Origin of the sequence: Rhodanobacter sp. 7MK24 (assembly GCF_014842995.1) — a bacterium.
GTDB lineage: Bacteria > Pseudomonadota > Gammaproteobacteria > Xanthomonadales > Rhodanobacteraceae > Rhodanobacter_A.
Map to the genome: position 1 here is coordinate 283177 of NZ_JACYXL010000001.1, position 113906 is coordinate 397082.

At 64.6% G+C, this 113906-nt stretch carries 105 protein-coding genes, 2 tRNA genes, 1 pseudogene and 1 riboswitch (1 of these 109 running past the window's edge); of the genes and pseudogenes, 47 read left to right on the forward strand and 61 right to left on the reverse strand.

Features of this window, described 5'->3' with window-relative positions; all coding sequences use genetic code 11:
- Together IHE49_RS01250 and IHE49_RS01255 are read left to right on the forward strand one after the other, a co-directional pair.
- Positions 1-223: the end of a TPM domain-containing protein gene (locus tag IHE49_RS01250; RefSeq protein WP_192155359.1), read on the forward strand. 662 nt of this gene lie to the left of the window's left edge; only the last 223 of its 885 coding nucleotides appear in the window; the start codon falls outside the window, past its left edge; the stop codon is at positions 221-223.
- Position 224: 1 nt separating this feature from the next.
- Positions 225-728, forward strand: coding sequence for a TPM domain-containing protein (locus IHE49_RS01255; protein WP_192154185.1), 504 nt, complete (start codon positions 225-227; stop codon positions 726-728).
- Positions 729-881: 153 nt separating this feature from the next.
- On the opposite strand, the gene IHE49_RS01260 is transcribed toward IHE49_RS01255, so the two are convergent.
- Positions 882-3869, reverse strand: a complete 2988-nt coding sequence (locus IHE49_RS01260) for a TonB-dependent receptor (protein WP_225578094.1) — start codon at positions 3867-3869, stop codon at positions 882-884.
- Positions 3870-4149: 280 nt separating this feature from the next.
- Positions 4150-6099 carry a S9 family peptidase gene (locus tag IHE49_RS01265; RefSeq protein ID WP_192154187.1) on the reverse strand — a complete coding sequence of 650 codons (1950 nt, stop codon included), beginning with the start codon at positions 6097-6099 and terminating at the stop codon, positions 4150-4152.
- Between the two features lie 151 nt (positions 6100-6250).
- On the opposite strand from IHE49_RS01265, the gene lgt reads away from it, so the two are divergent.
- Both lgt and IHE49_RS01275 read left to right on the forward strand, forming a co-directional pair.
- Positions 6251-7153, forward strand: a complete 903-nt coding sequence (gene lgt / locus IHE49_RS01270; RefSeq protein ID WP_192155363.1) for a prolipoprotein diacylglyceryl transferase — start codon at positions 6251-6253, stop codon at positions 7151-7153.
- Complete coding sequence (locus IHE49_RS01275; RefSeq protein ID WP_192154189.1) at positions 7150-7944, forward strand: thymidylate synthase; 795 nt, start codon at positions 7150-7152, stop codon at positions 7942-7944. The genes lgt and IHE49_RS01275 overlap by 4 nt, the downstream gene beginning before the upstream one ends.
- Here IHE49_RS01275 and IHE49_RS01280 read toward each other — a convergent pair.
- On the reverse strand, positions 7922-8947 hold the full coding sequence (locus IHE49_RS01280; RefSeq protein ID WP_192154191.1) for a hypothetical protein: 1026 nt from the start codon (positions 8945-8947) through the stop codon (positions 7922-7924). The genes IHE49_RS01275 and IHE49_RS01280 overlap by 23 nt on opposite strands.
- Positions 8948-9049: 102 nt before the next feature.
- Between IHE49_RS01280 and IHE49_RS01285 the strand changes: the two genes are divergently transcribed.
- A complete protein-coding gene (locus IHE49_RS01285) occupies positions 9050-9538 on the forward strand; it encodes a dihydrofolate reductase (protein WP_192154193.1) in 489 nt (162 codons plus the stop codon).
- A 27-nt stretch (positions 9539-9565) separates the two neighbouring features.
- Entirely contained in the window at positions 9566-10519 is a 954-nt protein-coding gene (locus IHE49_RS01290) for a Nudix family hydrolase (RefSeq protein WP_225578095.1), read from the forward strand.
- Between the two features lie 85 nt (positions 10520-10604).
- Here IHE49_RS01290 and parC read toward each other — a convergent pair whose 3' ends face one another.
- From parC to IHE49_RS01375, 17 genes are all read right to left on the reverse strand, one after another.
- Positions 10605-12842: a DNA topoisomerase IV subunit A gene (gene parC / locus IHE49_RS01295; protein WP_192154195.1), complete on the reverse strand. Its 2238-nt coding sequence runs from the start codon at positions 12840-12842 to the stop codon at positions 10605-10607.
- 326 nt (positions 12843-13168) lie between these two features.
- Entirely contained in the window at positions 13169-13678 is a 510-nt protein-coding gene (locus tag IHE49_RS01300; protein WP_192154197.1) for a hypothetical protein, read from the reverse strand.
- Positions 13679-14113: 435 nt separating this feature from the next.
- Complete coding sequence (mauJ, locus tag IHE49_RS01305; RefSeq protein WP_192154199.1) at positions 14114-15097, reverse strand: methylamine utilization protein MauJ; 984 nt, start codon at positions 15095-15097, stop codon at positions 14114-14116.
- 54 nt (positions 15098-15151) lie between these two features.
- Positions 15152-15517 carry a hypothetical protein gene (locus IHE49_RS01310; RefSeq protein ID WP_192154201.1) on the reverse strand — a complete coding sequence of 122 codons (366 nt, stop codon included), beginning with the start codon at positions 15515-15517 and terminating at the stop codon, positions 15152-15154.
- Between the two features lie 1161 nt (positions 15518-16678).
- Positions 16679-17170: a YcxB family protein gene (locus IHE49_RS01315; RefSeq protein ID WP_192154203.1), complete on the reverse strand. Its 492-nt coding sequence runs from the start codon at positions 17168-17170 to the stop codon at positions 16679-16681.
- A gap of 935 nt (positions 17171-18105) precedes the next feature.
- The gene (cfa, locus tag IHE49_RS01320) at positions 18106-19224 is read right to left on the reverse strand and encodes a cyclopropane fatty acyl phospholipid synthase (protein WP_192154205.1); all 1119 of its coding nucleotides are present in this window, start codon (positions 19222-19224) and stop codon (positions 18106-18108) included.
- On the reverse strand, positions 19221-19568 hold the full coding sequence (locus IHE49_RS01325) for a DUF190 domain-containing protein (protein ID WP_192154207.1): 348 nt from the start codon (positions 19566-19568) through the stop codon (positions 19221-19223). Before IHE49_RS01325 ends, cfa begins: the two co-directional genes overlap by 4 nt.
- A 15-nt stretch (positions 19569-19583) precedes the next feature.
- A complete protein-coding gene (crcB, locus tag IHE49_RS01330; RefSeq protein WP_192154209.1) occupies positions 19584-19985 on the reverse strand; it encodes a fluoride efflux transporter CrcB in 402 nt (133 codons plus the stop codon).
- Between the two features lie 27 nt (positions 19986-20012).
- Positions 20013-20396 (reverse strand): fluoride efflux transporter CrcB, encoded by a 384-nt coding sequence (crcB, locus tag IHE49_RS01335; RefSeq protein WP_192154211.1) that lies wholly within the window; start codon positions 20394-20396, stop codon positions 20013-20015.
- Between the two features lie 66 nt (positions 20397-20462).
- Positions 20463-20564: riboswitch (Fluoride riboswitch) on the reverse strand.
- Between the two features lie 34 nt (positions 20565-20598).
- Complete coding sequence (locus IHE49_RS01340) at positions 20599-21702, reverse strand: DUF2235 domain-containing protein (RefSeq protein ID WP_192154213.1); 1104 nt, start codon at positions 21700-21702, stop codon at positions 20599-20601.
- A 37-nt stretch (positions 21703-21739) separates the two neighbouring features.
- Positions 21740-23512 carry a DUF885 domain-containing protein gene (locus IHE49_RS01345; protein WP_192154215.1) on the reverse strand — a complete coding sequence of 591 codons (1773 nt, stop codon included), beginning with the start codon at positions 23510-23512 and terminating at the stop codon, positions 21740-21742.
- Between the two features lie 92 nt (positions 23513-23604).
- The gene (locus IHE49_RS18645; RefSeq protein WP_192154217.1) at positions 23605-24684 is read right to left on the reverse strand and encodes a glycosyltransferase family 9 protein; all 1080 of its coding nucleotides are present in this window, start codon (positions 24682-24684) and stop codon (positions 23605-23607) included.
- A 24-nt stretch (positions 24685-24708) separates the two neighbouring features.
- Complete coding sequence (locus IHE49_RS01355; RefSeq protein ID WP_192154219.1) at positions 24709-25236, reverse strand: hypothetical protein; 528 nt, start codon at positions 25234-25236, stop codon at positions 24709-24711.
- A 37-nt stretch (positions 25237-25273) separates the two neighbouring features.
- Positions 25274-25549 (reverse strand): cell division topological specificity factor MinE, encoded by a 276-nt coding sequence (gene minE, locus IHE49_RS01360; protein WP_192154221.1) that lies wholly within the window; start codon positions 25547-25549, stop codon positions 25274-25276.
- A 4-nt stretch (positions 25550-25553) separates the two neighbouring features.
- Positions 25554-26372: a septum site-determining protein MinD gene (gene minD / locus IHE49_RS01365; RefSeq protein WP_192154223.1), complete on the reverse strand. Its 819-nt coding sequence runs from the start codon at positions 26370-26372 to the stop codon at positions 25554-25556.
- Between the two features lie 55 nt (positions 26373-26427).
- The gene (gene minC, locus IHE49_RS01370; protein ID WP_192154225.1) at positions 26428-27195 is read right to left on the reverse strand and encodes a septum site-determining protein MinC; all 768 of its coding nucleotides are present in this window, start codon (positions 27193-27195) and stop codon (positions 26428-26430) included.
- Positions 27192-27809, reverse strand: a complete 618-nt coding sequence (locus IHE49_RS01375) for a GNAT family N-acetyltransferase (protein WP_192154227.1) — start codon at positions 27807-27809, stop codon at positions 27192-27194. The genes minC and IHE49_RS01375 overlap by 4 nt, the downstream gene beginning before the upstream one ends.
- Positions 27810-28005: 196 nt before the next feature.
- Here IHE49_RS01375 and IHE49_RS01380 point away from each other — a divergent pair, with 196 nt between their 5' ends.
- From IHE49_RS01380 to IHE49_RS01410, 7 genes are all read left to right on the forward strand, one after another.
- Positions 28006-29226, forward strand: coding sequence for a sensor histidine kinase (locus IHE49_RS01380; protein ID WP_225578096.1), 1221 nt, complete (start codon positions 28006-28008; stop codon positions 29224-29226).
- A gap of 121 nt (positions 29227-29347) precedes the next feature.
- A complete protein-coding gene (locus IHE49_RS01385) occupies positions 29348-29989 on the forward strand; it encodes a response regulator transcription factor (protein WP_192154231.1) in 642 nt (213 codons plus the stop codon).
- Between the two features lie 266 nt (positions 29990-30255).
- Positions 30256-31611 carry a polyketide cyclase gene (locus tag IHE49_RS01390; RefSeq protein ID WP_225578097.1) on the forward strand — a complete coding sequence of 452 codons (1356 nt, stop codon included), beginning with the start codon at positions 30256-30258 and terminating at the stop codon, positions 31609-31611.
- Positions 31612-31805: 194 nt separating this feature from the next.
- On the forward strand, positions 31806-32741 hold the full coding sequence (locus tag IHE49_RS01395; RefSeq protein ID WP_192154233.1) for an ABC transporter ATP-binding protein: 936 nt from the start codon (positions 31806-31808) through the stop codon (positions 32739-32741).
- A complete protein-coding gene (locus IHE49_RS01400) occupies positions 32738-33472 on the forward strand; it encodes an ABC transporter permease subunit (RefSeq protein WP_192154235.1) in 735 nt (244 codons plus the stop codon). Before IHE49_RS01395 ends, IHE49_RS01400 begins: the two co-directional genes overlap by 4 nt.
- Before the next feature lies 1 nt (position 33473).
- Complete coding sequence (locus IHE49_RS01405) at positions 33474-35393, forward strand: GldG family protein (protein WP_192154237.1); 1920 nt, start codon at positions 33474-33476, stop codon at positions 35391-35393.
- 64 nt (positions 35394-35457) lie between these two features.
- Positions 35458-36312, forward strand: a complete 855-nt coding sequence (locus tag IHE49_RS01410) for a cytochrome c oxidase assembly protein (protein ID WP_192155369.1) — start codon at positions 35458-35460, stop codon at positions 36310-36312.
- A gap of 78 nt (positions 36313-36390) precedes the next feature.
- Here IHE49_RS01410 and IHE49_RS01415 read toward each other — a convergent pair whose 3' ends face one another.
- Positions 36391-36834 (reverse strand): copper chaperone PCu(A)C, encoded by a 444-nt coding sequence (locus IHE49_RS01415; RefSeq protein ID WP_192154239.1) that lies wholly within the window; start codon positions 36832-36834, stop codon positions 36391-36393.
- Positions 36831-37445, reverse strand: a complete 615-nt coding sequence (locus IHE49_RS01420) for an SCO family protein (RefSeq protein ID WP_192154241.1) — start codon at positions 37443-37445, stop codon at positions 36831-36833. Before IHE49_RS01420 ends, IHE49_RS01415 begins: the two co-directional genes overlap by 4 nt.
- 151 nt (positions 37446-37596) lie before the next feature.
- Here IHE49_RS01420 and IHE49_RS01425 point away from each other — a divergent pair, with 151 nt between their 5' ends.
- The 4 genes from IHE49_RS01425 (at position 37597) to IHE49_RS01440 (ending at position 41244) form a co-directional block, all read left to right on the forward strand.
- The gene (locus tag IHE49_RS01425; protein WP_225578098.1) at positions 37597-37977 is read left to right on the forward strand and encodes a DUF423 domain-containing protein; all 381 of its coding nucleotides are present in this window, start codon (positions 37597-37599) and stop codon (positions 37975-37977) included.
- Between the two features lie 49 nt (positions 37978-38026).
- Entirely contained in the window at positions 38027-38353 is a 327-nt protein-coding gene (locus IHE49_RS01430; protein WP_192154243.1) for a hypothetical protein, read from the forward strand.
- 123 nt (positions 38354-38476) lie between these two features.
- Positions 38477-39658: a formate-dependent phosphoribosylglycinamide formyltransferase gene (purT, locus tag IHE49_RS01435; protein ID WP_192154245.1), complete on the forward strand. Its 1182-nt coding sequence runs from the start codon at positions 38477-38479 to the stop codon at positions 39656-39658.
- A gap of 59 nt (positions 39659-39717) precedes the next feature.
- Positions 39718-41244, forward strand: coding sequence for an FMN-binding glutamate synthase family protein (locus tag IHE49_RS01440; RefSeq protein ID WP_192154247.1), 1527 nt, complete (start codon positions 39718-39720; stop codon positions 41242-41244).
- On the opposite strand, the gene IHE49_RS01445 is transcribed toward IHE49_RS01440, so the two are convergent.
- From IHE49_RS01445 to IHE49_RS01485, 9 genes are all read right to left on the reverse strand, one after another.
- Positions 41234-42115 carry a GGDEF domain-containing protein gene (locus IHE49_RS01445; protein WP_192154252.1) on the reverse strand — a complete coding sequence of 294 codons (882 nt, stop codon included), beginning with the start codon at positions 42113-42115 and terminating at the stop codon, positions 41234-41236. The two genes, IHE49_RS01440 and IHE49_RS01445, sit on opposite strands and share 11 nt — an antisense overlap.
- 51 nt (positions 42116-42166) lie before the next feature.
- Positions 42167-42871: an arginyltransferase gene (locus IHE49_RS01450; RefSeq protein WP_192154254.1), complete on the reverse strand. Its 705-nt coding sequence runs from the start codon at positions 42869-42871 to the stop codon at positions 42167-42169.
- Between the two features lie 59 nt (positions 42872-42930).
- Entirely contained in the window at positions 42931-43323 is a 393-nt protein-coding gene (locus tag IHE49_RS01455; RefSeq protein WP_192154255.1) for a DUF2007 domain-containing protein, read from the reverse strand.
- A 274-nt stretch (positions 43324-43597) separates the two neighbouring features.
- Positions 43598-44464 (reverse strand): acyl-CoA thioesterase II, encoded by an 867-nt coding sequence (locus IHE49_RS01460; RefSeq protein WP_192154256.1) that lies wholly within the window; start codon positions 44462-44464, stop codon positions 43598-43600.
- A 65-nt stretch (positions 44465-44529) separates the two neighbouring features.
- A complete protein-coding gene (locus IHE49_RS01465) occupies positions 44530-45570 on the reverse strand; it encodes a saccharopine dehydrogenase NADP-binding domain-containing protein (RefSeq protein WP_192154257.1) in 1041 nt (346 codons plus the stop codon).
- Positions 45567-46604, reverse strand: a complete 1038-nt coding sequence (locus IHE49_RS01470; protein WP_343227519.1) for an alpha/beta hydrolase — start codon at positions 46602-46604, stop codon at positions 45567-45569. The genes IHE49_RS01465 and IHE49_RS01470 overlap by 4 nt, the downstream gene beginning before the upstream one ends.
- A complete protein-coding gene (locus IHE49_RS01475; protein ID WP_192154258.1) occupies positions 46601-46738 on the reverse strand; it encodes a hypothetical protein in 138 nt (45 codons plus the stop codon). Before IHE49_RS01475 ends, IHE49_RS01470 begins: the two co-directional genes overlap by 4 nt.
- Positions 46739-46822: 84 nt before the next feature.
- Complete coding sequence (locus IHE49_RS01480; RefSeq protein ID WP_225578099.1) at positions 46823-47635, reverse strand: AraC family transcriptional regulator; 813 nt, start codon at positions 47633-47635, stop codon at positions 46823-46825.
- Between the two features lie 26 nt (positions 47636-47661).
- Positions 47662-48246, reverse strand: coding sequence for an N-acetylmuramoyl-L-alanine amidase (locus IHE49_RS01485; protein WP_192154260.1), 585 nt, complete (start codon positions 48244-48246; stop codon positions 47662-47664).
- Between the two features lie 63 nt (positions 48247-48309).
- Here IHE49_RS01485 and IHE49_RS01490 point away from each other — a divergent pair, with 63 nt between their 5' ends.
- From IHE49_RS01490 to IHE49_RS01500, 3 genes are all read left to right on the forward strand, one after another.
- The gene (locus IHE49_RS01490; RefSeq protein ID WP_192154262.1) at positions 48310-48828 is read left to right on the forward strand and encodes an alpha/beta fold hydrolase; all 519 of its coding nucleotides are present in this window, start codon (positions 48310-48312) and stop codon (positions 48826-48828) included.
- On the forward strand, positions 48825-51011 hold the full coding sequence (gene rlmKL / locus IHE49_RS01495) for a bifunctional 23S rRNA (guanine(2069)-N(7))-methyltransferase RlmK/23S rRNA (guanine(2445)-N(2))-methyltransferase RlmL (RefSeq protein WP_192154265.1): 2187 nt from the start codon (positions 48825-48827) through the stop codon (positions 51009-51011). The genes IHE49_RS01490 and rlmKL overlap by 4 nt, the downstream gene beginning before the upstream one ends.
- A gap of 69 nt (positions 51012-51080) precedes the next feature.
- Positions 51081-51461 (forward strand): hypothetical protein, encoded by a 381-nt coding sequence (locus IHE49_RS01500; protein ID WP_192154267.1) that lies wholly within the window; start codon positions 51081-51083, stop codon positions 51459-51461.
- A gap of 60 nt (positions 51462-51521) precedes the next feature.
- Here IHE49_RS01500 and IHE49_RS01505 read toward each other — a convergent pair whose 3' ends face one another.
- A complete protein-coding gene (locus tag IHE49_RS01505) occupies positions 51522-51971 on the reverse strand; it encodes a DUF6491 family protein (protein WP_192154269.1) in 450 nt (149 codons plus the stop codon).
- A gap of 107 nt (positions 51972-52078) precedes the next feature.
- The gene (locus tag IHE49_RS01510) at positions 52079-53581 is read right to left on the reverse strand and encodes a peptidase S10 (protein WP_192154271.1); all 1503 of its coding nucleotides are present in this window, start codon (positions 53579-53581) and stop codon (positions 52079-52081) included.
- Between the two features lie 221 nt (positions 53582-53802).
- On the opposite strand from IHE49_RS01510, the gene IHE49_RS01515 reads away from it, so the two are divergent.
- The 7 genes and pseudogenes from IHE49_RS01515 (at position 53803) to IHE49_RS01545 (ending at position 61496) form a co-directional block, all read left to right on the forward strand.
- Positions 53803-55572, forward strand: coding sequence for a GGDEF domain-containing protein (locus tag IHE49_RS01515; RefSeq protein WP_192154273.1), 1770 nt, complete (start codon positions 53803-53805; stop codon positions 55570-55572).
- 77 nt (positions 55573-55649) lie between these two features.
- Positions 55650-56486: an SAM-dependent methyltransferase gene (locus tag IHE49_RS01520; protein WP_192154275.1), complete on the forward strand. Its 837-nt coding sequence runs from the start codon at positions 55650-55652 to the stop codon at positions 56484-56486.
- A 56-nt stretch (positions 56487-56542) separates the two neighbouring features.
- A complete protein-coding gene (locus tag IHE49_RS01525; RefSeq protein WP_192154277.1) occupies positions 56543-56842 on the forward strand; it encodes a hypothetical protein in 300 nt (99 codons plus the stop codon).
- 105 nt (positions 56843-56947) lie between these two features.
- Positions 56948-58648, forward strand: coding sequence for a diguanylate cyclase (locus tag IHE49_RS01530; RefSeq protein WP_343227520.1), 1701 nt, complete (start codon positions 56948-56950; stop codon positions 58646-58648).
- A 107-nt stretch (positions 58649-58755) separates the two neighbouring features.
- Positions 58756-58943, forward strand: a pseudogene (locus IHE49_RS01535) (transposase); the annotation flags it as partial.
- 452 nt (positions 58944-59395) lie between these two features.
- Positions 59396-59701, forward strand: coding sequence for a hypothetical protein (locus tag IHE49_RS01540; protein WP_192154279.1), 306 nt, complete (start codon positions 59396-59398; stop codon positions 59699-59701).
- A gap of 91 nt (positions 59702-59792) precedes the next feature.
- Complete coding sequence (locus IHE49_RS01545) at positions 59793-61496, forward strand: GGDEF domain-containing protein (protein ID WP_192154281.1); 1704 nt, start codon at positions 59793-59795, stop codon at positions 61494-61496.
- A 43-nt stretch (positions 61497-61539) separates the two neighbouring features.
- Here the strand turns inward: IHE49_RS01545 and yjgA are convergent, their stop codons facing one another.
- Together yjgA and IHE49_RS01555 are read right to left on the reverse strand one after the other, a co-directional pair.
- A complete protein-coding gene (gene yjgA, locus IHE49_RS01550; protein ID WP_192154283.1) occupies positions 61540-62073 on the reverse strand; it encodes a ribosome biogenesis factor YjgA in 534 nt (177 codons plus the stop codon).
- Positions 62070-62324 (reverse strand): DUF1653 domain-containing protein, encoded by a 255-nt coding sequence (locus tag IHE49_RS01555; RefSeq protein WP_192154285.1) that lies wholly within the window; start codon positions 62322-62324, stop codon positions 62070-62072. Before IHE49_RS01555 ends, yjgA begins: the two co-directional genes overlap by 4 nt.
- 121 nt (positions 62325-62445) lie before the next feature.
- On the opposite strand from IHE49_RS01555, the gene pmbA reads away from it, so the two are divergent.
- Both pmbA and IHE49_RS01565 read left to right on the forward strand, forming a co-directional pair.
- Entirely contained in the window at positions 62446-63813 is a 1368-nt protein-coding gene (gene pmbA / locus IHE49_RS01560) for a metalloprotease PmbA (RefSeq protein ID WP_192154287.1), read from the forward strand.
- 71 nt (positions 63814-63884) lie between these two features.
- Positions 63885-64262, forward strand: coding sequence for a DUF4870 domain-containing protein (locus IHE49_RS01565; protein ID WP_192154289.1), 378 nt, complete (start codon positions 63885-63887; stop codon positions 64260-64262).
- A gap of 57 nt (positions 64263-64319) precedes the next feature.
- Here IHE49_RS01565 and IHE49_RS01570 read toward each other — a convergent pair whose 3' ends face one another.
- Both IHE49_RS01570 and IHE49_RS01575 read right to left on the reverse strand, forming a co-directional pair.
- On the reverse strand, positions 64320-65216 hold the full coding sequence (locus tag IHE49_RS01570) for a farnesyl diphosphate synthase (RefSeq protein ID WP_192154291.1): 897 nt from the start codon (positions 65214-65216) through the stop codon (positions 64320-64322).
- Positions 65200-65457, reverse strand: coding sequence for an exodeoxyribonuclease VII small subunit (locus IHE49_RS01575; RefSeq protein WP_192154293.1), 258 nt, complete (start codon positions 65455-65457; stop codon positions 65200-65202). The genes IHE49_RS01570 and IHE49_RS01575 overlap by 17 nt, the downstream gene beginning before the upstream one ends.
- Before the next feature lie 198 nt (positions 65458-65655).
- Between IHE49_RS01575 and IHE49_RS01580 the strand changes: the two genes are divergently transcribed.
- Positions 65656-66948, forward strand: a complete 1293-nt coding sequence (locus tag IHE49_RS01580; RefSeq protein ID WP_343227521.1) for an MFS transporter — start codon at positions 65656-65658, stop codon at positions 66946-66948.
- A 46-nt stretch (positions 66949-66994) separates the two neighbouring features.
- Here the strand turns inward: IHE49_RS01580 and tilS are convergent, their stop codons facing one another.
- The 20 genes from tilS to IHE49_RS01680 all read right to left on the reverse strand — a co-directional run bounded on the left by tilS (position 66995) and on the right by IHE49_RS01680 (position 89672).
- Positions 66995-68296: a tRNA lysidine(34) synthetase TilS gene (gene tilS / locus IHE49_RS01585; protein ID WP_192154295.1), complete on the reverse strand. Its 1302-nt coding sequence runs from the start codon at positions 68294-68296 to the stop codon at positions 66995-66997.
- On the reverse strand, positions 68293-69027 hold the full coding sequence (locus IHE49_RS01590) for an NYN domain-containing protein (RefSeq protein ID WP_192154297.1): 735 nt from the start codon (positions 69025-69027) through the stop codon (positions 68293-68295). The genes tilS and IHE49_RS01590 overlap by 4 nt, the downstream gene beginning before the upstream one ends.
- A 61-nt stretch (positions 69028-69088) precedes the next feature.
- Positions 69089-70192: a hypothetical protein gene (locus tag IHE49_RS01595; protein ID WP_192154299.1), complete on the reverse strand. Its 1104-nt coding sequence runs from the start codon at positions 70190-70192 to the stop codon at positions 69089-69091.
- Positions 70193-70239: 47 nt separating this feature from the next.
- Positions 70240-71196, reverse strand: coding sequence for an acetyl-CoA carboxylase carboxyltransferase subunit alpha (locus IHE49_RS01600; RefSeq protein WP_192154301.1), 957 nt, complete (start codon positions 71194-71196; stop codon positions 70240-70242).
- Between the two features lie 301 nt (positions 71197-71497).
- A complete protein-coding gene (gene dnaE / locus IHE49_RS01605) occupies positions 71498-75046 on the reverse strand; it encodes a DNA polymerase III subunit alpha (RefSeq protein WP_192155379.1) in 3549 nt (1182 codons plus the stop codon).
- A 129-nt stretch (positions 75047-75175) separates the two neighbouring features.
- Entirely contained in the window at positions 75176-75721 is a 546-nt protein-coding gene (locus IHE49_RS01610) for a TlpA disulfide reductase family protein (protein WP_192154303.1), read from the reverse strand.
- A gap of 68 nt (positions 75722-75789) precedes the next feature.
- Positions 75790-75996, reverse strand: a complete 207-nt coding sequence (locus IHE49_RS01615; RefSeq protein WP_192154304.1) for a hypothetical protein — start codon at positions 75994-75996, stop codon at positions 75790-75792.
- 193 nt (positions 75997-76189) lie between these two features.
- Positions 76190-76816, reverse strand: coding sequence for a ribonuclease HII (gene rnhB / locus IHE49_RS01620; protein WP_192154306.1), 627 nt, complete (start codon positions 76814-76816; stop codon positions 76190-76192).
- Between the two features lie 147 nt (positions 76817-76963).
- Complete coding sequence (gene lpxB / locus IHE49_RS01625) at positions 76964-78193, reverse strand: lipid-A-disaccharide synthase (protein ID WP_192154308.1); 1230 nt, start codon at positions 78191-78193, stop codon at positions 76964-76966.
- A 51-nt stretch (positions 78194-78244) separates the two neighbouring features.
- Entirely contained in the window at positions 78245-79018 is a 774-nt protein-coding gene (gene lpxA, locus IHE49_RS01630; RefSeq protein ID WP_192154310.1) for an acyl-ACP--UDP-N-acetylglucosamine O-acyltransferase, read from the reverse strand.
- The gene (gene fabZ / locus IHE49_RS01635; RefSeq protein ID WP_192154312.1) at positions 79015-79488 is read right to left on the reverse strand and encodes a 3-hydroxyacyl-ACP dehydratase FabZ; all 474 of its coding nucleotides are present in this window, start codon (positions 79486-79488) and stop codon (positions 79015-79017) included. Before fabZ ends, lpxA begins: the two co-directional genes overlap by 4 nt.
- Positions 79481-80512 (reverse strand): UDP-3-O-(3-hydroxymyristoyl)glucosamine N-acyltransferase, encoded by a 1032-nt coding sequence (gene lpxD, locus IHE49_RS01640; RefSeq protein WP_225578100.1) that lies wholly within the window; start codon positions 80510-80512, stop codon positions 79481-79483. The genes fabZ and lpxD overlap by 8 nt, the downstream gene beginning before the upstream one ends.
- A 100-nt stretch (positions 80513-80612) precedes the next feature.
- Positions 80613-83051 carry an outer membrane protein assembly factor BamA gene (bamA, locus tag IHE49_RS01645; protein ID WP_192154316.1) on the reverse strand — a complete coding sequence of 813 codons (2439 nt, stop codon included), beginning with the start codon at positions 83049-83051 and terminating at the stop codon, positions 80613-80615.
- A 145-nt stretch (positions 83052-83196) separates the two neighbouring features.
- Complete coding sequence (gene rseP, locus IHE49_RS01650; protein WP_192154319.1) at positions 83197-84543, reverse strand: RIP metalloprotease RseP; 1347 nt, start codon at positions 84541-84543, stop codon at positions 83197-83199.
- Positions 84544-84579: 36 nt separating this feature from the next.
- Positions 84580-85755 (reverse strand): 1-deoxy-D-xylulose-5-phosphate reductoisomerase, encoded by a 1176-nt coding sequence (locus tag IHE49_RS01655; RefSeq protein ID WP_192154321.1) that lies wholly within the window; start codon positions 85753-85755, stop codon positions 84580-84582.
- Between the two features lies 1 nt (position 85756).
- Complete coding sequence (locus IHE49_RS01660; RefSeq protein ID WP_192154323.1) at positions 85757-86575, reverse strand: phosphatidate cytidylyltransferase; 819 nt, start codon at positions 86573-86575, stop codon at positions 85757-85759.
- Positions 86576-86577: 2 nt separating this feature from the next.
- A complete protein-coding gene (gene uppS / locus IHE49_RS01665; protein ID WP_192154325.1) occupies positions 86578-87315 on the reverse strand; it encodes a polyprenyl diphosphate synthase in 738 nt (245 codons plus the stop codon).
- 239 nt (positions 87316-87554) lie between these two features.
- Positions 87555-88112, reverse strand: coding sequence for a ribosome recycling factor (frr, locus tag IHE49_RS01670; RefSeq protein ID WP_192154327.1), 558 nt, complete (start codon positions 88110-88112; stop codon positions 87555-87557).
- 56 nt (positions 88113-88168) lie between these two features.
- Positions 88169-88888, reverse strand: a complete 720-nt coding sequence (pyrH, locus tag IHE49_RS01675; protein WP_192154329.1) for a UMP kinase — start codon at positions 88886-88888, stop codon at positions 88169-88171.
- 202 nt (positions 88889-89090) lie between these two features.
- Positions 89091-89672 carry a Fe-Mn family superoxide dismutase gene (locus IHE49_RS01680; protein WP_192154330.1) on the reverse strand — a complete coding sequence of 194 codons (582 nt, stop codon included), beginning with the start codon at positions 89670-89672 and terminating at the stop codon, positions 89091-89093.
- A 107-nt stretch (positions 89673-89779) separates the two neighbouring features.
- Between IHE49_RS01680 and grxD the strand changes: the two genes are divergently transcribed.
- The 6 genes from grxD to ppnN all read left to right on the forward strand — a co-directional run bounded on the left by grxD (position 89780) and on the right by ppnN (position 99610).
- Positions 89780-90106 (forward strand): Grx4 family monothiol glutaredoxin, encoded by a 327-nt coding sequence (grxD, locus tag IHE49_RS01685; protein WP_192155381.1) that lies wholly within the window; start codon positions 89780-89782, stop codon positions 90104-90106.
- Entirely contained in the window at positions 90103-90873 is a 771-nt protein-coding gene (locus IHE49_RS01690; RefSeq protein ID WP_192154331.1) for an SDR family NAD(P)-dependent oxidoreductase, read from the forward strand. The genes grxD and IHE49_RS01690 overlap by 4 nt, the downstream gene beginning before the upstream one ends.
- Positions 90874-90884: 11 nt before the next feature.
- The gene (locus IHE49_RS01695; RefSeq protein WP_192155383.1) at positions 90885-91484 is read left to right on the forward strand and encodes a MarC family protein; all 600 of its coding nucleotides are present in this window, start codon (positions 90885-90887) and stop codon (positions 91482-91484) included.
- Between the two features lie 278 nt (positions 91485-91762).
- Positions 91763-94255 carry a TonB-dependent receptor gene (locus IHE49_RS01700; protein ID WP_192154332.1) on the forward strand — a complete coding sequence of 831 codons (2493 nt, stop codon included), beginning with the start codon at positions 91763-91765 and terminating at the stop codon, positions 94253-94255.
- A gap of 317 nt (positions 94256-94572) precedes the next feature.
- A complete protein-coding gene (locus IHE49_RS01705; protein WP_192154333.1) occupies positions 94573-97935 on the forward strand; it encodes a carboxypeptidase regulatory-like domain-containing protein in 3363 nt (1120 codons plus the stop codon).
- Positions 97936-98206: 271 nt separating this feature from the next.
- Entirely contained in the window at positions 98207-99610 is a 1404-nt protein-coding gene (ppnN, locus tag IHE49_RS01710) for a nucleotide 5'-monophosphate nucleosidase PpnN (protein WP_192154335.1), read from the forward strand.
- A 162-nt stretch (positions 99611-99772) separates the two neighbouring features.
- On the opposite strand, the gene IHE49_RS01715 is transcribed toward ppnN, so the two are convergent.
- Together IHE49_RS01715 and IHE49_RS01720 are read right to left on the reverse strand one after the other, a co-directional pair.
- A tRNA-Asn gene (locus IHE49_RS01715) sits at positions 99773-99849 on the reverse strand.
- A gap of 67 nt (positions 99850-99916) precedes the next feature.
- Entirely contained in the window at positions 99917-100474 is a 558-nt protein-coding gene (locus IHE49_RS01720) for a GspH/FimT family pseudopilin (protein WP_225578101.1), read from the reverse strand.
- Positions 100475-100626: 152 nt separating this feature from the next.
- On the opposite strand from IHE49_RS01720, the gene uvrB reads away from it, so the two are divergent.
- Both uvrB and IHE49_RS01730 read left to right on the forward strand, forming a co-directional pair.
- A complete protein-coding gene (gene uvrB / locus IHE49_RS01725; RefSeq protein WP_192154337.1) occupies positions 100627-102642 on the forward strand; it encodes an excinuclease ABC subunit UvrB in 2016 nt (671 codons plus the stop codon).
- A gap of 366 nt (positions 102643-103008) precedes the next feature.
- Positions 103009-103083, forward strand: a tRNA-Val gene (locus IHE49_RS01730).
- A 103-nt stretch (positions 103084-103186) separates the two neighbouring features.
- Here the strand turns inward: IHE49_RS01730 and IHE49_RS01735 are convergent.
- Positions 103187-104236 carry a hypothetical protein gene (locus tag IHE49_RS01735; protein ID WP_192154339.1) on the reverse strand — a complete coding sequence of 350 codons (1050 nt, stop codon included), beginning with the start codon at positions 104234-104236 and terminating at the stop codon, positions 103187-103189.
- A 303-nt stretch (positions 104237-104539) separates the two neighbouring features.
- On the opposite strand from IHE49_RS01735, the gene IHE49_RS01740 reads away from it, so the two are divergent.
- On the forward strand, positions 104540-104989 hold the full coding sequence (locus tag IHE49_RS01740; RefSeq protein WP_192154341.1) for a CopD family protein: 450 nt from the start codon (positions 104540-104542) through the stop codon (positions 104987-104989).
- Positions 104990-105010: 21 nt separating this feature from the next.
- Here IHE49_RS01740 and IHE49_RS01745 read toward each other — a convergent pair whose 3' ends face one another.
- The gene (locus IHE49_RS01745) at positions 105011-106018 is read right to left on the reverse strand and encodes an NAD-dependent epimerase (protein ID WP_192154343.1); all 1008 of its coding nucleotides are present in this window, start codon (positions 106016-106018) and stop codon (positions 105011-105013) included.
- Between the two features lie 235 nt (positions 106019-106253).
- Here IHE49_RS01745 and thrS point away from each other — a divergent pair, with 235 nt between their 5' ends.
- The 8 genes from thrS (at position 106254) to IHE49_RS01785 (ending at position 113879) form a co-directional block, all read left to right on the forward strand.
- The gene (gene thrS, locus IHE49_RS01750; RefSeq protein ID WP_192154345.1) at positions 106254-108155 is read left to right on the forward strand and encodes a threonine--tRNA ligase; all 1902 of its coding nucleotides are present in this window, start codon (positions 106254-106256) and stop codon (positions 108153-108155) included.
- A gap of 45 nt (positions 108156-108200) precedes the next feature.
- Positions 108201-108728 carry a translation initiation factor IF-3 gene (infC, locus tag IHE49_RS01755; RefSeq protein ID WP_343227540.1) on the forward strand — a complete coding sequence of 176 codons (528 nt, stop codon included), beginning with the start codon at positions 108201-108203 and terminating at the stop codon, positions 108726-108728.
- A 239-nt stretch (positions 108729-108967) separates the two neighbouring features.
- Positions 108968-109165, forward strand: a complete 198-nt coding sequence (rpmI, locus tag IHE49_RS01760) for a 50S ribosomal protein L35 (RefSeq protein WP_019467379.1) — start codon at positions 108968-108970, stop codon at positions 109163-109165.
- A gap of 17 nt (positions 109166-109182) precedes the next feature.
- Positions 109183-109542, forward strand: a complete 360-nt coding sequence (rplT, locus tag IHE49_RS01765; protein WP_077481450.1) for a 50S ribosomal protein L20 — start codon at positions 109183-109185, stop codon at positions 109540-109542.
- 293 nt (positions 109543-109835) lie between these two features.
- Entirely contained in the window at positions 109836-110831 is a 996-nt protein-coding gene (pheS, locus tag IHE49_RS01770; RefSeq protein WP_192154347.1) for a phenylalanine--tRNA ligase subunit alpha, read from the forward strand.
- Positions 110832-110850: 19 nt separating this feature from the next.
- A complete protein-coding gene (gene pheT, locus IHE49_RS01775) occupies positions 110851-113241 on the forward strand; it encodes a phenylalanine--tRNA ligase subunit beta (RefSeq protein ID WP_192154349.1) in 2391 nt (796 codons plus the stop codon).
- 1 nt (position 113242) lies between these two features.
- The gene (gene ihfA / locus IHE49_RS01780) at positions 113243-113542 is read left to right on the forward strand and encodes an integration host factor subunit alpha (protein WP_077481444.1); all 300 of its coding nucleotides are present in this window, start codon (positions 113243-113245) and stop codon (positions 113540-113542) included.
- Complete coding sequence (locus IHE49_RS01785; RefSeq protein WP_181301494.1) at positions 113523-113879, forward strand: MerR family transcriptional regulator; 357 nt, start codon at positions 113523-113525, stop codon at positions 113877-113879. Before ihfA ends, IHE49_RS01785 begins: the two co-directional genes overlap by 20 nt.
- Positions 113880-113906 lie beyond the last annotated feature (27 nt).

Genomic DNA, 113906 nt, shown 5'->3' on the forward strand with positions numbered 1-113906 from the left:
GCTGGCTTCGGCTGGCGTTGGCATTTTTGGCGGCATCGCAGGCGGTTTGTTGATGCTGCTGCCGGCGGGCGCCGGTCGCTCTATCGGCGGTGGCGGCTGGGGTGGTTTTGGCGGCTGGGGCGGCGGCGGTTTCGGTGGAGGCGGCGGCTTTGGCGGTGGGGGCGGCGGGTTCAGCGGCGGTGGCGGCAGCTTCAACGGCGGCGGCGCCTCGGGGAGCTGGTGACATGGGGCGATTGCAGCGTCTACTGATGAACCTCGGCGAAGGCTGGTTCCAGTTGCATCGCCGCTTTCCCTCAAGCCTGCTTGACGAAATCACGGCTGCTGTTGCGCAAGGCGAGCGCCGGCATCGGGGCGAAGTTCGCCTTGCGGTGGAGTCCAGGTTGTCGCCATTGGCCGTGCTTGCCGGGCTGGACGCACCCACGCGCGCGCATCAGATCTTCAGGCAATTGCAAGTGTGGGACACCGAGCACAACAACGGCGTGCTGGTCTATGTGCTGTTGGCCGAGCACCGTATCGAGATCGTGGCCGATCGCGGCATTGCCAGTCGTGTTTCAGCCGGAGAGTGGACCACGGTTTGCGACCACATGCGCGAAGCCTATGCCAGGAATCAGTGGAGGGAAGGCAGTCTGCGCGGTATCGAAGCTGTGCATGCGCTGCTTGAACTGCACTTCCCTGCCGATAGCAAGTCGCGGCAAGACGAACTGCCGGACAGGCCGGTACTGCTCTGATCTATTGCAACGGCTACGGCTGATTCAATGCCTGATGCGTGTGTGCAGCCATGTTGCGGCCGCATCGACTCTCCCCAGGAAGACGCGCACAAGAACAACGGCGCCGGGATCACTCCCGGCGCCGTTGTTGCATTCAGCGAACCCGTGCTGGGCTTAGAAATCGTAGGTGACGCCAAGCCGCACGTAGCGCGGGGTGGTGTAACCACGGACACGGCCGAACTGACCAGCATTCTGGTATTCGTAGATGTAGGTCGGCTTCTGCGAGTTGAACAGATTGAACACATCCGCGTTGAAGGCCAGTTTGTTGTCGGCGAATGCCGGGCGATATTCCACGTTGAGCGAAACGGTCTTCTGCCATGGCAGTCGGCCTGCCGAGCCGGATGGCACCGGCTTGCCGCTGCACCAGTGGTAATACGGGCCGGCGTATGCCGGATAGGTGCCGTTAGGGCCATAAGCACCCAAGCAGTCGTACGGCGCACCCGAGATCATCGAGATGACGCCAGATACATTCCACTCCGGAGTGATCTGGTAACCGCCGGACACCTTCAACTGGTGCTTGTGATCGTTGTGCAGGAGGCCGTTCTGGTATTCCATCAGCGACGGATAATCCCAGTCTTGGGTTGCCGAGATATCGGACTGGCCGGTATCCGACTTCACCTGGCCTTCGGAGTTGCCGTAGCTGCGCGAGAACGTGTAGTCGAGGCGCCCCCACCACGTACCGTCGAACGGATGGTTCAGGTAGAGGTTCAATGCATAGTAATTGCGCTTCGCGTGCTGGAAGCCCAGTTCTTCGTTGCTCAGGTGAATTTCGCCATAGCCGCCCTTGCCATCCGGTATGGTGAAAGTGGCCGCACGTCCAGGGTTGAAGAAATAGCAGCCGCGCAGATTCGACGGATCGAGTCCTGCTTCCAAGGCCTTCGCCGTGAACAATTCAACCTGGCAGGTATCGTCGATCTCGTTCTTCAGGCTGCGGTAGACCGCTTTGGCACCGTAGGTCCATGCGCTGTTGAGCTGCTTGTCGAAGCCAAGGATGTACTCATCCTGATACTGCGCCGTAAGCGACTTGGCGGTGACCGTCTTCGGATCGGGCGATTGGCCGTACTCGAGGTTCTCGGAGTACGGTTGGCCCGGCCCGTTGACCGTATTGACCGGAGTCAGGCCGGTAGGGTAACCGTTCGCGTCGATGCCGGTGTAGGTGTAGTAGGTACGAGTAAACAGCGAGCCTGACGCGCCACGCAGCGCCACGCTGGTCGGCAGTGCGAGGTAATAACGCCCCGCATTGCCGTAGACACGGAAGCTGGAATCGCCATTCACATCCCAGCTGAAGCCGAGGCGGGGGGCCCACTGCGGCTTGGTTTGCCTGATGTAGGGCTGACCGTTGCTGTTGAAGTTGGTGAACTGGTCGTTGCGCAGGCCCAGTTTCAGCAACCAGCGGTCGCTGACCTGCCAGGAGTCCTCGATGTACTGGGCACGCTGCTCCACGCGAACCGATGCAGCGGTCTGATACTTGTACTGATCTACGTAATAGCCCTGCGCCCCTCCCGGATAGTTGGACGGCGTATCCACCTGCATTTCGCCGGACGGGGTTTCGCTGATGAACGAACCCGGGTCGACCTTGCCATATTCCCAGTTGTAGCCGGCGGGAATGTATTCACCGTCATGCAGATCCTGGGTGCGCTGGTTGTCGATGCCGGCCGTGATCGTGTGATCCCCGAGGACATAGGTCAGGTCGATACGGTAGTTCGCGCCCTTGGTTTGATGCGCGGGATCGCCGATGGTGCCCGAGAGCTGCGAATTGGTGATGGGCGTGCCGCCCGTGTACGCAGGGTTCTCGCTGTCCGCGCCGGCAATCGGAATGATCGAGGGATCGATGCTGGCGCCAGCCGAAGTGAAGATTTCGGTTTTCTGTTTGCCGTACTGGGCGGTGACCGTCAGGTTGTCGGTGATGTAGCCGGTGTACTTCGCGATCCACATCTGGGCCGACGTTTTGGTGCTTGTGTCCGTGCCTTCGAAGTCACCCAATGTCCTGGTGCTGGTGTCGTAGGCGTAGACGTCACCGTTGTACTGGTGCTTGGTCGACGCCGCCGTCAACTCGACGATGTTGCTGTCATTGATGTTCCAGTCCAGCTTGGTGTACCACTTGGGATCGTGGAAGTCCCGCTTATAGGCGGTATTGGACGATGCCGTGGAGACGAGCGTGTCCTTTGACTTGGAGGCTTCCACCGACGTGAACAGGAACAGCTTGTCCTTGATCAGCGGGCCGCCGATGTAGGCGTCATAGGTGGTGTTCCAACCCTTGTTGTCGTTGCGGTACTGATAGATCTTGCCGTTGGCCGGGTTGTAGATGTTTTTGGGGTCGGAGCGCAGGCTGGTGGGGGCCCATAGGGCTTGACCGCCGAAGTGCCATTCGTTGGTTCCGCGCTTGCCGACCTGGTTGATCACGCCGCCATCGGAACGACCATAGGCCGCACCGTAGCCGCCCGTCAGCGTTTCCTGCTGCTCGATCGAACCATAAGGAAGATCGATGCCACCGAGGCCGTTGAGCGGGTCGGTGACGTTCATGCCATTGATGTAGTAGGCATTCTCGGTCACTGATGCACCGCCGAAAGACACCAGTGCATTGCCGGTCGGGCCAGTGAACCAACTGCTGCCCTGGGTTGCGCCCGGTGCCAGCAGGGCGATGGCTTCCGCCGAACGTGCCAGCGGGAGGGTCTTGAGTTGTTGCGCGGTGATCACCGTGCGCGAATCGACGCTAGTGACGTCAATGGCCGGCAGGGCATTGGCCGTGACGGTCACGCTTTCCAGATTCTTGGCGGCAGAGAAAGACACATCGGTGCCCGCACTCACCTGGATCGTGACGTTCGAGCGTGAACTGACCTCGTGCCCGTCCTTCTGCAGCGATACCGAATAGGAGCCAACCGGCAAGCCGTTGATGGTGTAGCGGCCGTCTGCGTCCACTGTGACGGAACGTTGCACGCCAGTTGCGCTCGTTGCTACCACGGTATCGCCCGCAGGCGCCTGGCCGAAGATGCTGCCCGTGGTGGATTGGCCGAAGGCCAAGCCGCTGAAACCCATGCCCAGCGCCAGGGCGAGGGCTGTTCGACGATAGGTGATCCGGCGCCGAGTGTGATTGTTGACCATCATCAATCTCCCCAAATGGTTGAGCAGCTTCTAAAAGTTGGTTAAGCGTTTAATTTCTTAAAAAATCAAAGACCTGCGTGATAAAAAGAGGTCGTCCAGGCTTTCTTGCAACTTGCTGGGTGGCTGGCTTGGGAGGTCCTTTCAGCCGTCAGGCGAGACGCAAGAAATTGTGAAGTTATAGTAAGAAAATCCGTCAGTCAACAATTTCATAACGCGTTATTTCGCAAAAAAAAGCGGACCCTTTCGGGCCCGCCTTGAGATTTCGGATTTTTGGAAGGGGTCAGGGTGGCGTGGCGCCGCTGCCGATGTACTTGGCAAGGAAATCCTGCATGCGGTCCAGGCGATCGACGTTGTCGGCCTCGCTGTAGAAGCCGTGCCCTTCGCCGGATTTGCTCATCCATTCATAAGGCTTATGGGCGGCATCCAGCGCCGCGCGCATGGCCTTGGCCTGGGCGATCGGTACGCGCTCGTCGGCCTCGCCGTGGATCAGCAGCACGGGTACGTCGATCTGGTCGGCCAGCTTGTCGGGCGAATTGGCCGCGAGTGCGGCATCGTCCTTGCCGATCACGGCGGTCAGGTAATTCTTGCCGAGTGTGTCCGAACCGATGCTGCCCTTCTTGTACATCATCGCCAGGTCGTAGACGCCGGCGTAGCCGATCGCGCACTTGAACAGTTTCGGGGCGCGAATCACCGACATCAGCGCCGAGTAGCCGCCGAAGCTGCCGCCGTACACACAGACCCGGTTCGGGTCGGCGTATTGCTGCTGCTCGACCCACCGCACGCCGTCGATCAGGTCCTCCTGGATGCGGGTGCCCCACTTGAGGTAGCCGGCCTGCGTGAAATTCTCTCCGCGGCCGCCGGAGCCGCGGTAGTTCACCTGCAGCACAAGGTAGCCGCGGCTGGCGAGGAACTGCGCGTCGTTGTCGAAGAACCAGTCGTCGCTGACGCCATGCGGGCCGCCGTGGGGCAGCAGGACCATCGGCAGATTGTTCATCGGCACGCCGTTGGGCACGGTGAGGATGGCTTCCAGTTCCGTGCCGTCGCTGGCCTTGAAGTGCATCGGTACGCGCTCGGCCATTTTCGCCGGGTCGATCCACGGTGCCCCTTCGAACAGCTTGACCACCTTGTAGTGCTCGGTATCGATCAGGTACCAGGTGCCCGGGTCGCGGTCGCTGCTCACGCTGAACAGCAATTCGCGACCGTCCTCGCTGAAGTTGATGAAATCGACGAACTCGCCGGGGAATTTCTGGCTGATCGCCATGTACAGCTTGGCTGACGGGAGGTTGGGGTCGACGTAGATCGGGCGCGGCGTGCCGGTGGCGGTGATTACCGCGAACGGCTGCAGCGGTGGGGCGGTCCATTGCACGTTGTGGACGTTGCCGAAATCATCCTTGGCCAGCGCTTTGCGATCGTTGCCATCGAGGCTTTGTTCGATCAATTGGATGGGGCCGCCATTGGCGCTGTACATGGCGTAGACGTGCTGGCCATCGGGCGCGGTGGCAAACGGGGCGAAGTATTTGCCAGCCTGCAGCTGTACCCAACGACCAGCCATGAACTGGTAGGCCACGTAGTCGAAGTTGTTGTCGGTGCCGTAGGCGAAGCCCACCTTGCCATCCGGGCCTACCATGAAGCTCATCTGGCCTACGCCGATATCGCCGATCAGGTGGCGTACGTTTTTCACCGCGTCGATGTCGTAGATCTGGCTGCGGTTCCGGTTGTTGTCATTCCACGGATGGGCGCCGAGGTAGAAATGGTTGTTGGCCTTGTCGGGCAAGCCATCCACTTCACCCCAGCCATCATCGCCCTGGCGGGTGTCGCCGCGGGTGCCATAGCCGGACTGGTAGCCGAACAGATAGTCCTGATGCCTTCCATCCACGTCGGTGGCAAGGATCTCGCCGGTGAGCTGGGGCTCATCGATGGAGCCGAACTGCTTGCCCTTTTCCACGATAAGCCTGGTCGGACTGACCCAGTACACGCCTGCCGGCACTTCATTGACGGGCATGCGCAGCATGCTGAGCGGATGGCTCATGTCGTCTACTGCATAGACCACCAGCGCGTGGTTGCCGCCGTCGTCCACGCGCAACGCGATGTGCTTGCCGTCGGGCGACAGCCGCGGCATCGACATGCTGGCGTGACGGGCGAAGGTTTCCACCGGAATCGAATCCGCCGCGGCCGCGGCGACAGGCGAACACAGGCACGCCGCGACCAGCGCGGCATGCAGCTTGCGCATCGACATCATCCTTGCTCTCCCCTTGTTGGTGTGGCCCGGTCGCGACGGCTACTCCCCTGCTCCAGCGCCGACCGGGTGTCCGGCAGTTTATCCGGCGGATCGGGGCGTGTCCCGCTACACTGGCGGCCTTGCCTGTCTGATTCCGCACCGCATGACGCAACCCTTCGTCGTCGATATCAACCCCGTCGCCTTTCACCTCGGCCCGGTGCAGGTGCACTGGTACGGCTTGATGTATCTGGTAGGGTTCTTCAGTGGCGCATTGCTCGGCGAATACCGGCGACGGCAGGGACGTCTGCCGGTGACCCGCGACGCGCTGAGCGACCTGTTTTTCTACGCCATGATGGGCGTGATCGTGGGCGGCCGCATCGGCTACATGCTGTTCTATTACGCGGGCGGCCCGCGCTGGATCTGGACCGATCCGCTGGCGCTGTTCCGGGTATGGGATGGCGGCATGAGCTTCCACGGCGGCCTGCTCGGCGTGCTGGCGGCGGGGCTGTGGTGGTCGCGCAGGCAGCAGCTGCATTTCTTCGACACGGTGGATTTCGTGGCGCCGCTGGTGCCGATCGGCCTGGGCCTGGGGCGGCTGGGCAACTTCATCAACGGCGAGCTGTGGGGCAAGCCCACGCAGTTGCCGTTGGGCATGATCTTCCCCAACGCGCATGCCGAGGACGTGGCTTATGCTGCCGCGCACCCGGCGTGGCAGGCGCAGCTGCAGCAGTTTGGCGGCCTGGTGCGCCAGCCGTCGCAGCTGTACGAGCTGGCGCTGGAAGGCGTGGTGATGTTCACCCTGCTGTGGCTGGTGTCGATGAAGCCGCGGCCGCGCTACCTCGTCTCCGGCCTGTTCGCGCTGATGTACGGCTGCTTCCGCTTCGCGGTGGAGTTCGTGCGCTTGCCCGACGTCCAGCTCGGCTATCTCGCCTTTGGCTGGCTCACGATGGGGCAGGTCCTCTCGCTGCCGCTGATTGCCGTGGGCCTGTGGCTGTTGTGGCTCTCGCGCAGCGCGCCCACGCTGCGGCTGTACGAAGTGGCGATGCCGGCGAAGGAAGGCCAATGAAGGCCTATCTCGACCTGCTGCGCCATGTGCTCGACCACGGTACCGAGAAGGCCGACCGCACCGGCACCGGCACACGCAGCGTGTTCGGCTGGCAGATGCGCTTCGACCTCGCCGAAGGCTTCCCGCTGGTCACCACCAAGAAGCTGCATCTCAAGTCCATCGTCCACGAGCTGATCTGGTTCCTGAAAGGCGACACCAACATCGCCTACCTCAAGGAGCACGGTGTCAGCATCTGGGACGAGTGGGCGAATGCCGACGGCGACCTCGGTCCGGTCTACGGCAAGCAGTGGCGTGCATGGCCTGCCGCCGACGGTGAAGCTGTCGACCAGATCCGCTGGGTGGTGGACGAGATCAGGCGCAATCCCGATTCGCGCCGGCTGATCGTCAGTGCGTGGAACGTGGGGGAGCTGCCGAAGATGGCGCTGATGCCCTGCCATTCGCTGTTCCAGTTCTATGTCGCCAACGGCAAGCTGAGCTGCCAGCTCTACCAGCGCTCCGGTGACATCTTCCTCGGTGTGCCGTTCAACATTGCCAGCTACGCGCTGCTCACCCACATGGTGGCGCAAGTGTGCGGGCTGGGTGTGGGCGACTTCGTCCACACGCTGGGCGATGCGCACCTGTACAACAACCACGTCGAGCAGGCGCGGCTGCAGCTGACGCGCGAACCGCGTTCCTTGCCGCGCCTGGTGCTGAATCCCGACGTGCGTGCGCTGGAGGAATTCCGCTACGAGGACATCGCCATCGAGGGCTATGACCCATATCCGGCGATCAAGGCGCCGGTGGCGGTATAGCGGCGGCCTTGCAGCCGGTTACGCAGCTGAAATAGGCCGCGTCGTGCGGGTAGTCGATGGTCAGCACGAAGTGCTCAAAGACGTTGCCGCCCACCGCACCTTCCACCTGCTTGTCCATCATGCTGGACATCATGTCGTGGAAAGCGGGATCCGGGCGCTCGGTGAACCATACCGGGCCAACCGACCAGCCGGCGATGTCCACGCGCGGCACTTCGATCATTGGCATCGGGTGTTTGGGAGAAGCGGCGTCGCCGTCTACCACGACCCGCCACTCCGGATGAGCCTTGTGCCAGCGCTCAAATAGGCTGGCGACCACATAACTCGTTACGCCAATACCTTTGACCGTGGGCGTGTTGCTGGCCTTTTCGCCTTCGGCGGTGGGATGGGCAGTGGCGCCAGTATCGAGCAACATGTCCAGCGGCTGCCCGTCGACGCGGATGGTCAGGCGGGCATAGCCGTGGGTCGCGCGTCCATGATCATCCCGCTGGAATCCAAGATGGATTGCATGGGCGGTGGAATCGGGCCGCCATGAATGGCCTTGCAACGTCAGGCGCTCACCGGGGTAATCGAAGGTCCAGATGCCCTGCGAATACAGGTAGCTGCCGCTGAACTGGCCCTCGTCATGGGCATTCCAGCCATAGCCTTCGGGAACGTCCTGAACCATCGCCACGTTGCCGCAGGGGCTCGATGCCGGTGGGGGTAGATCTCGGCCTGATTTGTACTCGGGCAAGTCGGCCACGGCGATGGGGTCATCGTCGAGCTTGCAGGTATGGGTTTTCAGGCGCAGGCGCTTCGCGGCTTCAGCAGTAATCCAGTACATGCCGAATCCGCCCCCGCCGCCGGTATCTACCACCAGCTTCAACTTTTGCCCGTTCACCGCCTCCGGCACCGCATAGAAATGCCCCGCCTCGTACACCGTGGGCAGCACCTGCGCCGTGGCCGGCGCAGCGCCTCCCGTAGCAGAGGCCAGTGCGCTGGCCAGAAATCCCATGATGATCGCCATGCTCGTCGTCCCCCCAAGTGGCTACAATGTACGGTCAGCATGGGCAGGACATCGCGCCGCTCATGCACCGCCCAATCTGCCACATTTGCCCCTGGAGCACCGATGGCCATTTCGCTGATCGCCGCACTGGACGAGAACTTCGCCATTGGCCGCAAGGGGCAACTTCCTTGGCACCTGCCAGACGACCTGCGCTGGTTCAAGCAGCTCACCATGGGCAAGAACATCCTGATGGGCTACAACACCGCGTTGTCGGTGGGGCGCGCGTTGCCGGAGCGCACCAACTACGTGTTGTCGCGCAAGCACGAGGCGCCGTTTCCGGGCCAGGTCACCGTGCGCTCGATCGACGAGGCGCAGGCCCGCTGCAACAGCACCGGCCTGATGGTGATCGGTGGCGGACAGGTGTACCGCGAAGCCCTGCCGCTGGCGCGCCGGCTGTACCTGACCTGGGTCGGTGCGGCCGTGGATGGTGCCGACACCTTCTTCCCGGGCGTGCATTTCAGCGAGTGGACCGAAGTCTCGCGCGTGCATCACAAGAAGGACGCCGAGCACGCCTACGACTTCGACATGGTCGAGTACGTCCGCGGCAGTTGAGCCCGAAAACCTGTTCCGTGCCTCCCCATGAGTGACGCGCCGTTGCATGTGCTGGCCGGCGCGTTGCGCGACCGCGAGGGTCGCGTGCTGCTGGCTGAGCGGCCCGCCGGCAAGCACCTGGCGGGCATGTGGGAGTTCCCCGGCGGCAAGCGCGAGCCTGGCGAGACGCCGCTGGCGGCGCTGGCGCGCGAACTGGTCGAGGAGCTCGGCATCGAGCTGGTCGAAGCCGCGCCGCTGATCCGCGTGCCCTGGTGCTATCACGAACGTGAATTGCTGCTTGATGCGTGGTGCGTGACTGAGTGGCGAGGTGAGCCGCGTTCGCTGGAGGGGCAGGGCCTGCAGTGGTGCCTGCCGTCGCAGGCGGATCCGGCCACGCTGGCGCCTGCCGATCGCGCCATCCTGCAGGCGCTGCGTCTGCCGCCGCATTACCTCATCACGCCCGCGGATGTGTCGCCGCTGGAGTGCGATGCATGGTTCGGGCGCATCGTGCGCGCCATCGAATCCGGTGAGCGGCTGGTGCAATTGCGCCTGCCGCTCTGGCCACGCGAGGCCGTGCGTGGACTTGCCACGACGCTGTTGCCGTCGGCGCGCGCGCATGGCGCCCAGCTGCTGCTCAATGCGGACGTGGAAGGTGCGCTGGCACTCGGTGTCGGTGTGCATCTGACGGGCGCGCAACTGGCTGCACTCGATGCACGCCCCTTGCCGTTGCAGCAAATCACCGGCGCCAGCTGCCACGATGCCGTGCAGCTGGCGAGGGCGCAGCAGATGGGCGTGGATTTCGCCACGCTGTCGCCGGTGGCGGCGACCGCCAGCCATCCTGATGCGGCACCCTTGGGTTGGGACGTTTTCCAGTCGCTGGCCGAAGCCGCCGCGATGCCGGTGTATGCATTGGGCGGATTGTCACCAGCACAGTCGCCGCGCGCGCGTGCGGCGGTTGCGCAGGGCGTGGCGGGGATACGTGGGTTCTGGGCTGAGCTGTAGAAGCGCACCCTGTGCGCGAATGCTTTGATGTTCGATCCGAGTCAAAAGCATTCGCGCACAGGGTGCGCTCCTACGGATGTGCGCTTCAGCCCGTGGTCTCGATGCGCTCCACGCGACGCAGGCCGCGCGGCAGCAGGCCGCCACGGGTGGCGCGGTTGCCGCCGTATTCCACCAGGTCGGCCCAGCGCAGGGTCAGCTTGCGCGCACCGGCGTACATGGTGACCTCGCCCTTGCCCTCGGCGACCACGGCGATGCCGGCCACGCGCTCGCCTTCCGCGAGCTGCTTCTTCGGCACGTCGATCAACTTGTTGCCCTTGCCCTTGTCCAGCTCCGGCAGCTCTGCCACGGAGAACATCAGCAGATGACCTTCCGTGGTGACCACCACGATGCGGTCGCGGGCCGGGTCAGCGCTGGCCTGCGGCGCAAGTACCTTGGCGCCGTCGCTGAGCGAGATGATCTGCTTGCCGGCCTTGTTGCGGCCGGTGAGCGCCTCGAAACGGGTGACGAAGCCGTAACCGAAGTCGGTGGCGAGGATCAGGCGCGTGTCGTTGTCGCCAGCAACCAGCGTGTCGAAGCTGGCGCCCGGCGGCGGCGTGAAGCGGCCGGTGAGCGGATCGCCGTTGCCGCGTGCCGAGGGCAGCGTGTGTGCGGGCGTGGAATAGCTGCGGCCGGTGGAGTCGATCACCGCCACCTGCTGGGTAGTGCGCGCCTTCGCCGTGGCGAGCAGGCCGTCGCCTTCGCGGTAGCTCAGGCCCTCGGCGTCGATGTCGTGGCCCTTGGCGGCGCGGATCCAACCCTTCTTGCTCAGCACCACGGTGACCGGTTCGCTGGCTACCAGCGCGCTTTCGTCCAGCGCCTGCGCGGCTTCGCGCTCGACCAGCGGCGAACGGCGCGCGTCGCCATATTTCTCGGCGTCGGCGCGCAGTTCGTCCTTGATCAGGCTCTTGAGCTTGGCCGGCGATTTCAGCAGCACGTTGATGCGCGCGCGCTCCTCTTCGAGCTGGTCGCGCTCGGCATTGATCTTCATTTCCTCGAGGCGGGCCAACTGGCGCAGGCGGGTTTCGAGGATGTAGTCGGTCTGTTCCTCGCTAAGGCCGAAGCGCGCCATCAGCACGGCCTTCGGCTCCTCCTCGGTGCGGATGATGCGGATCACCTCGTCCAGATTGAGGTAGGCGATGCGCAGGCCTTCCAGCAGATGCAGGCGGCGCTCGACCTTGGCGAGGCGGTGGCTGAGGCGGCGGGTCACCGTATTGGTGCGGAACACCAGCCATTCGGTGAGGATCTTCCGGAGATCCTTCACCTGCGGGCGGCCGTCCAGTCCGATCATGTTGAGATTGACGCGGAAGCTCTTCTCCAGATCCGTCGTGGCGAACAGATGCGGCATCAGCTCGTCGGCGTCGACGCGGCTGGAACGCGGCACCAGCACGAGGCGGATCGGGTTCTCATGGTCGGACTCGTCGCGCAGGTCCTCGATCATCGGCAGCTTCTTCGCACGCATCTGCGCGGCGATCTGCTCGAGGATCTTCGACGGGCTGACCTGATGCGGCAGCGCGGTAATGACGATGTTGCCTTCCTCGCGCACATACACCGCGCGGGCACGCACCGAGCCGATGCCGTTCTGGTACATCGCCAGCAGTTCGCTGCGCGAGGTGATGATCTCCGCCTCGGTGGGATAGTCCGGGCCCTTCACGTGTTCGCAGAGGTCGGCCACCGTGGCGTCGGGTTCGTCGAGCAGGCGGATGCACGCCGTGACAAGCTCACGCAGGTTGTGCGGCGGGATGTCGGTGGCCATGCCTACCGCGATGCCCATCGAGCCGTTGAGCAGCACGTGCGGCACGCGCGCGGGCAACCACGAGGGCTCCTCCAGCGTGCCGTCGAAGTTCGGCACCCAGTCCACCGTGCCCTGGCCCAGCTCGCCCAGCAGCGCCTCGGCGATCGGGCTGAGCTTGCTCTCGGTGTAGCGCATCGCCGCGAAGCTCTTCGGATCGTCCGGCGAGCCGAAGTTGCCCTGGCCGTCCACCAGCGGGTAGCGGTAGGAGAACGGCTGCGCCATCAGCACCATCGCCTCGTAGCACGAGGTGTCGCCGTGCGGATGGAACTTGCCGATCACGTCGCCGATGGTGCGCGCGGACTTCTTCGGCTTGGCCGTGGCGGCAAGGCCCAGTTCGCTCATCGCATACACGATGCGCCGCTGCACCGGTTTCAGGCCGTCGCCTACGAAGGGCAGGGCGCGGTCCAGCACCACGTACATCGAATAGTCGAGGTAAGCGCGCTCGGCGTATTCCTTGAGCGGGATCTGTTCGTAGTTGGCTTGCAGGTTCATGCAGGGGATTCTGGCGCGGGTAACCGGAGGATGGTGCCAGATCGGGAGGGCGGGGGACAGCTTGACGGGAGCGGTGAATCGACGCGAAGCAGGCATTTCAGCGGGCATAGGCCGGAGCAGGCGGCTCGTGCAGCGTGCCGTCCTTGTCCTCGCCACCAGGCAGCCGTTTATTGCTCCGAGTTGCCATGGCGGCCGGTGTCAGGGCAAGTGTGTCGGTCCCGAATCGACCGCGGGGCAGCTTCGAACGATGGGCTTTCGACTCGTGGGCTCCAAGATGGCCCGAGCGCCATGCGCTCACCCCAAGGCCGAATACACGATTGCAACGCTTAAGCGGCGACGAAGCCGTCCGCCTTGAATGAATGGTTAGCCGTGCACACAGGGTGCTTAGAATGCGACATTCTGGAAAGCGATGCCGCCTGAAAGTAACCCCAGATGGCAATGCCGACAAAGGGCATGAACGCCAACGCGTACAGATAGCCTGCACGCCGGGCAGCAGGCCCTCGCTTGATGCGCGTGGGGCGGAGCACTTTGGCGGCTATAGGAGGAGACTGGCCGTCGCGTAAGATTTTGAGCCCGTGCCGCCCCTCTATAAAGCCGAAAACCAGCGCTAAGAAAAGCGGAAACACCACGAACAAGCCGTACCAGAGTACATCGGTGCCGGGTACACCGAATACGCTGCGACATTGCGCCGTTGCGGCAAACGCGGTGAAAGTCGGCAGTAGCCAAAGCTTCCAAAGCAAGATGAATGTGCCGCCGATCACGAGGCAGCGCACGAGCATGCGAACGCGTTCGTGAAAGCTATATTCTTCGGCAAATTCTGGGAGTTCGCTCATCATGGAAGGCTAACGCTAGAGTTAAGCAGCGGCGAAGCCGTCCGCCTTGAACGATTTGCTAGCCATGCGCGCTGCTTACAAAGTCGTACACCACACAAACAAAGAACGAAGAAAGTAGCGTGTAGTAAGCAGCGTACAAATAGCGCATCGTGGAAATTGTTGATCGAAGCTTTTCTGGAATTAGTGAGAAAAATAGAACTCCACCTCGCATAGGAAGCCGGTGAAGCAGAAGCTGCCCGATAGCGCTATTGAATAGCTGACGAGCATAGTCAGGGTCGGCCTGCGAAATTTTGGCACGAGCGCCCGATGAGCCAAAAAGAATGACAATGTATACGGCAAGTGTGGCGAAAAATATGGCGATAGGAAGCATTTGATGGCTAACGTGGAGGTCACCGGCACTGCGCGGCTTTATCGTGCAGCGTCCGGTGGACCGCAGGGTTATGCCCCATGACTAGCGTTGAGCTTGCTGAGAAGTTCTTCATGGGACTTTATGGCGACTCGAACTGATAACTCCAAAACGTAAAGAACTTCCCCGTACCGATCTATGTGTTCGGGCGAACTCATATTTAGGACAGCGCCGTCGTCGGTTATGAAGTGCGCCACAGCGTTTCGAAACTGAGGCGTTAGCACTTCATCGAAGAACGCCTTGATTGGCTTTCCGATATACGGTTGATACGCGCTTGCGATTTCCTGGAATGCGGGGATCGTTTCCTTGGGGCGCCCCAAATCAATGCATGCAGATCGTGCGCGAGAAAAGACGCTAGCCCGGAGTGACCCGAGCAAGCCTTCAAGAATTTTGTAGTAGCAGAGAAAGCGATAGAAGTCGCTATACGAGTTCTTCGCTTCCCTATACATGGCGTAGACCGGCGCCAACTCGGAGAAGAGATTAGCGATGTGCGGATTTATAATTGTCTTGCGGTACGGTGATACATACTCCATTGAGACGCGGTCATTTTTTGGATCTTCAACTCGCAGCATCGCAACGACTACTGGGCAGTCGGCAACATAAGAAAGGTAATCAAGGAACGGGAGAACAGCGGCTTGAAACTTTCTCCTGGCCTCAGTCGTATTGGTCGCCCGGCACTCGAACTCCACCAGGGACTTCTCGCCTAAGCTGTTCTTCTTAATCTCGAACATTCCTTCCGCGCAGCGTATCCGACTCATTACGGCGTGATCGGGAAGTGCCAGATACGAACCTCCATTTTCTGTGCCGAAGTCGCCTTTAATGTTTCCCGTCGCAGGTGGGTTCTTGGAAAGCTGGCCGAACACCTTGAACTGCCGCTCTGCTTGGTCATGAAGCCGATCCTCATCGAGCCTCTTCTCGTTCGCCATGATTGCGATAACGTGTAGTTCCCCCTTTACTCCGGGAGGGCCTAGACGGTCGATAGGGATTTCAGTGGAGTGAGGCGGCGTCTTTGTCATGGGGCATAACGCTTGAGTTAAGCGGCGGCGAAGCCGTCCGCCTTGAATGAGTGGTTAGGGTGGTGTTTTGGAATCCGAAAGCACCGGCTCTGTGATCGCATGAAGCGAAGATCGAACCTCTGATATGCCAATCACGCCTTGAATGAGAAGGTACAAAATGCCAATGACCATAACAATGGTTACAGGGTTGCCAGAAAACACCATTGGAATGCCAAGAATGATTCCAAAGTAGCCTGTCATGGCATACATGGCCGGCAGGCTCTTACGCGCCACAAAAATCGAGGCGACGAACATAGCGCCAAGCTCGATGGCTGAAAGAATGAAGGATTGGTGATACTTGATCGAGAGAATTAGGTCTATGAGCGTGGCTAGACCTGATCCGATGATACCCATCACGTACTGTTTTTCGATCTTCGTCACTTGCGATGTCCTTATGTTAAGCGACCTAACGCTGGAGTTAAGCGGCGGCGAAGCCGTCCGCCTTGAACGACTGGTTAGGACTCATGGAGCCAGCCAATATAGTCTTAGTGCGATACCCGCGATGAGTACGGTCCAAAAAATGGCGAACAAGATGAGATAGTTCCTCCCGTAAAAAGTCGAAACATGCATGAACGAAATCGGTAGATTTTTGCGAAAATAGCCGTATGCAATGATCTGCCAAATCGTGACGCAGAAACCGAAAAATAGAGAGAGCCAAGACATAGCTACTTGGTTGTAGTGGCGCGCAATCGCAAACGTCAGAACAAACGGCAGCGCATTACGAGCAATTTTCCAACGCCATTTTGGTGGAAGATCGAGCTTGGCCGTTGCCGGATCAACCTCTCCACGAAAGACGTCTTTCCATCGGTTACCAAAGTTACGACCGAATTGTATTGCGAGTCCTAACGCTGGAGTTAAGCGGCGGCGTAGCCGTCCGCCTTGAACGACTGGTTAGGCAGCAGCCTACTACCCAGACTCGTGCATAAGAAGCTTGTGGATAGCCCGGCCCCTACGAAGAAAGTAGAAGGCTACAAGCGCAAAGAAAAATGATTGTACGAGAGCGATACCTATGCCTACCCATGTTTGGAGGATTAGGCGCTGGGTTTGAGAGGCGAGAGTTTCGGAGTTGACGCCAAAAAGCTTCCAGAGGTTAAAGGCGTCTACTGCCATGCTGAGCAAGGACAAGAAGGTGCGCCCGAGCGCGAGCAGACCAATAATTCTGAGTGCGAGCCAACCTGCCGAGTCTTTGTTCATTTGAGGCCTAACGCTGGAGTTAAGCGGCGGCGAAGCCGTCCGCCTTGAACGAAATGTTAGACGGTGCGGCACGATGCGCTTGAGCGATGGCTTGCGGCCAGAACGAAGCAGAGCATGAGCAACCGACCGCCCCAAAACTACCAGCTCTGAAGGCTGAAGACTTGCCGCAATGCGACGGAAAAATGTTGCCGAAGCGAAGCACTGCAAGCTGCCGTGGAGCTGAGCGAAACACACGACGCGAAGAACCAACACGAGCAACCGCCTAACGCCTAAGCTAAGCGGCCGTGCGGGCCGCAACATATGATTGCACTGGAAACTTCCTCCCGCACGGTCCGCTTGAGCGCATAGTTAGCCTATCTTGCCGCCCGCGCTCTGCACGCGCTGAAGAATAAATGCTCGCGCCTCGGGGGCGACGGAAGTCAGAGGAAGTGTGACGAATTGAGCCTTTGAGAAGAGCAGCAGCCAGCACTGGGGGAATTGCCACACCTCGACTATGGACGACCAAGGAAGAGCGGCGAGCCCAGCGCCAGAGGAGAACGATAGCGTGTCATCGCTTGCGACGAGGTGGGCGTGCGGACTGCCCATGGCGCGTAGCTTGTGGAGTGAGTTGCGGTAGTGCACCACGTAGATGAGGACGGCGAAAAGTGCTCCGAAGACCAGGACTGCACCCATTGCGCCAACTAGCCACGATGTGTCGCCGTTGTAAAGGAAAAACCCAAGGCAAGTAGCTAACAAAACAAGCGCGATGAGGAAACGAACTCCCACTACGCGCCACCAAAATCTCGTTACCGCGTAACGCACGAGCGATTCGCTGTAGGTGAGAGCGACTTCGTATGACATAGGCTAACGCTGGAGTTAAGCGGCGGCGTAGCCGTCCGCCTTGAACGAGATGTTAGAACGCACCGCGACCCTAGCACCACTTGCCAAGGCCACAATGAGGGCACTTTTTTGCAAAGGTGTTATACCGCAGGAATCCGGGCTTGAAGAATGGCTTGTGACATCGTGGACATTGAAATGCGGCGTAGTACGAGTTTGCGAGAGCTAGCAGCCCAAACCACGACCACGCTACCAAACCTTCGTAGCGTGAAAACTTTGGAAACGATGCGGCGAACAGTAGAACTACCCCTGCTGCGAGAACACACCAAAAAAGCCTGTTTCGGAAGCGCAAAGCATTCCATTGCTCAGCATGCATGTCAGCTCTTTCCTTCAAGACCGCGCCCCGTTTGTTGTGCGCTCTAACGCTTAGTAGACCCCGAATTGGGGCATACGCACGGATGCTCCACGCTTGCACTCATCTCGTCAAGCAAGGAAATCCTGCAAACAATCATGCACTTGCCCGGTTCCTTTCGGCCGCCACGCAGTGGCGCGCTCGTGTGCGTATCTCGCAGAACGAGGCTTGTATGTCTTATCACCTCGAAAAATTGCATATGCACATCATGCCGATGCATGCGGTGCGTGCCGCTTGGCTTCTGGCGCGCAGGATGCGCGCCTGCTCTTCGGGGGCCCTCGGTTGCGGTGAGGCGTGGACGATCAGGCCGCATAGCGGGCGTTGCCGTGGAAGACCACGCCTTTTCGACCGGGCAGGAGGCCTGGCTGAAAAGCCCGGCCACGCCTCACGGACTTTCCGTCCATGGATGGACGGAAAGCGACGCTGCGGGGTGGCCTTCTCTTCGGGTTGCTTTTCTCTTGGCCACGCAAGAGAAAAGTAACTCGGGCGCTGACAGGCGCACGTAAACGCCTTGAACCTTGCGGAAAGTATCGAGAAGACCTTGGGCTCAGCGCGCCACCCGCAAGCCGCCCGGTACGCCATTCGGACTCAACACCAGTTGCCACAACTGGTCGCGCCGGCTGCGAAACACCGCGGCGGAGGCTGCGAGATAGTAGTGCCACATGCGACGGAAGCGTTCGTCGTAATGCTGCGCGAGTTGCGGCCACGCGCTGTCGAAGTTGGCGCGCCAGGCGGTGATCGTGCGGTCGTAGTCGGCGCCGAAGTTGTGCCAGTCCTCGACCACGAACAAGCCTTCCAGCGCGGCCGTCACCTGGCTGGTGGCGGGGATCATCGAGTTGGGGAAGATGTATTTCTCGATCCACGGATCGGGGCGCGCGGGCGTGTTGTTGCTGCCGATGCAGTGCAGCAGCGAGAGGCCTTCCGCTTTCAGGCAGCGCCGCACGGTCTCGAAATAAGCACGGTAGTTCCTGCCGCCCACGTGCTCGAACATGCCGATGGAATACACGGCATCGAACGGTTCGTCGATCTCGTGATAGTCCTGCAGGCGGATCTCGATGGGCAGGCCCTTGCACAGCTCGCGGGCGAATTCGGCCTGTTGCTCGGATACGGTGATGCCCACGCCGCTGACGCCGTAGCGTTCCGCGGCGTATTTCAATGCCTCGCCCCAGCCGCAGCCGATGTCGAGCACGCGCTGGCCGGGTTGCAGTCCGAGTTTGCGGCAGACCAGGTCGAGCTTGGCTTCCTGGGCGTCGTCGAGGTTGTCCGCCTGTGCCCAGTAACCGCAGGAATACACCAGCCATTTGCCCAGCATGGCCTGGAACAGGTCGTTGCCGAGATCGTAATGCGCCTTGCCGATCTCGAATGCGTGCTCGCCGCGTTGCAGGTTGACGAAGCGCGCCTTGAGGTGCGCAATCACCGTGTCCAGTGTCCGGAGGTGTTCGTCAACGTGCGAATCGAGCAGACGGGTGAAGAAGCCCGGAAGGTCGCGGACATCCCACCAGCCGTCCATGTAGGCCTCGCCGAGGCCCAGCGAGCCATGCGCAAAAACGCGCGCATAGATGCGCTCGTCATGCACCCGGATGTCGGTGGGCGCGTCGCCGTCGATATGCACGCCGGCTAGCTCCAGCAGTTCGGTGGCGCGCTGCCTCAGCGAATCCTGGCTCATTGATGTTCCTCGTTGCCGAGCAGCCCGAAGCGCGCTGGTACGAGCGAATAGAACAGCGCCGTGCCGGCGTCGCGCACTCGCTGCAGCAAAGTCTGGACTTCGTTTTCGCGCAACAGGAATTCCACCACCACGGGCAGATCGTCGGCGAGTTCGAAAAAGGCTTCTTCGTGCAATACGCCGTGCCGGCCGAAGCCTGCGATGGCGCGGAACACCGAGCAGCCGCCGAGCTTGTGCTCTTTAGCCAGTTCCAGCAGCCACTCGGAGACCAGCATGCCGTCGTGGCGCGCATGCATGTGCACGTAGAAGCGCAGTTGCACTCCTTCGATCAGGGTTTCCGGGGTCATACCGTTTCCTTCGAATCAATAGGCGCCAGTGGATCGACGCAGGATGCTTCGGACAAGGAAGATGCCGAACAGGGTCAGCAGCAGGCTGCCGAAGAGATGGGCCGCTACGTGCAAACCAAACCACACGTAATGTCCACGCAGGATCAAGGTGTTGGCTTCAGCGGAAAAGGTGGAGAAGGTGGTCAGCCCGCCGAGGAAGCCGGTGGCCGCGAACAGCCGCACCGTCGGCGGCAGGGTCTGGAAGCGCTCGAACACGCCCATCAGACAACCCATGAGCAGGCCGCCGATGAGGTTGGCGGCGAGCGTGCCGGGCGGCAGGTTGGAGAAAAGGTGGTTGAGCAGCACGGCCAGGATCCAGCGCAGCCAGCAGCCCAGCAGGCCACCCAGGCCCACGGCGAGGAATCCGGGGAAGTTCACGCTGCAGTCTCCCGTGGATGGTGCATGTCAGTGCAATACGCTGCGGACGAGGACGATGCCGAGCATGGTCAGGGCCAGCGTGCCGGCCAGATGCGCTGTCACGTGGATGAAGGTCCATAGCGACTGCCTGCGCAGCAGCAGCGTATTGGCCTCGGCGGAGAAGGTGGAGAAGGTGGTCAGGCCGCCGAGGAAACCGGTGGTCGCGAACAGCTGCACCGCCTGCGGTATCGCCGGGTAGTGACTGAACACGGCCATCACCAGCCCCATGACGATGCCGCCGATCAGGTTGGCAGCCAGCGTGCCCAGCGGCAGGGTCGGGAACACTGGGTTCAGCAGCACGCCAAGCATCCAGCGCAGCCAGCAACCCAGCATGCCGCCCAGGCCCACGGCAACGAATCCAGCAAAGCTCACGTCGGGCATCTCCTGTCTGCGTGGCAATGACCCGCGACAACAGGCACGCCTGCGCCGCCGGAATCCGGTGGTGCAGGCATCATCAGCTTCGGTGCTTTCGCACGTGGGCGGTTCGTTCCGCAGGCAACGCAGCGACGGAACGGGAGGCATGCCATCTCCCCAATGGACCGGCATGCTAGCCGATGCGCAGGCGGAATGCCCATCAGGCGACGCCCGGCGGAGCGGCGATCACGTCGTCGCGCAGCGCCCGCGCCAGCGTGGGCGAGCGGTAGTCGGTGAGCCTGGCGTGTCGCCACACCGATTCGTCCACCGTCTCGTTGATGCCGCCACCGATCACCCGGTCGTATGGCAGGCTGAAAAGCTTGTAGAGGCCATGCATGAACTCATCATAGGAGCGGCGCGGCATCCCGAGGTCGGCGCCGGATGGCGGTAGGAAGCGTTCCCTGCAGCCCAGTCCGGCGGCCATCGCCTTGCCTTGCAGCCATGCCAGCGTAAGGTCCGGCAGCAGGTCGGGCGCACGGTGGGTTCCATCGTGCCGATAGCCGCCACCCACGTCGGTGTGCGAGCCCACGAACCAGCGCTGCTCCACCTCGACCTGTCCGGATTTCCAGTCGGTGCACGATTCGCCGGGCGCCAGCGTGTCGGGATTGCGCGTCCATTTGGCCGGGGCGAGGCTGGCGCGGTGCTCGTCCAGTGCAAGTGCCTGGTAGGCATGCTTGATGATGCGGCTGAGTTCGGTGTCGTGGAACCCGTAGCGTGCATGGGCAAACGGGAACCATGCGGCGGTATGCGGGATGCCGAGCGCGCCCACGGTTTCCCACACGCCGATGAAATGGATGTCCGTTTCCGTCGAGTGTCCGGCGCGCCAGGCCACGGCTTGCGCGTCGCCCGGTTTGGTCCCGGCATCGCGGTAGAACGCATAGGCGGCGGCGATGGCATTGTTGCCTACGGCGCCGTTCGCATCGCGGCGCAACAGTCCGCATTTGCGGATCATCCCGGCGAGGCTGCGCGCGGTGTAGGCGCCACGGCTGAAGCCGAACAACCAGATCTCGTCGCCGGCCTGCCACTGCCGGCACAGCCAGCGGTAGCCGTCCTTCACGGTGCCGGAGAAGCCGTAGCCGAACGCGCCGCCCAGCAGGTGCGCCAGGCCGGACGTCACGCCTGCGCCGACGCCCGGGAAGTATTCGACCCGTTGCTCGACGCCGGCCGCATCGCGAGGTGCGATCAGTCGGCTCAGCCGCTCCACATTGGTATCCGACTCCGGTTTTTCCCAGGTGCCGTCGAACAGTGCGACCAGCCTGCGCATGCCCTGATCGTCCTCCGTGATGGTGCGGCGTGCCGCGTCAAAGTACCGGCGAGTCGTCTCCCAGCATGGCCTTGCGCACGATGGCGATGGGTGCGAAGCCCTGTTGCATGAAGGCGTTGTGGAAACGTTCGAGGTTGAAGTCCTTGCCCTGCTTCTTCGCCACGTCGGCGCGCAGCTTGAGGATCTCCAGCTTGCCCAGCGTGTAATAGAGGTAGGTGGGATCGGAAGTGCCGCGCTTGGTTTCCACTTCGCCCACGGCGCGCGACTGGTAGCCTTCCTTGACGAAGAAGTCGATCGCCTGGTCCATCGTCATCTGGCCGGTGTGCAGCTTGATGCCGGCGATGAAGCGCGCATTGCGCAGCAGGGCGTCCTGCAGCTGGCCGAGGCGCAGCAGCAGCTGTTGGTGGCGGTCGTTCGGGTAGAGGTATTGCGCCAGGCCCTCGTCCAGCATCATCTGTTCGCAGTAGTGCGCCCAGCCTTCCACGTTGGTGTTGGCGCCCAGCAGCTTGCGCACGCGATCGTCCAGGTGGTGCATCCACAGGAACTGCACGTAGTGGCCTGGATAAGCCTCGTGCGTCGCCACGCTGTTGATCACCGGGTAGCTGAACTGCGCCATGAATTCGTCGGTGTGCTGCTTGTCCCACGACGGGTCGGGCAGGGTGACGTTGAGATAGGCCTCCTTCGCCACCGTTTCATAGGGCCCGGGCGTGTCCATCGAGGCGAAGGTGGTGGCGCGCATGAAGGGCGGTGTTTCCTCCACCAGGGGCAGCACGTCCGAGGGAATGGTGATGATGTGCTGCTGCCGGATGAAGGACACCAGCTTGCCGAGGCTGTCGCGGAATACGGTCAGCAGCTTGTCCGGCGCGGGATGGTCGGCGGCCAGTTCGGCCAGCACCTGCTGTGGCGTTTTCATGGGATCGAGTTCGTGCGCCACCTTGGCGAACTGTTGCTGGTTCGCGTGCATGTTGGCGGTATCGATGGCGATGAGCTGGTCGAGCGGCAAGGTGACCATCTCGTCGTACTTCAGCTTGTCGCGATAGGCTTGTGCGCCCAGGCGGAAGTCGCCATGCGAATGCGGCAGCAGGTCGGTCTTCAGCCAGTTCTGGTAATCCTGCAAGGCCTTGATGACTGCGCCGTTGCTGGCCGCGAACTGTTGCTTGAGATCCTTGTCGGTGACGTCGGCGAAGGCCGAAGGCACGTCGTGCTGGAAGAAGTCCACCAGGCCAGGCAACTGTTCCAGCGCGATCTGCGTATAGATCTCCGGCGGGTTGTCGAGGTTCTTGCGTGCGTCGACCAGGACCGCAGGCATCTGCTTTTCGCGGGCGATCAGCGCGCGCAGCCGTGTCTCGGGGGATGCGAACTTGCGCTCCATCAGGGTGAACGCGCTGCTGGTGATGCCGCTGGAATAGTTGTCCGGATTCTTCTGCCACGGCTTGATGGTCTGCAGCGTGAGCAGGGTGCTGTGGATGTTGTTGAGCACCAGTTCGCGGTCGCCCTGCGCGAATTGGCCGAGCGTTTTCGGATCGACGGCCGAGACACGCGCTTCCCACTGCTGCAGCGCCTTGATGTTGGCATCCACGCCCGCGCGCGAATAATCCTCGAGCTTGCCGTCCCATTGATGGAAACCATCGGAGGTGGCGGTGCTCGGATTGGTGGGGAAGTAGTACGTGTCGAAGTACTGGTCGGACAGGTGCGTGAAGGCCTGGTCGGCAGCCGCTGTATTGGCGGGTGCAGGCTGCGCCGCGAAGGCGGTGCTGCCCAGCGGCAACGCGAGGGCAATCGCGCAAGCGATCCGGCTGATTGGTTTCATCTGAGGCTCCCTGTGGCGTGATGAGTCGCGCCGCATTGAGCGGCACGGCAACAGGGGAAGCCTAGCGCAGCGGGAAGCTCCGTGCGCGGGAATCACAGATGCGCGGCAAGCTCCTGCGCCACCGCTTCGGGTGCGAGACCGTACGCAGCGATCACATGGTTGCCCGGGCCGTAGGGTCCCCACTCGTCGGCGCGCGTGGTGGTGAAGATGCCTTGCGTAGGGACGCGCGAGGCGCAGGCAAGATGCATGATGCCGCAGTCCAGGCTGAGGTAGCCGTCGAGGTTGGCGAGCACGGCGCCGAGCTGGCGCAGTTCGGTGGAGAAGTAGCTGGGGTAACGCGAGTCCAGCATGGAGCGGCCGGTCATCGGCACGATTTCCACCAGCCGGCAGTCCGGCCGCAGTCGTTCCAGCGTAGCCAGCAAGGGGTTCCACCAGTCCGTTCCGAGCAGCTTGGGTCCGGTGGCGTTGGCGAACACGCCGACGACCTTGCGATGCGCAGCGTCGGCGGGAGCGGAGGCGAGCACTTGATCCAGCATGCGTCGGCCTTGCGCGAGCTCGGCATCGTCGAGGCGGAGGTCGGGCACGGGGTAGTCGGTTTCGGTACCGACATCGAGTGCTTTGCGCAGCAGGTACACCGGACGCTGGCCCTTGTTCTGCACGTGTTCGGGCACTTCGACCGCATGCGTCACGCTGCCGCTTTTCTTGCGGCCGCTGAAACCCAGTGTCCAGGTGGCGCGCGCCTTGAGCAGCAGCAGGCGGCCGGTCTGCGATTGCGGGTCGGCATCGATCGCCAGGTCGTAATGCGCCTTGCGCATGCCGCGCGTGGCGCGCAGCCATTGGATGGGATGGCCGAAGCCGTGCGCCGGCAGCTGGAACACCTGGCTTACGCGGTCGTAATGGCCGTACAGCAGCTTGCCTACCTGGCTGCGCGTGACGATATCGATCTCGGCGCCGGGATACGTGGCCTCCAGTTCCTGGATCAGCGGCGTCAGCAGCAACGCATTGCCAAGCGTGTGGCTGACGTGGCAGACGAGGATGCGATAGATGCCCCGTCGCGGCAGCGGTTCGCCGCTGGGCTCGGCGCCCTTGCCGTACAGCAGACGCATCAGGCCGCGCGCCATGCGACGGCGCAGATGGTCGAGGTCGAAAGAGTCGTGCGTAGATCGCGCCACGGTGTGCCTGCAAATGATAGGGAGTCAGTCGGCAGCGCGCATCGTAACGTCAGGCGGAGCGGAAGGCTTGCCTTCGTACGTGAGCAGCCCGCGCTCGACCAGCCAGTACCGCGCGTTCTCCGCGTCCTGCTCGAACCACGCGCGGGTGGAACCAAGCCGGAAGCTGTAACCCCAGGCGTCCATGTCCGCCATCAGGCGCACACGCCCGACACCGGGCAGCTCGTCGGCCAGCACGATCTGCAGGTAGCAGGTGGCGTCTTCTTCCTCGATGGAATCGGTGGCGTCGGTGTGCACGGCGGTTCGCCGTTCCGATGGCAGCACGATCAGGTGGCAGGCCTCGTGCAACAGCGAATGCACCGGCGTGTCGCCGCGCGCGTACACGGTATGGCCGATGATGCCGGCCTCCTCGTCGCCCCAGTAGCTGCCGGGAATCGGTGCAGCGTCGGCCACGCGCCGCAACGCAAGGCCATAGCGGGCGAGCAGGGCGGCAGGCTGCGCTTCGCCGATGTCGGCGAGGCGCAGCACGCCAGGCTCTGAGTGGGCGTCGGTCATGGCAAAACGTTACCCACCTTGGCGGGCGGCGTTGCGATCAGCCGGCTGGCGTGGACACGGCCTTGCCCTCTGGCAGCGCCACCGAGAGTTCCAGCACTTCGTGACCGCCATCGCGTTCGACGTTGATGTTGATGGCATCGATGTCGACGTTCACGTACTTCTTGATGACCTCGAGCAGCTCGTTGCGCATGGTCGCCAGATAGTCCGGGCCGCCGCGGGTGGAGCGTTCCTGCGCCACGATGATGCGCAGGCGTTCCTTGGCGACGCCGGCGGTGGGTTCGGGCTTGCGTTTCAGGAAGTCGAGAATGCCCATCGGCTCAGCCTCCGAATACGCGCTGCAGGAAACCCTTCTTCGGCACCTCGAGGAAGCGCAGGGCACGCTCCTCGCCGAGGATGCGGGCCACGGTGTCGTGGTAGGCATGGCCGGCATTGGAGGCCTGATCGAGGATCACCGGTACGCCCGAATTGGAGGCAGCCAGCACCTGTTCCGATTCGGGGATCACGCCGACCACGGTGATGCCGAGGATTTCCTCGACGTCCTTCACGCTGAGCATGTCGCCGCTGGCCACGCGGGAGGGGTTGTAGCGGGTCAGCAGCAGGTGCTGCTTGACGGTGGTTCCATCGGCGCGTTCAGCGTGTCGCGTCTTGCTGGCGAGCAGGCCGAGGATGCGGTCGGAGTCGCGCACGGAGGACACCTCCGGGTTGACCACCACCACGGCCATGTCGGCGAAGTACATCGCCAGGTGCGCGCCCTTCTCGATGCCGGCGGGCGAGTCGCACACGATGTAGTCGAAGCCTTCTTCGGAGAGGCCGTCGAGCACCTTCTCCACGCCTTCCTGGGTCAGCGCGTCTTTGTCGCGGGTTTGGCTGGCAGCCAGCACGAAGAGATTTTCGTGGCGCTTGTCCTTGATCAGCGCCTGCTTCAGCGTGGCCTCGCCGTGTACGACGTTGACGAAGTCGTACACCACGCGGCGTTCGCAGCCCATGATGAGGTCGAGGTTGCGCAGGCCGACGTCGAAGTCGATCACCGCGACCTTCTTGCCGGCCATCGCAAGGCCGGTGGCGAGCGAGGCACTGGTCGTGGTCTTGCCGACGCCGCCCTTGCCCGAGGTGACAACTATGATTTCAGCGGTCAAGGAACCATCTCCCGGTTACGTTTATTGTCGTTATGGTAGTTGCGTTTGCGGCAGGTTACAGCTTGGCCAGCAGCAGCTTTTCCCCTTCCAGCCAGCATCGCACGGACTGGCCTTCGAGGTCTTTAGGAATCTGCTCGAACACGCGGTAGTGGCCGGCGATGGCCACCAGTTCGGCGCGGAAGTCGTGCACGAAGATGCGCGCGTCGGTGTCGCCCTGCGCGCCGGCCATGGCGCGGCCGCGCAAACTGCCGTAGATGTGGATGTCGCCGTCGGCGATCACCTCGGCAGCATTGGCCACGGTGCCGGTGACCACAAGGTCGCGGTCTCGTGCGTAGACCTGCTGACCGGAGCGCACGGTGCCATCGTGATGCAGCGTGCTTGCCACGCGTTCGGCGGCGGGTTCAACCGGCGCCGCTTCACGCACCACTTCGCGCACCGGCGCCGGGGCGGCAGCCGGTGCGACGGCAACGTCGCCGTCGGCCGGTTCGTAGGCGGCGCGGAACTTCGCGATCAGCGGCAGGCCCATGCGCCTGGCCAGCGCTTCGGTCTCGCTGGTGCCGTAGGCCAGGCCCACCGGCAGCATGCCGGCGCTGCGCACGGCCTCCAGCAGCGCGTCGACGGTGCCGTCGTCGGGCAGCTTCAGCAGCGGACTGAGATCCAGCACCACGGCGGCGCGGGCGAACAGTTGCGGCGCGGTGCGTACACGGCGTTCCAGTTCTTCGCAGAGTGCGGCGGCGTCCACGCGCTTGATGCGCACGTTGGCGATGCCGACCTGGCCGAAGCGCAGGTCGCAGGCGTCGGAGGTATCCATTTTTGCGTTCAAGCGTGGCGCTCCCCGGCAACACGGCGCGGGTCGGATGTCGGGGTGGAATGCAGGCGCTCGGCCAGCCAGGGCACGTCGGGGAGGCCGCCGTGCGCCAGCCAGGTCTCGCGCACATAGGCGTAGCTCGGCAGTTCCTTGGCGAGCAGGCTGACCTGGCGGCCCTTCGGTCCCATGCGTTGCTGTCCCACTTCCTGGAAACCGTAAGTGCCATGGAACAGCACGATCACGTCGTCGCGCGGCTCCAGGAAGACCTCGCAGGTGAGCTGCGGCACGCGCACCTCGGCGTAGCTGGTCACATCGCAATAGAAGATGCGGCCCAGTCCGTGGCGACGGTAGGCGTTGGCGACCACGATGCGGTCGATGTACAGGAATGACGGATAGCGTTCGCCGAACCAGCGGTAGTTCGGGCTCTGGTAGTCGCCGCCTTCGCGCAGCCCGATCAGGAAGCCGGCGAGGTGGCCGTCGATTTCGGCCACGCGGAAGTAATCGGCGCGCTCGAAAAAGTAGCGCAGCTGCACGGCGTCGAGGGCGATGATGGATTGACCGCCGGCGTTGTTTAGGGCCAGCACGGCGTCCAGGTCGTGCTCGCTGACGTCGCGGATGGCGAGGGCCATTCGTTGCTCCGCAGGATGAAGATGCGTCAAGGCCGGCATGGCCTCGCGTCAAGTACGTATTATGGCATGCACCCGCGGGGGGCACACCTCGCGCCGCCACATGTAAAGACGCCGTAAAACGAAGCTCCCCTGCCTTTCGGCATGGATGACTTCCCGCGCATTGCGCGCGCCTGGCGCGTGGCCAATCATGCACGACATGTTCCAAGTCAATTTCAGCCATATCCGGCTGCTGCGCTTTGCCGGATTGTTCACCTATCTCTGCGTGGGTACGCCGTTGCTCACGCATTGGGCGACCGATCGCCTGAACCTGCTGCACCGTTCGGATTTCGCCTTGCTGTTATGGTCGATCTGCTACCTGGTGTTCGGCGTGCTGTATTGGGCGGTGACCTACGACCTCGGCTCGCGGCGCCACCTCGGCCTGCGCCTGTTTGGTCTGATGCTGATGACGCTGGCGTCGCTGGCGATCGGCTGGTACAGCCACAGCGGCCTCACCGCGATGTTTCTGGCGTTGATGGCGATGGTGCTGCCATGGCTGCTGCCGTTCTGGCTGGGCGTGCTGTGCATGGTGCTGCAGAACGCCTGCCTGGTGGCGGTGTTTTCGCGCTTTCCGGAATTCCCCTCGCTGGCGCTGGCCTTCCTGCAGACCATCATCTACCTGGGCATCTGCGCGCTGGCCTTCGTCGCATCGGTGGTGGCGAGCCAGCAGACCGACGAACGCGAGGCCTTGCGCCGGCTCAATTCCGAGCTGCGCGCCACCCGCGCGCTGCTGGCCGAATCCAGCCGGCTGGCCGAGCGCATGCGCATCGCGCGCGAGCTGCACGACCTGATCGGCCACCATCTCACCGCGTTGAGCTTGAACCTCGAGGTGGCCAGCCACGTCTGCAACGAGGATGCCGTCGGGCACGTGCGCAAGGCGCAGGCCACCGCCAAACACTTGCTGGCCGACGTGCGCGAGGCGGTGAGCGAACTGCGCCAGGACGACGCGATCGACCTCACCCAGGCGTTGCGCAGTCTCACCGAAGGCGTGCCGGGGCTGAATGTGCAGGTGTCGATGCCGCCGCGCTTCAGCGTGGAGGATCCGCGTCGGGCGCAGGTGTTGCTGCGTTGCGCGCAGGAAATCATCACCAACGCCGCCAAACACTCCAGCGCGCGCAACCTGTGGTTGACCTTCGCCTACGCCGGGCCCAGCCTGCTGGGCCTGCATGCGCGCGACGACGGCCGCGGCGCCACCCGCCCGGCGGCGGGCAATGGCCTCTCAGGCATGCGCGAGCGGCTGGCCGAATTCGGCGGCAGCCTGGCGCTGGAAACCGCGCCGGGCGAGGGTTTCGCGCTTACCGTGCGATTGCCGCTGGGCGAGCAGCCGGAGCTGGCCCATGCGCCGTCGCGCGGTGTGCCGCCAGCGTTGAGCATGCCGTAATGTGCGTTTTGCCGATGTGCCGCCCGCCCGGGCCATGCCAGAATGGCTCGGTTCGGATTCCACCTTGTTTCCCCTGTCGTGTGCCGGTTCGCCGCAACGACGACCGCTTCGAGGGTACGCGATGATTTCCGTCTGTCTCGTCGACGACCAGAACCTGGTACGCCAAGGCGTGCGCTCGCTGCTCGACCTGGCGCAGGACATCCGTGTGGTGGCCGAATGCGCCGACGGCGCGCAGGCGGTGGTGGACATCCCGCGGGTGAAGCCCGACGTGGTGTTGCTCGATCTGCGCATGCCCAACATGAGCGGGCTGGAGGTGCTGCAGGCGTTGTCCGCGCGCAACGAGTTGCCGCCCACCATCATCCTTACCACCTTCGACGACGATCAGTTGGTGCTGCAGGGTCTGAAGGCCGGCGCGCGCGGCTATCTGCTGAAAGACGTCTCGCTGGAGCAACTAGTGGAGGCGGTGCGTACCGTGGCTGCCGGCGGTTCGCTGGTGGCGCCGATGGTTACCCAGCGCCTGCTGGCCGGCGTGGGTCGTATGCAGAACCAGTTCACCAGCCTGGAGCAGCCCGATCCGTTGACCGAGCGCGAGACGGAGATCCTGCGCCTGCTCTCCGGCGGCTACTCCAACAAGGAGATCGCCAACTCGCTCAAGGTGGCCGAGGGCACGGTGAAGAACCACGTCTCCAATATCCTTTCCAAGCTCGGCGTGCGCGACCGTACACGCGCCGTGCTCAAGGCGCTGGAGCTTGGCATCGTCTGAGCAAGGCGGATGCGCCTCCATGCGCCGGCGGATGCTGCGCCGCGCTTGCCAGGTGAGGGGCGCCGCGCCCCTTGCTGCAAGGCTTTTATGGCCGTCTAGGCGGCTTGCGGGAACCCGATAGCGTTCCTGCGCCTGAACAAGTAACATCCAAGCCTTCGGCGCTTGCCGACCCCCGCCATCATCCCTGCGGACGAGCTGCCGTCTGGTTCACGCGATGGCTGGGGCCATACCTGAGTATCGCGTAACAAACGCTCGGAGACCCTGTAATGATGCGTGTTCGTGTTCTTGAATTCCTGGCGGCGTGCGCCATCGTCGTCGGTATCGGCGTGGTTGCCGCGGTGGTGATGCCTGGCAGTGGCCATATCGAGCGTTCGTTGGTGGTTGGCAAGGACATGCGCCAGGTCTATGACGTGGTGGACAACCTCCGCCGCCTGCCCGAGTTCTCGGTGCTGACCTCGCGCGATCCGCAGATCAAGTACACCTATTCCGGCAAGGCCTTCGGCCCCGGCGCCGAGGTGAGCTGGGCCAGCGGCGAACCCGCCATCGGCAACGGCTCGCTGACCATCGACAGTGCCACCCCGGACTTCAACAAGGTCGACGGCACCGCCAAGACCGCGCAGGTCGTGTGGGACATCGACAACGGCTGGAAGGGCTACGACAAGACCTTCACCTTCGCGCTGGAGCGCCAGGGCAACCGCAACCAGCTCACCAACATCACCTGGTCGTACGACGTGAAGTACGGCTGGAACCTGGTGAACCGCTTCGCCAACCTGTACATCCACGGCGATCCCGATTCCTTCATCGAGTTCGGCCTGAACAACCTGCAGAACGTGCTGGCCGCGGTGCCGAACGTCAGCTATGGCGACCTGGTCCCATACATCCGCCAGACCGAACAGGCACCGGTGCTGCTGGTGTCGACTTCGATCCAGCGCAAGGACGGCATCGACGGCCTGAACGACACCATCAACAAGTCGGTGGCGCAGATCCTGGCTACGGCGAAGAAGCTGGGCGTGAACGTCACGGGCCCGCGCATTATCTTCACCACCAACTACGGCGACACCACGTACACCTTCGACGTGGCGATGCCGATCGATTCGAGCAGCGTCAACGTCAATGGCCAGGCCCAGCAGCTCACTGCGCCGACCACGCCGGCGCTGGACCCCAATGCACCGGCCGACGCCAGCACTGCCGCCGCCCCGGCTGCTCCCGCGCTGAACCCCGGCGACCACGACAAGTACGGCCGCCTCGTGGTGGACGGCGACGTGCGCGCCACGCTGGCATTCGGCGGCGCCGCGCTGGAAGGCGTGTGGAACGGCACCGCCGCCGGCGTGCCGCAGACGCGCGACGAGCTGAAGGCCTATGCGCTGACCCACGGCTACAAGTACGACGACGTGCTGAACCGCAGCTACGACATCCTCGCCAAGCCCGAGGTGAAGGACGCGCAGGGCAACATCACCAGCTACGCCGAGTTCGACGTGTACCTGCCGCTCAGCAATGCGCCGGACCAGACCCCGGAGCAGGCCGCCGGCATGAAGCAGCCGACGCTGGACGTGGCTCCGGCCAGCGCGGGTACCGCGCCGACGCCTGCGGGTACCGCCGCGGCCCCCGCTGCCAGCAACTGATCCACGGTTGCCGTTCCATCGAAAGGCCCTTCTCCGGAAGGGCCTTTTCTATTGCGCGTCACCTGTATGCGATCCTTGGCATCAAGCAGCGGACAAAAGGACGGTCCTGCCGTTTTATGTCCGTACCCATGCCTGCGAAGGAACCTTCCGGCCTTCATGCGGTACATTGCGTTGATATCTCCGCGCGCCCATCCATGATCGAAACCGAACGACTCACCCGACGCTATGGCAACCTCACCGCGGTCGACGCGTTGAGCATCCGCGCCGAGCCCGGGCAAGTGCTGGGTCTGCTCGGCCCCAACGGTGCGGGCAAGTCCACGGCGATGCGCATGATCGCGGGCTTCCTCGCACCCAGCGAGGGCACCGCGCGGGTATGCGGGTACGACGTGCAGCGCGAGCCGCTGGCTGCGCGACGCGCACTGGGCTACCTGCCCGAAGGAGCGCCCAGTTATGGCGAGATGACGGTGCGCGAGTTCCTGGTATTTATCGCGCGCATGCGCAAGCTGGGCGCCGACATGGGGCGTCGCCGTTTCGACGAGGTAGTGGGCTGGCTGCAACTGGAGGACGTGCTGGAGACCAGCATCGACACGCTGTCCAAGGGGCTGCGCCGGCGCGTGGGCCTGGCGCAGGCGATCCTGCACGATCCGCCGGTGCTGATGCTGGACGAACCCACCGACGGCCTCGACCCCAACCAGAAGCACACGGTGCGCCAGCTGATCGACGCGATGGCGCGCGAACGCACCATCCTGATCTCCACGCATTTGCTGGAGGAAGTGCACGCACTGTGCAACCGCGTGGTGATCCTCGCGCATGGCCGTCTGCAGGCCGATGCCACACCGGCCGAACTGGAGGCGCGTTCGCGTTACCACGGCGCGGTGTCGTTCAGTGCGCCGGGCAGTGGTGTGTCGCAGGAAATGCTGGGGCGGCTGCCGCAAGTGGCGGCGATCGAGGTGGATCCGCTGGATGGGCGCATCACCGTGTTCCCGAAGCCCGGCGTACGCATCCTCGAACCGGTGGAGCAGCTGCTGCGCGAGCAGGGGCTGGAAGTCTCCGAGATCCAGCTTGAGCGCGGCCGGTTGGACGAGGTGTTCCGCCAGATAACCACGGCGCCGAACGGAGCAGGTGCATGAGCCCGGTCAGCGCGGTGATGCGGCGCGAGCTGCGCAGCTTTTTCGTGACGCCGATGGCCTGGGTGTTCCTGGTGATCTTCCTGGTGCTGGCGGGCATCCTCACGTTCTACGCGGGCGACTTCTACGAGCGTGGCCAGGCCGACCTGCAGCCGTTTTTCACCATGCACCCGTGGCTGTACCTGATCCTGGTACCGGCGGTCACCATGCGCATGTGGGCGGAGGAGGCCAAGGGCGGCACGCTGGAGCTGTTGCTCACGCTGCCGCTGACGCTGTGGCAGGCCATGCTGGGCAAGTTCCTCGCCGCATGGCTGTTCATCGGGCTGGCGCTGGCCCTGACCTTCCCGATCTGGCTTACGGTGAACTACCTCGGCACGCCCGACAACGGTGTGATCTTCGCGGGCTACCTCGCCAGTTGGCTGATGGCGGGCAGCTTCGTGGCGATCGGCGCCTGCCTGTCCGCGCTCACCCGCAGCCAGGTGGTGGCCTTCGTGCTCACCGCGGTGGTTTGCGTGTTGCTGATACTGGCCGGGCAACCGCAGGTGCTGGACTTCTTCTCCGGTGCTCTTCCGCGCCGGCTAATCAATGCGTTGGCCTACCTCAGCATGCTGCGGCATTTCGAGGCGATCGCACGTGGCGTGCTGGACCTGCGTGACCTGGCCTACTTCCTGCTGAGTACGCTGGGATGGCTGGCCGCCGGTGTGCTGCTGCTCGAACTGAAACGGGTGCGCTGAGATGCCTCGCCCACGACTGTCCAGGGCATTCACCGCGCCATGGCGCGTGAGCCGGCGCGCGGTGATCTATGTCGCGCTGGCGCTGCTGACCGTGGCCGTCGTCTCGCTGGTCGTGTCCAGCGGGCACTGGCTGCGCGCGAGACGTGTCGACCTGACCGCCGACAAGCTGTACACGCTTTCGCCCGGCACCCTGCAGATCGTCGACGGCTTGCAGCGGCCACTGCGGCTCACGCTGTACTTTTCCGAGCACGCCACCCGCGATCTGCCCGTGCTGCGCAGCTACGAGCAGCGCGTGCGCGACATGTTGCAGGAAATCGCCGCCCGTTCGCACGGCCGCGTGCAGCTTTCGGTGATCGACCCTGTGCCGTATTCCGACGACGAGGCGAGCGCCGAGGGTGCCGGCCTCACCCCGGCCAGCGGCGGCAGCAACGGCGAGCGCGTGTTCTTCGGACTTGCCGGCAGCGCGTTCCCCCCTGGCATCGATGGCGATGTGGCCGAGAGCGTGGCGCCGGAGCGCTCGCTGGCGATCGCGTTCTTCGACCCCAAGCGCGAGTCGTTCCTCGAGTACGACGTCGCCAAGCTGCTGTATGAACTGAACCAGGGCAGCAAGCCGCGCATCGGCGTCATCAGCTCGCTGCCGGTGGAGGGCAACCCGGTGCTGGGCCAACAGCCGTGGTTGGCGCTGCAGCAACTGGGACAGTTGTTCGACGTGAAAACGATCGATCCCGGCAGCCTCAAGCAGATCGGGGCCGACATCCGCGTGCTGCTGCTGATTCACCCGAAGCACCTGTCGGACGATGCGCTGTACGCCATCGACCAGTACGTGCTGCGCGGCGGCCATCTGGTGGTGTTCGTCGATCCCTACGCGGAACTCGACGATACGCAGGGCGACCCGGCCACCGCCCTCCCGCCCGACCACAGTTCCGACCTGCCGCGGCTGTTCGCGGCCTGGGGCGTGCGCTACGACCCGCACGAGGTGGTGCTGGACCGTTCGCATGCGCTCAGCATCGAGCTGGGTGGCAACAGCGTCAGCCATCCCGCCATGCTCTGGCTGGACGCGCAGCAGCTCAATCATGACGACGTGGTCACCGCCAGCCTGCAACGGCTCGACCTCTCCACCGCCGGACATTTCGATCTTGCGCCGAACGCGAACACGCGGCTGATTCCTCTGCTGCAGAGCAGTAACGATGCGGAGGAAGTGCCGGTGCAGCGCGTGCTGCAGGCAGGCGACAATCCCTCGTTGCTGTTGCAGGACTACAAGCCTGACAACATCAACTACGTGTTTGCCGCGCGTTTGCGCGGTAGCTTTGCCAGTGCCTTTCCGGAGCGCGCGAAGCAGCCGGGTCACCTGGCGCAATCCGCAGCGGGCGACGAAGTGATCCTGGTCGCCGACACCGACCTGCTCAGCGATCGCCTGTGGGTGGAACCGCAGGCCATCCTGGGCCAGACCATGATGCGGCCGTTCGCCAACAACGGCGATTTCCTCGGCAACCTGGTCGACAATCTCAGCGGCTCCTCGGCGCTGCTCTCCATCCGTGGGCGTTCCACCTCGCAGCGGGCTTTCACGCGCGTGGATGCGTTGCGCAACGTGGCCGACCAGAAGTTCCTGCAGAAGGAACAGGAGCTGGAGCGCGAGCTGGCCGAGACGCGGCAGCGGCTGGAGGAACTGCAACCCGGCAAGAGCGGCGCCCATGCCGGCAGCGTCGGCGCCGAGCAGCGGCAGGAGATCGAGCAGTTCCGCCAACGCCAGCTGGCGATCAACAAGGAACTGCGCGACGTGCAGCACCAGCTCAACGCCGAGATCGATGCGTTGGGCGTGCGCCTGAAGGTCATCAACATCGTGCTGGTGCCCGTACTGGTGGCCCTGCTGGGGCTGCTCTACGGCTGGCGCCGGACGCGCCGCAATCGACAGCGCAGGTGATGGTAACGGCGGCTCAGGCGGCGAACCGCCGCAAGGCGCGTGTCATGGCCAGGGCTAGACTAGGCTGATGGCGACCTTGCTCAAATGGATCGTGCCGTGGGAATTCTCGTGGGTGTTCCTCGTGAGTTTCCTTGTGGTCGCGTGCCTGTACTGGCGAGGCACCCGGTGCATCCATGTGGGCATCGGCCGGCGCGTGGCGTTCTGGACCGGCATGGCGATCATCTGGCTCACGCTGCAGACCTACCTCGATTTCTATGCCGAGCACGAATTTCTCGTGCACCGCCTGCAGCAGCTGCTGCTGCATCACCTGGCGCCACTGCTGATCTGTGCCTCGTACCCGGCCGGTGTGTTGCGTGCAGGCTTGCCATTGCGCTGGCGGCTGCGCTGGTTGAAGCCGTTGCGGCATTCGTGGCCGTGGCGTGCCGTCAGCGGCGTGCTGTTCCAGCCCGTGCTGGCGTCGCTGCTGTTCGTGTTCTTCGTGCTGGTCTGGCTGGTGCCGTCGATGCAGACGCTGGCCATGCTGGACTGGCGCGTCTATCGCTTCATGAACTGGACGATGCTGCTCAGCGGCTTCATCTACTGGTCGTTGATCCTCGACCATCGCCCGCATCCGCCGGGACGCATGGGCGCAGGCCTGCGCGTGCTGTCGCCGGGCATCACGATGGCGCCGCAGATCCTGGCTGGCGCCATCGTCACGTTCTCGCGCAGCGACCTTTATCCCATCTTCGAGATCTGCGGCCGCGCCTTCACCTTCAACGTGCTCACCGGACAGATGGTCGGTGGCGTGATCACCTGGGTGCCGGCGGCGCTGCTGGAGTCCATCGGCGCGCTGCTGGCGCTGCGGCAGTGGCTGCGCCTGTCGCGCAGCGGGCGCTTGCCGCGCAAAACCTGGCCGGCACGCACGGCAGCGGTGTCGTAGGAGCGCACCCTGTGCGCCGTTGCCTTACGCCTCGATCGAAGTGCAAGGCAATCGCGCACAGGGTGCGCTCCAACCGGGTTAACCTTGATCGCCCAGCGCGCCTGCCGGCCGTGCGATGAAATCCACCGGCAGCGTGACGCCGTTGTCGAACTTCAGCGTGATGCGCACCGTGTCGCCGGGCTGCACCGGGTGCCTGGCGTCCATCAGCATCAGGTGATAGCCGCCGGGTGCGAGCGCCTGGGTGCCATGGGCGGGAATTGGCAGCGCGTCGACCATCGCCATGCGGCTGCTGCCGCCGGACTGCGTACTCCGGTGCAGCATCGCCATGCCGTAGTCGGGTGTGCTTGCCCCGGTCAGGGCGACGGGCTTGTCGCCGTCGTTGCGCAGCACGACATAGGCGCCGGCCGGCAGTGCGCCGGGCAGCACGCGAATCCATGCGTGGCTGGCGCTGATGCGGGTGGTGTCTGCATGCACGAGACCCGCGCCGAGCAAGCCGACCAGCAGCAAAGCAATGCGCTTCATGGCGAAGTTCCGTTGCTCAGCAGCAGGCCGAGGTCGTGCACCAGGTCTTCCTGCGGCGCATTGGCGTCGAGTACGCGCGCATGGCCATTGCGGTCGAACACGTAGATCGCCGAGCTGTGGGTGACTTCGTAGTTGCCGCCATCGCTTGCGGGCTCGCGGGTGAAGCCCGAGCGGTAACGCTTGCTCAATGCCTCGATCGCGCCCGCGCTGCCGGTGAGGCCTACTGCGCGCTTGTCGAAGGCGTTTACGTAGGCATGCATCACGGCCGGTGTATCGCGGGCAGGGTCGACGCTGACGAACAGGATGCGCACGTCGTCCGCCGCCTTGCCCAGCTTCTGCAGTGCCGCGTGCAGTTGCGCCAGCGTCAGTGGGCAGACGTCGGGGCAGTGCGTGTAGCCGAAGTACAGCAGCACCACCTTGCCGCGGAAGTCGGCGGCGCTCGCCGGCTTGCCGTTGTCGTCGGTGAGCTGGAACTGCAGGTCCGGCATGTGGCCGCCGATGTCGGTGAGCTTGAACGGCAGGTCGCTGCCGCGGTGGCAGGCGGACAGCAGCAGGATGCCGGCCAGCGACAGCAGGAACAGCGCAAGGCGCGGAGTACGCGGTAGCTTCATGTGAGAATCCGTGGACTGCAACCGCGCAAGCATACGCCAGCGATGGTGGGCACCGTCCATGGTGTTCGCCACTCGCACCGGCGCCGACATGCCGTCGGAAACCACGGCTGGCGGCCTTCGCGCAATGCGCCACACATTTTCGGAGCCTGCCATGCTGCGACAAACTGTCCGATCCCGTGCCGGCCTGCTTGCCGGTATCGCCGGCGCCAGCGCAGTGTTGTCCGGCGCATTCGGTGCGCATGCCTTGCGCGACGTGCTCGATCCGGCGCATCGCGAGTTGTGGCACACGGCGGTGGAATACCACGCATGGCACGCGTTGGCCTTGGTGCTGGCAGTGGGTCTGGGCCGCGGGCGCGCAGGCCGCTGCGCGGCGTATGCGTTCGTGCTGGGCATCGTGCTGTTCAGCGGGAGCCTGTACGCGCTGGCGTTGGGCGCACCGCACTGGACGGGCATCGTCACACCGTTCGGTGGCGTGGCCTTCGTGATCGGATGGATCGCACTCGGCCTGGCGCTGCGTCGGCGCGCGGACTGACCGTCGGCCCGTCACTCGTCTGTCATCCCGCCAGGGGAACATGGCGGCCATGAGGCTCGCCACGATCCCGCATTCCCATCCGCGGTGGCTGGTTGCCGTGATGCTGACGGCGCTGGTCGTGACCGTATTGAACGGCTTTGGCCTGATTCGACCGCAGCCGGGATCCGGCACGTTCTTGGGCGGAGGCGACGCCGGCTACGATCGCCTGTTTGTTGTCGACGATCAGGGCGAGCGATTGACTGTCTACGATGCGACTGATGGACGCCCGCTGCGCCACTTCGACGCCAACGCCGCGGCTGCCGTGCTGGTCCGGCACGACGGCCGCGTATTCGTGATGGCCGGTGACGGCACGCGCAGCGGCCCTGCGTTGCGGTAATCGCGACCAGCAGCCGGCAGCGATCATTGAGTCGAATCCACGCCGCCGCCCGGCCTGCCGAGCGGCCCCGAACACCGTTTCCCGGCCCGCTACAATGCTGCTTTGCCCGCGCCGGAGAATCCGATGAAGCCATTTGGCACGCCCCATTCCGATCATGCCCTGCGCGTGCTGCTGCTGGGTTCCGGCGAGCTGGGCAAAGAGGTGGCGATCGAACTGCAGCGCTACGCGGTGGAGGTGATCGCGGTGGATCGCTACGCCGCTGCGCCGGCGATGCAGGTGGCGCATCGCAGCCATGTGATCGACATGCTCGACGGCAACGCCTTGCGCGCGCTGATCGAGCAGGAGAAGCCGGACCTCGTGGTGCCGGAGATCGAGGCGATTCATACGCCCACCCTGGTGGAGATGGAGCGCGAGGGCCTGCACGTGATCCCCACCGCGCGCGCCGCGTGGCTGACGATGGATCGCGAAGGCATCCGCCGGCTCGCCGCGCAGGAGCTGGAGCTGCCCACGTCCCCGTATCGCTTCTGCGACAACGAAGCGGACTACCGCCGCGCGGTGGCCGACATCGGCTATCCGTTCGTCATCAAGCCGGTGATGAGCTCCTCCGGCAAGGGCCAGAGCGTGGTGCGCGACGAGTCCGAATTGCAGCATGCCTGGGAGTACGCGCAGTCCGGCGGTCGCGCCGGCAAGGGCAGGGTGATCGTCGAAGGCTTCGTCGATTTCGATTTCGAGATCACCCTGCTCACGGTGCGCCACAGGGACGGCACCAGCTTCTGCTTGCCGATCGGCCATCGGCAGGAAGATGGTGACTACCGCGAGTCGTGGCAGCCGCAGCCGATGAGCGACAAGGCACTGGCCGAGGCGCAGCGCCAGGCCGCAGCAGTGTCGAACGCGCTGGGTGGCTGGGGCGTCTTCGGCATGGAGTTCTTCGTCAAGGGCGACGCGGTGATCTTCTCCGAGGTCAGTCCGCGCCCGCACGACACCGGTCTGGTCACGCTGATCTCGCAGGATTTGTCGGAGTTCGCGCTGCACGCGCGGGCGATTCTCGGCCTGCCGATTCCGGTGATCCGCCAGTTTGGGCCGTCCGCTTCGTGCGCGGTGCTGGTGGAGGGCGAGGGCTGCGCGCCGCGCTACCACGGCGTGGCGGCGGCGCTCGCCGAACCGGACACGCAGTTGCGCGTGTTCGGAAAGCCCGAGGTGAAGGGGCGGCGGCGCATGGCGGTGACGTTGGCGCGCGATGGCGACATCGAAGCGGCGCGCGCGAAGGCCGTGCGCGTGGCGGCGCAATTGCGCGTGGAGCTGTAGGCATGCGACATGCCTGATGCGCTAGGCTTCGACCGGTTCGCAACGCACGGGAGGCGCTTATGGAATCGACGGGTTTTTCACCCTGGCTGGTGATGCTGGTACAGACGTTCGCGGTGCTGTTCCTGCTGCTGGTGGCGGTGGTCGTGGTGGTGATCGCGGCGGTGTGGGTACTGGACCGCAACCAGACCGGCAACGCCGTGCTGCGCAATTTCCCGGTGATCGGCCACTTCCGTTACGGCTTCCTGCGCCTGGGCGAATTCTTCCGCCAATACCTGTTTTCCAGCGATCGCGAGGAAATGCCGTTCAACCGCGCCCAGCGCGTGTGGGTATACCGCGCCGCGAAGAACGCGGACAACACCAACGCCTTCGGCTCCACCCGCGACCTGCGCGGCGAGGGTGTGCCGTTTTTCGTCAACGCGGCGTTTCCCGCTCTGGGCGACCACCATGTGGAGCCGCAGCCGGTGCGCATCGGCCCGTATGCGCGCGAACCCTACGACCACGCCGCGTTCTTCAACATCTCCGCGATGAGCTTCGGCGCGCTAGGTGCGCCCGCGGTGCGCGCGCTGTCGCATGGTGCCGCCAAGGCCGGCATCTGGATGGATACCGGCGAAGGCGGCCTCGCGCCCTACCACCTCGAGGGCGGCTGCGACATCGTGTTCGAGATCGGTACCGCCAAGTACGGCGTGCGCACGCCGGACGGCAAGCTGGACGACACCAAGCTCACTGCGATCTGCGCGCACAAGCAGGTGAAGATGGTCAGCATCAAGCTCGGCCAGGGCGCCAAGCCCGGCATGGGCGGCCTGTTGCCGGCGGCCAAGGTGACGCCGGAGATCGCCGAGATCCGCGGCATCCCCGTGGGGGAGGATTCGCAGAGCCCGAACCGGCACCTGGATATCGGCAATGTGGCGGAACTGCTGGCTGCCATCCATCACATCCGCGAGCTCACCGGCAAGCCCACCGGCTTCAAGGCGGTGTTCGGCGACATGGCCATGATCGAGGAACTGTGCGACGAGGTGCGCAGGCGCGGCATCGAGAGCGCGCCGGACTTCATCATCGTGGACGGTTCCGAGGGCGGCACCGGCGCCGCACCGCAGACCTTGATGGAGGGCGTGGGCCTGCCCTTGCACGAGGCGTTGCCCGCGCTGGTCGACACCCTGGTCGTCAAGGGTCTGCGTGAGCGCGTCAAGGTGATCTGCTCCGGCAAGCGCATCACCGCCTACGACGTGGCGTGGGCCTTGTCGATGGGCGCGGACTTCGTCAACTCCGCCCGCGGCTTCATGCTGGCGCTGGGCTGCATCCAGTCACTGCAGTGCAACCGCAACACCTGCCCCACCGGCATCACTACGCAGAACCCGAAGTTGCAGCGCGGCCTGGTGGTCACCGACAAGAGCGAGAAGGTGGCGAACTACGCGAAGAACGTGATGTACGAAGTGGGCATCATCGCCCACAGCTGCGGCGTGGACGACCCGCGCCAGCTCGACCGCACGCATTGCCGCGTTGTGGGAGACGACGGCATCTCCGTGCCGCTGGTGGAGTTGTTTCCGTATCCGGTAGCGCCGGGCGCCGCCGAAAGGCTCAGTTCGTGACCCGGTTGCGGCCGCCACTCTTCGACTGGTAGAGCTTCTTGTCGGCGTCTTCGAGCAGGGACTCCGGCGTCGGCATTTCCGGGCCCAGTTGCGACACGCCCAGTGACGCGGTTTGCCGGATGAGGTTGCCCTGGATGTCGAAGGTGTGGCTTTCGAAATTGCCGCGGATGCGCTCGGCGATCTCGCCGGCGGTCTTGTCGTCGGTGCCGGGAAGCAGGATGACGAACTCCTCGCCGCCGAAGCGGCAGAAGATGTCCGTAGCGCGGATGGTCGATTTCACTATGGCCGCGGTTTCGCGCAGGATGCCGTCGCCGACGCCATGGCCGTAGGTATCGTTGACCTTCTTGAAGAAGTCGAGGTCGAAGTAGATGACTGAAAGCGGTCGCGCGCTGGCGCGCGCCAGCTTGAACTCGTTGTCCAGCGATTCCAGCAGGTACTTCTTGTTGAAGGTGCCGGTGCCTTCGTCGATGGTCGCCATGCGGTAGATCTTGTCGAGGAACACATTCTCGACATTGCCGTGCGCGAAATACTTGAACACGATGTTGCCGAGGCGAACGATGTCGCCGTCGTGCAGGCTTTGGCGGTCCCTGACTTCCTGGTCGTTGATGTAGATGCCGTTGGACGAGCCGAGGTCGACCATGATCACTTCGTCGCCCTGCTGGACGCACTGGGCATGAGAGCGCGACACGCTCTGGTCGTTGACGAAAATGTCGACGGTCGGCGCGCGGCCAATGATCGTTTCCGGGTGCTCGAGCACGTAGCGCTTGCCGAGATTCGTGCCGCTGTATTGCACGAGGCAGGCGGTCGATTGCCATTGAGGATGGGCGACGGTGCCGTTCGGGCGTGCAATGGTGGTCTTGTCGTCAACCATGGTTGTCCACGTGAGCGGCGCGGTTAATGGGCAAGAGTTGCGCTGTCGCCTTCAAGGCATCACCGTCCAACCTTCAGCCGTGCGCAACTGCAGGGGTCTGAAGCGCCGCTTGTAATCCATCTTTGGGTGGCCTTCGATCCAGAAGCCGAGGTAAACCCAGGGCAGGCGGCGTTGCCGTGCCAGTTCCACCTGCTGGAGGATGGCCAAGGTGCCGAGGCCGCGGGCTTCGTCGTCGGGGTCGTAGAAGGTATAGACGGCGGAGAGGGCGCTGCGGCAGACGTCGGTGACTGCCACGCCGACCAGGCGTCCGTGCAGGCGGAACTCCAGGAACACGGTGGGGCTCCACGGAGCGGTGAGGAAGCGGCGGAAGTCGCTGGCGTCAGCCTCGTCCATGCCGCCGCCGGGATGGCGATGGCGCAGGTATTTTTCGTACAGCGCATGGCGCTCGGCGTTGTAGCCGGCCTGGCATTCGGTGACCGTGATGTCGGCATTGCGCTTCAGGCAGCGCCGCTGCGAACGATCCGGCGCGAAGTGCAGCGCGTCGATGCGGCATGGGGTGCAGGCGCGGCATTCCGGGCAGTGCGGGAAGTACAGGTGCCCACCGGCACGGCGGAAACCGCGTTCCAGCGCAGGGCCGTACAGCCGATCCAATTGAGGCGCCGCCGGGTCGAGCACCAGGTTCTGCGCCGTGCGTTCGGCGTAGTAGCCGCAGGCGTGCGGCAGGGTCTGGAACAGCCGGACTTGTTCGGAGCGCATGGCCCGATTCTAGGCCGGAAAATCGCGCGGTGCGCATGCCGCGTCACGGAACGGAGTGCTCAGAGCACTCCCGTATAACGCAACACCAGCAGCGCAAAGGCGCCCAATATGGCCAGCATCACGATACGGCGCACGCGTGCCACGGTGTACTTGCGCCGTGCCTGCGGGGATTGGTTGCGTGCCGCAGCCAGTTCCTGGCCGAAGCGCACCACCGGTTCGATGCCCAGCCCGCGCATCAGCTCGCGGGCGCGGGTGTAGTCGTCGGCATGGGTGATCCACACCTGTTCCCAATGGTCGCGTGCGCTGTCCGGCTCCTGGTAACTGAAGCGCCGATGACCTTGCGTGCGCCAGCTGGAGCGGTTCTCCACCTGGGTGGCGATGCCGTGCTCGGCCATCAGGGCGACTACTCGGTCGATGTTGCCGGGGCGGGGCGAGGTGTAGATCTGGCGCATGTCAGAGCCTGTTTATGGCGCCCAAGTACCCACGCCGGAAGCTGTTTGCGCGCAGGCCAAGGAAGAACGAAGGAGTGGACGTCGGTCCACGAGTGAGTGATGACGCCGGGCCGGGGGCGAACAGTCCCGGCCCTTCGGGTTGTCATCGAGCGGCCGCCATGCGGCGGCGCGCGGCTTGGGCTGACGGCCGGTCACGCTGGCACCACGGGCTGCCGCATGGCGGCCGCTCGATGACAGCGCGGGGTACTTGGGGGCCATAAGCAGGTTCTTGTTCTCACTCACTGCGCAGTCGGATCAAGCCTTCCTGCGCAGTGGAGGCCACCAGTCGGCCGGTGCGGTCGAAGATCTGACCCCGCGCCAGCCCGCGGCCGCCCTGGGCGGTGGGGCTGTCGAAGGAGTACAGCAGCCACTCGTCCACCCGGAACGGGCGGTGGAACCACAATGCGTGGTCGAGACTGGCCATCTGCACGTTGTGCGTGAGATAGGAAATGCCGTGCGGCAGGGTGGCAGTGCCGATCAGGTGGAAGTCCGAAGCATAGGCGAGCAGGGCGCGATGCAGGATCGCCGAGTCGCTGATCGGCGCGGCCAGGCGGAACCAGATGTGCTGGATCGGCGGCCGTTTCACCGGGTGCATCTCGTCGCGCGGCCATACCAGGCGGAACTCGAACGGGCCGTCGATGCCCAGCCAGCGCTGCAGCTTCACCGGCAGCTTGGCCAGTTCGTCGGGCGGCAGCGGGCGCATTGTCTCCACGTCTTCCGGCGCGGGCACTTCCGGCATGGCAGTCTGGTGCTCGAAGCCCTTTTCGGGAACCTGGAACGAGATCGAGCCGTTGAGGATGGGCTGGCCGTGCTGGATCGCCAGCACCCGCCGCGAGGAGAACGTGCCGCCGTCGCGGGCACGCTCCACGCTGTAGACGATCGGTGCGTCGATGTCGCCGGCGCGCAGGAAATAGGCGTGCAGCGAATGCGCCTCGCGCGAGGGATCGACGGTCTGCTGTGCCGCCGACAACGCCTGCCCAAGCACCTGGCCGCCGAACACGAAACGCGTGCCGATGTCGCGGCTCTGGCCGCGGAACAGGTTGTCCTCCAACCGTTCGAGCTGCAGCAGCTCGACCAGTTCGTTGACGTGCTCTTCGCGCATGGTGGGTCCTTGGCGGGGGTTCGCCAGTATACCGGGGTGCCCTCGGAGACTGCGTCAGGGAGTGCCTAGGCCATTTCCTTCTCCTCGTCGGCCTCGAATGCCACCACGACGCCGGCCGCCGCAAGCGCAGCCAGAAAGTCGCGCGCGTCGAATGCCTGCCCAGGAGCCAGCACCCCGCAGCCAAGGACCCGGCCGTCGAGGATGCGCTGCAGCGCCTCGACCAGCAGTGGCGCGGTGACGGCGTAGATATCGTGTCCGCTGGCGGTGGCGCGTCCGGTATGGCGGCCGCGCCGCACGCGCACGTCGATCACGAAGCGCTGCGCCGAACGGCCGCTGTCGTCGACCCCGACCGGCGGCGGCGTGGCCGGGTCGCGCAGGTCGCGCAGCGGAGCCAGGTTCATCCATGCATGCAGGTTGCGGCAGGCGAGGTGATGGGGAATCACGACAGCCTCGGTCAAGGTCAGCAGTACCGTTTCCTGTCGCCCAAACGGGGCCGGGAAATCGGTTTCGCGCACCGGTGCGGGATCGGGCAGGGTGCGGGTTTCGCCGTGTTCGATATAGGTACGCGGATAGTGGTTGCGGTCGCCGGTGAGGCGGGTGCCGCGCGTGGGGTGCCAGCCGTCGAGCGCCACGGCGACGTCGATCGCATCCGCGTCGGTGGCGCCGTCGAGCGCAGCGGTGGCCAGCAGATCGGCAAGGCCGCCGTAGAAGGCCATCGCCGGCACCACGGTCACGCCCGCGGCCCTGGCTTCGGCATCGCGTGCCAGCGTGTCGGCCACGGAGCGCTGTTCCGCCGCCACGTCGAGGTAGTGGATGCGCGCGCGCAGTGCCGCGTCCAGCACGGGCTTGGCGGTGTCGAGGAAGGGGCCGGCGCAATGCAGCACCGCGGCGGTGCCGGCGAAGGCGGCATCCAGTGCGGCCGCATCGTCGGCGGAAGCTGTGTGCACTTCGGCGCCGGTGGCCGTGGCGAGCGCCTCGAGAGCTGCCGCATCGCGGCCGCAGGCGACCGGTACGAAGCCGCGGCGAAGCAACTCGGTCACCACGAAGCGGCCGGTATGGCCATAGGCGCCATATACCGCGATGCGGCGGGAAGTTTGCGTCGTCATGCTTTGTCTCCTTGCGTGGTCCACAGTCGATGGGCTTCCTCGGCGATCACGTCCGGGCGTTCCTCGGGCCAGAACAGCTTGCTGTCCTTCAGCCGGCGCACACCCAGCGAATGGCCGAAGGCGCGGGCGAGATAGTCCGCATTGTTGGCGGAAAAGATCGTGTCGGCATCGCCCCAGACAATGCGCACGGGCACGCGGGACCGGGCAAGCGCGGGGCCGATGCCGGACAGTGAGTTGTGTTCCAAGGCAGTGGCATAGGCATGCGCGCAGTCGCGGCTGCGCTGCGAGGCCAGCAACGGCGCGAAGTACGTCTCGATGGCTTCATCGGTAGGGTCAGCGGGGTCGGCATAGCACATGCCACCGATGCCGGCTGCCGATCGCGCGAGCACGTGGTCGTGGCGCCACTTGCCCAGCCAGTCGTCGACGAAACGCCCTTGCTTCGCCAACGCGATCACCGGAAGAAGCGCCGGCGGCGGACAGTCCAGCTCGGTGTCGCAATTGGTCAGCAGCAGGCTGCGCACGCGTTCGGGATGATGCGCGAGCAGCAGTTGCGCAATGGCACCGCCGCTGTCGTTGGCGACCACATCGGCGTGTTCGACGCCGAGCGCGTCGAGCAGGGCGACAAGCATGTCGACTTGCGCTTGCGGTGCACAGGACTGCCCGTCGGCAACCTCGGTATAGCCCAGTCCGAGGTAATCGGGCGCGATGCAGCGCCGGTACGCGGCGAGCCGGTCGAGCGCACCACGCCACTGGAAGCCATTGAGCGGAAAGCCGTGCAGGAACAACGCCGCCGGTCCGCTGCCCTGTTCGACATGGGCGATGCGGCCGAACGCCGTTTGCGTGTAGCGACGCAGGGCATGGAAGCGCGCTGCATCCATCGCCGTCTTGTCGGCGCGCGGGGATGGCAATCGGATGCCGCTGGCGTAGCTGCCGGCACATACGCCGGCCAGCGCGCCGGCAGACAGGGAAAGGAAACGGCGCCGGGAGATGCCCGGCGCCTGCCGATTGGCGAATATCGACGTTTCGCCGCTCACGAGCGGGCCTCCGCTTCGCGCAGCTTCTGCGCGCATTCCTCGCAGCAGACTTCGACGGTGCGGCCCCCGACGGTGACTGCGATGGTGTTGCCGTCGAGCGGGTAGTCGCAGGCGGCACAGGTGGTTTCTTTCATGGCGGGTTTCCGGCAGATGCCCACGATCGGGCAGGGATAGGAGACCACCAGCCGCCGGCAGCGGCTGTCAGAATCTTTAGCGATTCACAGCATGCCTGCGACCACGGCCTGGCGGAATTCCGAGGGCGTGCGCCCGTAGGCCTGGCGGAACGCCGAGCTGAAATGGCTGTGGCTGGAGAAGCCCAGGTCCTGTGCCAGTGCAGCGACATCCTCGCAGTCGGCGATCAGATCCAGCGCGCGCGCCAGGCGCAGGCGCAGGTGGTAGCGGTACAACGGCATGCCTTCGACCTGCTGGAAGGCCTGGGTGAGGTAGACCGGTGAGCCGCCGATTTCCGCCGCGATCTCCGCCAGCGTCCAGCGTCGGGTGAGGTCGCTGGCGAGCAGCAGCTTCACCCGATCCACCAGCCGCCGTCGCGCAGGAGTCGCGCCGGGCGCGTGGGTGGTGCGCGGGCCGAGGCTGCGGCCGACCAGGGTCAGGGCGAGGCTCTCGGCTTCCAGCGGCTCGATGCCGCCGTGACGCAGACTGTGGCGCAGCAGCGCCACCAGCACCTGGGCGCGTTCGTCGATGCGCAGTGCCTGGTGATGAAACACGGGTTGGTCGCGCCGCTGCAACATCGCGGCGGGCGCGAGCTCGCGCAGCAGCGATTGCGACACCGTCAGCGACAGGCAGGCATCGCCACCGGTCGCCGGATGGCTGACCTGGTAACCCTCGCCGGCATTGAAGAACAGCACATGATTGGCGTCGGCCACCGACTGGACGCTGCCGACATGGCGCAGATACAGCCCGCGATAAGGGAACACCAGTTGGGTGGAGGATGCGCATTCCTCGGCGCTGCGATGACGGCACTCGCCGCGGCAGCACACGTCGTGCACCGCAACGGTGGTCGACTTCAGCAAGGACTGGACCCTGAACTCCGACATGGTTACGGGTCGATGGATATCGCCGCAGTCTGGCGCAGCCGCTGCAGTCCACTGTCGGGTACGACGGCATCCCACGGGAACAGCGGCCCGGGATCGCGCTTGCGCCATACCTGTTTGGCCGGATCGTCGCTGGCCGGCACCATCGCGGTGTCGAGATCCTCGTGGCCGGCGATCCGGTGCAGGTTCGGAAATTCCCGTTGCAGCGCCGCCAGCAGTTCGCGCAACGTGGTGATCTGGGCGGCAGTGTATGGCTCGTCCATGGCCTGCCGGCGCGAGTCGAACCAGTGCGGGAAGCGGCCGGAGTTCACCAGTTCGATGCCGATGGACTCGGCATTGTGCCCGCGCACGTGGTGGGCCACGCGGGTGCCGGGCACGTAGCGGTAGGCGGCACCGTCGCGGTCGATGTAGTAGTGGCCGCTGTTGCCGGCGCCGCTGTCGTACAGCACTTTTTCGCCGTACTCGCGCGCGGTCGCGAGGTCGGGCAGCTCGGTGCAGTGGATCACCACCAGGGTCACCGCGCTGGCGGGACGCTCGGGCAGTTTCGCCGCATAGGGCAGGGGTTGGTCATGGATGGAAAGCGCAGGCATGCGGCTAGTCTCGCATGGCGGCCAGTTATCATGGGCGTCCTGCAGCCTGTACCGGAGACCGCCATGCGCGGCCAGATCATCCTTTCGCACGGTTCGGATTCCGGTCCGGGCGCCACCAAGATCAGCGCGCTGGCCGCCCGGGCCGAGGCGCGGGGCTGGCGCACCGAACGCCCCGATTTCGGCGCGGATGACGCCTCGGGTTACGCCAGCGCGGTGACGCCGCGTGTGGCCCGCCTGCGCGCCGCCATCGCGGCCTGCGATGCACCGCCCGTGCTGGTGGGTTCCAGCATGGGGGCGTTCGCTTCGGCGCTGGTTTCGCTGGAGGCACCAGTGGCTGCCTTGTTCCTGCTCGCCACGCCGCCCGCGATTCCTGACTGTCCGCAGGCGCTGGACCTTCGCGCCGGTGTGCCCACGCTGATGGTCCATGGCTGGCGCGACGAGCTTTGCCCTGTGGCGGGCGTGCAGGCTTTTGCCGAGCGTCGCCGGCTGCCCTTGTTGTTGCTGGACGATGACCACCGGCTGCTGGCGAGCATGGACGCGATCGCCGCGCAGTTCGACACCCTGCTGGGAGCACTGGCATGAGCCGCTGGTTCGCCACCTGTCCCAAGGGCCTGGAATACCTGCTGCGCGACGAACTGGCGGCGCTGGGCGCAGAGGAAGTTCGCGAGGCGCTGGCTGGCGTGCATTTCGCCGGCCCGCTGGAAACCGCCTATCGCGCCTGTCTATGGTCGCGCCTCGCCAGTCGCATCCTGTTGCCGCTGACCGAGTTCGACGCGGCCACGGACGATGCGCTGTATGCCGGCGTGCAGGCCATCGATTGGTCGAAGCACCTCGCCGCGCACGCCACGCTGGCGGTGGATGCGCACACCGCGCTGAGCAAGCTCACGCACAGCCAGTTCCTCGCCCAGCGGGTGAAGGACGCGGTAGTCGACCAGTTTCGCCAGCAGGGCGGCACCCGTCCCGGCGTGGACACCGAAGAACCGGACGTGCGCCTCAACCTGCGACTGAAGCGCGACCGCGCCACGCTGTCGTTGGACCTGGCCGGTTCCCCGCTGCATCGCCGCGGCTGGCGCGAATTGCAGGGCGAAGCGCCGCTGAAGGAAAACCTTGCTGCCGCCATGCTGCTGCGCGCGCGCTGGCCGGAAATCTACGCCGATGGCGGCGCACTGCTCGACCCCATGTGCGGCTCGGGCACCTTGCTGGTCGAGGCTGCGCTGATGGCAGCCGACGTGGCGCCGGGCTGGCGTCGCGACTACTACGGGTTCCTCGGCTGGCAGCAGCACGACATCGCGCTGTGGCGCGGGCTGTTGGACGAGGCGCGCCAGCGCGCCGAAACGGGGCTGAAGCAGTTGCGTCCCTGCTTCTTCGGCAGCGACGCCGACCCGCGCATGGTGCAGACCGCCAAGCGCAACGCGCAGGAGGCGGCTGTGGCCGGTTTCTTCACGCTGGAAAAGCGCGACATGGCGCATGCCGAACCGCCGGCAGGCGTGGCGCGCGGCCTCGTGATCACCAATCCGCCGTATGGCGAGCGGCTGGGCGAACGCGCGCAGATGCCTGCGCTTTACCATGCGCTGGGCGAACGCCTGCGCACGCAATTCGCAGGCTGGCGCGCCGCCGTGCTGGCAGGCGATGCGGAGCTGGGGCGTGCACTGGGCCTGCATGCCGAAAAGAAATACGCGCTCTACAACGGCGCGCTGGAAACCCAACTGCTCACGTTCGAAATCCGTGCGCGTGACGAGGCGCCGCGCGAACCGAAGCCGCTCTCTGCCGGCGCGCAGATGCTGAAGAACCGGCTCGAGAAGAACCTCAAGCATCTGCGCAAGCGGCTAGCGCGCGAGGGCATTCATTGCTGGCGCGCCTATGACCAGGACTTGCCCGAATACGCCGCCGCCGTCGACGTCTACGCCCGCGAAGGCGGCGACACCTGGCTGCACGTGCAGGAATACCGCGCCCCCGCCGACGTGCCGGCCGAGGTGGCGCGCCAGCGTTTGCGCGAGATCGCGCGCGTGTCCGGCGAAGTGTTCGCGGTGCCGCGCGAGCGCATCGCACTCAAGACGCGCGAGCGCGGCAAGGGGGGCTCCAAGTACGGGCAGTTCGACCAGCGTGGCGAGTTCCTGGAAGTGGAGGAGGGCGGCCTGCAATTCCGCGTCAACCTCACCGACTACCTGGACACCGGCTTGTTTCTCGACCACCGGCTGGTGCGGGCCAGTTTGCGCGAGCTGGCAGCGAACAAGCGCTTCCTCAACCTGTTCGCTTATACCGCCACCGCCAGCGTATACGCGGCGGCGGGTGGCGCACGCGATACCACCAGCGTGGACCTGTCGGCCACCTATCTCGAATGGGCTTCGCGCAACCTGGCGCTCAACGGCTTCACCGGCGCCAGGCATCGGCTGATGCAGGCCGATGCGGTGAGTTTCCTGCGCCAGGATCGTGCGCACTACGGCCTGATCTATGTCGATCCGCCGACCTTCTCCAACTCCAAGCGCGCCGACGATTTCGACGTACAGCGCGATCACGTCGCCCTGCTCGAGGCCTGCGCCGAACGGCTGACCAACGATGGCGTGATCGTTTTCTCCAACAACTTCCGTCGCTTCAAGCTGGACGAAGCCACGCTGGCGGAACGCTTCGACATCGAAGACTGGAGTGCCGCCAGCATTCCGTTCGACTTCGCCCGCCGCGCCGACATCCACGGCTGCTGGCTGCTGCGCCATCGCAAGCCTGAAGGCGAGTTCAATCCGTGGAGCGAGGCCCGGCCGAAATCTTGAACCCTTCAGTTCGGATTAAGTGCGGAAGTCCGAGCATCTGTTCCGCAGATCAACAGGAGGGTTTTCCCCATGTCCAAGCGTAATGTCGGCAAGGTTTTGGCTATCGGTATGGCTGTTGCCGCGGCGGTGGCGTTGCCGCTGAGCGCGTCCGCGCATGACTGGGGCCATGGCGGTTACTACGGCGGTTACCATGGCGGCTACTACCACGGTGGTGGTCACTGGGTGGGTGGCCGTTGGATCGCCGGTGCAATCGTCGCAGGTGCAGTGGCCGGCGTCGTAGGAAGTGTCCTGGCGCCGCCGCCCCCGGTGTATTACGCGCCGGCGCCGGTGGTGTACGGGCCGCCCGCCACGGTGGTGTATCAGGCTGCTCCGCCGCCGCAGACCACGGTGATTTACAGCAACGGCTATCCCACGCAGTATGTGGGCAGCGCGCCCTACTACGGCAACTGACCGTTCGTAGCAAGGTAAACGAAGAGCCCGGCATCTGCCGGGCTCTTTGCTTTCAGGTACTCAGGGCTGCGTGGGTTGATCCGCACCGCTGCCGTTGCGCTTGGCATGTGCGCTGAGCTTGTCGAACGTGGTCTTGTCGAGCTGGCGCACTGACTGGATCGGGCAGGGCGGTGGCTGCGTCGAACGCACCGATTCGCCCGCCTCGCCGCAGATGCTGAAGGGAGCGGTCCCCTGGTTTGCCTTGCTGGTCCCGAACCGCAGGGTGGGCGGCCCGTAGCTCAGCTGAGGGCAAGAGGCTTGCAGCTTCACAAGGAAGCGGTTGGGGCCGTTGCGCACGGTGATCGTGCGCGAGTCCACCAGGTGCCACTCGGTGATGCGGTCGGTGCGCAGGCAGTCGGAAACCGGACGCATGGGCGTATAGGCGGGCACATGCGGCGGCGTCTGTGCGGATGCAGCAGTCGAGATTGCCGCGAGAGACAATGCAAGCAGACTGGCTGTGACGGTCTTCATGGTGCACCTCATCGCCGACGTGGATGTGGATGGCGATTATGGTGCGAAAGCGTGGTGGGCGGCGTGAAAGGCGCCCGCTCCCGCTTGCGGGAACGGGCAACGCGTTCTCAATTCACCCCGTACAAGGTCTTCACGTCCCGCAGCAGGTCTGCTTGGCTCGACGGCCGCGCATAGAACATATGGCCACCCGGGTATTCCTTCACCTGTACGCGGGTCGGGTCGCCCATCGCAGGCATCTGGTCCACGATCAGCACCGAAGCCATGAACGGGCAGGAGAGGTCATCCCAACCGTGGGCGATCAGCACGCGCAGGCCGGGGTCGTTCGCCACCGCTTCGCGCAGTTGCGCCACCGAGCCGTTGTTGGCGTCTTCGTCGTCGTGCCACATGCGACCCACGTCGTAGCTCAGCGCGCTGTAGCGTCCGTCGTATTTCCAGCCTACGGTCTGGGTGACGAAGTTCACCATCGCGGTGGTGGTGGGGGCGATGATGCCATTGAGGATGGGGTCGCCCGAGGTCTGATGCGGCGCGTAGGGGAAGGGATCCCAGGCAGTGACGTTGGAGTCGTAGCGGCTACCCAGCTTGCCTTCGGCGCGGTACACCTCGCGCAGGTAGGCCTGGGTTTCCAGCCGGCCGCCCGAGCGCTGTACGAACAACGGGTCGAGGCCGGTGAGTGCGGTCACCTTGCGAATCATCGCGTCGGTAGCAGCCGGGTTGCTGCGACCCTGCATCAGCGTGTCGGCATAGGTGGTGCGCGTGTAGTCGATGATGGATTGCATCGATTGCGCGTCGAGCTTGCCCTCGCGCTCCAGGTGCGCGGCGGCGATGGACGGCAGGGTGAGCATCCACGGCAGCGGCGAGACATTCTCGTCGTCCGACGCTGCTGGATCGAGGTAGGGCGACAGCAGCACCACGCCGTTCATCGCCACGCCCAACTGGGTCTGCAGATAGTCGGTGATGCGCGGGCCGCGGAAGCCGCCGTAGCTCTCGCCCACCAGGTACTTGCGCGACTCCATGCGGCCGTTCTTGAGCAGCCAGTCGTAGATGATGCGCGAGAGGTAATGGATGTCGCTGTTGGTGCTGTAGAAATCCTTGGTGGCTTCCTTGTCGTCCACCAGCGCGCGACTGAAGCCGGTGCCTACCGGGTCGATGAACACCAGATCGGTGAAGCCCAGCCAGGTGCCGGGGTTGTCGTGCAGCATGGCGGGGTCGGACGGGTTGTCGCCTTCCACGCCGAAGTTCACCTTCTTCGGGCCGATGGCGCCGAGGTTGAGGTACACCGAGGAGGCGCCCGGGCCGCCATTCAGCGCAAAGGTCACCGGGCGATTTTTGCCGGGCATGGTGTAGGCGGTGAACATCACTTGAGCGATCACCTTGCCCGTGTCGTCGCGCACAGGCAGCGAGCCCACGGTGGCGGTGTACGACAACGTATGGCCGCCGGCCGTGGCGGATTGCGCAACATGCGCGTCGGCTGGGAAAGGTGGCAACTGGAAGCCATTGCCGGTACCTGGTGCTTCCGCCGCTGGCGGCTTCTTGTCGGCAGCCAGTGCCGAGTGGTGGAAACCGGCCAACAGCAGGGCTGCCAGCAGGCTCGTTTGCAGCGGCTTGCGCACGGGTGTGTCCTCGCGTGGAAAAGCCCTAGCCTAGCGAGCCGCGCTGCGGCGCAACCGTGCCTGATGGCATGGATGGCGAGGCGCTACGAGCGCCTCGGTGACCTCGCAGGCGAACCATGCCATGCTTGTACGGCTGTGGAGGATGGAGCGGGCAACGGACAGGTGCCGCGGGCGGAGGCCGGATGTGACCTGTTGTTGCGCGAGTTCATGGGGGTGGGGGCATGGCTTGGCTATTCGGCAGCACCAGAACGCGGCTCGCGTGGGCGGCCCTCGCAGGCTGCCTGTGCTGGCAGACCGGCCTGGCCGTTGCGGCCTTGGCCAATCCGGATGCCCTGATCAAGCAGATCTATGCACTGCAGGTCACGGATCACGCGCGATCCTTGCAAGTGCTGGCCCAGCTCAACCAGCAGGCCGCCAACCTGACGCCCGCCCAGCAATGGCAGATGCGCTATCTCAACGCCTGGGAGGTCATGTACCAGGGGGACTACGCCAAGTCGGAGGCCATGCTCAGTGATGTCATCGAGCGTTCCGGCAATCAGCAGTTGGCGAACCATGCCTCTGCCGCGCTGCTGAGCCAGCTCGGGGCTGCCCGGCATTACACCGAGGCGTTCGAGCTGGCCAATCGTGTCGCGGCGCGCCTGCCCCAGGTCACGGATGCCAAGGATCGCCGCCTGCTGCTGTCCAACCTGTCCCAGGTGATGGGATCCGCCGGTCAGACCGATCTGGCCGTGCGCTACGCGCGCATGGCGATGGCGACCGTTCCTGCCGGCGAAAGCCAGTGCTACCCCACTTCGATACTGGTCGAGGTGCTGTACTACGGCAAGCGGCTCAAATCCGACAGCCCGGAGCTGCAACAGGCTTTCGAGGCCTGCCCGGTGACCACGGTGTCGCTGTACAACACCAACTTGCAACTCATACTCGCCGACCTGCTCCTGCAGGAAGGGCAGCCGCGCAAGGTGCTTGCGCTGATCGACCGGATCCAGCCCAGAATCGACACCAATGGCTATGTTCCAGCCAGATTGTCGGCGTTGGTTGACAGAGCATCCGCACTGGCTGCCTTGGGCGAGGACGATGCCGCCAGGCGGTTGGCATCGGCAGTCGTCGCCGAGGGGAAATCGGGCGACATCGACGCCTGGCTGAAGGAAGCCTACGAGGTGCTCTACCGCGTCGAGAAAAAGCAGGGGAATGCCGCTGCCGCGCTCGGCAACTACGAGAAGTTCGCTGCGCTAGACAAGGCCTACCTCGACGACATCCATGCACGCGCCTTGGCGTACGAAGCGGTGGAGCAGCACGTGCTGGCGCAGAAGCTGGAGACGGAAAAGCTGAGCCAGCAGAACGCCGACCTGCGCACGCAGCAGCAACTGGACGCCAAGACGGCCGAGGCCAACCGGCTTTACCTCGCGCTGCTGCTCATGGCGCTGGGCTTCGGCGCGCTATGGATGTTCCGGCTCAAACGCTCGCAGCTGCGCTTCAAGCGACTGTCACACCTCGATGGACTGACCGCCATCTACAACCGCCAGCACTTCATGGGTGAGGCCGATCGCGCGCTGCGCCAGTCGGAGAAGCGCAAGGGCGCGGCGTGCCTGGCCTTCATCGACCTGGACCACTTCAAACGCATCAACGACAGCCACGGCCATGCCACAGGCGACCAGGTGCTGCGCCGCGTGGTGGATGCCTGTCGCCAACACCTGCGCACCGCCGACCTGTTCGGTCGTCTCGGCGGCGAGGAGTTCGGCATCCTGCTGGTGGACTGTTCTAGCGAGCAGGGCGTGGCGATTGCCGAACGCATCCGCGCCACCATCGAGGCCACTGTGGTGGAACTCGATGGCGTGATCGTGACGGTTTCCACCAGCATCGGCCTGGCCTTTACCGATGGCATCGGCCATGACTTGCATCGCCTCTGTACGGAGGCCGACGCCGCCTTGTACCGGGCCAAGCATGACGGGCGCAACTGCGTGATGACGGGTGTAGAAAGCCTGGCGATGGCCTGAGCTAAGCAATGCACTGAAATGCTGCGTCCCTCCATGCCACCGCAGGCGCAGGGAGGAAAGTTCGCTAAGATCGCCTGATGACCAACACCATTCTTCCTTCCCTGAACGTTCCCGGCCGTGGCCGCCTGGCCTGCGTGGGCCTGGGCATGACGCTGGGCTCCCACCTCACCCCGCTGGCGCGTAGCCATATCGTGCAGGCGGACGTGGTGTTCGCCGCGCTCTCCGACGCCATCGCGGAGGAGTGGTTGAAACGTATGCACCCGGACGTGCGCAGCCTGCAGCCCTACTATGCCGAGGGCAAGCCGCGCATAAAGACCTACCGTGAGTGGGTGGCGTTGATGATGGCCGAATTGCGCACTGGCAAGCGGGTCTGCGGCGTGTTCTATGGTCACCCGGGCATCTTTGCATGGTCGCCGCACAAGGTGATCGAGCAGGCCCACGCGGAAGGTTACGAGGCGCACATGGAGCCGGGCATCTCTGCCGAGGACTCCCTTTACGCCGATCTCGGCTTCGACCCCGGCCGCTACGGCTGCCAGCACTTCGAGGCCAGCCAGCTGCTGTACTGCGAGCGGCGCATCGACCCGGCCGGTTATCTAGTGCTGTGGCAGGTGGGGGTGATCGGCAACCGTTCGGTGGGGCGTTTCGACGCTGGCCTGGCCTACCGGGCACTTTTGGTGGAGCGGCTGGGGCAGGACTACCCGCTGGAACATGAAGTCATCATTTATCGCGGTGCCACCTTGCCCATTGAGCGGCCGCGCATCCAGCGCATTACCTTGCGCGAACTGGCCGAGGTGCCGTTGACCGCCGAGGAAACCGTGGTGCTTCCCCCAGCCGTGACCTTGCAGCCGAACCGTGCGATGCTGGAGCGGCTGCAAACGCTGGATGCAAGGGAGAAGGAAGGCGCAGCGGCCTGAGGCGAGATGGTGCGGCGCGGTAGTGCTGCCCGAATATAAGGAAACAGGGGAACAAGATGACCGATACGATTGAATTGCTTGAAGCCATCGGCAGCGATGCGTCGCTGCGCTACGCCTCGGCTGACATATTGAATGGAGTGTTGGAGCAGACGCATGCCAGCGCCGAACTGATGACGGCCGTGGCAGCGGGTAACGGCGCGTCGCTGCGGGTGGAACTGGGCATCCAGCAAGTGCCCCAAACTCCCCAGTCACCGACTCAGCTTCCCGGGCAGGAGCCCGACGAAGAGGAGGAAGAGGAAGCTCCGCAGTCGGAGCGCTGCCACTCCGACCATCCGTCGTCCTTGTCCTTCCAGTGAGACGTGTCACCCTGACGCCCGCTGGTGTGCAGCATGTTCCGGTGGCCAATTAGCCTGCGGAGATGCGCTGCACGCATAGGCTTTGCCAGCTGTTTGTGCTGGCAAGTGGGCTTTGCTGCCACGCCCATCGCAGATCCGGATGCCTTTCTCAAGCAGACCCAGGATCTGCAACTCAAGAATCACCTCAGATATCTTGAGCAACTGGCCCAACTCAATCAACAAGCATCCAGCCTGACACCGGACCAGCAGTGGCGCCTGCGATTCCTGAATGCCTGGGAGGCCATGTACGAGAGTGACTACGTCAAGTCAGAGGCTTTGCTTCAGGACATCATCCGGCGATCCGGTGATCCGGCGTGGGTGGATCGTGCATCTGCTTTGCTGCTGGGCCAACTTGGACTCACCCGGCGTTACACGGAAGCATTTGAGCTAGCCAACCGCGTCGCGGAGCGCTTGCCACAGGTGACGGATACGAAGATTCGTTCGACCCTGTTGGTGAACCTGTCGAGTACCTTGGGCTTGGCCGGACAGGCCGACTTGGCTGTGCGCTATGCGCACATGGCTTTGGCTGCCATTCCTGCGGGGGAGGGTTCGTGCCGGACCTTTGCCTTTCTAGTCTCGGCGCTCTACAACGGCCAGAGGCTCAAGCCTGATAGCCCGGAGTTGCAACAGGCTCTAGATACTTGTCCAGCGGCTAGTGAGCCGGTGTACCACACGCAACTGGTGCTAACACTCGCCGATCTGTATGCGAACGGAGGGCAACCGCGCAAGGCGTTGGCGTTGCTCGACAGCATCGAGTCCAGCCTGGAGGCCAACGGCTATGTTCCAGCCAAATTGTCGGCTCTGGTAAACAGGGCGCAGGCGTTGGCCGCCCTGGGCGACGATGATGCTGCCAAGCAGGCGGCGTTGGCCGTGGTTGCCGAGAAGAAATCGAGTGATATCGATGCGTGGCTGAAAGACACTTACGAGGTGCTTTACCGCATCGAGAAAAGGCAGGGCCATACCGCCGCTGCCCTCGACTATTACGAGAAGTTCGCTGCACTGGACAAGGCCTACCTCGACGATACTCATGCGCGAGCCCTGGCCTATGAAGCAGTGCAGCAGCATGTGTTGTTGCAGAAGCTGGAGACCGAAAAGCTGAGCAGGCAGAACGCCGGGTTGCGCGCGCTGCAGATGCTAGATGCCAAGACGGCAGAGGCCCACCGGCTTTACCTCGTGCTGCTGCTTATGGCGCTGGGCTTCGGTGCGTTGGCGATGTTCCGGCTCAAGCGCTCGCAACTGCGCTTCAAGCGGTTGTCGCACCTCGATGGCCTCACCGCCATCTACAATCGCCAGCACTTCATAGTCGAAGCCGAGCGCCTGCTGCACCAGCTTGAGAAGCGGAAAGGCGCAGCCTGCGTGGCCATCATCGACCTCGACCATTTCAAGAGCATCAACGATACCTATGGCCATGCCATGGGAGACGAGGTGCTGCGTCGCGTGGTTATTGCCTGCAATCAACACCTACGCACCGTCGACCTGTTCGGCCGCCTCGGCGGCGAGGAGTTCGGCATCCTGCTGACGGATTGTTCGCACGAGCATGGTATGGCGATTGCCGAACGCATCCGAGCGGCCATCGAGGCCACCGTAGTGGAACTCGATGGTGTGATCGTAGCCGTTTCAACCAGCATCGGCGTTGCTTTCACCGATACCGCCGGACACGACTTGCACCACCTTTGTTCCGCTGCCGACGCGGCGCTGTACGGTGCCAAGCGGGGTGGGCGCAACCGTGTGGCGGCCAGCGGCGTCGAGGATCTCGTGGCAGCCTGACGAAGGGCGTGCCCATTTCTGGTCTTTTGCGGACAGGGAAAGAAAGCTAGGCCAGCATGGGAATCCGCCGGCTCGCCGGGGAGGCCATAGAAATCTGATGACTCCGGGAGTCCACCGGCCACCTGGCGCAGGTGTATGGGGAACACAAGCGGAACTTCGTGAGGCAAAGTTTTTGGGCGCGGGGCTATTTTGTCTCGACGGTGGAGCGCGACGAAGAGAAGAAGTGATCCGAGCGTACATCCGCAGCCAAGAGGCCGAGGATCACCGGTTGGAGCAATTGAAGCGACTGCGATGACGCCCGTCACCGAAAGGTGGGGCCTATGGCTGGGGTTGAGTTAGCGATCCCGATTCAGCCTCTTTGAGCGGCTTACACAGCTAAAACCCCAGCTTTGCCGGGGGATACTTGCCTTGAGATCGCCTCCGCCAGCTATTCGTGGAGTGTTTCGATACTGCTCCGACCTGCCGTGCTCTGCTGGAGCGGCTGTGAAAGATGGCCAGCCAGAGCAGGGGATTGCTGTCCATCGGGGTCACGCTGTGTGCCGAGCAACCATGCGTTGCCTTGTATGGACTAATTGAAGCGCTCATCGCCGCCGAGGAAATCGGGGGGCATCGTGACCTTGCAACCGAACCGTGCCATGCTGGAGTGGCAACAGGCATCCGGATGCGGCGGCTTAGGTTGACATCGCGGTCCAGATTCTGGGACTGGGCCGTGAAGGCGCCTTGCGATCAAGGGAACGGGGGGAGAACATGGCTGATACGATCGAATTGCTGGAAGCCATCGGTAGCGATGCATCGCTGCGTTATGCGCAGGTCGATGAATTGAAAGCCGTGCTGGAACAGACTCAGGCGAGCGTCGAACTTACGGAGGCGGTGGTTCAGGGCGATGGCGCGTCGCTGCGCAAAGAATTGAAGCTCCAAGAGACAACCCAGGTGCAGCAGACGCACGCACCGGGTCACGAGGGAGACGACGACGGTGAATGCGATCCTCCCAAGCCGGAGCGTCACCCGCCCGAAAGATCGCCATCGCAACCGCCCGCAAATACGTCTCATTGAGCCGAAGCCTGGCAAGTGAAGCCATATGCTTCGGCGACCAAGCAATTGGGGGCAATGGGTAGCAGGCGCGACCTTCGCAGGTTGCCTGTGCTTGCAGGCTGCTTTTGCGTCGACTTCCGCCACCGATCCGGACGCGTTGCTCAAACAGACCTGGGATCTGCAGGTCACGGATCATTCGCGTTCCTTGCAATTGCTGGCTCAGCTCAATCAGCAAGCCTCTAGCCTGACGCCGGATCAACAATGGCACCTGCGTTTTCTCAACGCATGGGAGGCCAAGTACGAAAGCGATTATGAAAAGTCGGAGGCGCTGCTCAAGGATATCGCGCTGCACTCCGGCAATCCGCAGTTGGCAGATCGCGCTTCAGCCATGCTGTTGAGCCAGTATGGAATTACCCATCGTTACACCGAGGCGTTTGATCTGGCGGACCGGCTTGCTGTGCGGTTGCCGCAAATTACCGATGCCAAGGTTCGCTATTCACTACTTCTGAATCTGTCGCAAGCGATGGGTTTGGCTGGCCAGACGGACTTGGCCGTGCGTTATGCGCACATGGCGATGGCGACCGACCCCGCGGTAGACAGTCGATGTTATGCAACCGCGATTCTGGTTGAAGTGCTCTTCAATGGTCACAGACTCAAGCCCGACAGCCCGGAGCTTCAGCAGGCGTTTGAGGCTTGCCCGGTGGCTACGGAGCCGCTTTATAACACGGGTATTGCTGTTGACTTGGCTGACCTGTACGCCCATGGGAAGGAGCCGCGTAAGGCGTTGGCTCTGCTCGACCAGATCCAGTCACGTGTGGATGTTTCTGGCTACGTTTCCAACAAGCTGACCATGCTGGAGATAAGAGCAAGGGCGCTGGATGCTTTGGGCGAGGATGATGCTGCCCGGAAGGCGGCGCTTTCCATCATCGCGGCGGGACGGTCGAGTGACTTCGATTTGTGGCTGAAGGATGCATACGAGGTGCTTTATCTCATCGAGAAAAAGCAGGGAAATACTGCTGCTGCACTCGATTATCACGAGAACTTTACGGCGCTGGACAAGGTCTACCTCGACGATATCCACGCGCGTGCGCTGGCTTACGAAACGGTCCAGCAGCGTGTACTTTTGCAGAGACTGGAGACGGAAAAGCTGAGCGAGCAAAACGCCGGCTTGCGCGCGCGGCAGAAGCTGGACGCGAAGACCGCCGAGGCTAACCGGCTTTACCTTGTGTTGCTGCTCATGGTGCTGGGTTTCGGTGCGGTGTGGATGTTCCGGCTCAAGCGTTCGCAACTGCGCTTCAAGCGGTTGTCGCACCTCGACGGTCTGACCGCCATCTCTAACCGCCAGCACTTCATGAGTGAAGCCGGGCGCGTGTTGCACCAGCTGGAGAGACGGAAGGGCGCTGCCTGCGTGGCCATCATCGACCTCGACCACTTCAAGAGCATCAACGATACCCATGGCCATGCCATGGGCGACGAAGTGTTGTGCCGCGTGGTTGAAGCCTGCAAGCAGCACCTACGTACCGTCGACCTGTTCGGCCGCCTCGGCGGTGAGGAGTTCGGCATCCTGCTGGTGGATTGCTCGCGTGAGCAGGGCGCCGCCATCGCGGAGCGCATGCGCGCCGCCATCGAAGCCACCGTGGTGAAGCTGGATGGTGTGATCGTGACGGTGTCCACTAGTGTCGGGCTGGCTTTCACCGACACCACCGGCCACGACTTGCATCGCCTTTGCACCGAGGCTGATGCCGCGCTGTACGGCGCCAAGCGCGGCGGCCGCAACCGCGTGATGGCTGGAGCAGAGGATCTCGCCGCGGTCTGATCCGTCGTGACGGTTCGGCCCGTGTACGCCGGCTGGTGCGTTTTTACGTTTCGTCGCCCTGCATCGACTTGAGCAGTTGGAACAGCTCGCGGTATGCACGTGGCGGTTTGTTCGGCGTGGTTTTTTCGACGCGTGCCTGGCGGATCAAGGCACGCAGGTGCTGACGGTCCACGCCGGGGTGCTGCTCGATCAGTTCCGAAGCCGCCGCATCGCCATCGTCGCCCAACAGGCGTTCGCGCAGCGCTTCCATGCGATGCATCGCGGCCGTCTCCTGCCGCTGGCGGTCGCGGTTCTCGCCCAGTGCGGCGCGCACCGAGTCGAAGGCCTCGGTGTCGTGGCGGCGCATCAGCTTGGCGAGAAAGGCCAGCTCGCGCTTGCGCGCGATGTGCGAGGTGATGCGGCGCAAATGGGCGATCTCGTCGCGCACGTCGTCGGGCAAGTCCAGCTTCGCCAGTCGTGTCGGCGGCAGCTCGACCAGTTGGTTGGCCAGCTCCAGCACGGCCAGCGCGTCGCGGCGCTGTTGCGTGCGGGTGGGGCCGTAGTCGTGATCGGGGTCGTCGGTGTAATTGCGGTTCATTGGTTTTCCAGCAGGCGCGGGCTTTCGAGCAAGCCAGGTTCGGCCTGTTCCAGCGCGAAACGGGGCAGGCGCGCGCCGTCCACGGTGACGCTTTCGGCAAACATCGCCGCGGGGCGCACCCACAGGCCGTGCTCGCCGTACAGCGCCTGGTACACCACCAACGATTCTTCCGTCTCGCTGTGGCGTGCGGTGCCCAGCACGCGGTAGCGCTGGCCCTTGTAGTGGCGGTAGAGGCCGGGGACGACCGACATGCGCTGTGGCTCCGCGGTACGTTGCGGGTGGGCCATGGCGCCCCCATGTGGAGACGGCACGGCGCGGATCGTGCATTCTACCCGTTTGTATCCAACCCGTTGACTTGCCTGAGAGCTTCCCGTGAGCGAGATTGCCACCAGCACCGACCGCAGCCTTGAGGAACTGGACCGCCTCGCCAACCTCGCCGAGGACGTGATCCGTCGCGCCCGCGCGGCCGGCGCCAGCGCCGCCGAGGTGGCCGCAAGCATCGATACCGGCCTCAACGTGAACGTGCGCCTGGGCGAGGTGGAGACGGTGGAGCACACCCGCGACCGTGGCTTCGGTCTCACCGTCTACTTCGGCCAGCGCAAGGGCTCGGCCAGTACGGCCGACCTCAACCCCGATTCGATCCAGGCCACGCTGGACCAGGCCTGCGCCATCGCCAGGTTCACCGAGGAGGATCCGGCCGCGGGTCTGGCCGATGCCGCGCGCATGGCCAGGGATTTCCCCGACCTCGACCTGTGGCACCCCTGGGCCATCGATACCGCAGAGGCCATCGAGCTGGGCCGGCGCATCGAGGATGCCGGCCGCGCGCATGCGGGCATCGCGAACTCCGACGGTGCCGGCGTGCAGGCAGGCGAGAGTCTGTCGGTATACGCGAACTCGCATGGCTTCCTGGGCCGCGAGCGCGGCACGCGGCATTCGCTGTCGCTGTCGTTGATCGCAGGTGAAGGCGAGCGCATGCAGCGCGACTATTGGTACGACAGCGCGCGCGACGCCGGTGATTTCATGAGCGCCAAGGCGCTGGGCGACAAGGCCGCCGAGCGCACGCTGGCGCGCCTGGACGCACGCAGCTTGACCACCCGCGAATGCCCGGTGCTGTTCGCGCCGGAGATCGCGCGCGGGCTGGTCGGCCATCTGGTCGGCGCGGTGAGCGGCGGCGCGCTGTATCGCCGCGCCAGCTTCCTGCTCGACCATGCCGGCAAGGCGATCATGCCGGCATGGCTGCATATCGACGAAAAGCCGCATTTGCAGCGAGGTCATGCCTCGGGCAACTTCGATGCAGAAGGCGTGGCCACGCGCGACAGCGCACTGGTTGAGGGTGGCGTGCTGGCGCGCTACGTGCTGGGCAGCTATTCGGCACGCAAGCTCGGCCTGCAATCCACCGGCAATGCCGGCGGCATCCATAACCTGCGGGTGGCGCCCGGCGCGGCCGACGGCGAGGCCAGCGACTTCGCGGGCATGCTGCGCCGGCTGGGTACCGGTCTGCTGGTCACCGAGGTGATGGGGCAGGGCGTGAACACCATCACCGGTGATTACTCGCGCGGTGCGGCGGGCTTCTGGGTGGAGAACGGCGCAATCGCCTACCCGGTCGAGGAAATCACCATCGCCGCGAACCTGCGCGACATGTACGCCGGCATCCGCGCTGTCGGTGCGGATGTCGATCCGCGTTCGCACATCCTGTGCGGTTCGATCCTGGTGGACCGGATGACAGTGGCGGGCGGCTGATTCCTGCGGCATGCTCTCAGGCGCTTGGTCCATGCGCGATGCGCGCATTCCATTAACCGGGAGGATTGCTCATGAGTACACCGTCGGATCAGATGCCGCCATCGCCGCCCGCAACCACCGAGGCCAGCAGCGACGACCGCAACCTGGCAATGATCACCCACCTGTCGGGCTTCCTGCTCAGCGTGATCGTGCCGTTGATCGTGTGGCTGGTGCACAAGGATCGCGCCGACAAGGCTTACCTGGTGCGCGAGGCCAAGGAGGCGCTGAACTTCCAGATCACCATGCTGCTTGCCCACCTGGTCTGCTGGATCCTCGTCTTCATCGTGATTGGCGCGTTTCTTGGCGTGCTGGTGTGGATTGCGAACCTGGTGTTCTGCATCGTGGCCGCGGTCAAGGTCAGCTCGGACGGCAGTTATCGCTATCCGTTCGCGTTGCGCCTGGTGAACTGAGCCACCGGTTCCGCTGAAACGAAAAGGCCCGCCATTGGCGGGCCTTTTCGTTTGGGCTCAACGTTGCCGTTGCGCAGCGTAGTGCGCCAGCTCGACCAGCAGTCCGCCGCGTGCGCCGAATGGCGCGACGGCATCGAGCGCCATGGCGGTGAGTTCGGCCACGCGCGCGCGCGAGGCGTCGAGTCCGATGATCGAGGGGAAGGTGGGCTTGTCGGCGGCGGCGTCCTTGCCGGCGGTCTTGCCGATCACCGCGGATTCGCCTTCCACGTCGAGGATGTCGTCGCGCACCTGGAATGCCAGGCCCACGGCGGCGGCGTAGCGGTCCAACGAGGCGAGCGTGGCTTCATCCGCGCCGGCGGCCAGTGCGCCGAGCTGCACCGAGGCGCGGATCAGCGCGCCGGTCTTGCAGGCGTGCATGTGTTCCAGCTCGGCCAGCGTGAGTTTCCTGCCTACCGCGGCGAGGTCCAGCGCCTGGCCGCCGGCCATGCCTTCGGCGCCGCAGGCACGGCCCAGTGCGTGCAGCATGCGCATGCCGATGGCTGCGCCGGGCGACGCACCGGGTGCGGCCAGCAGCTCGAAGGCCAGCGCCTGCAGAGCATCGCCGGCGAGTATCGCCATCGCCTCGCCGAACGCGATGTGGCAGGTGGGACGGCCGCGACGCAGGTCGTCGTCGTCCATCGCGGGCAGATCGTCGTGCACCAGCGAGTAGGCGTGGATCAGTTCCACCGCGCAGGCGGATGCGTCGAGCGCGGTGTCTTCGCGGCCCAGTGCATGGGCAGCGGCATAGACCAGCAACGGGCGCAGGCGCTTGCCGCCGCCCAGTACGGCGTAGCGCATGGCGCGATGCAGTTCGACGGGTGCTTGTTCGGCGTTGGGCAGCCGCGCGTCCAGCGCCTGTTCGGCGCGACGGATCAGCGCTTGCAGTGCCGGCCCCAGTTCAGTGTTCGGGTTCAAACGGTTCGGCGCGGTCAGGGGCTTCGGGGTCGAGCAGCAGGCGCACACGCAGTTCGGCTTGCTCCAGCGCCTGCTGGCAGTGGCGGTACAGGCCGATGCCGCGCTCGAAGGAGGCCAGCGATTCGTCCAGGCTTTGCTGGCCGCCTTCCATCTTCGCCACCAACTGTTCCAGTTCGTCCAGCGACTGCTCGAAATCGGCTGCTGGCGGCGTCTTGGCGGCGGGGGAAGCGGTCTTGACCATGGGCCGCAAAGCTAGCGCAGCGCAGGTCTCGAATCAATCGCCGGCACGATGCCTCGTGATGCTGCCTCCGGCCCGCAAGAGCCTTCGATATGGCGCCACGCGTTTGGGTAGACTTGATTTCGATATATCTAAATACTATCTTATGAATCATCCCACGAACCGCTTGGACCACGGATAAGGTCCGGCAACGGAGTTCCTGTGCCCCAATCCTCCACATCGCATGCCGGCGACACGACCGGCATGGGCTTTTCCGGCTACCAGAAATTCGTGGTGGCCGTGCTGGCTTTCCTGCAATTCACCATCGTGCTGGACTTCATGCTGCTGGCGCCGCTGGGAGCCATCGTCATTCCGGCGCTCAAGATCACCCCGGGCCAATTCGGCGACGTCGTCTCGGCCTATGCGTTTGCCGCGGGCGTCTCGGGCATCGCCGCCGCGGGGTTCGCCGATCGTTTCGACCGGAAGAAGCTGCTGCTGGTTTTCTATGCGGGATTCATGGTCGGCACGTTGTGCTGCGCGCTGGCGCACAGCTATGTCGCGTTGCTGCTGGCACGCATGGTGACCGGCTTGTTCGCCGGCGTCGTCGGTGCCGCGTCGATGGCGATCGTCACCGACCTGTTTCCCCTGTCGATGCGTGGCCGCGTGATGGGCTTCATACAATCGGCCTTCGCAGCCAGCACCGTGCTCGGCCTGCCGATGGGGCTGGAGCTCTCCAGCCGCTGGGGTTGGAACGCGCCTTTCTTCATGGTCGTGGTGGTGTGTTCGGTGGTCGGCGTGGCGATCCTCGGGCGCTTGCGTCCGGTCAACGCGCATCTGGCGTTGCTGCCGGATCGCCATCCGTTGCATCACCTGCTGCACACCTTGCGGGAACGTTCCTATCTGATCGGCTTCGTCACCACCGCCATGCTGACAGTCGGCGGTTTCCTGCTGATGCCGTATTCCACGTTGTTCATCGTGCACAACATCGGCATTCCGGTGGAACAGTTGTCGCTGGTGTACCTGATCACGGGGCTGGTGTCGGCGGTCATGGGGCCGCTGATCGGCCGGGCCAGCGATGCGTTCGGCAAGTTGCGCGTATTCGTCTTCGGTTGCGCGATGACCATCGTGATGGTGCTGATCTACACGCGCCTCTCCAACGCGGGCCTCTGGATGCTGATCGTGGTGAGCGCGCTGCTGCAGATCGGCATCTTCTCGCGCATGATTTCCTCCTCCGCGCTGATGTCCGCGTTGCCCAAGCCGGCCGACCGTGGCGCCTACATGTCGATCAGCTCGTCGTTGCAGCAGATGTCAGGCGGCTTTGCGGCCATGCTTGGCGGCATGGTGGTGAAGGAAGCCAGCGACGGCCGCCTGCTGCGTTTCGAGGTGCTCGGCGACGTGCTGGTATGCACCACGCTGCTGTCGCTCGTGCTGATGTATTTCGTCAACCGTCGGGTGGGTGGCGCCACGATGTCGCCCGCTCCGGGCCTGGTGCAGAAAGCTGGTCAGGAGTCGTGACGGCCTGAGATCGTGAACAGGCTCCGGGGCCGCTGGATTGCCAGGCCTATCCGGCCGGTTGCCAGCGCAGGCGCGCGCCGACTTGGCCGAAGAGCGTTTCCGCGCGTTCGCCCAGCCAGCGATCGGCTACGGCAATCAGTTTCTCGCCTTCGTAGAGCAGGGGACAGGCGTCGCGCTGCCATGGCGGGACCGCGCCGGACTGGAAAAGTGCTCGCAGTTCGCGGGTATGGCGATCGCCGGCAGGTTTGATGCGTTCGCCGCCGCTGCGCATGCGCACGCTCAGCGCGAAGGGAAGCCGGGAAGGCGGTTCGAGGCTCAATTTCCCGCCGTCGGGCAAGACGAGCGGGTCGCCGTGCCAGGTAGCCTGCCAGCCCGCAGCGACGGCGGGGCGCGGAATGCGTGCCCACAGTCGTCCTTTCCAGACATGCAGTTCCACGCCAGGCCAGCGGATGCAGGGCAACTGGCCGGCGCGCGCACCGCATTGCCGCTCGATCTGCGCGCGCTGCGCAGTAGTGGGGGCGGTCAGTCCGCGACCGTGCAGCCAGTAGGTCAGCAGCGGTTCGCGCAACGCGGGCGCGAGCGCCAGCCAGCCGACTGCGTCAAGGCTGCCGTTGGCCTCGTCATGCAACGCTGCGTAGGCCGTCAGCCATTCCGCGCGCAGCGTGTCCGCGGCGGCGCGGCTGAGCGCAGCGCTGTGCAGGATGGAGTCCACCGCCTGGGGCCAGTGCGCTGCGAGACGCGGCAGGATGTCGTGGCGCAGGTGGTTGCGGGCAAGCCGGGTGTCGGAATTCGTAGGGTCATCGATGTAGGCGAGGCCATGCGAGGCAATGTAGTCGCGCAGTTGCGCGCGCGTGACGGTGCCCAGCAGTGGCCGCCACAATTCGCCACGACCCAGTGTGCGCCGCTCGCGCATGCCTCCCATGCCCTCCGGGCCGGCACCGCGCAGCAATTTCAGCAAAACAGTTTCGGCCTGGTCGTCGCGGTGGTGCGCCATCAACAGGAGCTCGCCGTCGCGGACCTGTGCCACGAAGGCGGCGTAACGCGCATGGCGCGCGGCAGCTTCCACGCCCTCGCCGCGCTGCGTTTCAACCTGCACGCGCACCACGTCGCAATCCACGCCGAGGTCACTGCAGAAGCGCCGGCACTGTTCGGCCCACGCTGCGCTCTCCGCGTGCAGGCCGTGGTCGACATGCAGCGCGCGCAAGCCGCGCGCGCGTGCTGCCGGCAACTGTGCCAACGCATGCAGCAGGGCGGTGGAGTCGGGGCCGCCGCTGAAGGCCACGCAGAGCGCAGCTCCGGGCAGGTCCGTCAGTGCAGTGCGGAGGTGGCCGGACAGCGAAGGCTTCACTTCTTGCCGCTTTGGGGGCGCACGTAGATGTGCTTGCCATTGCCGATATGCCGCTCTTCGGTCTCGAACAGGCCAATGCCCTTGATGAGCCCGCTGAGCTTGGCGTAGCCGTAGTTGCGCGAGTCGAAGTCGGGCGACTGCTTGTTGAGGATGCTGCCGACCGGACCGAGGCCGGCCCAGCCGGACTCGTCGGAGGCCGCCTCGATGGCCCCGCGCAGCAGGTTCATCAGGCGCGTATCCCCACGCAGTTCCTTGGCCGAACGAGGCTTGGGCGCTGCCTCCGCTTCACCTTCGTCGGCGCGAACCAGCACATCGGTGTAGATGAACTTGTCGCAGGCGGTGCGGAACGGCTCGGGCGTCTTGCGCTCGCCGAAGCCGTACACGGTGAGCCCGGACTCGCGGATGCGCGAAGCGAGCCGGGTGAAGTCGCTGTCGCTGGAGACGATGCAGAAGCCGTCGAAACGGCCGGCATAGAGCAGGTCCATCGCGTCGATGATCATCGCCGAGTCGGTGGCGTTCTTGCCAACCGTGTAGCGGAACTGCTGGATGGGCTGGATCGAGTGGCGCAGCAGCACATCCTTCCAGCCGTTGAGGTCGGGCTTGGTCCAGTCGCCGTAGATGCGCTTGACGTGTGCGGTGCCGTACTTGGCGATTTCGGCGAGCAACCCCTCGACGATGGCCGGACGGGCGTTGTCGGCGTCGATCAGTACGGCGAGCTTGTCGTGGGCCATGGCAGATCCCCAGGGCGGCTGGCTATGACAGCGATGGTAGCGCGTTACCGCTCCGGGCCGCTCACTGCAGCAAACCGTCCTTGCGCAGGTGAGTACGCAGCAGCTCCATGTCGTGGCCGCTCCACTTGTCCGCCAGTCGTCCTTGCCGGAACACGTAGAAGGTAGGCATGCTCCAGTCGTCCAACATCGACCACTCGTTGTCCTGCCATGCAATATGGATGGGTTGGTCGGGAAAGAGACGGTTCCACTCGGCGGCGTCCGCGAAGGGCGTGCTTTGGCTTGCCAGCCAGATCGCATGCTTGGCGAACAGCGGACGCAATCGGGCATCCACCAGCAACGCGGTGGGTTGTCCGGGTGGAAGCAAAGTCGTCGATGACACGGCCGGAATGGCATCGACACTGATGCCGGGATGACCTTGGGCAAGCATCGAAGCCTTGCCCAACTGGCGCGTGGTGACGAATGCCGCGTAGAGGCCGGTGTAATCCCGATCGTCCACCATGCCGCGGTGCTGCAGTTCTGCCAGGTCAGCCTGCAAGTCGGAGATGTTTCCGGCGCTCGGCTGCGTGGATAACGCGTATTCGGCGGCTCGCTTTAGCAGGCGCAGGTCGGGCTTGCTTGCGCCACGCAAACTGTCGGGGCGTTGCAGGTGAGAGAACAGATCCGTGTAATGCCGACCGATTCCGGCACGACGTTCGACGTCGGGCAGGACGGGATCGGGCTCGCGCAGCATCAAGGCATCGAAGCGTTGCTCAATCGCGCTCTCCGGACAGTTGTCGACGGCGCAACCGCGCGCCTTGGCGTCCTCGGTTCGTTCAGCCTGGCGGCGTGCGCGTTCGACGAGCGTGAGTCCATGGCCCCGGGCATAGGCCTGGACATCGAACAATGACAGCAAGCGGACTGCCTGCTCGTGGGTCAGTTCATTGTCGATATCGTCGAGGGGGACTCCGCCCAAGCCTCGCCTCCCCCAAATCAGTTCGCCAAGGAACCGTTTGCGACCGCCGGACGACAAAGGCGCCAGCGGAGTGTTCGCGATGGGTATGTCACGAAGATAGCGATTCAGCTCTGCCTGCGAGCGGACCGTCAATGGCGTTGCCTGAGTGGAAGCGGCAGCGGCCAGAACAGGCACAAACAGCGCCACCGCAAAGAGGCGAATGAGGTGGCTCAAGAGAACTCCTCGCGTTGAAGCTTCGAGCGTGGGGTGTAGCGCCGGTCTTACTCCTGGAACGCGCCGTAGCTCCGCAGGCGCTTGTAGCGCTGCTCAAGCAGGGCATCGACCGGCAATGGCGCGAGCTCGTCGAGCTGGTTCATCAGCACGGCCTTCAGGCGGATCGCCATCGAGCGCGGATTGCGATGGGCGCCGCCCAGCGGTTCGCGGATCATCTTGTCGATCAGGCCCAGCTCAAGCAGGCGCGGCGCGGTGAGGCCCAGCGCCTCGGCGGCGTCCTTGGCGCGCTCGGCGCTGCGCCAGAGGATGGTGGCGCAACCTTCCGGGGTGATCACGGAGTAGGTGGAGTACTGCAGCATGTTGACGCGGTCGCCCACGCCGATCGCTAGCGCGCCGCCGGAGCCGCCTTCGCCGATCACGGTGCAGATGATAGGCGTCTTGAGATCGGCCATTTCCAGCAGGTTGCGGGCGATGGCCTCGCTCTGGCCGCGCTCCTCGGCGCCGATGCCGGGGTAGGCGCCCATGGTGTCGATCAGGGTGAGCACGGGCAGGCCGAAGCGCTCGGCCATTTTCATCAGGCGCAGCGCCTTGCGGTAACCCTCGGGGCGCGGCATGCCGAAGTTGCGCCTGAGCTTGCCCTTGGTATCGCGCGCCTTCTGGTGGCCGACGATCATCGCCGGGCGGCCGTTGATGCGGCCGAGGCCGCCCACGATGGCGCCGTCGTCGGCGTACATGCGGTCGCCGGCCAGCTCGTGGAACTCCTCGCACATCACGCCGATGTAATCGAGCGTGTAAGGCCGCGCGGGATGGCGCGACATCTGCGCGATCTGCCACGGGCTGAGGTTCTTGAAGATGTCGTTGGTCTTGAGCTTGAGCTTTTCGCGCAGCCGACCGACTTCCTCGTCGATGTTGAGCGCCTGACCGTGGCTGGTATGGCGCAACTCTTCGATCTTCGCTTCGAGTTCGGCGATGGGTTGTTCGAATTCGAGGAAGTTGGGATTCATTCGCCGAGGTTCATGGCATGGAAGCGCGGAAGTATAGCTGGCGCGGGGAAAACGGGAGAACGGCGGCGTATGGCGGGCGCATCGTGTGCGGTGCGGCGGTCATACGCAGCACAGGGATGTGCCACCTGTGCGCAGGCGCTTTGCGCCTGCGCAGCGGAGGGTTGGCCGGTCTGTGACCGGTCAAGCCGACTCCAGGACCGCCACGAAGGCGGTTTTGGAGATCAGTAAAGGCTTCGATTCCGGCGTGCCTCAGCGAAGTCGGTGGGCTCCTGCCTGCGCAGGAACCACGGGCTGAGCATCTTCAGCCCTCGCTGCGCACCAGCCGCACTCTGGCGGCCTGCACCCCCGGCAACGCGCGCACCGCACGCAGCAGGTCGGGAATGGCCTCCACACGCCATTCCTCGCCCAGTTCCAGGTCGGCCTGGGCATTGGCATTGTGGTAGCCGTGCAAGGTGACGCTGGCCCTGCCGCCACGGAAGCCGGCCAGCGTCTGGCGCAGTTGCGCGGCGAAACCGGCGTCGATGCCGTTCAATTTCAACTGCAGCAGCCGCGCGTGGCGACGGCAGGCATCGGCCAGGGTCATGGCGCTACGGGCACGGATCTGGAAACCGCCGCCGGAGAACTCGTCGATGCGCAGACCGCCCTCGACGATGAGCATTTCATCGCGTACCAGCAGCGGCGCGACCTGCTGGTACAGCTCGCCGAAGAAGCTCACCTCGATCGCGCCGGTGCCGTCTTCCAGCCGTACGAAGGCATCGCTGTCGCCGCGCTTGCGCACGGCCACCACCATGCCCGCGGCCGTCCACGGCGTGTCGGGGCCGCGACGGAAGCGGTTGCCGTCGTCGCCGTCGCTCTTGCGCGGCTTGGGCGGCTGGTAGCGGTCGACGATCTCGCCCAGGGGGCAGGTGGCGAGCTGGGCCAGTTCCTCGCGCCAGGGATCGACGGGGTGGCCGGAGAGGTAGTGGCCCAGCGTGTCGCGCTCGCCCTGCAGCGTCTGCTCCAGCGGCCAGTCGGGCGCAGTGGGCAGGTCGATCTGCACCACCGGCGCGGCCGTGCCCATGGCGGCGCCGAACATGTCGTTCTGGCCGGACTGGCGATCGCGCAGGTGCTGTTCGGCGGCCTTGATCGCGTCGGGAAGCTGCAGCATCAGGCTGGCGCGGTTCGGCGCCAGCGCGTCGAGCGATCCGGAGAGGATCAGTGCCTCGAGCACGCGCCGGTTGAGCTTGGTAGGGTCGACGCGGCGGCAGAAGTCGGCGAGATCCTTGTAAACGCCGCCGTGCTGGCGTTCCGCGACGATGGACTCGCAGGCGCCCTGGCCTACGCCCTTGATCGCGCCGAGACCGTAGCGGATCACCTTGGGTTCGACGGCGACGAACATGAAGTCCGAGGCGTTCACGTCCGGCGCCAGCACGTCGAGGCCGATCGCCTTGGACTCGTCGATGAAGGTCACCGCCTTGTCGGTGTTGTCCATGTCCGACGAGATCGTCGCAGCCATGAACTCGGCAGGGTAGTGCGCCTTCAGCCACGCGGTCTGATAGGAGACCAGCGCGTAGGCGGCGGCGTGCGACTTGTTGAAGCCGTAGCCGGCGAACTTCTCCATCACGTCGAAGATTTCGTCGGCCTTGTCGCCGCCCACGCCGTCCTTGGCCGCGCCCTCGCGGAACTTGGCGCGCTCCTTCGCCATCTCCTCCACTTTCTTCTTGCCCATCGCGCGGCGCAGCAGGTCGGCGCCGCCGAGCGTGTAGCCGCCCACGATCTGCGCCATCTGCATCACCTGCTCCTGATAGACCATGATGCCGTAGGTCTCTTTCAGGACAGGCTCGACGCGCGGGTCTGGGTAGATCACCTCCTCGCGGCCGTGCTTGCGCGCCACGAAGTTGGGGATCAGGTCCATCGGGCCGGGTCGGTACAGCGCGCCCAGCGCGATAAGGTCGTCGAAGCGGTCGGGCTTCGCGTCCTTGAGCATGCGCTGCATGCCTGACGATTCGAACTGGAAGATGGCGACCGTCTTCGCCTTGGCGAAGACCTCGGCGTAGGTGGCGGCGTCGTCCAGCGGCAGCTTGGCGATGTCCAGCGGCTCCTCGCCGCTCTGCGCGCGGCGCACGTTGATCGCCTTCACCGCCCAGTCGATGATGGTGAGCGTGCGCAGGCCGAGGAAGTCGAATTTCACCAGGCCGACGGCTTCCACGTCGTCCTTGTCGTACTGGGTGACCACGCCCCCGCCGCCCGCTTCGCAGTACAGCGGCGCGTATTCGGTGAGCGTCTTTTGGCCGATCACCACGCCGCCCGCGTGCTTGCCGACGTTGCGGGTGAGGCTTTCCAGTTTCAGCGCGAGGTCGATCAGCGGACGCGCTTCGTCCTCGTCCTGCTCGTACAGCTCGCAGAATTCCTTGACGACGCGCTCGGGCTCCTTCTTCGACTTCTCCGTGCGGCCCAGTGCATCGGACAGCGTGAGGTCGAGCGGGCGCGGCGGGATCAGCTTGGCGATCTTGTCGACCGCGCCGTAGCCCATGCCCAGTACGCGGCCGGAATCGCGCAGCACCGCCTTCGCCGCCATCGAGCCGTAGGTGATGATCTGGCTGACGTGGTCGCGGCCGTACTTGCGCGCCACGTAGTCGATCACCTCGTCGCGGCGATCCATGCAGAAGTCGATGTCGAAGTCGGGCATCGACACGCGTTCGGGGTTGAGGAAGCGCTCGAACAGCAGGTTGAACTGCAGCGGATCGAGATCGGTGATCTTCAGCACCCACGCCACCAGCGAGCCCGCGCCCGAGCCGCGGCCCGGGCCCACCGGGATGCCGTTCTGTTTGCCCCAGTTGATGAAGTCCGCCACGATCAGGAAGTAGCCGGGGAACCCCATCTTGATGATGACGTCCAGCTCGCGTTCCAGCCGTGTCTCGTAGTCGGCGCGGCTGTAGCCCTCGGCCAGCGGCGCGGCGGCGAGGCGCTCTTCCAGGCCGTGCCGCGACAGTTCGCGGATGTGGCTGTTGAGGTCGTAGCCGTCCGGCACCGGGAAGTCGGGCAGGAAATACTCGCCGAACTTCAGTTCGAGGTTGCAGCGCTTCGCCAGCTCGACGGTGTTTTCCAGTACTTCTGGAATATCTGCAAAAAGCTCGAGCATTTCCTCGGGGGATTTCAGGTACTGCTGGTCGCTGTAGTCGCGCGGGCGCTTGGGATCGGCCAGTACGCGGCCCTGGTGGATGCACACGCGCGCCTCGTGCGCCTCGAAGTCGTCGCGCTTGAGAAAACGCACGTCGTTGCTGGCGACCACCGGCAGTTCGAGTTCGGCGGCAAGTGCCAGTGCGGCTGAGTTCCAGGTTTCCTCGCCTTCGCGGCCGCAGCGGGTGAGTTCGAGATACAGCCGATCCGGGAACAATCGCATCAGCGGGCGCAGCTTCGCCAGTGCGGCGTCGTGGCCCTGCGTCAATGCGGTGCGCGCCGTTTCGCTCTCGCGGCCGAGCAGGGCGATCAGGCCATCCGTCGCGACGGCGGTGAGCCAGGCCGCCTCGACCAGGGCGCGACCGCCGTGCTGGCCTTCCTGCCATGCGCGCGAGACGAGACGCGACAGGTTGAGGTAACCCTCTCGGTGCTGGCATAGCAAGGTGAGCCGCCATGGGCGCGGGTCGTCAGGTGCGCCGATCCACACGTCGCCGCCGCAGATCGGCTTGATGCCTGCTGCGCTGCACGCCTTGTAGAACTTCACCAGCGCGAACATGTTGCTTTCGTCGGTGAGCGCCACGGCAGGCATGCCGGCTTGCGCGCACGCGGCGACCATCGCCTTGATGCGGATGGTCGAATCGACCAGCGAATACTCGCTGTGCAGGTGGGTGTGGACGAAGCGTGCGGGCATGCGGATGGATGCGGTGAATCCATGCAGGCTAACCGGCACCCGATTCAGCGGCAAGATTGACTTCCGCGTGCTCCGCCCGGAACGGGCGCGCAGCTGGATTCTGGTCGTCGAACGCCGTCGGAGGAGTTCTTACAGGCCGCTTGCGTTATCGGTGACGGAAGGGGACTGCTTCTCGGCCAGCAGCTCGTTGATCTCCCCCACCAGGGTGTCGAGCATGTCTTCGCCGTAGCGGACGTGTATGTGCGCTATCGTGCCGTCGCGATGCAGCATCACCATCACCGGGATGCCTCGGGCGGTGCCATAGGGCTTGCCGAGTGTGCCGTCGCGGTCCCAGGTCATCAGCAAGCCGGGCAGCAGCGGGCGTAAGACGCGCACGGTGTTCACGAAGACGTGCCGATCTTCGCGATAGTTGATGGAGACTACCTGCAATGGCAGGCCGCGCTGCGTGGCCAATGACTGGAACTTTGCCAGCACCGGCATCTCCTTCATGCAGTAGCCGCACCTGGTGGCCCAGAAACTGACCACCACGACCTTGCCGCGCAACGACGAAACCGTGACCTCTTTGCCTTCCTGGGTCGTGTCCAGCGCATCCGGCGGCGTGTCGCCCGGTTGCACGTGAGCGTGGACGACCAGGCAGAACAGCAGCCCGGGCAATACGGCGGCGATGCGGCGCATGCTGTCCCTCCCCCCATGAAGTGCCGCCAGCGTATCGAGCGGAGCAGAGCGAGGGAAACATCGCCATTTCAACGCACGTGGAAGCGTCCTTCCTCCTGTTCCTCGCTGGGCGACAGGTAATGGCCGAGGCTGTCCACTTTCAGCGGGAGGAGGTTGTAGTCGGCATGCGGCAGGGCGCTTTTTTCGACGCTGCCGGCGGCAGGTTCGATTCGCATCGGCGGAGACATGTCGGCCGGTACGGGGGGAATGCTTGGAGGGTTGGACGTGGGCATCATGGCACGGCTCCTGCGATCGGCGATGCGCGCTATGCGCAACGGTGGCAGCGGCCGGCTGGGCCGGTCTGGCGGGACGTCGCCGCTGCTGCGGACGCGTCCATGCGGACATGGTTTCCTGTAGTGAATGATGCTCCCGCGCGGGAAAAAGTTGCATAGACCGATGGCCCATGCCGGCAGCCTTGCCGGGGGGCAATCAGCAATCGTGACCTTCCCGGAGCGGCGCCACCTGATCCAGCGCAAGGCGCACTGGGGCGAAGCTGCGCCGATGCTGCGCACAGGGTCCCAGCTGCTGCAGCGCGGCCAGGTGAGCGGGCGTGGGGTAACCCTTGTGCACGGCGAAGCCGTAGCCGGGATGGCTGGCATCCAGCGCCACCATCAGGCGGTCGCGGGTCACCTTGGCGAGGATAGAGGCGGCGCTGATCGCCGGTTCCAGCGCGTCGCCGCCCACGATGGCGCGTCCGGGACAGGGCAAGTCCTTCGGCAGCTTGTTGCCGTCCACCAGGGCCTCGTGCGCGGCAGGTGCGAGGCCGGCCACTGCGCGGCTCATGCCGGCCATGGTGGCCTGGAAAATGTTGAGGCGGTCGATTTCTTCCGCTTCCACCACCACGATGCAATGCGACAGTGCGCGCTCGACGATCTGCGGGTACAGCGCTTCGCGCTTCTTCTCGCTGAGTTTCTTGGAGTCGTCGAGGCCGGGGATGGGGCGTGCCGGGTCGAGGATCACGGCGGCCACCACCACAGGGCCGGCGAGCGGGCCGCGACCGGCTTCGTCAACGCCCGCTTTTAAATAAACTGCGCTGGCCGAAGTTGAATTATTCATGTGCGCCAGAAAATCTCTATGAGTGCTGATCCGCACGGCACGTTCGCCTCCTCACCCTCCGAGGAGAGGATTGAGGTGAGGACCAAGACTTGCGGTCAGGTTGTTCAGAGGGTGCTTCGATTCAGCCTCAGCGCGAGCACTTGTCCCTCACCCGCGGCCCTTTCCGCGGACGGGGAGGGAGAAAGGCGGTTCCAGCAACTCCGCGATCGCTCCTGCCGCCGCATCCGCCGCGCTGCCATCCAGGTCGGCGCGCAAGGCCCGGTGCAATTGCTCGAACGCCGCCACGATGGCGCCGCGGCGTTCGCTGTCGTTGAACAGGGCGAGTACGGCGTCGGCGAGCTTCGCGGCGGTGCAGTCATCCTGCATCAGCTCGGGCGCCAGCACGACGTGCTCGCCCAAGCCGCAGGCACGGGCGAGGATGTTGGGCAGGGCATAGACGTCGGTCTTGAGCATGCGCAGCAGCTTCGCGATACGGTAGCTCACGGGCGAAACGCGGTAGCCCACCACCATCGGGCGCTTGGCCAGCATCGCTTCCAGCGTGGCGGTGCCGGACGCAAGCAGCACCACGTCGGCGGCCTGCATGGCTTCATGCGCGTGACCATCCAGCAACTGCAGCGTGGCGACGCCTTGCTGCGCCTTGGCGAGCAAGCTGCGCAACTGTTCCAGCATGCGCGGATTGGCAGCCGGTATCACCACGCGCAGGCCGGGCAAGGCGGCGGCGACACGCCGCGCGGCATCGAGGAAAGGTTCGCCCAGGCGCGCCAGTTCGCTGCCGCGGCTGCCGGGCAGCACGGCCAGCACCGGTGCATCCTGCGGCAGTTGCAGGGCCTCGCGCGCCGCGGCGCGGTCGGACACCAGCGGGAAGCGGTCGGCCAGCGGGTGGCCGGTGAAACGCGCGTCGACACCGTGCTTCGAGTAGATCGCCGGTTCCATCGGGAACAGGCACAGCACCCGGTCGGCCGAGCGGCCGATTTTTCCGGCGCGCTTTTCGCGCCACGCCCACACCGAAGGACTGACGTAGTGGACGGTGCGCAAGCCGGCCTGTCGCAGTCGCTCCTCCACGCCGAGGTTGAAATCCGGTGCGTCGATGCCGACCACCAGCGCCGGCTGTGCGGCGATCAGGCGCGCGACCAGTTCCTTGCGCAGTTTGAGCAGGCGAGGCAGATGCGTCACCACTTCGGCGAAGCCGAACAGCGACAGTTCGTGGATGTCGTACCAGGACTCGAAGCCCTGTGTCTGCATGCGTTTGCCGCCGATGCCGACGAAGCGCGCCTGCGGGTAGCGGGCACGCAGCGCGTCGATCAGGTCGGCGCCGAGCTGGTCGCCGGAGTCCTCGCCGGCAAGGAGGGCAATGGTTGGGTACTGTGCTTCGTTCATGTGGAGAGCGGGAGCAAGAGCTCGTGCCTGATTGCCAGACAAGCGGGGCGCTTATCTGGCGAGCGACCTCTCGCTGCGTTCGATGAACTCCAGCATCGCGCGTACGTCGGCGCTGTCCTGTGCCTGCGTGGCGAGTTGCTCGCGCGCCTCGGCCTGCGACAGGCCTGCCATGTACAACGTGCGGTAAGCGCGCTTGATCGCGGCGACCCGCGCGCCGTCGAAGCCGCGGCGTTTCAGGCCTTCGCTGTTGATGCCGCGCGGCCGGCCGGTCTGCTCGTTCGCCATCATCAGGAACGGCGGCACGTCGGCACCTACCAGGCAGCCCATCGCGATGAAGGCGTGCGCTCCCACCTTGCCGAACTGGTGCACGCCGGCGTAGCCGGAGATGATCACCCAGTCGCCGATTTCCACATGCCCGGCCAGCGCGGAATAGTTGGAGAACACCACGTGGTTGCCGACCTGACAGTCGTGCGCGATGTGCACGTAGGCGAGCAACCAGTTGTCATCGCCGATGCGAGTGATGCCGCCGCCGTCGCCGGTGCCGCGGTTGATGGTGACGAATTCGCGGATCAGGTTGCGGTCGCCGATCACCAGTTCGGTGCGCTCGCCTTGCCACTTCTTGTCCTGCGGATCGCCGCCGATCGAGGCGAATTGGGAGATGCGGTTGTCGCGGCCGATCCTGGTGGGTCCCTCGATCACTACATGGGGACCGATCACGGTGCCGTCGCCGATTTCCACGTCGGCACCGACCACGCTGTAGGCGCCGATGCTGACATTGGCGCCGATCCTTGCCGACGGGTCGATCTGCGCGGTGGCGTGGATCATTTCTCCGACCTCGCCGCGCACATCAACTCGCAACTGGCCACTTCCTTGCCGTCCACCAGGGTGCGCGCGGCGAACAAGCCCATGCCGCGCATCACGCGCTTCACCGAAACTTCCAGTCGCAGCTGGTCGCCCGGCACCACCGGTGCGCTGAAGCGCGCATTGTCCACTTTGACCAGATAGAACAGCGGACTGCCGGTGTTGCCCTTGATGCGATTGCTGAGCTGGGTAAGCAAGCCGGCGGCCTGCGCCATGGCTTCCACGATCAGCACGCCCGGCATCACCGGATGGCCGGGGAAGTGGCCGTTGAAGAACGGCTCATTGATGGTGACGTTCTTGATCGCTACGGCGCTCTGGTCGGGCACCAGTTCGATCACGCGGTCGACCAGCAGGAACGGATAGCGGTGCGGCAGCAGCTGCTGGATCTGCTCCACGGTCACCGGGAAGGTCACAGGGGCGGGGGCGTCACTCATCGTTCTTGTCCTTCTCCAGCGCCGCGAGGCGGCGCACGAAATCATCCAGGTGCTTGAAGCGGGCGGCGCTCTTGCGCCAGCTGCGGTTCTCCTGCAGCGGCGTGCCGGAGGAATACTCGCCCGGCTCGCGTATCGAATGCGTTACCAGGCTCTTGGCGGTAATGGTAACCCGGTCCGCCAGTTCCAGATGGCCCAGCACGCCGGCGTTGCCGCCGATCATGCAGTAACGGCCGATCCTGGCGCTGCCTGCCACGGCGGAGCAGCCGGCAAGCGCAGAGTGGGCGCCGATGCGTACGTTGTGGGCGATCTGGATCTGGTTGTCCAGCCGCACGTCTTCTTCCAGCACGGTGTCGTCCAGCGCGCCGCGGTCGATGGTGGTGTTGGCGCCGATCTCGCAGTCGTCGCCGATGCGTACGCCGCCGAGCTGGGGGATCTTCACCCAGTGATCGCGCTCGAAGGCGAGGCCGAAGCCGTCCGAGCCGATCACCGCGCCGGGATGCACCAGCACGCGCTTGCCCAGCATCACGCGCGTGACCAGGGTCACCCGTGCCACCAGACGCGATTGCGCGCCCACCGTGCAGCCTTCGCCCACGATGCAGTGCGGACCGAGCACGACGCCATCCTCGACCACGGCATCGTTGCCGATCACGCAGCACGGCCCGATGCTTGCGCTGGCGCTGACCTTCGCACCGCTGTCCACCACGGCGGTGGGATGGATGCCGGGTGCGGCGGCCGGCAGGCGTTCGAACAGGGCGGCGACCTTCGCGTAAGCCACGTAGGGATCGGCGGCGACGAGGGCATCGACCTTGCAGTCGGCGAGGTTTTCCTCGCGCAGGATCACCGCGCCGGCGGCGGTTGCGGCCAGTTGCGCGCCGTACTTGCTGTTGGAAAGGAAGGCCAGCTGGCTGCTGCCGGCGTTCGCCAGCGTGGCGATGCCTTCGATGCGGCGATTGCCGTCGCCGCGCAGGCGCAGGCCGAAGCGTTCGGCCAGTTCGGCAAGCGTATGGCTGGGTGGCTGGCTCAAGCAGTGCTCCTCGGCAGGTCGGCCATTGTATCGGCCAGGCGCCAAAACGCGAAAAGCGCGGCAAGCCGCGCTTTTCGTCATGCCGCAGATTCGCTTCCGGTCAGAAGGTAGAGCCGAAGGTGAACTGGATGCGCTCCTCGTAATAGCCGTCGCCCGGCTGGGTGCGGAACGGCAGCGCGAAGTTGATGATCATCGGCCCCATCGGCGACTGCCAGTGCAGCGACAGGCCGGTGGAAGCACGCAGCGTGCTGGCGGAGAAGCTGTTCCAGTTCGCGTAGGCGTTGCCGGTGTCCACGAACCAGGAGACGCGCGCGGTGTTGATGTCCTTGAGGAAAGGCAGCGGCAGGTACAGCTCGGCCGTGCCCAGCACCTTCATCGCGCCGCCGACGGGCTGCGCATAGTTGTAGTAACTGTTGTTGCAGTAGCTGCCGGTGTTCGCAGCGACCGTGCCGGTGCCGCCGCAGAGGCGCGGACCCAGGGTGTTGTCCTGGAAGCCGCGCACGTCGCTCACGCCGCCGGAGTAGAAGTTGTCCCAGAACGGGAAGTCGTTGCGCATGTCGGTGACGATATGGGTGGGGTCGGCCGCAAGGCTGGCCTTCTGCAGCGCGTCGAGGGCGGTGTCGCTGATACCGTTCTGGCCGTAGGTCTTGCCATAGCCGAGGACGCCCTTGAGGTAGAGCACGAAGCCGCCGCCGATCGGCCAGTAATGGTCGGCCTGACCGGTCGCCTTCCAGTATTTCACGGTGGAGCCGGGCAGGCCCACTTCGGTGTTCAACGACAGCTGGCCGCCGCGGGTGGGGGCCCAGTAGCCGTTCTGGGTGTTCATGTTCCAGCCGAAGGTGCCGATCGTCGAATGGATCGTGTAGTGGCCGATCTCGTCCTGGTAGTCGATCAGCTGCTGCGGCGTATAGCCGGGGATGGAGTTGACCTTGTTGCTGCTGAGGCCGATGCCGGCGCGCAAGCTCTGGAAGTCGGTGATCGGGAACCCGAGGTAGGTGGAGAATGCGCGCTGGCTGGTGGAGTAGTCGGCGAACTCGCCGTTGTCGACGTTGTTGTAGTCGGTCTTGGAGTAGGTCAGGTTGTAGCCGATGCCCACGCCGTTGTTGGTGAGGTAAGGGTTGTAGTAGTTGGCGTTGTAGGTGGTCTGGTAAGCACTGCGCTGGCCGCTCACCGACACCGTGTCGCCGCTGCCGAACAGGTTACGCTCCGACACCGAAGCGGACAGGATGATGCCCGAATACTGCGAGTAGCCGATGCCGAACTGCAGGCTGCCGGCGGACTGTTCCTCGACCTTGACGGTGACGTCCACCTGGTCGTCGGAACCCGGCACCTTCTTCTTGTCGATGTCGACCTTCTTGAAGTAGCCCAACTGCTGCAGGCGGTTCTTGGAGCGGTCGATGATGCCCTGCGAGTACCAGGCGCCTTCGAGCTGGCGCATTTCGCGGCGCAGCACGTTGTCCTCGGTGAGCGTGTTGCCCTCGAAGATCACGCGGCGCACGTACACGCGCTGGCCCGGTTCGATGTAGAGCGTGAGGTCGACGGTGCGCTTTTCCTTGTCCAGCTTGGGGTACGGCGTGACCTTGGCAAAGGCGTAGCCGATGTTGGCCAGCAGCGCCTTGATCGCCTTGGTGCTGGTTTCGATGGCGCCGCGATTGAACACGTCGCCCGGCTTGACGAACACCAGCTGACGCAGCGTGGTTTCCGGCAGCACCAGGGTGCCAAGCAGCTTCACGTCGGAAATCTTGTAGATCTCGCCTTCCTTCACGTCGGCGGCGATGTACATCGACTGCTTGTCGGGAGCGATCGTCACCTGGGTGGAATCGACGCCGAAGTCGGCGTAACCGCGGTTCATGTAGTAGGACTGCAGTTTCTCCAGGTCGCCGGAGAGCTTTTCCTGCGAGTACTGGTCGTTCTTGGAGTACCAGGACATCCAGTTCGGCGTGCCCAGTTCGAAGTCGTCGCGGATCGCCTTGTCGGTGAACGCGTGGTTGCCGACGATGTTGATCTCCTTGATCTTCGCCACCTGGCCTTCGCGGATCTCGATGTCGATGGCCACGCGGTTGCGGTCCAGCTTCACCACGTGAGGGAGCACCGTGACGCTGTACTTGCCGCGGTTGTAGTACTGGTGGATCAGCTCCTGCTGCACGTTGTCCAGCGCCAGCCGGTCGAAGGTCTCGCCTTCCGCCAGTCCGATGGACTTCAGGCCCTTCTGCAGGTCTTCGGTCTTGATGTCCTTGTTGCCGCGGATGGTGAGCTTGGCGATCGAGGGACGCTCCACCACCTTGATGACGAGGATGTTGCCGTCGCGTTCCAGCTCCACGTCGCTGAAGAACTTGGTCTGGTACAGCGCGCGAACCGCCCGCTGCGCCATGGCATCGGTCATCTGGTCGCCGCGGCTGACCGGCAGGTAGTTGAACACGGTGCCCGCGGAGATGCGGGTGAGGCCGTCGATGCGGATGTCCGAGATGACGAACGGGTCGAAGGCGAGCGCCTTGGCAGAGAGGGAGGCAAGCAGCAGCAGGGCGGCGATACGCTTCATCGTCGGTTCCGGTGGGTGGTTTCGATCAGGCCGTCGGCCCGATCAAGGCACGCGGCGGGGTTGGGCCCCGCCGCGAGAAAAAACAGGCGCCCGCGAGGGCACCGAATGTGGCATCGACGAACCGTGTGGAGGTGGATCGTCGGCGTCACGACAGCAACAGGCGATGGATGTCGTTGTAGAACACCAAACCCATCAGACTGAACAACAGCACCAACCCTATGTACTGGCCGATGGCTGTGGCCTGTTCACTGAGTGGGCTGCCCTTGAGCAACTCAATAAGGTAATACAGCAGGTGCCCACCATCCAAGACGGGGATGGGCAGCAGGTTCAGCACCGCGAGATTCAGCGACACCATGGCGAGGAACCACAGGAACCACGCAGGGCCCGCCTGGGCGGTGGCGTTCGCGATCTGGGCAATGCCGATCACGCTGGACAGGTTCTTGGGCGAGGCCTCGCCGCCCAGCATCTTGCCGACCATGCCGAAGGTCTGCATGAGGTTGTGTCCGGTGCCGACCAGCGCTTCGTGCAGGGCGCGCACGGGACCATAGCGCAGCGTAGCGGCTTCCAGAGGCTGTGCGCCGATACCAATCACCCAGTTCGGCGACTGGCCCTGCAGCGATTCGTACTTGGCCACGACCTGCAACGGCACCGTCTTGCCGTTGCGCTCGACCACGATGGCCAGCTTAGGCGACGCAACCGCGCCTTGCCGCACCAGATTGCCGACCGCGCTGTAATCCGGCACCGGTTTGCCGTCGATGCTGAGGATGCGGTCGCCCGCCTGCATGCCGCCCAGCGCTGCGGGGTGGTCGGGCAGCACCGTCGCGGCCACCGCGGGGGAGGGCGCCAATTCCAGGCCCAGGATCGTGCTGTACTGGTCGATGGTCTGGCCGGGCGGCAGCTTGTCCAGAGGCAGCACCAACTGCCGCAGCGTGCCAGTGGCATCGCGCACCGTCAGCGGCAACGGGCTGCGATCCAGCATGGCGTTGTTCACCGCATCCACCGAATCGCTCCACGTAGCCACGTCACGGCCACCGATGCTGAGGATGCGGTCACCTGGCTTGATGCCCGCTACCGCGGCCATGCTATGCGGTTGCGAGGTGACGACAGGTGCGGTGTCGGGCCGGCCCAGCATGAACATCAGCCACAGCGCGGCCACGGTGAAGATCAGGTTGAAGCCCGGCCCGGCCAGCACGATCAGGATGCGCTTCCACACCGGCTGGGTGGTGAATTCCTGGTCGCGGAACTGCGGTGGCACGGCGCCTTCGCGCGCGTCCAGCATCTTTACGTAGCCGCCCAGCGGGATCGCGGCGATCTGGTACTCGCAGCCATCGCGGCCGGTGCGTTTCCACAACGCCTTGCCGAAGCCCACAGAGAAGCGCAGTACCCGCACACCACAGCGGCGCGCGACCCAGTAGTGGCCGAACTCATGGAAAGTCACCAGCACGCCCAGCGTGACCAGCAACCAGAACACCGAGCCGAAGAAGGAAGTCATCAAACGCCGAGGACAGGAATCTATCTGGGAAGGATATCAGCAAGCCCGCCGCAGCAGGCGCCGGGCCGCAGCCCGCGCCTCGCCGTCGCGCGCGACAAGGGACTCCACATCGACCACGGCTTGCGCCGGCAGTTCCGTGAGCACGGCCTCCACCACCTCGGCGATGGCGAGGAAGGGCAGGGTGCCGGCCAGGAAGGCCTTCACCGCCACCTCGTTTGCCGCATTCAGGATCGCGGGGGCATCGCCACCGGCGCGCAGCGCCTGGAAGGCGAGGGCGAGGCAGCGGAAGGTGTCCAGGTCTGGTGCCTCGAACTGCAGGGCACCGCCATCGGCGAGGTCCAGTCGGGACACGCCTGCCTCGATGCGTTCCGGCCATGCCAAGGCATGGGCGATGGCGGTACGCATGTCGGGGTTGCCGAGCTGGGCCAGCACCGAGCCGTCCACGTACTCCACCAGCGAGTGCACCAGGCTCTGCGGGTGCACCAGTACGTCGATCGCGTCCGGCGGCGCGCCGAACAGGTGATGCGCCTCGATCACTTCGAGGCCTTTGTTCATCAACGTGGCCGAGTCCACCGAAATCTTGCGGCCCATCGACCATTTCGGATGCTTGCAGGCCTGGTCGGGCGTCACTGCGGCCAGCTCGGCCCGCGAACGACCGCGGAACGGGCCGCCGGAGGCGGTGAGGACCAGTCGGCGCACGCCGCTTTTCGCCAGGTCGGGGCGACCGCCGGGCAGGCATTGGAAGATCGCGTTGTGTTCGGAATCGACCGGGATCAGTTCACCGCCGCCCGCGCGCAATGCTTCCAGCAGCAGTGGACCGCCAAGCACGATGGATTCCTTGTTCGCCAGCAGCAGGCGCTTGCCGGCGCGCGCCGCGGCGAGGGTGGAATCCAATCCTGCGGCGCCGACGATGGCGGCCACGACGATGTCACACGACGTGCCTGCGGTGGCGGCTGTGAGCGCATGGTGGCCGCTGGCCACCGTGCAGCGCACGCCGGCAGCAGCGAGTCTGCGCGCCAGTTCGCCCTCCAGCGTGGAGTCGGCGATCACGGCCAGATCGGGGCGGAAGCGTTCGCACAGCTCGGCCAGTGCGGCCACGTTGCTGTGAGCGCTCAGGATGCTGGCGCGGAAACGGTCCGGGTGTCGCGCGATCACGTCCAGCGTGCTGGCGCCGATCGAACCGGTTGCGCCGAGGACGGCGACTTTCTTCATCTCACAGACCCAGCAACTGCAAGCCCAGTGCGAACACCGGGAGAGCCGCGAACACGCTGTCCAGCCGATCCAGCAAGCCACCGTGGCCGGGGAAGACGCTGCCCGAATCCTTCATGCCGGCATGGCGCTTCATCAGGCTCTCCAGCAGGTCGCCCACGATGGAGACGGCTACCGTAATGGCGGCCAGTACGCCGAGGCCGAGCAGCGCCGTGTCGCGCACGTCCAGCAGCCAGCCGCCAGCCAGCGCCACCAGCACGCCGGCGACCATCGCGCCGTACGCGCCGGCCCAGGTCTTGCCGGGACTGATCTGCGGCGCCAGCTTACGCTTGCCGAAGGTGCGTCCGCTGAAGTACGCGCCGATGTCGGCTGCCCACACGATCACCAACGCCAGCAGCAGCCACCAGTGGCCATGCACCTCGCGGCCGTGCAGCGCGATCAGCGCGACCCACGCGGGGAAAATCACGAAGGCGCCGGCTGCGAGCTTCAGCGTGCGGTTTTCCGGTGTGGGCGCGGCACCGAGGGCGAAGTGCCGCAGCCAGAGGCAGGCCAGCAGCCACCAAGCCACGCCCAGCACCAGCAGCAGAGGCATCAGCGCGCCGGCGTGCCCCAGCCACAGCAGTGCGAACAGCACCGCGGCAGACACGAGCAGGGCCATGCGTGAGGCGGGCTTCTGCACGTTGGCGAGGCGAGTCCACTCCTCCATTGCGCCGAGGAATACCGCTGCGCCCACCAGGGCGATCCATGGGGTGGAAAGCAGCAGGATGATGGCGATCGCCAGCGGCGCGAGCAGCAAGGCGGTGAGGACGCGCTGTTGCAACATGCTTACCCCTTGTCCATGGCGACCTGGTCGCCGGTGCGGCCGTAGCGGCGTTCGCGCCGGCCGTAGTCCTCGATCGCCCGGTGCAGGCTGGCCTGGTCGAAGTCTGGCCACAGGGTATCGGTGAAATGCAGTTCGGCATAGGCCGCCTGCCACAGCAGGAAGTTGCTGAGCCGGCAGTCGCCCCCGGTACGGATGAACAGGTCCAGCGGCGGCAGTTCGGCCAGGCACATGCGACGGCCCAGTTCGGCCTCGTCGACGGCCTCGGCGCGCAGCTCGCCGCGCGCCACCGCGCAAGCGGCATCGCGCGCGGCCTGCGCGATGTCCCAGCGGCCGCCGTAGTTCACTGCGATGTTGAGGTGCAGCTTGTGGTTGCCGGCGGTGCGTGCCATCGAGGCCTGCATGCGCTCGCGCAGTGGCTCGTCGAAGGCAGTCAGGTCGCCGGTGAAGCGCAGCCGCACGCCTTGGGCATGCAGTTCGTCGGTTTCCTTGTCCAGCGCCCGCACGAACAAGCCCATGAGCGCGCCGACCTCTTCTTCGGGGCGCTGCCAGTTCTCGCTGGAGAAGGCGAACAGGGTAAGCGCCTCCACGCCTTCGCGCAGGCAGCCCTCCACCACTTCGCGCACGGCCTTGCGGCCGGCATTGTGGCCGAAGCTGCGCGGGCGATGGCGCAGCTTCGCCCAGCGGCCGTTGCCATCCATCACGATGGCGATATGGCGCGGGATGGCGGGAGTCTTGGTCATCGGCGGGGCTTTTGTGTCCTTCTCCCCTTCTGGGGAGAGGGTGCCCCGGAGGGGCGGATGAGGGGCGGGTGTCTGCCGCGCCGCGGCTCAAGGCGAATCGAGCCGAAAGGGTGCCGCAAGACTGTCTCCTCTGCCTTTGCCTTCTTCTCGGGGAAGAGAGGGGAACGCGTGGTGCCGTGCGGGTTCGTTGTTCCGGGCGCGGCCGTTGCCCGGAATCGCGGGTTCCGCTGTGGCGTCCGTTACATGGACATCAACTCGTCTTCCTTCGTCTTCACCACGCCATCCACGTCCTTCACGAAGCGGTCGGTGAGCTTCTGGATCTCGTCGTCGGCGCGGCGCTCCTCGTCTTCGCTGATCTGCTTGTCCTTGAGCAGGTCCTTCACTTTCTGCATGGCATCGCGGCGCACGTTGCGGATCGCGATCTTCGCGTTCTCGCCCTCGTGCGACACATGCTTGGCCAGTTCGCGGCGGCGCTCCTCGGTGAGCGGCGGCAGGTTGAGGCGGATCACGGTACCGGCGGTGGTCGGCGTGATGCCGATGTCCGAGCCCAGGATGGCCTTCTCGACCGGGCCGACCAGGCTCTTGTCGAACGGCGTGATGACGATGGAGCGCGCATCAGCGAGTGCCACCGTGGCCACCTGGTTCAGGGGCATCTCGGAACCGTAGGCAGGCACCCGGATACCGTCCACCAGCGCGGTGCTGGCGCGGCCGGTGCGCAGGCGGGTGAGCTCGTGCCTGAGCGCGTCGATGCTCTTGCCCATGCGGGTCTGGGCATCGGTCTTGATGTCGTTGATCATGGGCGTTCCCCGGAAAATCTGGCTAGCCGCCGAGTATAGCAGCGCGGGTCGAAGGCTCAGTTGTGCACCAGGGTGCCCACCGCTTCTCCGTGCATGATTCGCATGAGGTTGCCAGGCACGGTCATGTCATAGATGCGCAGGGGCATGCGATGGTCGCGGCATAGCGCGATGGCGGCGGTGTCCATCACCTGCAGATTGCGCTGGATCACCTCGTCGTAGGAGAGCTGGTCGTAACGGGTGGCGTCGGCGTGCTTGGCCGGGTCGGCGGTGTACACGCCGTCCACCTTGGTGGCCTTGAGCAGCAGGTCGGCGCCGATTTCCACCGCGCGCAGCGCGGCGGCCGAGTCGGTGGTGAAGAACGGGTTGCCGGTGCCGGCAGCGAACAGCGCGATGCGTCCCTTCTCGATGTGGCGGATCGCGCGGCGGCGGATGAAATCCTCGGCCACGTCGTGGATCTGGATCGCGCTCATCACGCGGGCGTAGCCGCCGCGCTTCTCGATGGCATCGGCCATCGCCAGCGCGTTCATCACCGTGGCCAGCATGCCCATATGGTCGCCGGTGACGCGATCCATGCCGGCGGCAGCGAGGCCTGCGCCGCGGAAGATGTTGCCGCCGCCGATGACCACGCCAATGTTTACGCCAGCCCTGACCACCTCGATGATTTCATCGGCCAGCCGCCCGATCACCTTGGGGTCGATGCCGTAATCGGCCTCGCCCATCAGGGCTTCACCGGAGAGCTTGAGCAGAATGCGGCGGTACTTGGGCTGGTCGCTCATGGGGTCTCCGGATTGTAATGGCGCAAACCGACGCATTGTAACGATTGCGGCCGGATGCGGCGAGTTCATGCGCGCGGCGAGGGCGGCTCAAGATGGCGGGACTCGCCATTCTGCGTGCCCCCCAAGGCGTTCCGGCACAGGTATGCGCCATAAAAAAAGCGGAGCCGCGAGGGCCCCGCCTTTGGGGTTGGCGCAAGACGAATCAGGCGAGGTTCTTCGCCGCGAATTCCCAGTTCACCAGGTTCCAGAACGACTCCACGTATTTCGGGCGGGCGTTGCGGTAGTCGATGTAGTAGGCGTGCTCCCACACGTCGATGGTGAACAGCGGCTTGTCGCTGCCGGTGATCGGCGTGGCGGCGTTGGAGGTGTTGACGATGCCCAGCGTGCCGTCCGGACGCTGCACCAGCCAGGTCCAGCCCGAGCCGAAGTTGCCGACGGCCGACTTGGTGAACTCCTCCTTGAACTTGTCCAGCGAGCCGAACGCCTTGTTGATCTCATCGGCCAGCTTGCCGCTGGGTGCATTGTTCTCCTGCGGCTTGCGCATGGAGTGCCAGTAGAAGGTGTGGTTCCAGATCTGCGCGGCGTTGTTGAACACGCCGCCGGAGGACTTCCGGATGATGTCTTCCAGTGCGGCGCCTTCGAACTCGGTGCCCTTGATCAGGTTGTTGAGGTTGGTCACGTAGGCCTGATGATGCTTACCGTAGTGGAATTCCAGCGTTTCGGCCGAGATGTTCGGCTCCAGGGCGTTCTTTTCGTAGGGCAAAGGGGGAAGTTCGATCGCCATGAGTGGCTCCTTGACGGTGGCTGGGAAGGGATCGCGGCGGCCGGTGGCCGCCTGGCCGACTGATACAATACCGGTCTGTCCGCATTGTAAAGATGAATACCCGACCTATGGACGTAAACGAGCGAATCAAGTCGCTGCTCGCTGCGCACCCCATCGTGCTCTTCATGAAGGGCACGCCGGAATTTCCGATGTGCGGCTTCTCCAGCCGTGCCGCGCAGGCGTTGCAGCGGGCAGGTGCACCGTTCCATGCGGTGAACGTGCTGGCCGATGCGGAGATCCGCTCGGCGCTGCCGCATTACGCGAACTGGCCGACCTTCCCGCAGCTGTTCATCGAGGGTGAACTCATCGGCGGCTGCGACATCGTCGTCGACCTCGAGGCTTCCGGCGAGCTGGCGCGCATGGCCGGAGACGTGAGCGGGACTGTGCACGAATGACGTTGCCGACAGCGCGACTCCCCGGGGGCTGGATGCCCGCCAGCGACACGCTGGACGGCCGCGTGGTGCTGGTCACGGGTGCTTATGGCGGCCTCGGTGGCGCGGTGGCGCGCGCAGCCGCGCGTGCGGGCGCCACCGTCATCATCAGCGGCAAGCGCAAGCGCCAACTGGAACAACTTTACGACGCCATGCTGGCCGACGGCCTGTCCGAGCCGGTGATCCATCCGCTGGACATGGAGACGGCCACGCCGCGCGAATACGCCGCGCTGGCCGACGGTCTGCGCCACGACTTCGGTCGCCTGGACGGCATCGCGCACTGTGCAGCCAGCTTCGCCGGCCTCACGCCGATCTCCATGCACAAGCCCGACGGCTGGTTGCGTGCCATGCATGTCAACGTCAATGCGCCGTTCGCGCTCACCCAGGCCTGCCTGCCGTTGTTGCAGGAGGCTGCAGACAGCGCGGTGGTGTTCGTCCTGGACGATCCGCAACGGTTGGCACGGGCGCACTGGGGCGCCTATGGCGCATCGAAGGCGGCGCTGGAACGCTTCGCGGAAATCCTGCACGAGGAAACCGACGAAAGCCCGTTGCGCGTGCATGCGTTGCTGCCTGCGCCGATGCGCACCATGCTGCGCAGGCAGGCGTATTTCGGTGAGGATGCCATGCAACGCCCCCTGCCGGATGCCGCGGCTGCGGCGATGGTCTGGTTGCTCGGGGCGCATGGTCTGCCTGCACGTGGCCATGTGCTCGATCTGCGAGGAGAGGGTTGATGGAAACGCAGATGACCACCTTGTCGGCGGGAATCATGCTGTTCCTCATCATGGATCCGCTGGGTAACATCCCGATCTTCCTCAGCCTGCTCAAGGATGTACCGCCGAAGCGGCGGCGCCGCGTGCTGGTACGCGAGCTGCTGATCGCGCTGGGTGTGCTGCTGGGTTTCCTGATCGGTGGCCAGCACCTGCTCAGCCTGCTTCAGCTCAAGCCCGATTCGATCAGCATCGCGGGCGGCATCGTGCTGTTCCTCATCGGCATCCGCATGGTGTTCCCGCCGGCGGATGGCGGCGGCATCTTCGGCAAGAGCGGCGGCGGCGAACCTTTCATCGTGCCTATGGCGATTCCCGGCGTTGCCGGCCCCTCCGCGATGGCGGCGTTGCTGCTGCTCACCAATACCCAGCCGGGACGTACCGCCGACTGGGCCATCGCGTTGATCGGCGCATGGCTGGCCACGGCCATGATCCTGTTCTTCTCCACCTACCTGTTCCGCTGGCTCGGCGAGAGCGTGCTGACTGCGTTGGAACGCGTGATGGGCATGCTGCTGATTGCCCTGTCGGTGCAGATGTTCATGGGCGGCGTGGCCGCGTTTCTGCATCTGGCGCTTTGACGAGCCGATACGCGACATACCGTGGCGAATGTCATGATGGAACTAATGTAAAATTGCTGTAAAATAAGCCGGAGACAATATCAAAGGCTTTGGACGGCGGGCGACGCAATTCAATAGAAGGGTGTCGCAAGAAAATTCGCATTACGAGCTGCTAGTGCTCGATCCGGAAGGGTCGAGTTTTTTTGTGCCCGAAATATTCGTTTTTTCTTTCGAAACGCGTTTGTTTACCGCCGCGACCCAGTCATTACTGGCTTGAACTTGCATTACGGGGATTACATATGAAGCGAGCTTATCTCTCTGCAGCGATTGCACTCTCTCTTGGCCTGGCGTCGTCGATGGCGCTGGCGCAGACCACGACCGGCAACAGCCAGCCTGCGCAAGCCACGGCCCAGCAGGGCGGCGGTGGCCAGTCCAGCGTGTCGAGCACCTCCAAGGTGTCGGCGGTGGCCACCAAGCATGCGCGCGAGCTGCAGTCCGTCGAAGTGACGGCAACGGCCGTGAGCCTCGGCGGCGGCCTGATGTCCGAGCAGGACGCGCCCAAGGCGGTGTCCACCATCACGCGTGCAGCGATCCAGCAGGGAGCGCCCGGCGGCACCTTCGTGCAGGCGATCCAGAGCATCCCGGGCGTGTTCACGTCCACCGACGATTTCACGGGCCTGAACGACGGCAACTATTCCATCCGCGGTTTCACCAGCGACGAAGTGGGTACCACCGTCAACGGTGCGCCGATCAACGACAGCGGCAACTACAAGGTGTACGCCACCGAGTACGGCGACGCCGAGAACATGGGCGACATCACCGTGCAGCAGGGTTGGCCGGATGTCGACCAGCCCATCTCCGGCGCGGCCGGCGGCTCCATCGGCTGGGCGACCATCGATCCGTCGCACACAGGCGGCGTCGATCTCAGCCAGACCTTCGGCAGCAACAGCTACCACCGCACCTTCGTGCGCCTGAACACCGGCGACATGGGTCCGGTGCGCTCCTGGATTTCGTACTCGGACAACGACGCGGATATCTGGGACGGCCCCGGCCAGCAGAAGGTGACCAAGGTCGACGGCAAGGTGCTGTGGACCATCGACGACCGCAACTCGATCTCCTTCTCGATGCAGTACAACCGGGAAGTGAAGAACAGCTACATGCACCCGACCAAGGCACAGGCGGCTGCGGACTACGACTACAACTACTCCGACATGTGGGTAGTGCCCGAGAACGTGAAGTCGACGAGCGTCAGCTCTTGCGGACCGAACGTCAACTACAACGCCTGTTATTACAAGCTGCACACCAATCCGTATATCAGCTGGATGGGCAGTGCCGACGGCGAGTTCACGCTGAATGACAGCCTGCACCTGTCCGTGGTGCCCTACTTCCAGTACGGCGACGGCGGCGGCAGCGGCGCCTCGGCCTTCAAGGAAAGCACCTCCGACAACAATGAGTACGGCTATGTCAATGCCGACCTCAATGGCGACGGCCTCATCACGAATGGTACCAAGGGCCTGGTCTATTCGCTCAGCCAGAACATCACCTACCGTCCCGGCGTCATCGCCAAGTTGAGCCAGGATCTCGGCCTCAACGACACACTGGTCTACGGCGTGTGGTGGGAGCGTCCGCGCGAGCAGCAGAACGAAGTGTTTACGCCGATCGATACCAGCACCGGCACGCCGTCGGACATCTGGGCGCAGACCGACCTGATCCGTTATCCGGACGGCCGCGTACAGGCGCTGTACGACGAATACACCACCACCACCACCGAGAAGGCCTTCGCCACCAACACATGGACGCCCAGCGACCAGTGGACGGTGACCGCTGGTGTTTCCTACGTCTGGGCCCAGCGCAAGGGCTTCGACTACGAGTACCCGGGTTCGAACTATGGTCCGTACTACGACCAGCAGTTCGGCGGCCCGTTCGAGGCCACCTACCACAAATGGTCGCCGACGGTGGGCACGAAGTTCCAGCTGAACGACGAGAACCAGCTTTACTTCGGCATGGGCCGGACGTTCCGTACGCCGGTCAACGGCGCGCTGGCTCAGAACGGTGCGGCAGCCGACCTCAATGCTAATCACCCGGAATCGGGTAGTTTCACTGCGATAAATAAGCCTGAGACGGCGACCAGCGCCGATTTGGGCTGGCGTTTCTACGCTCCGCGCGTGTCGGTCAACATCGATGCCTATGCTGCCAACTTCCAGAACAAGCAGGTCAGCGGCTACGACGATAACAGCGGCCAGACGGTGTACACCAACCTGCCCAGCGTCCACATGCGTGGCCTGAACACCGAAGCCAGCGTCAAGCTGACCGACCAGTTCACCCTGTACGGTTCGTACACCTACACCATGGCGCGCCAGCAGGACAACGTGAATTCGGGCAGCGATGGCATCTACAACACGGCTGGCAAGGATCTGACCAACACGCCGCGCAATGCCGCCTACGCGAGCCTCGACTTCAAGCAGGGTCCGCTGTGGGCCAGTCTGAACGCGAAGTACAGCAGCGCGATCTGGGGCGACTGGTCGAACACGGAAAAGGTGGGCGGCTACACCACCTTCAACCTGAGTGCGGGCTATCACCTGCCGGATTTCTCGGCTGACTTCACCCAGCCCTACATCAAGTTCAACGCGTTCAACTTGACCGACCACCAGGCGCTTACCTGGTCTTCGAACATCCCGCTCCTGGCGGCCTCGGGCCAAAGCACGAATCCCTCCGCCTATGGAACGGCGGTGGCTTACTCGATCCTGCAGAGCCGTACCTACATGATCACCTTCGGCGTTTCGATCCGCTGACCTTGCGTTCCATCGCCTGCGGCTGACACAGCGCAGGTTGCGAAGCCGGCACCTTCGGGTGCCGGCTTTTTTGTTGCCGGAATCACCCTCGGAAGCGGCAACGAAGCAGCGATCAGGCAAATTGTTACGATAATGTAATATCTTGCGCGTAACTTTTTGCGCAGCAGCCTCGGCCGGAGCCTCCGCCCATGGCCGCTGCATTCCCAGGGGCAGCAGAGGAGCCAGTACCGCGCCCGGCATGCCGGGGCGACGGATGGTCCGGCCTGCTGCCTTCACTTCGTTGCTTGTTGCGAACCGCCATAAGGGTCGACGTCTCTATGAAACACACCAATCGCGCCAAACTGCTGCCGATGGCCATCGCCGCACTGTTGGCTTCCTCGCCGATCCTGGCGCAGGACACCTCGTCCTCGATCAGCGGCCGGGTGCTCGACGGCAGCGGCCAGCCGGTTGTCGGCGCCACCGTGCAGATCGTGCACGAGCCGTCAGGCACCACCAAGGTCGCCACTACCGATGCCAATGGCCGCTATTCGGCGCAGGGCCTGCGCGTGGGAGGCCCGTTCGATGTCACCGTGTCCAAAGGCGGCATGCCCCAGGCCGAACAGAAGAACGTCTACCTGCAGCTGGCGCAGGACACTGCGGTCAACCTGGCCATGGGTGCCGAGCAGGTCAAGGAGGCGAAGAATCTCGGCGGCGTCACCGTGTCGGCCAACGCGCTGGCACAGACCTTCACGCCCGACAACAAGGGCATGTCCACCAATGTCTCGCAGCGCGAGCTGCAGGCTGCGCCGTCGCCGGGCCGCTCGATTGCCGACATCGCCCGCCTCGATCCGCGCGTGAGCATTTCCGATCGCGGTGAAGGCGCCATCTCCACGATGGGCATGAACAACCGCTACAACTCGATCACCGTGGACGGCGCCGGCGTGGGCGATCCGTTCGGCCTGAATTCCAACGGCATGCCCTACATCGGTTCGCCGATCTCGGCCGACACCATCGAGGAATACAACATCTCCACGGCGAACTTCGACGTGGCTTCCGACACCGTGGGCGCCAACATCAACGCGGTCACCAAGAGCGGCACCAACGATTTCCACGGTTCGGTGTATTACGCCTACCGCAATGCCGACAAGCTGGTCGGCACGGCTGGCTGGCTGAACAAGGACCAGCCGGGTTACGACTACGCCGGCTACAAGCGCGACTGGACCGCGGGCGCCACGCTGGGCGGACCGATCGTCAAGGACAAGCTGTTCTTCTTCGTCAACTACGAGAAAGAGAAGACCATCGGCCTCGGCGCCGATTCGGCCAACGGTCTCGATTCCACTCTCGGCAACGGCTCGTCCACCTCCAGCAAGGTGTCGCCGGGCGACCTTCAGCGCATCATCAACGCCGCCAACGCACTGGGGCTGAAACCGGGCAATTTCAGCGGCGGAAACGTGGATCTGCTCGACGAGCGCTACCTGGCCAAGCTGGACTGGAACATCACCAACAACCACCGCGCCAGCTTCAGCTACCAGCGCACCAAGGAAGTCCAGCCGATCGTGCAGGGCAACTCCAGCAACTCGATCGGTCTGACCAGTTACTGGTACACCAAGAACAGCGACACCAAGAATGCGGTGCTGCAGTTCTTCGACGACTGGAACGAGGACTTCTCCACTGAAACCAAGCTCGGCTACCGCCAGTTCTCGCAGGTGCGCAGCGTCGCCGAGCAGCAGCCGCAGGTATTCGTCGATGTGGGCGTCAGCACGAATCCGAAGACCGGCAAGCAGACCGGCTCGACGCCCTACGTCGACCTGGGCGAGGACCAGTACAGCCACTACAACGTACTGAACATCAAGACCTGGAGCCTGTTCGAGGCGGCCACCTGGTATCTGGGCGACCACACCCTCAAGGGCGGCGTCGACTTCCAGCAGAACAAGATCTACAACCTGTTCGGCCGTACCGAGTTCGGCGCCTACACCTTCTACGGCATCGACAATTTCGAGAAGGGCATCTACGGCTCGTACAACATCTACCAGCCGTCGACGGGCTATACGCTCAACGATGTGGCAGCACAGTGGACGTTGCGCCAGACCAGCCTGTTCCTGCAGGACACCTGGCAGGTGAACAACAACCTGTCGCTGCAGTACGGCATCCGCGTCGACCAGGCCAACACCGGCGACCGTCCGGTCTACAACCCCGCGGTCACCAAGACCTTCGGCATCGATGCGAACGGCCAGGTCGTGGTGAACTATCCGTCGGGCAGCAACATCACCCCGTTGCGCAACAACAACACCATCGACGGTCTGCGTATCGTCGAGCCGCGCGTGTCGTTCAACTACGCCTTCGACACCCCGCTGATGACGCAGCTGCGCGGCGGTTTCGGACTGTTCCAGTCCAATCCTCCGACGGTGTGGATGACCAACCCGTTCCAGAACAACGGCATCACCACCACCGTGTACCAGGTTTACAACGACTACGGTGTTCAGCCGGGGCAGGGCAACAGCCTGCCGGTGTTCAGCCCGAATCCATACGGCCAGAACCTGCCGCCGCCGGCGAGCAGCTCGATGAACGTGGATACCATCGACCGGAACTTCAAGCTGCCCTCCGTGTGGAAGTACAGCCTGGCGCTCGACCGCGAACTGCCGTGGTGGGGCACGGTGTTTTCGGCCGAGTACCAGTACGTCAAGGTGCGCAACGGCATCTGGTACCAGATGCTCAACCTCGGCTCGCCCACGGGCACGATGCCCGATGGCCGCGCACAGTACTGGAAGACGCCGGGCGAAGCCGGCGCCAGTGCCGATGCCCGTGCCAACGCGAGCAAGAGCTTTACCTACAACTCCACCTACCTCACCAACACCCACAAAGGCCATGCCGACGCATTGACCCTGTCGTTGAAGAAGCCGTTCTCCGACAGCTGGTTCGGCAGCCTGGGCGTGACCTTCGGCGACTCCACCGAGGTCAATCCGGGCACCTCCAGCCAGGCCAGCTCGAACCTGTCGAACAGCGCCTGGGTGAACCCGAACGACGAGACGGTGGCGCGTTCCAACCGCGCGGTGCGCCAGCGCGTCAATGCATCGGTCACCTGGCAGCACCGGTTCTTTGGCGATTACGTCACCAGCATCGGCGCGTTCTACGACGGCCATACCGGCCAGCCGTACAGTTGGACCTTCGGCAACGACGCCAACGGCGACGGCTTCGGTCAGGGCACCGACCTGGTCTATATCCCGCGCAACGGCGAAGTGACCCTGCTGCAGCCGAACGGCAAGCCGGCCACGGCCGCGCAGATCCAGCAGTTCTACAGCTACATCCAGAGCGACTCGTATCTGAGCAGGCACCAGGGCCAGATCGCCAAGCGCAACGCCGCCAGCGCCGCCTGGGTCAACGACCTCGACCTGAGCGTGCGCCAGGAAATCCCTGGCCTCTTCAAGGGCAACAAGGGCGAAGTCCGCCTGGACGTCTACAACGTGCTGAACCTGGTCGACAAGCGCTGGGGCCAGGAGCACGACCTGGGCTTCTACCAGACGCGCAACCTCGCCGACTATGCCGGCGTGGGCGCCGACGGCAAGTACATCTACAAGCTCTACACCGACAAGTACGGCAACTACCAGCCGGAGCAGTACACGGTGTACGACGCCGGTACCTATACCAAGACCAATGTGGTCTCGCGCTGGTCGGCGATGTTGACGGTCCGCTACACGTTCTGAGTACGCTGCCGGATGTCACGGGAAGCCGGTGCCCACGGAGGCGCCGGCTTTTTCATGTCACACATTCTTGCCAGCATGTCATTCCGCGGACGTGCCATGGGCGCACGGCGGCAGTCCTGTCGCGCGTCGTGGCGTGTTCTGTGAATGCCCCCGTGCAAGTACGAGGGCAGCCAGGCATTTTGGCTTGACTGTGCCGCAGCCCAGGCAGGAAGCTTCACGGTCGCCGCATCTACGCGGGCGTGTGCCCGCGGGACAGTGGTTGGAGATATCGATGAACGATGCAGGTACCGGCGTTGCCGGTCGCAAAGCCGCGGTGAGCGCACGCATTTCGCCCGCCGGCGGCCTGGACATTCTTTCCCGTCACGAAGTGGCGCGTCTGCGCGGGGCGAGCGATTCGGGCCTGCACGGCCTGCTGCGCCGTTGCGCCCTGGCGGTGTTGACTTCGGGCACCATCAGCGACGACCCGCGGGCCATCCTTGAGCAATATCCGGATTTCGACATCCAGGTGCAGCAGCAGGATCGCGGCATCAAGATCGAGCTGACCAACGCTCCGGCGCAGGCCTTCGTGGACGGCCAGATCATCCGTGGCATCAACGAATTGCTGGTAGCCGTGGTGCGCGACATCGTTTACGTGTCCACGCAGCTGAAACAGATCGGCAGCGACGATCTCGAGCCCTCCGATGCATTGACCCAGGCCGTGTTCGAGATCCTGCGCAACGCACGCATCCTCAAGCCGCACATCGACCCGAACCTGGTGGTGTGCTGGGGTGGCCACTCGATCTCGCGCGATGAGTATGAGTACACCAAGGCGGTGGGCTACCAGCTCGGCCTGCGCGGCATGGACATCTGCACCGGCTGCGGCCCGGGCGCGATGAAGGGGCCGATGAAAGGCGCCACGATTGCCCACGCCAAGCAGCGGCGTCGCAACAACCGCTATATCGGGGTCACCGAGCCGGGCATCATCGCGGCCGAGTCGCCGAATCCCATCGTCAACCAGCTGGTCATCATGCCGGACATCGAGAAGCGCCTCGAGGCCTTCGTCCGCATGGGACACGGCATCATCGTGTTCCCCGGCGGCGTGGGCACGGCGGAGGAGATCCTCTACCTGCTTGGCATCCTGCTGCACCCGGAAAACGCCGGTATTCCGTTCCCGTTGATCCTTACCGGGCCGAAGCAGTCGGCTGCGTATTTCGAGCAGATCGACAAATTCCTGCGCCTCGCACTGGGCGATGCGGTGGCGGCGCATTACCAGATCATCGTGGACGATCCGGCTGCGGTGGCAAAGGCGATGGCCAAGGGCATCGAGAAGGTGCGCAACAATCGTCTCGACACCAAGGACGCGTTCTTCTTCAACTGGGCCTTGCGCGTCCCCCTGGAGTTCCAAAGCCCGTTCGCGCCCACGCACGAAGCGATGCGCGGCCTGCAGCTGCATCATGGCCGTCCGTTGCACGAATTGGCGGCTGACCTGCGCCGTGCGTTCTCCGGCATCGTGGCTGGCAACGTGAAAGAGGAAGGCGTGCAGGCGATCGAGAAGAACGGTCCGTTCGACATCGACGGCGACCGCGACATCATGCAGGCACTGGACAAGCTGCTGCAGGCCTTCGTGGCGCAGCATCGCATGAAGCTGCCCGGCGGCACGGCCTATGTGCCGTGCTATCGCGTGATCACGAGCTGACGAGGTCGTCGAGAGCCGCATGCAAAAAGGCCGGCATTGCTGCCGGCCTTTTCGTGCCAGTTTGCAGATGCGCCCTGACAGCTTGCGCATCACGATTTACGCATCGAATTACGCGCAATCCAAAAGAAAAGGGCCTGCATTTCTGCAAGCCCTCGATGTATCTGGCGCCCGAAGCTGGACTCGAACCAGCGACCCCCTGATTAACAGTCAAGTGCTCTAACCAGCTGAGCTATTCGGGCGGGAGCTGCGTAGTTTGTCGATCGGGCGGGGAGCTGTCAAGCGGCTCTCTTGCTCAACAAACCGCAATCATTGTGCCGCGGCGCAACTGGCGGCTTCCGCCGTGCTGGCCGGCGCGCCGCGGATGCGGCCGATGTTGGAGACCACCACCACCAGGGCCTGATCCGGGTCGTTCCGGCTGCAGAAGCGCAGCGTGTTGGTCGTGCCGCTGGCGCTGCTATCGCTGCGGAAGCGCACGAATTGGCGGCCGTTGTCGCCCAGGACGGTGATGCCGGTGTAGCCGGCCCTGGTGCGCAGGGGAGCGGCATCTGGCTGGCCGTCGCGATCCTGGTCGTGGCCGACCAGCCAGCCGGACTCCCAGCGTGTCTCGCCACTGCAGCGCATGCCGTCGCGGCTGGGGCAGAACAAGGCGGTCTTGCCGGTGGTGACGGCGATGCCGCGTGCGTGTTGCAAGGCGGCGATGAAATCCATCTGCGCGACTTGCATCCGGTTATGCCGAACGAAACGTGCCAGCGAAGGCGCGGCGATGGCCGTGAGCACACCGAGAATCGCCACGACCATGATCTGTTCGATCAGGGTGGCGCCACGCGGCCTGTCGCGTGAACAGCAAGCCTTTCGCATCGCCATGATGCGCTCCTGCATGGGCGGAGGTGTCATGCTAGGAAGGCATGGTCACGCGGCCAGCCGTCCGGCAGGGGAGCATGGCGTCGGACTCTGCTGACAGGGTATGTCAGCAGCCTCGATTTAATATGCAAGTCTCCGCCCGCATGTCGTTGGCCATGAACGATAGATTCGAACTTGTCGCGCCTTACCAGCCTGCCGGCGACCAGCCCGAGGCGATCCGCCGCCTGAGCGAGGGCTTCGAGGCCGGCCTGGCCGCGCAAACCCTGCTGGGCGTCACCGGCTCTGGCAAGACCTACACCATCGCCAACGTGATCCAGCAGGTGCAGCGGCCCACCATCGTGATGGCGCCGAACAAGACGCTGGCGGCGCAGCTGTACGGCGAATTCAAGGAGTTCTTCCCGCACAACGCGGTGGAGTACTTCGTGAGCTACTACGACTACTACCAGCCTGAGGCCTACGTGGTGGCGTCCGACACCTTCATCGAGAAGGATGCTTCGATCAACGACCACATCGAGCAGATGCGGCTGGCCGCCACCAAAGCGCTGCTTTCGCGGCGCGACGCGATCATCGTGGCCACGGTCTCGGCGATCTACGGCCTGGGTAATCCGGAGGATTACCTGTCGTTGCGGCTGATCCTGGCGAAGGGCGAGCGCATCGATCAGCGCCAGCTGATCCGCCAGCTCACCGAACTGCAGTACACCCGCAACGAGATGGAGCTGCGTCGCGGCACCTACCGCGTGCGTGGCGAGATCATCGATGTGTTTCCTGCCGAATCGGAAACCGAAGCGCTGCGCATCGAGCTGTTCGATGGCGAGGTGGAAGGCCTGGCGCTGTTCGATCCACTGACGGGCGAAACCGTCCGCAAGGTGCCGCGCTACACGGTGTATCCGCGCACGCATTACGCGTCGACGCGCGAGAGCGTGCTCAACGCCATCGACACCGTCAAGGACGAACTGAAAGAGCGGTTGGAGGTGCTGTACCGCGACAACAAGCTGGTCGAGGCGCAGCGGCTGGACCAGCGCACCCGCTACGACGTGGAGATGATGGCCGAGGTGGGTTATTGCCAGGGCATCGAGAACTACTCGCGCCATCTATCACGGCGTGCGCCCGGCGAGCCGCCGCCCACGTTGTTCGACTACCTGCCGGCCGACGGCCTGCTGGTGGTGGACGAGTCGCACGTCACCGTGCCGCAGGTCGGCGCGATGTACAAAGGCGACCGCTCGCGCAAGGAGACGCTGGTGGAATTCGGCTTCCGCCTGCCATCCGCGCTGGACAACCGGCCCTTGCGCTTCGAGGAGTGGGAGGCGCGGGTGCCACGTGCGATCTACGTTTCCGCCACGCCGCGCGAGTACGAGCTGCAGAAGTCCGGCGACGCCATCGTCGAACTGGTGGTGCGCCCCACCGGCCTGGTCGATCCCGAAGTGGAGGTGCGCCCGGTGCGTACCCAGGTGGACGACCTGCTGGGCGAGGCCAACAAGCGCATCGCGATGGGCGATCGGGTGCTGGTCACCACGCTGACCAAGCGCATGGCCGAGAACCTGACCGAATATCTCTCCGAGCACGGCGTGAAGGTGCGCTACCTGCATTCGGACATCGAGACGGTGGAGCGCAGCGAGATCATCCGCGACCTGCGCCTGGGCGAGTTCGACGTGCTGGTGGGCATCAACCTGCTGCGCGAGGGCCTGGACATGCCCGAGGTGTCGCTGGTGGCGGTACTCGACGCCGACAAGGAAGGCTTCCTGCGCTCCACCGGCTCGCTGATCCAGACCATCGGCCGCGCCGCGCGCAACGTGCGCGGCAAGGCGATCCTCTACGCCGACGAAGTGACTCGCTCGATGCAGGCGGCAATGGACGAAACGGCCCGCCGCCGCGAGAAGCAAGTTGCCTACAACGAGGCGCACGGCATCACGCCCAGGACGGTGGAACGACGTATCGCCGACATCATGGAGGGCGCCCGCAGCGAGTCGCCGCGCGGTCGCGGCGGCAAGGGCAGGGCGCGTGCCGTGGCCGAATCGCCGGCGAGTTATGAAGCCATGGATCCGGCCAAGGCCGCCGTCGCCATCAAGAAGCTGGAGGCGCAGATGTACAAGCACGCCCAGAACCTGGAGTTCGAGGCAGCGGCCCATCTGCGCGACCAGATCCATCAGTTGCGCGAGCAGGCCTTGCGTTGAGAGCCTGTTCAATAGCTCTACATGGCCCACGTTGCCTTGCCGTGGCCGTCAGGTGTTAGTGCATGGCGCAGGCTGGCGGGTCTAGCCGCGCGCTGTCGCATGGTGGTCACGGTAGGCAAACCGAAGGGCCGAGGGTGGTTGCCCACATGCCGGCGTCGTCACCCGGTCGTGGACGGACGCCCACTCCTCGCTCCTCAGGGCAGTGCCCATCCATGGATTCTTCCCGCGTGCCTTCACTTTCCCCCGGTCTGCGCGCAAACAGCTCCCGGCGCGGGAGCGTGGAGATGTTGAACAGGCTCTAAGCTTGTCGCGGGGCAGGGAGTCGCCTATACTGCGCGGCTCGCGCGGCTTGCAGCCGTGCGAATCGGGCGGTTAGCTCAGCGGTAGAGCACTACCTTGACATGGTAGGGGTCACAAGTTCGATCCTTGTACCGCCCACCAATTTGAATCCGGCAACGGCGCGGCCTTCGGGCACGCGCCGTTGTTGTTTCCGACACCCGGCTGGTGCCGGATTGATCCTGCGAGGCCGGGGAACCTCGATCGGTCAGTGGTCGAAGCCGTCGTCGCCCCGCACGATCGCAACGCCGTTGGTGGTGCCGCTGTCGATGGTGACGACGCTCTTCAGGTCGAAATTGCCATCGCCGTCCACGTTGAAGATGGAGACGTGCGAGGCCGACCCGGTGCCGTCGATGACCGCGGCGAGGCCGTCGCGGTAAGTGATGTCGGTCGGCGCGCCGTTGAACGAGGCCACCACCGCTGCGTCCTGGACGATCTTGCGGCCGTACACGAGGTAGCGGGATACGGAGTGGCTGGGCGAATTGGCGGAGAACAGGAAGGGCCCGTCGAGGGTGACCCAGCAAGGAGCCATCTGGGTGCCGGAGCCGGTGACCGTCAGCACCGCATCGTTGCGCACGAGGCTGATCTCGTTCGCGTGCGCGATGGTGACGTAGGCATCGTTGCCGCGGGTGGCGAGCCCGAACGGTGCGTTGACGTTGGCGGGGATGTTCGCCACCAGCCTGGTCGTGCCTGACACGCTGCCCTGGTCTGTCAGGTCGACCGTTTCAATGGCATTGCTCTTCTCGCTGATGACCAGTTGGCTGCCGATGACGCCTACCTGGGCCGCGGAGCCATCGGCGACGGCCAGCCGCGCCTTGCCGTCGGCGATGGAATTCACGCCATGGCGGTCGATCGGATGCGATTCGATATAGGTGGCGGTCAGGATGTAGAGATGGCCGTGGCCGAAGGCGACGCTGACCGGGTTGTTGAGGGCGGGGACGAGCTTCTCCAGTTGCAGCGGAATGCCTGTCCAGCCTTTCTGGAAGACCGAAACATTGCCCGATCCGAAATTGACCACGGCAAGGCGATCGTGACTCTGTGCGATGCCGCCGGCATTGCCTGTGACTCCACCGGATCCTCCGGTCGGGGATTGCTCGACCAGTGCACCGCGGGTGTCATAGACCAGCAATTCATTGTTGGCTGTGTTCGATGACGTAACCACCAGGTCGCCATCGTTCCAATGTGCGGCAGCCTGCGCATTGACGGTTCCCGCAACCATCAATCCAAGCAGCGCCGATCCAAAGACCGTCTTTTTCATGATCGTTCCTCGATATGGGCATTAGGTATGCGGCAACAGGCGTTGCCGCGACAAGTCGCTAATCAGCGACCGCGCGCGTCGGTCACCAGTTATTCGAACGATTGGCCTGGTTGGTTACACCTCGGGCCTGCTGTGTGTGGCGAGCGCAGTCCATGGTGTGCATTTCGAGCGAGAGGCAACGCACGTAGGCACAGGGTGCTTGGTCTGGGACGCGGCATGAATTCGACCCTGGCGTCGCCCACCGGATACCATGCAACGGCGCGGATTCCGCTTCGCGCCGTTTCTTTTTGCCGGAGCGATGCGATGGTCTACCTGTGGGTCAAGAGCTTCCACGTGCTGTTCGTGATCGCGTGGATGGCCACGGTGTTCTACCTGCCGCGCATTCTGGTGAACCTGGCCGAGGCCGGCGACGAACCCGCAGTGAAGGCGCGGCTGCTGTTGATGGGGCGGCGGCTGTACAGGTTCGGCCACAACATGTTCGGCATCGCCTTCCTGTTCGGCCTGACCCTGTGGCAAGGCTGGCGGCTGTTGCCGTCGAAGCTGCCGGACGTGACCGCGGGCCTGCACTGGATCGACGTCAAGCTCACCCTGGTAGTCGTGTTGCTGGCCTATTTCGTGTGGACGGGGCGCATGCTCAAGCGTTGCGAGAAGGGCGCTGCGCTGCCGCCTGCGAAGACGCTGCGCTTGCTCAACGAGCTGCCGGTGCTGCTGCTGCTGGGCGTGATCTTCCTGGTGCTGGCCAAGCCTTTCTAGCCCCGATTCAAGGGCGACTGGTCAGCGGTTGAAATACCCTCGGTACCACGCCACGAAGCGTTCCACGCCTTCCTCGATGGAGGTGCCCGGCGCGTAGCCCACGTCGCGGCGCAGCGCCGACACGTCCGCCCAGGTGTCGGGTACGTCGCCCGGCTGCATCGGCAGCAGGTTCTTTTCCACGCTGCGTCCCAGGTGCTGTTCCAGCAGTTCGATGAAGCGCAGCAGTTGCACCGGCTGGTCGTTGCCGATGTTGTAGACGCGGTAGGGCGCATTCGACGTGCCGGGATTCGGCGACTTCGCGTCGTAGGCCGGGTCGGGTGTGGCAGGACGGTCGAGGGTGCGGATCACGCCCTCCACGATGTCGTCGACGTAGGTGAAGTCGCGGCTGTGGTCGCCGAAGTTGAACACGTCGATGGCTTCGCCGCGGCTGATGCGGTCGGCGAACAGCATCGGCGACATATCCGGCCGCCCCCATGGCCCGTACACGGTGAAGAAGCGCAGGCCGGTGGTGGGCAGGCCATAGAGATGGCTGTAGCTGTGCGCCATCAGTTCGTTGGCTTTCTTCGTCGCTGCGTACAGGCTCACCGGGTGGTCCACGGCGTCCTCCACCGCGAACGGCAGCTTGCGGTTGGCGCCGTAGACCGAGCTGGAGGATGCGTAGACCAGATGGTCGACGCCACTGTGGCGGCAGGCTTCGAGGACGTTGCCGAAGCCGACCAGGTTGCTCTGCACATAGACCTGCGGGTTCTTCAGCGAGTAGCGCACGCCGGCCTGCGCGGCCAGATTCACCACGCGTCGCGGCTTGAAACTTGCGAAGGCCTCGTTCACCGAGGCGGCGTCGGCCAGGTCGGCCCGACGGTGGGTGTAACCGGCATGGCCGGCGAAGCGGGCGAGGCGAGCCTCTTTCAGCGCCGGGTCGTAGTAATCGTTGTGGTTGTCGATGCCCAGCACTTCGTCGCCGCGCGCCAGCAGGCGTTCGGTCAGCGCGGCGCCGATGAAGCCGGCGGTGCCGGTGACGAGGAGGCGCATGGGCAAAGCCTTTGAGGGGTGGAGGCCGGTCTATTGTCGGCGGCAGGGCGCTGAATTGACAGCGCGCGATGGGCTAAACTAGCGTCTCGCTATCCATTCCAGTGACCAAGGTGGCCCGCGCCAACGCGCCGGCCGAGCGTGTGACATGGCAACTACCCGTGACCCTCGCTGACGACTCTTCCGCCTTGTGCTCCACAAAGGCGCTCAAGCGCCTTTTTTGTTTTCAGAGAATCCCATGATCGAGATCACGCTACCCGACGGCAGCAAGCGCCCGTTCGACCATCCCGTATCCGTGCAGGACGTGGCTGCCTCCATTGGCGCCGGCCTGGCCAAGGCCACCCTGGCCGGCAAGGTGGACGGCAAGCTGGTGGACGCCAGCTTCCCCATCGAGCACGACGCCAGCCTCGAGATCGTCACCGAGAAAAGCCCAGAGGCGCTGGAAATCCTGCGCCACTCCACCGCGCACCTGCTGGCGCAAGCGGTGCAGCGCCTTTATCCGGGCGCGCAGGTCACGATCGGCCCGGTGATCGACAACGGCTTCTATTACGACTTCGCCTACGAGCGCCCCTTCACGCCCGATGACCTGGAGAAGATCCAGGCGGAGATGGAGAAGATCGTCAAGGAGGCGCTGCCGGTGACGCGCAACGTGAAGTCGCGCGACGACGCGGTGGCATTCTTCCGTGGCATCGGCGAGGCGTACAAGGCGGAGATCATCGAGAGCATCCCGGCCAACGAGGAACTCTCGCTCTACTCGCAGGGCGAGTTCACCGATCTGTGCCGCGGCCCGCACGTGCCCAACACAGGCAAGCTGCGTGCATTCAAGCTGATGAAGGTGGCCGGCGCGTATTGGCGCGGCGATTCCAACAATGCAATGCTGACGCGCATCTACGGCACTGCGTGGTTGAACGACAAGGACCTCAAGGCCTACCTGCATCAGCTGGAAGAAGCCGAGAAGCGCGACCATCGCAAGATCGGCAAGGCGCTGGACCTGTTCCACCAGCAGGAGGAAGGTCCCGGCATGGTTTTCTGGCACCCCCGTGGCTGGGCGATCTGGCAGCAGGTGGAGCAGTACATGCGCCGGGTGTACCGCCAGAGCGGCTACCAGGAAGTGCGTTGCCCGCAGGTGCTGGACGTGTCGCTGTGGAAGAAGTCCGGCCACTGGGACAACTACCAGGAAAACATGTTCTTCACCGAATCGGAGAAGCACACGTTCGCGCTGAAGCCGATGAACTGCCCCGGCCACGTGCAGATCTTCAACACCGGCCTGCACAGCTACCGCGAGCTGCCGATCCGTTACGGCGAATTCGGCGCCTGCCACCGCAACGAGCCCTCGGGCGCGCTGCACGGCATCATGCGCGTACGCGCCTTTACGCAGGACGACGGCCATATCTTCTGCACGCCCGATCAGGTCGAGGCGGAAGTCACGGCGTTCCATCTGCAGGCCATGAAGGTCTATGCCGACTTCGGTTTTACCGATATCGCGGTCAAGCTGGCACTGCGCCCGGACAAGCGCATCGGCTCGGACGAATTCTGGGACCGCACCGAAGACATGCTGCGTCGTGCACTGCGCGCGGCCAACGTGAACTGGGAGGAGCTGCCGGGCGAGGGCGCCTTCTACGCACCCAAGATCGAGTACCACCTGAAGGATTCCATCGGTCGCGCCTGGCAGGTGGGCACCATGCAGGTGGACTTCATGATGCCCGAGCGGCTGGGTGCCGAATACATCGACGAACAGTCGCAGCGCCAGCGCCCCGCCATGCTGCACCGGGCCATTGTGGGGTCGATGGAGCGCTTCATCGGCATCCTGATCGAGCACCATGCCGGCCTGCTGCCGCCCTGGCTGGCGCCGGTGCAGGCCGCGGTGTTCAGCATTACCGACGCCCAGGCCGGATATGCCGGCGAGGTAGCGCAAACCCTTGTCGATAAAGGCTTCCGGGTAGAGGCCGATTTGCGCAACGAGAAGGTCGGCTATAAAATCCGCGAACATACGTTGCAGAAAGTCCCTTATCTTCTGGTGGTCGGTGACCGCGAGAAGGAAGCGGGAACCGTTTCTGTGCGTACCCGTTCAGGTGAGGATCTGGGCAGCATGCCGCTGGCCGACTTCATCGGACGACTGCAGGCCGAGACGCAACGCTGAAGGCGTTGCACGGCCTAATCAAAACTTCTTCTGGAGGATAGTGGTATCGCTACCACCGACAACAAGGGTAATCGCCGTAACCTGGAAATCCGCGTTCCGCGCGTACGCGTGATCGGCGCCGACGCTGAGCAGCTGGGCATCCTCACCCGCGACGAGGCGCTGGCTCTGGCGCAGGAAGCGGGGATGGACCTGGTCGAAATCCAGCCGAACGGCGATCCGCCGGTCTGCCGCATCATGGACTACGGCAAGTTCAAGTTCGAAGCCCAGAAGAAGGCCCAGGCCGCCAAGAAGAAGCAGAAGCAGGTCGAGATCAAGGAAGTGAAGTTCCGTCCGGTCACGGACGTGGGCGACTACGAGATCAAGCTGCGCAACATGCTTCGCTTCCTCGAGGAAGGCGACAAGGTCAAGGTCACCATCCGCTTCCGCGGCCGCGAGATGTCGCACCAGGACCTGGGCCAGGAAATGGCCAAGCGCATCCAGGTCGACATCGGCGAGAACGGCCAGGTGGAATCCTTTCCCCGCCTGGAAGGCCGCCAGATGGTCATGATGATCGGCCCCAAGAAGAAGCAGTAAGGCGACGGCGGCTTGCGGGCTGCCGTTTCGCATGAGGCGATGGGCGGCCTTCCTGCCCGGATCAGCGCCATAGGCTGGCGCCGGTCCCGATTTCTCCGTACAATTGCCAGTTCGACCCGCCAGGAAGGGTCGTGAACCGATGTCGGCAGGATGGAAAGCGCGGCCTTGCGGTCGCCGCCGAATCAGTCAGAAACCGGGCCGCTCCCGTAAGGAGGGCGACCCCATCAAGGAGCATTTCCATGCCCAAGATCAAGACCAACCGGGCGGCGGCGAAGCGTTTTCGCAAGACCGCTTCCGGCAAGTTCAAGGCCGGTCACGCCTTCAAGTCGCACATCCTGACCAAGAAGTCGACCAAGCGTAAGCGCAACCTGCGCGCCACCAACCACGTCAAGGCGTGCGACACCAAGGGTGTGGCTCGCATGTTGCCGTATCTCTGAACCGGGAGGACTAGACCATGGCTCGTGTCAAGCGTGGCGTTACCGCCCGTCGTCGTCACAAGAAGATCATTGGCCGCGCGAAGGGCTATTACAACGCCCGCCGCAAGGTTTTCCGCGTAGCCAACCAGGCCGTCATCAAGGCCGGCCAGTACGCGTACATCGGCCGCAAGCAGAAGAAGCGCCAGTTCCGCGCCCTGTGGATCGTGCGTATCAACGCTGCTGCCCGTCAGTTCGGACTGTCCTACAGCCGCCTCATCAACGGCCTGCTGAAGGCCGGCATCACGGTCGACCGCAAGGTGCTGGCCGACATCGCCGTGCACGACATCAAGGCCTTTGGTGCCATTGCTGAAAAGGCGAAGGCCGCACTGGCAGCGTAATCTGTGCGCTCATCCTTGATCGCGAAGATCAAGAAGCGGCCATCCACGGCCGCACTCTTCAAGGGATGCGCGTAACGTCTGCGGGGAGGAGGCCTAAAGCCTCCTCCCCGTTTTTATTTGGATAATGCTTGCGGCGTCCGCTTCCTCTCCCCTGCGGGAAGAGGATTGAGGTGGGGATACGTCTGGCCCCGGCTTCAATCGAAGCACACTTCGAAGGCGTGACGCTGCAAGAGCCGCCCCTCACCCTAGCCCTCTCCCCCGCGGGAGAGAGGGGACAAGAGAGAGTCGCATCGATGGACGATCTGGAAAGCCGCGCCGCGCTGGCGCAGGCTGAAATCGACAAGGCCGAAACGCTGGACGCGCTTGAAGCATTGCGCGTCGGCCTGCTCGGCAAGAGCGGCATCGTCACCGCCGCGCTGAAGACGCTCGGCTCGTTGCCGCCGGAAGAAAAAAAAGCGCGTGGCGCCGAAGTGAACCGCGTCAAGGAGCGCCTTGCCGATGCGTTGGCTACGCGCAAGGCCGGGCTGGAGCAGGCTGAGCTGAATCGCCGGCTCGCTTCCGAGACCATCGACATCACGCTGCCCGGTCGCGACGGCGAGCGCGGCGGCATCCATCCGATCACCCGTGCACTGGAGCGCATCGCCGCGATCTTCGCGCGGCTGGGCTACCAGCGTGCCGACGGCCCCGAGATCGAGGACGACTGGCACAACTTCGAGGCGCTGAATTTCCCGCCGCACCATCCGGCGCGCGCCATGCACGACACCTTCTACTTCGGCGACGGGCGTCTGCTGCGCACGCATACCTCGCCGGTGCAGATCCGCTCGATGAAGGGGCGCCAGCCGCCCATCCGCATCATCGCGCCGGGCAAGGTCTACCGCAGCGATTCGGACCAGACGCACTCGCCGATGTTCCACCAGATCGAAGGCCTGCTGGTCGACGAAACTTCCAGCTTCGCCGACCTCAAGGGCACGCTGGCCGAGTTCATCCGCGCGTTCTTCGAGCGCGATTTCGAGATGCGCTTCCGCCCCAGCTACTTCCCCTTCACCGAGCCCTCGGCCGAAGTGGACATCCGCTGGGAGACCAAGGACGGCGAATCGCGCTGGCTGGAAGTGCTGGGCTGCGGCATGGTGCACCCGAACGTGCTGGCGAACTGCGGCATCGACCCGGAGCGTTACACCGGCTTCGCCTTCGGCCTCGGCGTGGAGCGCTTCGCGATGCTGCGCTACGGCGTATCCGACCTGCGCGCGTTCTTCGAGAACGACCTGCGCTTCCTCAAGCAGTTCGCCTAAACGCCGCAGGAACCGTGACATGAAATTCTCCGAGAACTGGCTGCGCCAGCATGTGCCGACCAAGGCGTCGCGCGACGAACTTTCCGCGACGCTGACGGCCATCGGCCTGGAAGTCGAAGACGTTGCCGCGCTGGGCGATTCGCTTGATGGCGTCGTCGTGGCGCGCATCGTCAGCACGCAAAAACACCCGGAGGCCGACCGCCTGCAGGTATGCGAGGTGGAGACGGGCAACGGCACCGTGCAGATCGTCTGTGGCGCGCCCAACGCGCGCGCGGGCCTGGTGGCGCCGCTCGCGACCGTGGGTGCGACGTTGCCGGGCGGTGTCGCCATCAAGCCGGCGAAGCTGCGCGGCGTCGAATCGTTCGGCATGCTGTGCTCGGCCAAGGAGCTCGGCATCGACCCGGATGCCTCGGGGCTGCTCGAACTCCCGGCCGATGCCCCGGTGGGCACGCCGCTCGCGGCGTACCTCGGCCTGCCGGACGCCAGCATCGAGATCAAGCTCACGCCCAACCGTGCCGACTGCTTCAGCGTGCGCGGCATCGCATTCGACGTCGCCGCCGCGCTGGGCGGCGAGGTGCTGCCGCTGGACGCCGCGCCGGTATCCGCCGGCAGCGCCGCCGCGATGGAAATCGCCCTGGAAGCCGGCCCGCGCGTTCCGCGCTTCACCGGCCGCGTGATCGATGGGGTGGACGCACGCGTGGCGACGCCCGTGTGGATGGCCGAACGCCTGCGCCGCAGCGGTCTGCGCCCGATCAGCTTCCTGGTCGACGTCACCCAGTACGTGATGCTGGAACTGGGCCAGCCGATGCACGCCTTCGACAAGGACAAGCTGGAGGGTGGGATCGTCGTGCGTCCGGCGCGTGCCGGCGAGTCGCTGCAACTGCTCGATGGCCGCACCGTCGAGCTGGACGGGGATTTCCTCGTCGTCGCCGACGGCCACGGCGGCAGAGGCGAACGCGCGGTCGCGCTGGGCGGGATCATGGGTGGTTCCGAAACGCGCGTGACCGATACCACCCGCAGCGTGTTCCTGGAGGCCGCACACTGGATTCCCTCGGCCATCATCGGCCGCAGCCGCCGGCTGGGCATGCACACCGACGCCGGGCACCGTTTCGAGCGTGGCGTCGATCCCGAGCTGCCGCCCATCGCCATCGAGTACGCGACCAGGCTGATCCTTGATATCGCCGGCGGCGTGGCCGGTCCGTTGCTCGATGTCACGCTGCCCGGGCAAGTGCAGGCACCGCAGCCGATCCTGCTGCGGCGCGCGCGCCTTGTGCGCGTGCTCGGCCTGGCAGTTGCCGATGCCGAGGTCCTGCGCATCTTCACTGCGCTTGGGATGAAGGTCGAGCCGCTGGCCGAAGGGTGGCGGGTCACTGCGCCCAGTCGCCGCTTCGATATCGAGCGCGAGGAAGACCTGATCGAGGAAGTCGCGCGCATTTTCGGCTATGACAGCATCCCTACCGCCACGCCGGCGGGCGCATTGGTCCTCGTCGCCGAGCCGGAGGCCCGCATCGGCGAACTGGCGCTGCGCGAGCAACTGGCCGCGCACGGCTATTTCGAGGCGGTGAACCTGTCCTTCGTCTCCGCCGAGCTGCTGGCGCGCTGGGGTTTCGAAGGGCAGGGCGTACCGCTGGCCAATCCGCTGTCGGCCGATCTGGCGGTGATGCGCCCCTCGCTGCTGCCGGGGCTGGTGGAGGCTTTGCGCCACAACCGCGCGCGCCAGCAGGAACGGGTGCGCCTGTTCGAAGTCGCCCGCGTTTTCGCGGCGGGCAACCCGCCTGTGGAAACCCCCAGCGTGGCCATTGTCGCCAGCGGCAACGCCCATGCCGAACAGTGGGGCGAGCCGTCCCGTGCCCTGGATTTCTTCGACCTCAAGGGCGACCTCGACGCCTTGCTCGCCTGGGGGGGCGAATCCCACCGCTGGACGATCCATGCCGACGGTCTGCCGGCCTGGCTGCATCCGGGCCGCGGTGCGCGGCTCGCGCGCGACGGCCAGACAGCCGGTTGGCTGGGCGCCCTGCATCCGCAGTTGGCCAAGGCGCTGGACCTGGGTCCGGACGTGCATGTGCTGGAACTGGCGCTGGAGCCACTGCTGGCCCGCCGTCTGCCCAAGGCACAACCGGTAGCGCGTTTCCCCTCCGTACGCCGCGACATCGCGGTCGAGGTGTCCGATGAGGTGACCTGGTCACGGATCGAGCAGGCGGTCAGCGGCAGCCTCGGCGAGCTGCTGGTGGAGCTGCGACTGTTCGATCGCTACAGTGGCAAGGGGGTCGAAGTGGGCCGAAAAAGTCTCGCTATGGGCTTGATTTTGCAGGATGCTTCCCGCACCCTTACCGACGAAGACGCAGACCGCTGCGTGCGGCAGGCCATTGCCGCATTGGAACAAACATGCAAGGCCAAGTTGCGAGGATGAGATGGCTCTGACCAAGGCGGATATGGCCGAGCGGCTTTTCCTCGACGTAGGCCTTAACAAGCGGGAAGCCAAGGAATTCGTGGACGCCTGTTTCGAGGTGGTCCGCGAGGCCTTGGAGAGGGGGGAGCAGGTGAAGCTGTCCGGTTTCGGCAACTTCGACCTGCGCGAGAAGAACCAGCGACCCGGGCGCAATCCGAAAACCGGCGAGGAGATCCCGATCTCGGCGCGCCGGGTGGTGACGTTCCGACCGGGTCAGAAACTCAAGGTGCGAGTCGAAGGCTATGCTGGACCAAGGGAATAACACCGAACTGCCGCCGATCCCGGCCAAGCGCTACTTCACCATCGGTGAGGTAGGCGAGTTGTGCGGGGTGAAGCCGCACGTGTTGCGCTACTGGGAACAGGAGTTCCCCGCGCTCAATCCGGTGAAGCGCCGCGGCAACCGTCGCTACTACCAGCGCCATGACGTGTTGATGATCCGCCAGATCCGCGCGCTGCTGTACGACGAAGGCTTCACCATCACCGGTGCACGTGCACGGCTGGAAGGCCCGCAGGCGCGGGTGGAGGCGAGCATGTCGCACCAGATCGTGCATCAGGTACGGCTCGAGCTGGAAGAAGTACTCGCCCTGCTGCGCCGTTGAGCGCATTCCTCTGCTATAGTTCGCGCT

Excerpts from the sequence above, each read along its gene's own strand:
- IHE49_RS01255 (WP_192154185.1), top strand. The coding sequence starts at position 225 with ATGGGGCGATTGCAGCGTCTACTGATGAACCTCGGCGAAGGCTGGTTC.
- IHE49_RS01260 (WP_225578094.1), bottom strand. The coding sequence starts at position 3,869 with ATGGTCAACAATCACACTCGGCGCCGGATCACCTATCGTCGAACAGCC.
- IHE49_RS01265 (WP_192154187.1), bottom strand. The coding sequence starts at position 6,099 with ATGCGCAAGCTGCATGCCGCGCTGGTCGCGGCGTGCCTGTGTTCGCCT.
- lgt (WP_192155363.1), top strand. The coding sequence starts at position 6,251 with ATGACGCAACCCTTCGTCGTCGATATCAACCCCGTCGCCTTTCACCTC.
- IHE49_RS01275 (WP_192154189.1), top strand. The coding sequence starts at position 7,150 with ATGAAGGCCTATCTCGACCTGCTGCGCCATGTGCTCGACCACGGTACC.
- IHE49_RS01280 (WP_192154191.1), bottom strand. The coding sequence starts at position 8,947 with ATGGCGATCATCATGGGATTTCTGGCCAGCGCACTGGCCTCTGCTACG.
- IHE49_RS01285 (WP_192154193.1), top strand. The coding sequence starts at position 9,050 with ATGGCCATTTCGCTGATCGCCGCACTGGACGAGAACTTCGCCATTGGC.
- IHE49_RS01290 (WP_225578095.1), top strand. The coding sequence starts at position 9,566 with ATGAGTGACGCGCCGTTGCATGTGCTGGCCGGCGCGTTGCGCGACCGC.
- parC (WP_192154195.1), bottom strand. The coding sequence starts at position 12,842 with ATGAACCTGCAAGCCAACTACGAACAGATCCCGCTCAAGGAATACGCC.
- IHE49_RS01300 (WP_192154197.1), bottom strand. The coding sequence starts at position 13,678 with ATGATGAGCGAACTCCCAGAATTTGCCGAAGAATATAGCTTTCACGAA.
- mauJ (WP_192154199.1), bottom strand. The coding sequence starts at position 15,097 with ATGACAAAGACGCCGCCTCACTCCACTGAAATCCCTATCGACCGTCTA.
- IHE49_RS01315 (WP_192154203.1), bottom strand. The coding sequence starts at position 17,170 with ATGTCATACGAAGTCGCTCTCACCTACAGCGAATCGCTCGTGCGTTAC.
- cfa (WP_192154205.1), bottom strand. The coding sequence starts at position 19,224 with ATGAGCCAGGATTCGCTGAGGCAGCGCGCCACCGAACTGCTGGAGCTA.
- IHE49_RS01325 (WP_192154207.1), bottom strand. The coding sequence starts at position 19,568 with ATGACCCCGGAAACCCTGATCGAAGGAGTGCAACTGCGCTTCTACGTG.
- IHE49_RS01340 (WP_192154213.1), bottom strand. The coding sequence starts at position 21,702 with ATGCGCAGGCTGGTCGCACTGTTCGACGGCACCTGGGAAAAACCGGAG.
- IHE49_RS01345 (WP_192154215.1), bottom strand. The coding sequence starts at position 23,512 with ATGAAACCAATCAGCCGGATCGCTTGCGCGATTGCCCTCGCGTTGCCG.
- IHE49_RS01355 (WP_192154219.1), bottom strand. The coding sequence starts at position 25,236 with ATGACCGACGCCCACTCAGAGCCTGGCGTGCTGCGCCTCGCCGACATC.
- minE (WP_192154221.1), bottom strand. The coding sequence starts at position 25,549 with ATGGGCATTCTCGACTTCCTGAAACGCAAGCCCGAACCCACCGCCGGC.
- IHE49_RS01375 (WP_192154227.1), bottom strand. The coding sequence starts at position 27,809 with ATGGCCCTCGCCATCCGCGACGTCAGCGAGCACGACCTGGACGCCGTG.
- IHE49_RS01380 (WP_225578096.1), top strand. The coding sequence starts at position 28,006 with ATGTTCCAAGTCAATTTCAGCCATATCCGGCTGCTGCGCTTTGCCGGA.
- IHE49_RS01385 (WP_192154231.1), top strand. The coding sequence starts at position 29,348 with ATGATTTCCGTCTGTCTCGTCGACGACCAGAACCTGGTACGCCAAGGC.
- IHE49_RS01390 (WP_225578097.1), top strand. The coding sequence starts at position 30,256 with ATGATGCGTGTTCGTGTTCTTGAATTCCTGGCGGCGTGCGCCATCGTC.
- IHE49_RS01395 (WP_192154233.1), top strand. The coding sequence starts at position 31,806 with ATGATCGAAACCGAACGACTCACCCGACGCTATGGCAACCTCACCGCG.
- IHE49_RS01400 (WP_192154235.1), top strand. The coding sequence starts at position 32,738 with ATGAGCCCGGTCAGCGCGGTGATGCGGCGCGAGCTGCGCAGCTTTTTC.
- IHE49_RS01405 (WP_192154237.1), top strand. The coding sequence starts at position 33,474 with ATGCCTCGCCCACGACTGTCCAGGGCATTCACCGCGCCATGGCGCGTG.
- IHE49_RS01415 (WP_192154239.1), bottom strand. The coding sequence starts at position 36,834 with ATGAAGCGCATTGCTTTGCTGCTGGTCGGCTTGCTCGGCGCGGGTCTC.
- IHE49_RS01420 (WP_192154241.1), bottom strand. The coding sequence starts at position 37,445 with ATGAAGCTACCGCGTACTCCGCGCCTTGCGCTGTTCCTGCTGTCGCTG.
- IHE49_RS01425 (WP_225578098.1), top strand. The coding sequence starts at position 37,597 with ATGCTGCGACAAACTGTCCGATCCCGTGCCGGCCTGCTTGCCGGTATC.
- IHE49_RS01430 (WP_192154243.1), top strand. The coding sequence starts at position 38,027 with ATGAGGCTCGCCACGATCCCGCATTCCCATCCGCGGTGGCTGGTTGCC.
- purT (WP_192154245.1), top strand. The coding sequence starts at position 38,477 with ATGAAGCCATTTGGCACGCCCCATTCCGATCATGCCCTGCGCGTGCTG.
- IHE49_RS01440 (WP_192154247.1), top strand. The coding sequence starts at position 39,718 with ATGGAATCGACGGGTTTTTCACCCTGGCTGGTGATGCTGGTACAGACG.
- IHE49_RS01445 (WP_192154252.1), bottom strand. The coding sequence starts at position 42,115 with ATGGTTGACGACAAGACCACCATTGCACGCCCGAACGGCACCGTCGCC.
- IHE49_RS01450 (WP_192154254.1), bottom strand. The coding sequence starts at position 42,871 with ATGCGCTCCGAACAAGTCCGGCTGTTCCAGACCCTGCCGCACGCCTGC.
- IHE49_RS01455 (WP_192154255.1), bottom strand. The coding sequence starts at position 43,323 with ATGCGCCAGATCTACACCTCGCCCCGCCCCGGCAACATCGACCGAGTA.
- IHE49_RS01460 (WP_192154256.1), bottom strand. The coding sequence starts at position 44,464 with ATGCGCGAAGAGCACGTCAACGAACTGGTCGAGCTGCTGCAGCTCGAA.
- IHE49_RS01465 (WP_192154257.1), bottom strand. The coding sequence starts at position 45,570 with ATGACGACGCAAACTTCCCGCCGCATCGCGGTATATGGCGCCTATGGC.
- IHE49_RS01475 (WP_192154258.1), bottom strand. The coding sequence starts at position 46,738 with ATGAAAGAAACCACCTGTGCCGCCTGCGACTACCCGCTCGACGGCAAC.
- IHE49_RS01485 (WP_192154260.1), bottom strand. The coding sequence starts at position 48,246 with ATGCCTGCGCTTTCCATCCATGACCAACCCCTGCCCTATGCGGCGAAA.
- IHE49_RS01490 (WP_192154262.1), top strand. The coding sequence starts at position 48,310 with ATGCGCGGCCAGATCATCCTTTCGCACGGTTCGGATTCCGGTCCGGGC.
- rlmKL (WP_192154265.1), top strand. The coding sequence starts at position 48,825 with ATGAGCCGCTGGTTCGCCACCTGTCCCAAGGGCCTGGAATACCTGCTG.
- IHE49_RS01500 (WP_192154267.1), top strand. The coding sequence starts at position 51,081 with ATGTCCAAGCGTAATGTCGGCAAGGTTTTGGCTATCGGTATGGCTGTT.
- IHE49_RS01505 (WP_192154269.1), bottom strand. The coding sequence starts at position 51,971 with ATGAAGACCGTCACAGCCAGTCTGCTTGCATTGTCTCTCGCGGCAATC.
- IHE49_RS01515 (WP_192154273.1), top strand. The coding sequence starts at position 53,803 with ATGGCTTGGCTATTCGGCAGCACCAGAACGCGGCTCGCGTGGGCGGCC.
- IHE49_RS01520 (WP_192154275.1), top strand. The coding sequence starts at position 55,650 with ATGACCAACACCATTCTTCCTTCCCTGAACGTTCCCGGCCGTGGCCGC.
- IHE49_RS01525 (WP_192154277.1), top strand. The coding sequence starts at position 56,543 with ATGACCGATACGATTGAATTGCTTGAAGCCATCGGCAGCGATGCGTCG.
- IHE49_RS01540 (WP_192154279.1), top strand. The coding sequence starts at position 59,396 with ATGGCTGATACGATCGAATTGCTGGAAGCCATCGGTAGCGATGCATCG.
- yjgA (WP_192154283.1), bottom strand. The coding sequence starts at position 62,073 with ATGAACCGCAATTACACCGACGACCCCGATCACGACTACGGCCCCACC.
- IHE49_RS01555 (WP_192154285.1), bottom strand. The coding sequence starts at position 62,324 with ATGTCGGTCGTCCCCGGCCTCTACCGCCACTACAAGGGCCAGCGCTAC.
- IHE49_RS01565 (WP_192154289.1), top strand. The coding sequence starts at position 63,885 with ATGAGTACACCGTCGGATCAGATGCCGCCATCGCCGCCCGCAACCACC.
- IHE49_RS01575 (WP_192154293.1), bottom strand. The coding sequence starts at position 65,457 with ATGGTCAAGACCGCTTCCCCCGCCGCCAAGACGCCGCCAGCAGCCGAT.
- IHE49_RS01590 (WP_192154297.1), bottom strand. The coding sequence starts at position 69,027 with ATGGCCCACGACAAGCTCGCCGTACTGATCGACGCCGACAACGCCCGT.
- IHE49_RS01600 (WP_192154301.1), bottom strand. The coding sequence starts at position 71,196 with ATGAATCCCAACTTCCTCGAATTCGAACAACCCATCGCCGAACTCGAA.
- dnaE (WP_192155379.1), bottom strand. The coding sequence starts at position 75,046 with ATGCCCGCACGCTTCGTCCACACCCACCTGCACAGCGAGTATTCGCTG.
- IHE49_RS01610 (WP_192154303.1), bottom strand. The coding sequence starts at position 75,721 with ATGCGCCGCATCGCCGCCGTATTGCCCGGGCTGCTGTTCTGCCTGGTC.
- IHE49_RS01615 (WP_192154304.1), bottom strand. The coding sequence starts at position 75,996 with ATGATGCCCACGTCCAACCCTCCAAGCATTCCCCCCGTACCGGCCGAC.
- rnhB (WP_192154306.1), bottom strand. The coding sequence starts at position 76,816 with ATGAATAATTCAACTTCGGCCAGCGCAGTTTATTTAAAAGCGGGCGTT.
- lpxB (WP_192154308.1), bottom strand. The coding sequence starts at position 78,193 with ATGAACGAAGCACAGTACCCAACCATTGCCCTCCTTGCCGGCGAGGAC.
- lpxA (WP_192154310.1), bottom strand. The coding sequence starts at position 79,018 with ATGATCCACGCCACCGCGCAGATCGACCCGTCGGCAAGGATCGGCGCC.
- fabZ (WP_192154312.1), bottom strand. The coding sequence starts at position 79,488 with ATGAGTGACGCCCCCGCCCCTGTGACCTTCCCGGTGACCGTGGAGCAG.
- bamA (WP_192154316.1), bottom strand. The coding sequence starts at position 83,051 with ATGAAGCGTATCGCCGCCCTGCTGCTGCTTGCCTCCCTCTCTGCCAAG.
- rseP (WP_192154319.1), bottom strand. The coding sequence starts at position 84,543 with ATGACTTCCTTCTTCGGCTCGGTGTTCTGGTTGCTGGTCACGCTGGGC.
- IHE49_RS01655 (WP_192154321.1), bottom strand. The coding sequence starts at position 85,755 with ATGAAGAAAGTCGCCGTCCTCGGCGCAACCGGTTCGATCGGCGCCAGC.
- IHE49_RS01660 (WP_192154323.1), bottom strand. The coding sequence starts at position 86,575 with ATGTTGCAACAGCGCGTCCTCACCGCCTTGCTGCTCGCGCCGCTGGCG.
- uppS (WP_192154325.1), bottom strand. The coding sequence starts at position 87,315 with ATGACCAAGACTCCCGCCATCCCGCGCCATATCGCCATCGTGATGGAT.
- frr (WP_192154327.1), bottom strand. The coding sequence starts at position 88,112 with ATGATCAACGACATCAAGACCGATGCCCAGACCCGCATGGGCAAGAGC.
- pyrH (WP_192154329.1), bottom strand. The coding sequence starts at position 88,888 with ATGAGCGACCAGCCCAAGTACCGCCGCATTCTGCTCAAGCTCTCCGGT.
- IHE49_RS01680 (WP_192154330.1), bottom strand. The coding sequence starts at position 89,672 with ATGGCGATCGAACTTCCCCCTTTGCCCTACGAAAAGAACGCCCTGGAG.
- grxD (WP_192155381.1), top strand. The coding sequence starts at position 89,780 with ATGGACGTAAACGAGCGAATCAAGTCGCTGCTCGCTGCGCACCCCATC.
- IHE49_RS01690 (WP_192154331.1), top strand. The coding sequence starts at position 90,103 with ATGACGTTGCCGACAGCGCGACTCCCCGGGGGCTGGATGCCCGCCAGC.
- IHE49_RS01695 (WP_192155383.1), top strand. The coding sequence starts at position 90,885 with ATGACCACCTTGTCGGCGGGAATCATGCTGTTCCTCATCATGGATCCG.
- IHE49_RS01700 (WP_192154332.1), top strand. The coding sequence starts at position 91,763 with ATGAAGCGAGCTTATCTCTCTGCAGCGATTGCACTCTCTCTTGGCCTG.
- IHE49_RS01705 (WP_192154333.1), top strand. The coding sequence starts at position 94,573 with ATGAAACACACCAATCGCGCCAAACTGCTGCCGATGGCCATCGCCGCA.
- ppnN (WP_192154335.1), top strand. The coding sequence starts at position 98,207 with ATGAACGATGCAGGTACCGGCGTTGCCGGTCGCAAAGCCGCGGTGAGC.
- IHE49_RS01720 (WP_225578101.1), bottom strand. The coding sequence starts at position 100,474 with ATGGCGATGCGAAAGGCTTGCTGTTCACGCGACAGGCCGCGTGGCGCC.
- uvrB (WP_192154337.1), top strand. The coding sequence starts at position 100,627 with ATGAACGATAGATTCGAACTTGTCGCGCCTTACCAGCCTGCCGGCGAC.
- IHE49_RS01735 (WP_192154339.1), bottom strand. The coding sequence starts at position 104,236 with ATGAAAAAGACGGTCTTTGGATCGGCGCTGCTTGGATTGATGGTTGCG.
- IHE49_RS01740 (WP_192154341.1), top strand. The coding sequence starts at position 104,540 with ATGGTCTACCTGTGGGTCAAGAGCTTCCACGTGCTGTTCGTGATCGCG.
- IHE49_RS01745 (WP_192154343.1), bottom strand. The coding sequence starts at position 106,018 with ATGCGCCTCCTCGTCACCGGCACCGCCGGCTTCATCGGCGCCGCGCTG.
- thrS (WP_192154345.1), top strand. The coding sequence starts at position 106,254 with ATGATCGAGATCACGCTACCCGACGGCAGCAAGCGCCCGTTCGACCAT.
- rpmI (WP_019467379.1), top strand. The coding sequence starts at position 108,968 with ATGCCCAAGATCAAGACCAACCGGGCGGCGGCGAAGCGTTTTCGCAAG.
- rplT (WP_077481450.1), top strand. The coding sequence starts at position 109,183 with ATGGCTCGTGTCAAGCGTGGCGTTACCGCCCGTCGTCGTCACAAGAAG.
- pheS (WP_192154347.1), top strand. The coding sequence starts at position 109,836 with ATGGACGATCTGGAAAGCCGCGCCGCGCTGGCGCAGGCTGAAATCGAC.
- pheT (WP_192154349.1), top strand. The coding sequence starts at position 110,851 with ATGAAATTCTCCGAGAACTGGCTGCGCCAGCATGTGCCGACCAAGGCG.
- ihfA (WP_077481444.1), top strand. The coding sequence starts at position 113,243 with ATGGCTCTGACCAAGGCGGATATGGCCGAGCGGCTTTTCCTCGACGTA.
- IHE49_RS01785 (WP_181301494.1), top strand. The coding sequence starts at position 113,523 with ATGCTGGACCAAGGGAATAACACCGAACTGCCGCCGATCCCGGCCAAG.